The following is a 115,343-nucleotide window of genomic DNA, read 5'->3' as shown; positions in this document are numbered from 1 at the left end:
GCCCAAGTTGTACGCCTTGGGGCCGGATATCTTCGTATTGTGGGATTTTCATTTGTTCCTTTTTGCGTCACCTTCTCCTTTATGACCAATCTGCGGAGTATGGGGTTTGCCGGTGTTCCTTTGATCTCTTCAATTGTAGCCGTGGTTGTCAATATTGTGCTCAACTACTGCCTGATTTTCGGCAACCTTGGTTTTGCCGCCATGGGCGTCACAGGCGCGGCCATTGCCACCTGCACGGCAAAATTGATTGAAACCGGACTTTTAACGGCGATCATCTATCTGAAACCTTATCCCCTTGCCGCATCAGTAAAAAAAATGCTCTCCTTCGATTTTGCCTTTGTCAAGCGGGTTGCCACCACTTGCTGGCCTGTGTTTCTCAATGAATTTTTCTGGGTTACGGGGGTGAGTATGTACAAACTGGTTTACGCCCGCATGGGCACCCCGTCGATTGCTGCGGTCAATATCGTGGCCACCTTTGAGGAATTTTTATTTGTTCCCTTTTTCGGCATTTTTTATGCCGGTTCCATTCTTATCGGCAACAGCATTGGGGCAAAAAGATATGAGCGGGCGTTTGCCTATGGCAAATTCATGCTTTTGGTCCAGCTTCCCATGGCCATTGGCGCAGGGCTTGTACTCATCCTGTGCAGACATTTTATCCTCGGATTTTACAATATTTCCACGGCAGCTTACGATAATGCCTACTACCTTATGTTGACAACAGGTCTTGTTTTTTGGACAAAGACCACCAATTTTACAACGGTTGTGTCGGTGTTCCGGGGCGGGGGGGACACTAAATTCGGCTTTTTCATGGACCTGAGTGCGGTATGGTGTATTGGCGTGCCCATGGCGTTCACAGGTGCGTTTCTCCTTCATTGGCCCGTTTACGGTGTCATGGCCCTGATTGCCTTGGAAGAGATGTTCAAGCTGATTATCGGATTGCCCCGCTTTTTTTCAAAGAAATGGATTAAAGATCTTGTGGCGGATACGGAAACATCACCTGGCGAGATTTCTTGAGTTATCTGTTAAAAAAGGAGGAAGAATTGAAATATCTGGGCGCCCATGTGAGTGCTGCAGGCGGCGTTGAAAACGCGCCGGTCAATGCCCAAAAAATCGGCGCATCCTGTTTTGCACTTTTCACAAAAAATCAGCGGCAGTGGCAGGCCAAGCCTTTATCAGACAAAAGCATCAATGATTTTAAATCAAACTGCAGGTCGTTTGGTTTCGGGCCCGATCAGATTCTTGCCCACGACTCCTATCTCATCAACCTGGGCCATCCTGAACAAGCACCCTTGGAGAAATCCAGAGTTGCCTTTATAGATGAAATGCAGAGATGTCATCAGCTTGGCATTGCCATGCTCAATTTCCACCCGGGATCAACCTTAAAGAAAATCAGCATGGATAACTGCCTTGCAACCATTGCCGAATCCATTAACCTTGCCCTTCAAAAGGTGCCGGACGTCATTGCCGTCATTGAAAACACCGCAGGCCAGGGGAGCAATGTGGGATTTGTATTTGAACAGATAAAAACCATCATCGACCGGGTGGAAGATCAATCCCGCATCGGGGTATGCATTGATACCTGCCACGCCTTTGCTGCCGGATATGAGTTTGTTTCCCGGAACGGTTATGAAAAAACCTGGGACCTGTTTGACGCAATTATCGGCTTTGAAAAATTAAAGGGCATGCACCTGAACGATGCCAAAAAGCCCCTCAATTCCAGGGTGGACCGGCATGAAAGCATCGGAAAGGGACAACTTGGCCTTGCCGCTTTCCGGCACATCATGGAAGACAAACGTCTGAACAATATTCCCATGATTCTGGAAACACCTGATGATGACATATGGGCTAAAGAAATTTCCCTGCTAAAATCATTGATCAAGTCATAGGCAGAATGAAGGAGTTTTCATGAGAATCTGGGATCTTCATCCGGGATACCTGAACCGCCAAAGTCTTTTAGGCGAACACCGGGAACTTCACGGTATGGTCTCCATTATTGTCAACGGGAAAAAAGGCTATTCCCGGCATCCGGAAACCCTGCGCTGGATGGATTTCGGCTGGGCGCTGAATAAACGCCATCAGCTTCTATCCGCAGAAATGAAGTTACGGGGGTACAATGATAAATCCCCTGTGCAAATCCAGGACAACAATGGGATGTGGCCTGACACATTTATCGACGAGCCCTATGTCCAGATTCGGTTGCTCAGGGAAAAATACCGGGACAAGGAACCGGGACGCATTCCTTTACCCCAAAACGCCCAGCAGATGTGGCGTCAGCATAAATACGCCGTCATGGCCCGGGATGTGGGCCTGTACAAAAAAATCGGTGCGGATGTGTCCCGGATGCGCCCCCGGGATGATTTCAGCGGCCTGGCCCGTCTTCTTGTGGAAACGTTGAGAACGCCGCCATCCCAGGGCGGATTAAAAAACGCGCTGCAGCACATGTGGGGGTATGTGTCGGACAGATATGAAGAGTCGCGGGAGCCTTTGCACGGATGGGCCCTGACGGATCTGCTGGCCCGGATTCAGGACCTGGCATTTAAATACAAGGAGCCGTATTTAATGGAATCCGTTGCGTTAAGCGAGTTTGCTGTGTGGATACACGGCAATCGTACTTCAAGAGCACAAATCCCCCCGACATCTGATTCAAGATCTGGACGAAAATGAATTTTTAATTTTGGCCTGTAAATACATATAAACATATCATATTGATATCCGGAAGTTTTCAGTATTTACAAGGCAATACAGCGACGGGCTGACCTGCTCTATCAGAATTCAGGTACCTTTGTTTCATCCCCCAACAATGGCCTCCGCCCCGGAAACGATATCCAATAACTCCCCGGTAATTGCTCCCTGTCGAGTGGTGCGGAACTCAGACTCAAGGACCTCAATATGCTCAATGATGTTTTTCTCGGCTACTTGCATGGCGGCAAGACGGGAACTGTTCTCTGCAGCTAAAGATTGAACTATTGCGCCGTATACGGAGATGTATAAATATTCGCTGAATAAATTTGAGAATAAATCTTGAACCGGACAGTTGGTCATGGGCAGAGATTTTCCATCCCATTTCATGCTTCCGCTGCGTTTATCGAGTGGAAGGATATGACGGGCCGCGACCTTGGCGTCATCGCTGACATGCAGATTATTCACTATGCTGAAACGATTCATTCCGTGCTTGGTTCGCCACAGCTCAAGATTCTGTTCTATCTCGTCAACAATGGCATCCACCCCACGCAGGCTGCCCGGTACCCGGAAATTCAAATCCACCTTGACCCCGCAATCCTCCAACGCGCCACGCAGCCGGTCTCCGCAGGTCCAACAGATTACCTTATGTCCAGCCACCCGCAGTTCTTCAATAACCGATACAGCCTCAGCCCGTGCCAATTCGTTAAACTGCCCGCACATTCCCTGATCGGAACCGATTGCCAGCACGACGGCGACACCAACCTTCGGTCCCTGGGGTAAAATTCCGGCATTACGGAAAAAGACAGTCCAGCCCTGCTCAATGACCTCGGCATACTCGCCGACGCCCTTGGCCGCGGTTTCAAAATGACGGATATTAACCGCAGCAAGGGCCTTCATGGTTTTGACCACCGAAAGCAGATCGCTATTCGTCCCAATTTTTTTGCGGACGGCTTCAAGCTGCTGCATTAGCCTCCCTCCAATTCCGAATATGCTGCATGACCACTTTCTCAAGCTCAGCCCAGATTTCATCATTGGGTTCTGCCTGTGCAAGACGGCTCATAGACTCAAAGCTCTCTTCCATGCGGGTGAGCAGATATCCCTCAACTTCGGCAATACGTTCCAGCGCGATATCATTAAGTAAACCAAGCGAGACCGCCCAGAGAATCACCACCTGCTGAGCGGCTGTAAGCGGTGATAAACGATCCTGTTTGAGCAATTCACGCACCCGCAGACCGTGTTCAATGCGTTTTCGGGTATCCTGATCAAGCCTTGTGCCGAACCTTGCGAAAGCTTCCAGTTCCTGAAACTGGGAATAGGTCAACCGCAAATCGCCGGACACCTTGCCGTAAGCCTTGGGTTGTGCGCGACCTCCCACGCGGGAAACCGACTTGCCCACGTCAATTGCCGGGAGTATGCCTTTTTGGAACAGCACCGGAGAGAGATAAATCTGACCGTCAGTGATAGAAATAAGGTTGGTGGGAATGTAGGCTGAGATATTCTGGGCCTCGGTTTCCACAATGGGCAGTGCGGTCAGCGTCCCCCCACCATGTTCCGGTTTGAGTCTTGTGGAACGTTCAAGCAACCTTGAATGGATATAGAAGATATCCCCCGGAAAGGCCTCACGCCCCGGTGGGCGGCGCATGAGCAGGCTAAGCTGCCTGTATGCCTGTGCGTGTCGGGTCAAATCATCATAAACAATAAGCACGTCTTTGCCCTCCTGCGCCATGAAATATTCAGCCATGCTCGTTGCCGCATAGGGTGCGATATACTGCAAACCCGAGGGCGCATCGCCCTCAACCACAACCACAAAAGTATAATCCATGGCCCCGTGGTTGCGCAGGGTATCAATACCCCGTGCTACCGAGCTACTTCGCTGACCGATAGCGCAATACACGCAGACCACATCGCCTTTTTTCTGATTCAGGATAATGTCGAGAGCTATGGCCGTCTTTCCTGTCTGGCGGTCACCAAGGATCAATTCCCGCTGGCCCCTGCCGATAGGGATCAGCGCATCAATGACCTTGATGCCGCTTGCCATAGGCATATCCACCGGAGCACGCATAAGGATAGGCGGTGCTTCCGATTCCACCGTACGGCGCTCAAATGTTTCCGGAGCCGGCCCCCCGTCCAGCGGATTACCCAGCGGATCAACGATGCGTCCGATTAGCGCATCCCCCACGGGGACGCTCAATACTGTGCCTGAGGGAACCGCCTCATCCCCGGCCTTCAGCCCGGTATTGTCCCCCAGCAGCGCTACGCCGATGGCCTCCGGCAATAAATCAAGCGCCATGCCCGGAATATTGTTGCCCAGCGTAATCAGCTCCTCTGAACGCACGGAGCCAAGCCCCTGGACCTGTGCCACGCCACGTGCCACGGATAAAACCCGGCCAACTTCACGCGATTTCGGGCTATATTCCATATTCTTGCGCCCTTTTTCATGGGCATATAGCGCCTGATTTATATTTTTTTCAAGGAAACCCATGTTGCCTTCTGTGCCTTAGCTGTTGATTTCATGCAAAATTTTGTTTTCAAGTTCAGTGATATAAGAATTGAGATTCCATTCCCATTTTCGATCTCCGGCGATGAGTTCAATGCCCAGGCCCAGTCTGGCATCCGTGATAAAAATTCGTTCGTTTTGTGCCGGAAACAAACCTTTAAGCAACTGCTGAATTTTTTGTTCTTGTGGATCATCATATTCAAATCCGGTACGAATTAGAATGTCAGAATTGCCACACTCCATGCCGCGGGCTTCTTCAGCAATCCGATGCATGAATCCGCTTAAGATCAACTGCTCAAGATCGCTGCCGGAAAGGTCCCGCACAATACGTGCGGCTGTGGCTGAGACTTCATGCACAAGCTTCTTGCGCAAGTTGAGTGCGACAGATTCCTTTTCCCGCTCCAGCGCAGCCAGCCATTCCTTGCGCATGATCTCGATCTCAGCGCCGGCGGACGCCATAGCCTGCTGCCGCCACTTTTCTGCCTCGGCATGAATTTCCGACATAACCTCTGATTCACGGTTTTCCAGATCTTCATGCTTACGGCGCAGCTCAGCCTTGAGCCTGTCTGCCTCAATACGGGCCTCACGCAATTCGCGCGTTTCATTCGCTATACGCGCCTTTCGTTCCAGCATAGCCTTAACAATAGGCTTATACAGAAACAGCCTGAGCAACACGATGAGCACAAAGAAATTCACAATCTGAGCAAAGATCGTGAACCAGTCCAGCAGCATTATCAGCCTCCGGCCTTTTCAAGGAAATAAGACCAGAACGGATTGGCAAAGAGTAGAATCATAGCCAGCACAAAGCAGTAAATCGCCGTGGATTCAACCATTGCCATCCCCACAAAAAGGAATTTCACAATAGTATTGGTCTCATCCGGCTGCTGGGCAATGGAATTGAGGGCCCGGGAAAGGGCCATCCCCTCACCGATCGCCGGACCAATGGACCCGATGCCCATACAAATCCCTGCCGCAATAATCGACCCAAACGCAATCCAACCCATAGTGTCCATAAGTATCCCCCTTCAAAAGCGCAACGCGCATCAACTCTCATGTACCTCTAAACCTGCGGCGATGAACACAGCCGCCAGTCCGGTAAAAATATAGGCTTGCACCACTCCGATGAACAGCCCCAGAATCTGCATGATCACCGGCACAAACAGCGGCATGATGATCAGCAGAATCGCGCTCATCATGGTTCCGCTGAGTATGTTCCCGAAAAGACGCACGGCCAGCGCAAAAGTCCGGCTGACCTCGCCGATTATGTTGAACGGCAGCATGAACGGCGAAGGCTGCACGTAACTTCTAAGATAGTTGCGTAAACCGTTCTTTTTAATTCCGTAATATGGAACGGCAAAAAATACGATCAGACTGAACGCCGTAGTGGTAGAAAGCGACCCCGTGGGCGGCTTGAATCCCGGTACGGCAGAAAGCAGATTGGATACTGAAATGAAAATGAACATCGTCCCGAGCAGCGGCAAAAATTTTTCCGGCCGCTGACTGGTGGTGTCCCTGATCTGGCTGAGTAAACCGTCCACCAATACTTCCAACAGATTCTGTTGACCGGAAATCTGCGCCGAGGATGTAACCCTGCGGGTCACAAACCATGAAAATCCAGCAAGCAGGATCATTACCAGCCATGTATAGACAATGGTGGCATTCAGCTTGAAAAAACCAAAGCTGACATAGATGATATGGTCCGGGCTTATTTCCATTCAGGCCCCTTCACTTTAACGAACTCGAGTATCTTTATACCACAATAATTTGCCAGCGCATAAGTTCGCAACACATAAAAACCCAGAAAAGCAGATATAAACGGCAACGGCCCGTAACTTATGATCTGCGCAAAACCCCATAGAGTGATGCCATAACGACCCAGATAGCTGGACCAGAAAAACAATCGCGGCTGTTCACAACGGGGTAACCGCCGTACAGTCAGCCATAAGCCGCCGAAATGAATTGCCGAAAGGAGCAATCCGATACCGAACGCAGCAATGGTTATCATAAAACGGCTAATGATCCTCTTCTTCTCTGTCCTTGGGTTCTATGCCCTTCCGCTCGCATTCTTCACGATCCTTAATAATTTTATTTTTTTCTCGATTCATCCATATCCCGGCGAACAGGCAGCCTATAGCGAGCCCCGCGCCGAGCATGGTCATTGTCCAATTAATTTTAGTGGGCCAGCGGTAATCCAGCCACGCGCCAAACAGACTCCCCAGAACAACGGGCAGGGCCACCAGCCAGCCAACAGCCCCCATGGCCCCAAAAGCAGACCACGCCTCCACAGTCCCTTTCTGCTTCGCACGGATTTTACGCTGCTCCTTGCTGCCAACGGTTTGGCGGAATTTATTCCCGTTGCACTTACCGGGCTTTTGTCTACTCATGCGGTCTCCACTTTAATCAGGGTACGCACAAATCCGGCCTCAAGTTTGGCGACTGCCTTGCGGGCAGAGTTCTCGGCCTCTGCAGCCTCCTTTTGCATGCGCAAAACTTGGGCTTCCAACTCGCCAAGTCCCCCGGCAACAGCCGCGCGTGATGAAATACGCACCGCATCGCCCTTCTTGACCAACACCCCGCCGTTTAGAGCCAGATGATGCGGCTCTCCGCCTGCAACATACGTCAGGATACCCGGAGCGAGGGCCGAGGCCATATCAATATGCTTGGGCAGCAGACAGAACCCGCCCTGCGTACTCTCCGCCAGAATTTTATCAACCGGACGATCCAGAAATAAACCTGCGGGCACCAGAATTTTCAGCCTCATTTGCCGACCTCCTCAATTGAACCGATCATGTAGAAATCACGCTCAGAGGCATTGGGAAATTCATCATTTAAAATCCGCTCACAGCCGAGGATCGTCTCTTCGAGAGAGACAATTTGTCCATCCATACCGGTGAAATGCTTGGTGGTGTTGAATGGCTGGGTCATGAACCGCTCCAGCCTGCGCGCACGGGAAACAATATTGCGATCCTCGCGGGAAAGCTCCTCAAGGCCGAGCATGGCGATAATATCCTTGAGATCCTCGTACTGGGCCAAGGTGCGGCGTACCTCACGGGCAATATCATAATGCCGTTGGCCTACAATTGCCGGAGAAAGCATCATGGAACGGGATTCCAGCGGATCGACTGCCGGATAAAATCCTTCTCCTGCACGCTTGCGGGAAAGGACGATGGATGATGAAAGATGAGAAAATGTATGGGTCGCGGCCGGATCGGTCAGGTCATCGGCAGGTACATATACCGCCTGAATGGAAGTGATGGCCCCGGAGCGGCTGGAAGAAATGCGCTCCTCTAATTCTGCGATATCGGAACCGAGTGTCGGCTGATAACCCATGCGCGAGGGCAGACGGCCCAGCAACCCGGAAAGCTCCATCCCGGCCTGAATGAAGCGGAAAATATTGTCGATGAGCAACAGCACATCCTTGCCCTGATCATCCCGGAAATATTCGGCAATGGTCATGGCCGTATACCCGGTGCGGAATCTGGCCCCTGGAGGCTCATTCATCTGCCCGAAAACCATAACCGTGTTATCAAGTACCCCCGCATCACCCATCTCGCGGTAAAGTTCCTCGCCCTCGCGGCAGCGTTCCCCGATTCCGCAGAAGATACTGATCCCGCTATGTGCGCCGACCATGTTGTTGATCAGCTCGGTGATCAGCACGGTCTTACCCACCCCGGCCCCGCCGAACAGTCCGGCCTTGCCCCCCTTTTCAAGAGGCATGAGCAGGTCAATAACCTTGATTCCGGTTATGAAAATTTCTTCGGAGACAACACGCAGGGAAAGTGCGATGGGCCGGTTATGGATTGAACGGAATTTGACCTCTTCGGGCAACGCTTTGCCGTCTACAGGATCACCGAAAACGTTAAGCACCCGGCCCAGCAAATGCCGCCCCACGGGCGTATGCAATGTTTCGCCGTTGCAGTGAACAATATCCCCACGGGCCAATCCTCCCGTAGGCGTCATTGCAATGGCACGAACGCAGTTCATATTCAGATGATCAGCCACCTCAAGGGTCACCGATTTCTCTCCACCGGAATACATCACAGAAAGCAAAGGAGGTATTTTTTCAGAAAAACGCACGTCCACAACGCTCCCCCGCACGGATATGACTTTCCCTGAATATTTGTATTCCATGACATTACCACCTCAACTTGAATCAGATCCTGAAAAGCAAAGGTTTTTTTATTCTGCTTATATGATACGGAAACGGGAAATTTAGTAAAGCCTTTTTGAATTAAGTTTGTTTTTTCACAGAAATAAGCATCCCACGAGAAAAACAATCTCATCTTCGTTTGACTTCCATATATTGCAGATGCCGCCGAAGGTTGCTGCCCTATGTCAGGGCGGCGGCTGCCGCAGGCAAGAAGCCTGTGTTTGAATGTATAAGTTAGGCAAGGAATAATACCCGATTTTAATTTGGGGGCCAGCCCCCAACCCCCCGGGATTTAACGCATTATGGACAGAAACATGGGAGAGGGGCAATACGCAATTGACTGTATATCACCCCCCATGTCTCCGTCACCAGCTACGGCGCTCAGGTTGCTTCCCAGCATTGCCCTATCCTCCGAGCTGGTAATGAATGGTATCTTACCATAGTGAAAATGAATTTTAAATCGGCAGATTCTCTTTACAAAAAAGACCTCCAAGCGGCATGATGGCTTTAGAAAGCGGCTGGAATAACCTGAGTCATCCAGAATCAATTACCACAAGGAGGTCATAATGAGTATGCATTACATTGGTTTAGATATCCACAAAAAAATTATCGCTTATTGTATTAAAGCAGGCGATGGAACACTTCTTGGGAATGGAGTGATATCTGCAACCAGGCCGGCATTGGAAGAATGGATGGAGCAACTTCCCCGCCCTTGGACGGTTGCAATGGAAGCAACAATGTTTACCGGCTGGATTTATGACTTCATAAAACCTTATGCCGATGATATCAAGGTCGCTCATCCTGAAATGCTCAAAGCGATTACAGCAGCTAAAAAGAAAAACGATCTATCTGATGCCCAGAAAATATGTGACCTTCTCAGAGTTGATCTGTTACCGGAATGCGCCCCCCGCGACTGTACCCAAATGCTCCACGGCATGGTAAAAATCAAGAAGTTTATACACACGCTCCGGAGTCAAACCCAATGCGTTGATCAGTCCGGGGATTCGATTCCAAATCCAATGTGCTCCATCTGCAACAAACAGTATTTTGTCTGAGGCCTGAATACGAAGGGAGTTCAAATAACCCTTTAACAAGTGAAATACGCCATCCGGACCGCTGAAACAGCCATCAATAAAGGATTAAACCGGCGTATGCACCTTTATACCTTTTTCGATTTCGACGGTCACAGGATCGCCGATAATATCGAACACAAATATCAACCGAAATACCTGTACAAAGCTGAATCGAAACGGTCTCAAACCCTTCGCTTTTCATCCGCCCCGGCCAGTTGGACATCAATTCTTTTTCTTGATCAACCCGATCCGGGGAATCTACTGAGGCCTGGATACTTTTTTTAAAAGCAAGGCGCTTATCCGATTCGTATACCCAAGAAGTTCCTGTTCCATCTGTTCCAATTCTTTAGCGTTTCGAATCAAGCGATTCGGATCTTCTTCCAGTTCTTTCAGGCAAGCATAGACTTCATCAACAGTATTGCAATCTTCAGCTTTTTTCATCAGTACAATCTATTTTTTGTTTGTTTCAGCTTAGCAGGAAATATCATGCTTTTTCCACTAAAAGATAGACTTTTTTAAAACCGGGAAAATGGGAATGCGCCCCAACAAGAAGTTCATCTGGAAAGCACAGGGCTGTTATTTTCGCCGGATGCTTACTGAATTGGCATGGGCATCCAGGGCTTCGGTTTGGGCCAGGGTAATGACATCATCCGCCTCCTTTTCAAAGGCGGCTTTGGAATAATGGATCAGGCTGGTTTTCTTGGTAAAATGGGATACGCTCAAGGCGGATGAAAACCGTGCCGTGCCTGCTGTGGGCAGCACATGGTTGGGGCCTGCAATATAGTCGCCCATGGGTTCGGGGGTATACGGTCCCAGGAACACGGCGCCTGCATTTTGAATCCTGTCAAGATAATCAAAAGGTGATTCCACCATGATTTCAAGGTGTTCAGGCGCCAGGCGGTTGGACAGATCAATGGCGGTATCAATATCCGGTACCACTAGGATTGCGCCGAAAGCATTGATGGCCTGTCCGGCAATATCTTTGCGGGGCAACGCATTGAGCTGGGGCTCAATCGCGGCAGAGACCTTTTGCGCCAGAGCTTGAGAATCGGTCACCAGCACAGCCGATGCCAGCAGATCATGCTCAGCCTGGGAAAGCAGGTCTGCGGCAATACATTCCGGGTCTGCGGTTTCATCTGCAATGATTAAGATTTCGCTGGGACCTGCAATCATATCAATACCAACGGTTCCGGAAACAATTTTCTTGGCAAGGGCAACATAAATATTTCCCGGCCCCACAATCACATCAACCTTGGGCACCTGGGAGGTTCCGTAAGCCAGTGCGCCAATGGCCCAGGCAGAACCGGCCTTGAACACGGAATCAATGCCCACGGCCCGGGCTGCGGCAAGAAGATGGGGATTTATTTTTCCGTCCGCCATGGGCGGGGTCATCAAAGAGATTGATTTTACGCCTGCCACCTTGGCCGGAATTCCTCCCATGAGCACAGACGAGACCAGGGGCGTTTTGCCGCCCTTGGCCCCGGGGGCATAGATGCCTGCAGCGGCAACCGGCCGAACCATCTGTCCCACCATCACCCCGTTTCTGGGGGTGTCCATCCATGAATTTTCCCTCTGGCGGCTGTGAAAAGCTGTGAGCTGTTCAACGGCCCGGTCAAGGGCCTTTAAAAACTGCGGGGTCATCTGTTCCAGGGCATCTTCAAACTCCTGTTCCGTTACCTTAAATGTATCCAGGGTAACCGCCGGGGAGTCAAATTTGTTGGTGTATTCGATAAGCGCTTCATCACCTCGTTTTTTAACATCATCCAGAAATGCCTGAACATTGTCCTGGTCTTCCCTGGAAAACCCCAAGCCTCTGTCTATGGTATCCTGAACCCTTTTTTCCGCTTCCGGCGAAGGGTAATTAAATATTTTCATGGTATATCTCTTAATTGTTATGTTCATTTTCGGCCAAAAAACGCTCTTTCCATTTTTAAAACAAAGGAACAGGGCCGCTGGATAAAAGATCAATATATCAATTTTTAGCACAGAAAACCAATGTCAAGTCCACTGGGTTGAAAAAATATTGAAGCAAAATCGGGAGATGGTCTCAGTCACATGGTTAAAATAAAATCAACTGTCTGTTATTGTGACTTAATTTTCCATTGACACCAGTCTCCTTTGTTATACATTGTCCGAATTGACAAAAACTTTCCGAAGCTATGGATCGCCTATAGCCACTAATAATAATATGCGGCCAATAGCTATAATTAAAATTATTTTGGTCAAATAATCAAAGTTCTCTTGACACAACTTTTATATCAATTTATGATTTGATCAAATGATCATAACGAGGATGAACTATGCCAAGACCTAAGCGCCCCAGATGTATTGCATCAGAACCGGAAATTAAAGGGTTTAAGCCCAGAGGGGCGGTGGAGACCGGAGAAGTCATCCTTTCCCTGGAAGAATTTGAAGCCCTCAGACTCATAGATTATGAGGGCATGGATCAGTCCGGTGTCGCGCAGGTTATGGATGTTTCCCGACAGACCGTAGGAAGAATTCTGAAAGCCGCCCGTTATAAAATCGCAGAATCCTTGGTTACAGCCAAGCGGCTTACCGTCCAGGGGGGGTGCTATGAGATGCGAGGACGGGGGAAGGGCAGGGGGTGGCGGCATGGATGCAGAAAACCACCAGAACGTTAAAGGATAAAATCTGCCAAGCGGTCGGCGTAATTCCCCGGCTTGACAGCAGTTTAATTACGGAGATTATAACCATGAACAGCGAACAGAGCCTTTCCGAAAGCCTTGAAGACTATCTTGAAGCCATATTTGAACTTCAGACCATGAATGCGGTTGCACGTTCAAAAGATATTGCCGCTAAATTGAATATCAAATGCGGCTCCGTTACCGGCACCCTTAAAAAATTGGCTGACCGGAAGTTGATTAATTACGAGCCCTACGGCTATATCACCCTGACCCCCAAAGGAGATAAAATCGCAAAAGAGGTTACAACCCGTCATAATGTGTTCAAGCATTTTTTATTTAAACATGTGGAACTTGATGAAGCGATTGCAGAGCAAACCGCATGCCGTATGGAACATGCCATGAACCATAAAACTTTTATGAAATTCAAGGCCTTTGTTACAAAACTGGATTCCTGATGGTCAACCATCATCCTTTGATAATGCCCAGGGGGCGACGTTTGTGTACGGGCCTGATCAGGTCCAGTTCAAAATTATGTAAAATCAAAAATTATGGATAAAATTGTTTTAAATCATGGTATAGTCAATTGAATTCATCACCTTCCAAAAAGATTAGAGATGATGCCTTTCAAAACGAGATCTGCCATGTTGCCGGAACAAAAAAGCACCCAGGTATGGGTTGCGGTTCTGTTGTTTGTATTAATCCTTTCCACTGCAGTTGAGGCTGCCGGTCCGGTGGTTCACATCATTCCCGTTTCCGGGACTGTTGAACCGGGTATGGCCGCATACCTCAAACGGGTGGTTTCCTCCCTTGAAAAGGATGACTCCGCCATTCTGGTATTTGTCATGGATACCTTTGGGGGACGGGTGGACGCAGCCTTTGAGATTGTGGAAACCATTTGCACCGTGCCAAGGGAAAGAACCATTGCCTATGTGGAGAAAAGAGCCATTTCCGCAGGTGCGTTGATCGCGCTTTCCGCCGGTACACTGATCATGAAAGAAAACACCCTTATCGGTGACTGTGCGCCCATTATTCAGACCAGTGAGGGCCACGAGGAAGCCGGTGAAAAAACCCAGACCGTCCTTAGGGCACAGTTTCGAACCCTGGCCAAGCGAAACAACTATCCCCAAGTTCTGGCCGAATCCATGGTGTCCAAATCCATGGAGGTATATAAAATTACCCGGGGAGAGCATTCTGAATACATGGATAAAACAACCTGGCAGGAGCTTTCCGAAAAAGAAAAGGCAACGATTACCAGTAAATCCACAATTGTAAGCGAAGGCGAGCTTTTGACCATGGATGACAAAGAAGCTGCCGATCTTGGGTTTTCCCGCCAGAGTGTCACAACCCTTGACCAGGCCCTCGATGTTATGGGGTACGGGGCGTATCAAAAGGTCCGGATTGAGGAAAACTGGTCGGAAAAGTTTGTCAGATGGATCCAGCCGTTTCTGCCGATTCTCATGCTTCTGGGTATTGGTGCCGTGTATACGGAGATCAAGGCACCGGGGTTCGGCATCCCCGGCATTGTGGGTATTATCTGCCTGGGCCTGGTCTTTTTCAACCAGTATCTGGTGGGGCTTGCCGATTATACGGAAATCCTGGTATTCATTATCGGTTTTCTGCTTCTGGGCATGGAAATGTTTGTCCTGCCGGGATTCGGCATCGCCGGTATCAGCGCCATTGTTGTCCTGGCCGCAGGCCTTGTGCTCTCTTTTCAGGATTTTGTGCTGCCCGATCCAAGCTTGCCATGGCAGAGCGACCTTATGATAAAAAATTTGGGACTGGTCATGGGCAGTGCCCTCGGGGCGCTGCTCGTTTCAATGTCTGTGGTGCGGTTTGTTTTGCCTAAACTGTCAAAGGTGGTTAAGGGGCCGTATCTGGACGCCACACTCCAGGATTCACGTGCCGAATCTACCGAGGCCTTGGGCATATGTGCCGGTGACCAGGGCATTGCCTTGACGACGTTGCGGCCTTCGGGCAAGGTCCGTATCAGGGATATAAAAGTTGATGCCGTTACCCAGGGAGATTTTATTGATCCTGCTACGCCCGTCCGGGTGGCCCGCGTAACAGCAGGCCATGTAGTTGTTGAAACGATTATGGAAAAGGAGAAAAAATGAGTCCCTGGATCCTGCCGTTAGTTCTCCAGATCATGGCAATGGTTACCGTTGTTGCCGAAATTTTTATTCCGTCTATGGGGCTTTTGTCCATCATTGCCTTAAGTCTTATCGGATACTCTCTTTTTCTTGTGTTCACTACCTTCTCCATGTCCGTGTTTTATGTGGTTATAGGGGTTGATTTAATTGTTCTGCCAGTACTGTTTATTCTGGGATTTAAAGCACTGGAGGTTTCTCCTTTATCTCTTAAAAAAAAATTATCTGCATCCCAGGGTGTGGTTTCCCAGTCCCCGAAGCTTAAAAATTATCTGAACTGCACCGGACACAGCCTCTCAACCCTTCGTCCGTCCGGAACGGCGCTGATTGACGGTGTCCGCCTGGATGTGGTCACGGACGGCGAATTTATCGAGGCCGATACCCCGTTAAGGGTTTGCAAGGTCACAGGTAACCAGGTGATCGTCTGTCGTCTGGAAAATCTTTGAACCAAGGCACTTAAAAGTTTTAAATAGTGTCTGTCCAGAAACAATAACTTTAAAAAAAAGGTAGTTTGACATGGAAATTATGTCCATTCTTCTGATCATTGCCGGTATTCTCGGCCTGGTGATTGTTTACTTTGCGTTTTCCTACATTGGTCTGTGGGTCCAGGCCCTGGTCTCAGGTGCCCGGGTGGGGCTGCTCAACATTATTTTCATGCGGTTCCGGAAAGTGCCGCCCAAACTGATCGTGGAATCCAAGATCATGGCCGTAAAAGCCGGGATTGATATTGCCACGGACAGCCTTGAGTCCCATTTCCTTGCCGGCGGCAATGTCTCTCGGGTAATCCAGGCGTTGATTGCCGCGGACAAGGCCAATATTGACCTTCCCTTTAACCGCGCCGCTGCCATTGATCTTGCCGGCAGGGACGTGCTGGAAGCGGTCCAGATGTCGGTTAACCCTAAAGTTATTGAAACCCCCATTGTCGCGGCCATGGCCAAGGACGGTATCCAGCTTAAAGCCATCTCCAGGGTCACGGTGCGCGCCAATATTGACCGACTGGTGGGCGGTGCCGGCGAAGAGACCATTCTGGCCCGTGTGGGCGAGGGCATTGTTACCACGATTGGGTCGGCCGTCACTCATAAACAGGTGCTGGAAAATCCGGATACCATTTCCAAAACTGTTTTAAGCAAGGGCCTGGATGCAGGTACGGCCTACGAAATTCTCTCCATTGATATCGCAGACGTGGATGTGGGCAAAAACATCGGGGCTGAACTTGAAACCGACCGGGCCGAGGCAGATAAGAAGATTGCCCAGGCCAAGGCCGAGGAAAAACGGGCCATGGCCTATGCCCAGGAACAGGAGATGAAGGCCCGGGTCCAGGAAATGAGGGCCAAGGTGGTGGAGGCCGAAGCCCAGGTGCCCCTGGCCATCGCCGAGGCCTTCAGAAGCGGCAACCTTGGGATTATGGACTATTATAAGATGCAGAATATCAGTGCCGACACCCGGATGAGGGATACCATTGCAGCCCCTGATCAGCCTGATGATACCGAGCAGAAATAATAGTCAAAACAAGATCAGGAGAACATGATGGATTTTGGTGATGTTATTACTTTGATCTTATTTCTGATTTTTATTGGGGCGCCTTTATTGAAAAGAAAAAAGGCACAAAAACCAGGGAAATCAAAGCAGAGCGGATTTTCCGTTCTGGGAAAAATAAGTGAGGCAATTAGAGAGGCGGCCCGGGAAATGGAAGCCCAGGCTGAGCAGGCCCGCAAAAAAGAGGCGTCAAGGCAAAACAAACCGCCCTTTGATCGAACCGGGGAAGCGTCTGTAAATCAAACCTTCTGGGATAAAATTGATGACAGAAAAGAATTTGATTTTTATCCTGAAGAGCCGGGTGTTCGAGTCCTGAAGCAGATTGAGGCTGTTAATGAAAAAACTCTTTTAGTTTCCGCAAAAAAAGAACCCCGCAGAAAAGCCGCCAAGATACCTGAAACAAGGGTTTCGAAGGCTTCAGCCCGAAACTCTTCTGGGCATGATGCCACACCGGCACGGTGTCATAAGTCAGGCCCAAGACGACTGCCGGCCAGGGTCCGGGGACTTCGAAAGGCCGTGATCTGGTCGGAGATCCTTGGAAAACCTGTTGCGTTAAAGGATTAGGTCGCGTTCTGCTTTTTTTAGGTTTCGTTGACCCTTCCGAACAGCACCGCTTCGTAATCTCTGAAAAATCTGGTATTCATACCTGGTTGGTGATATAAAAAACGAACGATATCACAGTCAATACGGATGGCATATGTCCAAAAAGAAAATTTTGCTGGTGGAAGATCACCCCATTTTCAGGCTGGGTCTGGCGGAATTGATCAATCAGGAGCCCGACTTAGCCGCACATGGAAGTGCCAGAGACGTTGAGCAGGCCATTGATGAAATAAATCATATAAACCCGGATCTGATCATTGTGGATCTTTCCTTAAAACAGTCTGACGGGCTTGATCTGGTCAAATATGTGAAACAGCATCATAGCAATATCCCTGTGCTGGTGCTTTCCATGCATGATGAATACCTTTATGCACCCAGGGCCTTGTCTGCCGGTGCCCATGGCTACATTATGAAACAGGAGGCTGTGGAGTCGGTTGTGAAGGCCGCCCGTCTTCTGCTTACCGGAAAAATATACCTCAATGAAAAAGTCAAAGAACATATTCTTTTGTCCATGGCCAATCCACCCGAGGCACAGGAAAAAAGTCCCTTCGACCGTTTAACCGATCGGGAGCTTCAGGTTTTCAAGCTTATCGGCAGGGGCTTTTCAACCCGGGAAATTGCCGAGCGCCTGTTTTTGAGTATTAAAACCATTGGCACCTACAGGGAGCGCATTAAAAAAAAGTTGAATATTAAACATGCAAGCGAACTGGTCCGCTGCGCAGTGCATTTTGAAAAAACGGGTCATATTGGTATTATGGAGTAGACCTAACTTAACCAGGACTTTCTTATAAAAAAGAAACTACTTAGGGACTTGGCCGATCTCAATTAAAAGATAGCAAATTTCCCCCACAAGGATGGTATTTATCCTTGTCCCGGCCTATTTTAAAACAGCATTCAATATGTGTGGGGGGCTTGGCGCGTCCAGGCAAAACCGGCCCGGACGGGGTAGTGATCGGATGGAAAAAGGCCGTTAAAGGAATCCTGTATCACCTCTTCGAACACGGTATACAGACCGTTTCTGTATAGTATCCAGTCGATGTGACGCCCTGTCTCTTTTCCGGTAAACTTGTGGAAGGTGGTGACGGGCCTGCCTTCCATGACCAGACCAAATCCCCGGGATTTAAAACACCGATGGGCTGGTGACCCCGGGGTGGTGTTAAAATCTCCGGTGATGATTTGCGGCATTCCCATGGGAAAGCGGTTCAAGAACGCCATGACCAGACCAGCGCTTTTTTGCTGGACTTCGGATGTGAAATCAAAGTGGGTGTTGGCCATCAGCATATACCGGTTGTTTTTTTTAAACCATCCAATGACGCACTGCCGGGGCCATCTGGAACCGGGAAGCCGGGAGGGGATCTCCGGGGTGGGGCTCAAAAAAAAATGGCGATGACCCAGGCATTCCCAGGACGGGTCGAACAGGATCAGGTTGCTTTGCCACCATGTAACCCTTTTGTTATGCCAGCCAATATGACCGTGGCACCTCAGTGACCGGGTCAGAAATTCGGCCTGGAAATGGTTGACCTCCTGGAATCCGATAAAATCGCAGGGGTAGGTTTCCAGGATTTTCTCCACCAGGGGCTTACGGTGGTCCCAGGCATGGGGACCGTCTTTGGCCAGGCCGAACCTAAGATTCATCGTCATGACGGTGACCGGGACATCGGTCCTGTTTTTGTCCTTTTCAGGGACGGATATGGGGGAAATTTTTGACATCAAGGCGTAGAATGCGTTATTCCCTTCCACCTGTCAATACCCGCCGCACCCGGACAGTGCTGATGCATGTAAATTTTTTTTAAAATGCCTAATGCAACGCGGTCGATGGGTAAGTTTTTCGTTCAAAAATTGATATTCGGAAACAATCTTTAATTGAGATCCCGGCCCCATTCTGGTATATCCTGCATCATCATGGCATATATTAATAAACAGATGCTCACGGCTGTGGTGGCTGATGAACACGGCAATATTTTTGAACTGGACGGATATGCTGCCGCAGGCATGTCCGGAAATGATTTTTTTATTCTGACAAAATCCGGTACCTGTCCCATGCCCCACGGCAGTGAACTGATGATGCTGCCCGGCAGAGCGCCCATTGTGTTCAACCTTGCCACCGACCGCTTTGAAACCCTTGAAACCAATCCTTTCCAGCCGGATCAGCGTATTTATCCGGTGGGTGTGTTCAACTCCCCGGGGTATGTGAACTTGCATTTCTGTGCCTATGATGATGTTGGCATGGATACGCCTTTGCCTCTTTTTTCCTACGGCGCGTTGGGGTTTGGGAAAAATAATTTCCGCTCCGCGGCCCTTCAGGTGGATGACGAACCCCGTCAGGATCTGCGGCTGATGCCAATTGACCAGGTTCAGAAAGGGGTTGACAAATATAGAAAAAAATATCCGGACAACCGGCTGATGCGCCATTTGGAGAAATGCGCCCTGGAATACGGGTGCCCGGCCGGTAAAAATTTTTTCCTGGGCCGGTATGAAGCCCCGCTGCCGACATCCGTGGTCTGCAACGCCCGGTGCCTTGGATGTATCTCCCTTCAAACGGAAAATAATCTTTGCGCCTGCCAGGAGAGAATATCCTTTATCCCTGATCCGGAAGAGATTGCAGGCGTTGCCCTGGAACATATCCTGAAAGTTGAAAAGGCCGTGGTCAGTTTTGGCCAGGGGTGTGAGGGAGAGCCGTTAACCTCGGCAGATGCCATTGAAAAAGCGATTGTCCTGATCCGGGAAAAGACCGATCAAGGCACCATCAATCTGAACTCCAATGCCAGTTTGCCCGACCGGGTGGAACGTCTGTGCAATGTTGGCCTGGACAGCATGCGTGTGAGTATGAACTCGGTGCGCAAATCGTGTTATACCGCCTATTTTCGTCCCAAATCCTACTGTTTTGAAGATGTTGTGGAGAGTATCAAAAGGGCCAGGGCAAAAGGCCGTTTTGTGGCAATCAATTACCTGAACTGCCCGGGATTTACCGATTGTGAACAGGAAAAACAGGCGCTTTTTGATTTTATCCGCACCACGGACATCAACATGATTCAGTGGCGCAACCTTAATTTTGACCCCCGGCATTACATCCGCATTATGGAAAAAGCAGCCCCGGGCGGCTCCCCGACCGGCATGGCAAATCTGGTAAAAGAATTGAGTCAAACTTTCCCTCATCTGATCCACGGTTATTTCAATCCATCCAATCAAGATTATTAATTTAAGCGTTAATGGCAAGAAACTGGAAACAAGAGAGTGATGAAGGTATTGATATTTTTAGGATGTTAAAATAATTTTTTATCATTCATGATCCGTATCAATAAGCGTTAAATTTATTTTATCTGCGCTCCCGGGCATAAAATTGACTAACGTCTTAAAATGTCTTTGCTTTCAATTTATTATTGTCCTAATATGGCAACTTGCTAAAAGTATGGGCTGCTTTGCTGTGAGCGGCTTAACCGGTATTTTGTGGAATGCACCCTTATATATAATAAGGTATAAGGCCGGCCGGTTAAATGACAGTTAAAACCAATTGAGAACGGAGGCGCAATGGAGGTTAAAGTTACCCGGGTATCTGAACCAGGAACCCGCCCCAAGGATGAAGATCTGGGATTTGGTACGGTGTTTACCGACCATATGTTTGTCATGGATTATGAAAAGGACAAGGGATGGGTCAATGCCCGCATTGAACCCTTCGGCGATTTTTCCATGTCGCCGGCAAGCATGGTGCTGCATTACGGGCAGGCCGTATTTGAGGGACTTAAAGCATATAAAACAGAAGACGGTAAAATTCAGCTCTACCGGGCCCGGGATAATTTTGCCCGCATGAACCGTTCCAGCCAGGGCCTTTGCATTCCTGAAATTGATATCGATTTCGTCATGGATGCACTTAAAAAACTGCTTAAAATCGAAGAAGCCTGGATTCCCGAAACCCCGGGAACCTCTTTATACATCCGGCCTACCATCGTGGCAACTGACCCCTTTCTTGGTGTCCGGGCATCCTATACATACAAGTTTTTTATCATTCTCTCTCCTGTGGGATCATACTATGCCCAGGGTTTGCAGCCCGTCAAAATCTGGGTCTGCGAAGACCATGTCAGGGCCGTACGCGGCGGTGTCGGTGAGTTCAAAACCCCGGGTAACTATGCAGCCAGTCTTCTGGCCGGGGAAAAGGCAAAAAAAGAGGGATATAATCAGGTCCTGTGGCTGGACGGTATCGAGCTCAAATATATTGAAGAGGTCGGGGCCATGAATATTTTCTTTCTCATCAATGACGAACTGATCACCCCAATGCTCAACGGCAGCATCCTGCCCGGCATTACCCGGTTTTCAGTCATTGAGCTGGCCAAAAAATGGGGCATCAAGGTCAGCGAGCGCAGGATCAGCATTGATGAGGTCATTGCCGCGGCTGACAACGGCACCCTGCAGGAAATGTTTGGCTCCGGCACTGCAGCCGTTGTTTCCCCGGTGGGAGAGTTGCGCTATAAAGACCGGGTGATTCATATCGGCGACGGTACTCCCGGTGAAACATGCATGAAATTTTATAATGCCGTGACTGACATTCAGTACGGAAAAGCTGAAGATACGCAAGGCTGGATTGAAGTTGTAGAGTAAATTAACCTTATGTATTTTTAGTCCATCGGCGCTGAACGAGCGCTCAGTCAAAGATGAAGTTTGATCACCCTCAAACTATTGGAGATCGTATGGCTAAAGACAAAGAAGTTACCCATGTGGGCGTTCGAATCAGGCAAGCCAGGCTGGATAAAAAACTCAGCCTGGACGCCATGGCCAATGAGACCGGACTGTCAAAAGATGTCATTAAGAAAATCGAGAGCGGAGAGCAGCGTCCTTCGGTGGGAACGCTGCTCCAGCTCTCACGCACCCTTCAGTTGGCTTCCGGTTTCTTGCTCAAGGAGTCGGATGATTCCGTGGAAGCCAGGACCGATGCCTATACCAAGCGCACGGATCATTATGCGTATACACCGTTGTCGCCCGGCGCTGAAAACAACCATTTAAAGGCATTCCGCATCGTTGTAGAAGCCGGTGCCAGCCATGAAGGCGTTGGGTTTCAGCACGAGGGCGAGGAGTTTGCCTATGTGCTGGACGGTGACGTTGAAATCCAGGTGGGCGACCATATCAATGTCTTGAAAACAGGGGAATCCCTTCATTTTAATTCAGGGGTCAAGCATGACCTGCGCAATATCGGGGACCACGATGCCGAACTGATTGTGGTGGTCTATGCGCCTTGAATCCGTTTTTTTGAAAAAAAGGAGATACCATGTTATTCAAGTTAACTGATGAACAGGTGATGATCCAGAATATGGTGCGTGAATTTTCACGCAAAGTGGTTGCCCCCACGGCTGCGGAACGGGATAAAACCCGGGAGTTTCCCTCCGACAATTTTAAACAGATGGGGGAGCTTGGGCTGATGGGTATGATGGTACCCGAAGAGTTCGGCGGGGAAGCCGCAGATGCGGTTTCCTATGTGCTGGCCCTGTCCGAAATCGCATATTCCTGTGCATCCACTTCCGTGGTAATGTCTGTGCAGAATTCAATTGTGTGTGAATCCCTCAATAAATTCGGCACAAAAAAGCAAAAGCAGGAATTTCTGGTGCCCCTGGCCTCCGGGGAGATCCTCGGGGCCTTTGCCCTGACCGAACCCGATGCCGGGTCTGACCCGGTGAGCCAGACCACCACAGCGGTGAAGGACGGCGATGATTACGTGATTAACGGAACCAAGCGGTTTATCACTTCCGGGGAAAGCAGTTCCGTGGTCCTTGTCACGGCCAAAACCGACGAAGCCCAGGCCTATAGAGGTATATCCTGTTTTATTGTACCCAAGGCAACACCCGGTCTTATCGTGGGGCATCATGAAGACAAGATGGGTCTGAGGGCATCGGACACCACGGATCTGATCTTTGAAAATTGCCGGGTACCGGCCGCCAATATCCTGGGCAAGGAAGGGGATGGGTTTAAAATCGCCATGTCCGGCCTGGACAGCGGCAGGATCGGCATTGCAGCCCAGTCCCTTGGTGTGGCCCAGGCCGCCTTTGATGCAGCAATCAAGTATGCCGGCAAACGCAAACAGTTCGGCGTGTCCATCACCAAACACCAGGCCATTCGTTTTCAGATTGCGGATATGGCCACAAAGATAGAAGCCGCGCGGCAGTTGACTCTTTCCGCGGCATCCATGAAGGACCGGGGTGAAAAGTTCACCCGGGAAGCATCCATGGCCAAATTGTTTGCCTCTGAAATGGTGCAGGAAATCACGGCCCAGGCCATCCAGATCCACGGGGGATACGGGTTTACCACAGATTACCCGGTGGAACGGTTTTACAGGGACGCCCGGGTATTTACCATCTACGAAGGCACCAGCGAAATTCAGCGTATTGTCATTTCAAATTCAGTACTCAAGGATAAACGAAAACCATAAAATATTTTATAACAGCCATGGGTGACCTGACATATCAACTGCCAGGCATAGCCCACAACAAAGATTGAAAGATCTGAGTAAGCTACGCAGACTTTCTTATAAAGAAAGTAGTCAAAAGGGAATCGCGTGAAATTCGGGAGCAGTCCCGCCGCTGTGACCGCAAAGCTCTGTGTGCATTAAGCCACTGGTACTGTCCCTCTGAACAAAGGTGGGAAAAAGACTTTTAAAGGACTTTTTCCCACCTTTGTTATTTTTTGGAGATCGTTCGTTAGACTATGCCTGGGCCGCAGCCACGCCCCTGTCAAACGCCTCCATGTTCAAGGGAATAATTTTCGGCTTTGCTGAAAATTCCTCCTGGATGCATTTTTTCAAAATATCCAGATCCACCACCTTGCTTTTGGCTGCAAATGCGGCCAGGGCAACAATGTTCGCAGCTCTTACGGATCCGGCCTCAATGGCAATATCATTGACCGGCACCACCAGCTCAATCACATCCTTGCGCCGGCTTCTGACCGGAATCAGTGATGAGTTGATGAAGACAACCCCGCCGGGCTTGATGGTGTCGTTAAACTTTTCCAGGGAGGGCCGGTTCATGGCCACCAGGTGGGTGGGGTTTTTTATAATGGGTGATCCAATGAGCTTGTCACTGATCACAACGGTGCAATATGCGGTGCCGCCCCGCATTTCAGGTCCATAGGAGGGAATCCAGGCGACCTGGTATCCCTGCTTCATTGCGGCATAGGCCAGTAGCTTGGCACTGAGAAGAATGCCCTGGCCGCCAAATCCTGCAAATTTAATTTCTGTCTGCATGGGTCTCTCCCGATATTTTTAGGCCTCTTCAGGGGTTTTGTAATCGCCCAGTTCATAGTAAGGCAGCATATTTTCTTCGGCCCATTTCAATGCATCGACGGGTGTCATGCCCCAGTTGGTGGGACAGGTGGAGATCACCTCCACAAAGCTGAAACAGGTATTGTTCATCTGATACTCAAAGGCCTTTTTAATGGCCTTTTTACATTTGTTCACCATCTGTGGCTTGAGTACGGCCTGCCGGGTCACATAACCCGGGGTCACAATTTCACTCATGAGATTGGCCATGCGAATGGGCATCCCTGTCAGTGCCGTATCACGGCCGGCCGGGGCCGTGGTGGCCCGCTGTCCCGGCATGGTGGTGGGGGCCATCTGGCCGCCGGTCATGCCGTAAATGGCGTTGTTGATAAAGATGACGGTGATTTTCTCCCCCCGATTAGCTGCATGAATGATTTCACCCATGCCGATACTGGCAAGGTCACCGTCTCCCTGGTAGGTGAATACCATCAGATCCGGACGTACCCGCTTGATGCCGGTTGCCATGGCAGGGGCCCTGCCGTGGGCGGCTTCCTGGAAGTCACAGTCAAAGTAATTGTAGATCAGGACAGCGCATCCCACAGGGGCGATGCCAACGGTCTTTTCCCGAATGCCTAATTCGTCTATGGCCTCGGCCACCAGCCGGTGGACAATGCCGTGGGTGCAGCCGGGACAATAGTGGGTGTAATTGTCTGTTAACGCCTCTGGCGTAGAAAAAGCTTTTCCCATTATTTTCTCCTTGACCGGCGCATTACCCGATCAGCTCTTTTACGATTTCGATGATTTTTTCAGGCGACGGGATTTCACCACCACACTCCCCGTAAAATTCCACCGGTTTTTTGCCCATAACGCAACGCTGGACATCCTCCACCATCTGACCCATGCTCATTTCAATGCTGATAACGCATTTACAGCTATCTTTAGCTGCGGCATCATGCACCTGTTTTTCAGGAAAGGGAAATAAGGTCTTGGGTCGGAACATGGCGGCTTCAATACCCTCTTCCTTGAGCATGTCAATGGCGGTGCGGCATACACGGCTCATGGTACCGTAGCTTGCCAGCAGAATTTGATACTCCCCGTCCGCATTATAAAGCTCATACTGAACATCTTCCTTTTTCATCTGTTCGTATTTAGCCTTAAGCTTCATGTTGTGCTGGTTCAATTCAGTCGAATCCAGGAACAGAGATTTCACCAGATTGGGCTTTTTGCTCTTCCGGGTAGACATACCGTTGGTGGCCCAGTCATCCTTATTGCTGGGTTCGGTTTTCAGATCATCGGGAAATTCCACCGGTTCCATCATCTGACCGATCATGCCGTCACCCATGATCATGACGGGATTTCTGTATTTTTCAGCCAGGGTGAATGCCTGCATGGTCATCTCCACGGCTTCCTGAACACCGTCCGGTGCCAGGACCAACAGATGATAGTCGCCGTGGCCGCCGCCCTTGGTTGCCTGGAAATAATCACCCTGGGACGGCAAAATTCCGCCTAACCCCGGTCCGCCCCTCATGATATTGACAAATACGGCCGGGCACTCGGCCGCGGCAATATAGGAAATTGCTTCGCTCATCAGACTTATGCCCGGAGATGATGACGTCGTCATAACACGCTCTCCGGCACCTGATGCGCCAAAAATCATATACCCCACGGCCACTTCACTTTCGCCCTGAAGAAACACACCACCCACTTCGGGCAGGCGTTTGCTCAGATATTCGGCGACTTCCGACTGGGGCGTGATGGGGTATGCAAAATAGTTTAGACAACCGGCCCTGATGGCGGCTTCGCCGATTGCTTCATTGCCTTTCATTAAGACTTTAGCCATTTTCTCTTGTCCTTTTATAAGAAAGTCTGGGTACGTTACTCAGATCTTTCAACCTTTGTTGTGGGCTATGCCTGGCAGTTGATATGTCAGGTCAGCCCATGGCTGTTATAAAAAATTAAGCACTTTGTTCTTCAACTATACTTATAGCCACATCCGGACACATGGTGCAGCAGATGGCGCAGTAAATGCAGTCCTCCGGTCTGGCCTGGAAGGCCGGAAAATGCCCTTTGGCATTTACCTTGTCGGTGATCTCAAGCACGTTTTTCGGGCAGAAATGCACACAAAGACCGCACCCTTTGCACCTTTCGGCATCAATAATGTGTTTATATGCCATTGTAAGTAGTACTCCTTGGTGTTAAGTGCGTGTCCAGGGGAATGCCAGCAACCGGTCAATGGGCAGGATCGGGCAGGATATCCGTTCCGTGGCAAGTTGGGGCATAAGCCTGGTCGACGCTGTTATAAATTCAATATTAAGACCGGTGGCTTCGGATACCCGGGTCACCAGATTGTAACCGTCATAAATAATTTGCGGCGTGGTCTCGTCAAGAAGGTTGGCATTGGAAATCAGGCCCGTGACAGGCAATTTTGCGGCGGCTTCGATCTGCGCCTTTATTTTAATGCAGCCTTGGACATCCCTGGTATTGGGTCGCAACGGGTTAATGACCTGCAGCAGTTTGACATGGCTTTTCTTAAGCACATCTGCCAGGGCGGCAAGAACAGTCACTCCTGCACCATCGCCACCTGCATCCAAAATGGTCACCTGGGCTGGATTTTTAATCATGTCACCCACAGCAGAGCTAAGGATGGGCAGATCCGCATGCATGTATTTTTTGTCCGGCAGCACCACTTCCACGCCCAAATCTTCCAGAGGTTTTTTGGCTTCCCTGCTTCTGAAATAGGGGTTGACCAGGTCCAGATCCGTTATCTTGACACTTTTTCCCGCCCGCCGGGAAACGACTGCCAGGTTGACGGCCGTTTCACTTTTGCCGCTGCCGTAATTTCCGGCTATTATAATGATGCCGCTGATATCGGGTAACATGCCGCCCTTTCTTTAACGGGTTAGAATACCATTAAATAATCATAAACTATGGATTAAATCAAATTGAGCAAGGTTTTTCAATGATATTTGCAAGAAATTAGAAACAAGATAGAGGAAACAAGAGGGAGAAGCGCCTACAGCGGCCCTTTTAGCCCTGCATTGCTTTTTATAAGAAAGTTATGAGTATTGAGTAGTGAGATTTAAAACAAGCTGTTTTCTCAATACTCACTACTCACATCTTTCATTGTTTGTTGTATCCGTCAAGACATGGCCGTTATATAAAAAGAGCCTCGGCAAAATTGAAATCTGTTTTTCAGATCAACCTGTTGCGCCGAGTGCGTTGGCAATTGCATTAACACACTGCAAAAGGGCAAATAGATAATGGTCCTCTTTTTTCGACTTGGCGTTTTTAGCTTCGCGCCATTTTTGTAGCAATTGAACCTGCGCATCATGCAAATTATTAAGCGCCTCGGCTCTGAGTATGGTTGAGTAATAGTGATTAATGCGTCGTTCGTTAATTGGTCGTTTCAACACATCGGCGACCATCTTACGCGTTAAGTCCAGTTCATTTTTAATCATCCCCATGATTCGGTCACGAATCTCCACCTCCTGAACCAACGAAGCATACTTTTCCATAATCCGCACATCCGTGGATGCCAGGCTACTGTCCAAATTTGTCATCACATAACGTGCAAAAGGATCGTATTCAACGAAATGAAGCAAATTTTCGTACGCCTTCGGGCTTTGGTTTTTCAGTTCATTCAAGGTGGCGCCGACACCATACCAACTGGTAATATTGAAGCGCGATTGCGACCAGCTGAACACCCAAGGAATTGCCCGAAGGTCTTCCATGCTGCGTTTCCCGGTACGACGTGCCGGGCGAGAACCAATTTTACTCGACTCGATAACATCAATTGGTGTTGCCTGGGAAAAGAAGGTGATAAAATCAGGATCGGAAATCAGCTGCCGGTAATAATGACGCCCCCGATCACCTAAGCGATGGAATAGACTCTCAACTTCTTCGTGCTTGCCTTTGGTGTTTTCGTGTAACACGGTTTGTGCTGTAACACTCGAAACCATCAGCTCTAGATTATATGCTGCATTCACCAGGTTGGCATATTTTCTCTCAATTGTCTCGCCTTGCTCGGTAACTCGAAATTTACCATTTATTGATCCGTGCGGCAAAGTTTTGATGAACCAATGACTTGGTCCCGCGCCACGACTGATGCTGCCACCGGTACCGTGGAAGAAACGGATTTTCACGCCGTGTTTTTCGCCTATTTGGGTCAATTCTTTCTGTGCCTCGTGCAAGAACCAGGCGCTCGCCAGAACGCCGCCGTCCTTGTTACTGTCTGAATAACCGATCATGACGTCCTGAATCAATTCACCATTGGGATTGTTACACGACTGCATCTGCAAACTTTTTTTTACAATCGGATGGCACAGATAATCGGCCAGAATGCCTGCGCTTAACTTCAAGTCTTCAATGGTTTCAAAAAGCGGCACAACTGGAAGACGTGTACCCAGCTCATCGTTGTTTTTTATAATTAAACCGACTTCACGCAGGAACAGGTAAACTGTAAGCAGATCCTCCGTATTTCGGGTCATACTCACAATCAATTTTCCGAAAGCATTGGGGCTGTAACGTTGAACATGATCACTAACAACCTGAAAGGCCCCGATCACATTTTGTCCTTCCTGGTCAAGGTTGTTATGCTGCACCAAAAACGGACGGTTGATTTTCAGTTCCTGATCCAGAAAAGCGCGCCTTGCCTCCTGTGACGCGTCAATCTGCGCGGCTGCTTCAGCCCCAAGCGATGCGGTAATCAACTGGGTTAATGCCTTCTCATGATAGGCACTGTTTTGGCGAATATCCAATTTTGCTAAATGGAAACCGAAGATTTTCAAGAGTCGCTTTGTCCGACCAACATCAACATGGGCTATCTCGCCCATGCCACATTTTTCCAGCTCCTGGTATAGCAAGTTTAAGTCAGCAATCAAATTGATGGAACTGCGGTAACTATTGGGCTTATCTTTTAATTCAAGGTTGAATTCCCGGCTCAGATCAATCGGAATTTTCTGAATTAACATAAGTACATAAGCTTTAAATATTTCCTCGGTATGTTCTTTGAGCTCAATTTCGGCATTAACGCCAACTTCCTCTTGGAGTTCTTTAATCCGAGCAGCAAAACCTTTGCTCACCTCCGAGATATTAAGATAGATACTGAGCGTTTGCGCCAAGTCTTTTAATTCATTTTTAATAATATAAAATGCATGAATACGCAGTTTTTTAAGCGTCTGTATGGTGATTTCCGGCGTCACCAGCGGGTGGCCGTCGCGGTCTCCGCCAACCCAGTTTCCAAATGACAGCACCGGAAGTAAATCCGAGTTATTAAGCGCTTTCGGATCAAATCCGGATTCTTTCCAGGCTTGACGCAACCGCTTGTCCAGCATCATAATCACACTGGGAAAAACATGGGTCAGATAGTGCAGAATATTGTCCAGCTCCGACTCCAACTGTGGCTTTTCAATATAGATCTCTCCAACATGCCACAAACGATGCAAAATATGTTTGATCTCCTGCTGGATGTCCGCTTGTTCAATCCGGGTATACATTTGGTTCTCGCGCTTAACGAGCAACAGATATAACCCACGGTATGCCTGTAACACCACAGTGCGTTTGGCTTCTGTCGGATGCGCAGTTAAAACCGGTTCAACCAAAACTTTAGGCAAGACGTTTAGAATTTGGGACTCGGTGATACCTTTGGATTTCAAATATTGGAATTGATTCGCCCACAGTCCGTTCACTTGAGCCATGTTTTCATCTTCTTTACGCCGACGGCTTTGTACCGCCCCATTCACCTCGACCAGATTTAACAGCTGAAAACACATCGACATCATATGGATATATTCATTGCTTGTCAGGTCTGAATCGGAGGGAAGTGTAGCGTTTATCCATGGAAGCAAACCAACCAGCTTCTGCTGATTATTTTCCTCCAGCACCTCTTTAAAGCACTTCAATAGAAAGTGAAGATCGTCATAGGGTTTGCCCAATGCATTTCTCACTTGGGTAAAAACTGTATTCATAGTATTATCAACTTAATTGGTTTAGAAAATACACAAGTATGTATCAGTTCATGAAAATTGTAAAATTTCAATGTGGATTGATGACTCATCAATTACCAAACAAGCGCTAAGATTGAAAATACGTCAATATGACGTGCGTGACAAGTTCAATAAACGACAGAACCCCTGGAAAAGCTTTTTTCCAGGGGTTCTTCGGGTAATTGTGTAAAAAACGTGGGATCAGGAGAATTCGCCCTGCAGGTACTCTTTGGTCAGTTGTTCCTGGGGATTTTCAAATAGTTCTTTGGTGGGGCCCATTTCAACAAGGTAGCCGGTCCGGCCGCCCCTGGAGATGTCCACGGCAAAGAAAGCAGTCTGGTCCGCCACACGCATTGCCTGCTGCATATTATGAGTTACGATGGCAACGGTGAACTGTTCTTTCAGTTTGACCATCAGCTCTTCGATCTGGCGGGTGGCAATGGGGTCCAGTGCGGAGCAGGGTTCGTCCATGAGAAGAACACGGGGTTCGGTGGCTATGGCTCTTGCAATGCACAGACGCTGCTGCTGGCCGCCGGAAAGGGACAGTCCGTTGTTTTTAAGTTTGTCCTTTACCTCTTTCCACAGGGCAGCACTTCTAAGGGCCTTTTCAACTTTTTCTTGCATGTTTCCTTTATACCGGTTCAAGCGCAGCCCAAAGGCCACGTTGTCAAAGATGGACATTGAGAACGGGTTGGGCTGCTGGAACACCATCCCGATGTTGCGACGAACCGACACGGGGTCGATATTGGGGGCATAGATATTGACTCCGTGGAAACGGATATCCCCCACAAACCGGAACCCCCGGATCAGGTCATTCATACGGTTGATACTTTTAATCACCGTACTTTTACCACAGCCGGAAGGCCCGATAAAGCCGGTGATCTGGTTTCTTTTGATGGGTACGTGACTGTCCCGGACTGCAAGGAAATCTCCGTAATAAATTCGTTCGGCTTTACAATCCAATGCAACATCCGTCGGCAGGTCGTTTTCATAGGTTTCGTTTGCATCTATTTCTTTTAATGCTTCCATGGGCGTTTATACTCCCTTGTTCATGATTTAAAGCTATCGTTTTATTTTACCACCGATGGTGCGGCTGACAATGTTGAGGATAAATACCAGTACAACGAGGATCAGTGATGCGGCCCAGGCCAGTTCAATAAGATTTTCATAGGGGCTGGATGACCAGTTGTAGATCAGTACGGCCAAAGATGCCGTGGGATCGTTGGGGGAAAGCCAGCTTTCGGAAAAAAGTGCTGTGAACAGCAACGGTGCCGTTTCTCCGGCAGCCCTGGCCACGGCAAGGACAACACCTGTGATGATGCCTGGCATGGCAACGGGTAAAATGACCTTTATCAGGCTCTGGGCCGGGGTGCACCCCATGCCGTAGGCTGCTTCTCGCATGGGGTTGGGCACCATTTTAATGGCTTCTTCGGCGGTGAGCATGACGGTCGGGAGCATCAGCACGGAAAGGGCTACGCCTCCGGCCCATGATGAATAATGGCCCATGACAATGACAACAATGGCGTAGGCAAAAACGCCGGCGATAATGGACGGCAGACCGGTCATGGTTTTTGCGCAGAATCTGGCAATTTCGGAAACTTTGCTGTGGGGGTCAAGTTCTGCCAGAGAAATCGCTGCCAGGATGCCGAACGGAATACTGATCAAACCGGCAATTCCCACCATAAAAGCCGTACCCAAGATGGCATTGCCGAAACCGCCCACACCCGGGGCGTCAAATGCACCCGGCGGCAGGGCGTAGAACAGTTCAAGGCTCAGTCGTTTACCACCCCGGTACAACAGCATGATAAGAACTGAAAATAATGGAATACAGGCGATGATCGCGCAGACAATGGTGATGGTGCTTAAAATGATGGACTTAAGCGCTCTTGGCTCCATGGGCTGACGTTCCAGCCGTGGTCGTTGAGGGCCGATCCGGCTCATCTTTTATCTCCTCCCGGTGTTGCCTTGGCAACAATGACAGCACCTGCAATATTAACAATCAGGGTGATCAGCAAGAGCACGCAGGCGGCATACATCAGTGCGCCGGTTTCAAGTCCTGGGTCTGCTTCGGAAAAGGTATTGGCCAGAAGGGCTGCAATGGTGTCTGCCGGGGAAAGGACGGAGAGCGTAACTGTGGACATGCTGCCGACAAGCATGGCAAGGGCCATGGTTTCACCAAGTGCCCGGCCAAACCCCAGTACAAGGGCACCGAAAATACCACCGGATGCCGTGGGCAGCAAAACCAGCAGAATGGCTTCCCAGCGGGTCGTGCCCATGCCGAAGGCGGCCTCCTTGGTTTTATGGGGTATGGCCTTGAACGCATCCTGGGAAATGGCTGCAACCGTGGGCAGGATCATAATGGAGAGAACCAGTGCTGCCGGAAGAAGGCCCAGGCCCGAAAGCCGTGTGGAAAAAAAAGGAATCCAGCCCAGGTACTCGTGCAGGAAATTGGCAAAGGGACGGATCAGGGGAATCAGAACATAAATGCCCCACAGTCCGTAAACAACGCTTGGGATGGCGGCAAGCAGTTCAATAATATTTTTTAATATAATTTCAATTTTATAGGGAAGAAAATTCTGGGTAATGAATATTGCAATGGTGATTCCGAAAAACCCACCAAAAATAAGGGCGAGAAATGAGCTGTAGAGTGTTCCCCAAATCTGGGGAAGAATGCCGTATACGTCCTGTCCTGAGTCCCAGACAGAGGTAAACAGGAATTTAATTCCCAGGTCAGGGAACGCCGGCAACGCTTTCCCGCCGATTTTATAAACGATGAACGCCAGCAGAAAAATGGTGGCCCAGGTAAATGCGCGGGTCAGAAACCTGAATGATTTGTCAAAAAAAATGTCGCCCGGGGTAGGCGGTTTGGATAATGTCCTGCCACCGACATTACCCAAAGATTCATTGTCGGCCATTTTTTTAGGTCTCCGGATAAGAAACAGGGACACATTCATTTTAAATGAAAGTGCCCCTCTGATCAACAAAGAAGATTCTTTTACTGGATGTTTTTAGAGGCTTCCCTAACTTTTTCTACAACACTTTCAGGAAGGGGGATATAACCGGCTTTGTCAGCAATTTTCTGACCTTCATCCAGGCAGTATTCAACCATGTTGCGAAGCGCTGCGGCCAATTCCGGGCTTTTGTTCTTTTTGTAGAACAGCATCCAGGTAAAGGTTGCAATGGGGTAGGATGCATCGCCTGCAGGATCGTCGATGAATACGATCATGTTTTCCGGCAGAACAGCGTTGGCAAGGGCAGCAGCCCCACCTTCAGGTCCGGGGCATACAAATTTGCCGGCTTTGTTTTCCAGGCATGCCGTGGGCAGTTTGTTCAGCTTGGCAAAACCGTATTCGGTGTAACCGATAGCCCCGGGGGTCTGGCGAATGGCGGAAGATACACCGTCATTTTTTTTGCCTTTTACCATGTTGCCGGCAGGCCACTGAACCATTGTGCCCTGGCCTACAGCAGATTTGAAATCAGAAGAGATGGCGCTTAAATGGCCGGTGAAGCCAAAGGTGGTGCCGGATTTGTCAGAACGGACAATAACCGTGATGGGGGTATCAGGCAGGGTTACGCCGGGGTTGGTGGCAACGATTTTGGGGTCATTCCACTTGGTGATCTTGCCCAGGAAAATTTCGGGATATACGTCCCGGGGCAGTTTGAGGCCTTCAATGCCGGGCAGGTTATATGCAAGAACAATTTCGCCTGCGGTCATGGGCAGCAGCTGAACACCCTCGGGTACCTGATCAATTTCTTCCTGTTTCATTGCCGCGTCACTTGCAGCGAAATCAACGGTGTGAGCAATGAAGTTTTTGATGCCGGAACCGGAACCGATGGACTGGTAATCCACTTTGATTTCGCCATTGGTTTTTTTGGCAAGGTCTTTGAACCATTCGCTGTAAATTGGTGCAGGAAAGCTTGCGCCGGCACCGGTGATTTTGATTGGCGCTGCAGTTGCGGAGCCCGCAATCATGAAGGATGCTGCAACGGCAGCGGATAAAGCAACATTAAGTAAAGATTTGAGTTTCATTTGATTCTCCTATTGTTAACATTTCAAACTATACTTTTGGGTTAAGAATTAACACCATCAACATTAGTACTATATTACTACTCTTGAAATGTTATGATTTTGTTAAGATTTGATGAGGGGCTTGTAAGTCAGCACAGCAGGAGGAGAAAAGGCGCTTTAGGGCTATATTTCAAGGATTTTCCAGGTGTCAAGACGGTCGAATCAGCAATTCCGGATTGGCTTGGGCTTCAAGGAACTTTGCAAATCTCTTTTTTATTTTTGGCAGTTTATATAATTTACCCATCAGGTCCTTTTTTGTAGCTTTGGCAAGGCTTGACGGGTCAAAATATGCTTTGGCATTGTCCACCGTCAGAACAAAAGGGGGCTTGCCGGCACGGACAAGAATACTGCTCATCAGAAGTGCGCCGGTCCGGTGGTTGCCTTCAAAAAAGAGCTGGGGCTGGCTGACATGGAGAATATATATGCCGGCGGCGCGTTTCCAGGGAGTGACATGCTTATGATTCTTTGCCCAGGAACGCAGGTCTTTGATGCAGAACTCCTTCTGGCTGTAAAACCGCTCGCTTGTGGCCAGGATGTGCTGTTGGAAATCCTTTCTTTTTTTTAAGTCCTCCCCGCACAAGACAATATGGTTAAGTTCAAGGAAATGGTGCAGCCCGTCCTGCTCCACCATGCTTAAATCCTGGTCAAGCAGGGTGTTGATGTAACGGTAGCCGGCAAGCATGTTTTCGACAATTTCATTGCGCATGGGTTCCCGGCGCATATCCAGGCTGTCGTTAATATGCTCGAAATTTTTTTGAACCGTCCTAAGATAATATTCCACGCCCTCAAGATTAATCCTGAATTTAGCAGGCATTTTTCCACCAAGTTGTAATGGTCAACAGATACGGGCAGCCAGAGCTGTGTTTGTTCTGCCTGCTGTGAGAGCCATGGGTTATGGTTACAGTAGAGCAGGCCTTCGGTTCTTGTCAAGGCGCAGGTTCAATTCTTAACGGTCCTTAACAGGTCGTTAATAATAGGGGGCAAGGCCTGGGGAAAAATTTTCAAAACTGCAAATTTTTTCTTCCAATTCCAGATCAAGGCCGGATTGAGCCTGATTGGAATCAGGTTCCTGTGGGTACAGAAATTTTTTGGCAAACCCAGGAATTTTTGGACCGGCAATTTGAATACTTTGCTGCTGGTTGTCCGTTTCGATAATGACCTGCCTGTCTTGATTCAGTTGAATCGGTATATTCGGGTAGCGCATTGACGGGGCACTGCGCAAGGCTGTGGCATGGTATTTCACTGTCAGGGTCAAGCCTGAAAGATCCAGGCCGTTGGGCCACAGGCTCCCCGGGATGGTAATGCCCTCTTTGTCGGTGGTCCAGTCTGTTCCTTTTTTACCTTTTGTTTCAAGATATTTTGAAATGTTGTTGACCGAACTTAAGTCTCCTGAAAGGATCATGGTTCGGATAAATCCGGTGGGTGTAATGTCCTCCCACCCATTTTTGATAAGATTTGCATTTCGTTTCCTTGCCGCAGCTTTCTGGAATTGGTGGCGATAGGTGAATGCGCAATAATTTATGGGCAGGTTTATGTTATTATCCAGGCTGTATTGAATAAGTTCAAGGGCCGTAAGCTCGGTTTCAAGTACAGCCACCCCGGGACCATGCAAAAATGTGTAGCCTCGCTGAATCAGTTTCGGCAGGTTGAAATGGGTACACCGGATCTGGTGAAGGTTGAGATAATTGACCCCAAGGTCGGCAAGCGTTTTGAGAAGGGGCTTTGTTCGTTCCAGATCCTCGGGGATTGCCGGGATTTCCACTGTTACAATGGGGATGATTCCCACGGCCTTTTTCAGGTTATCCAGGGCATAGTCCACGGCGGACAAATCAAAACGAATTTCCTTAAGGCCATTGTCTCTAAGGATTTTCAGCCGATCTGTGGTGACAAGGATGCCGTTGGTATACATCCATATATGGGAAAGATCAGGCGCATCCCGGCCAAGGAGATCTAAAAAACGGGCGACCCGGTCAAAGCTGATCATGGGTTCTCCGCCGCTGAACGCCACGCCCCGGACGCCAAATTTTTTTACATAGTCTGCATAGTCCTTTGGCCGTTCAAATTCAATTGAGCTTGTCATTGGCGGACCCGGGTCTTTTTGTTCCGATGGACAGTAAAAACATCGTGCGTTGCAGATGCCGTTTATGAACAGGCATGACCAGGTTCCTTGTCCGCACAGGGCACAGCCCGGGGATAGGGCGTGGGTATACAGTTTGGTGCCGGCAAACTCCCACCTGGCTTGGGTGTGGGTGGATATCTCATCAAGCAGTTCTCTTCGCAGGGCTTCAGCAGCGCTGGTTGCCCCAGGGGAAAGCCAGTGCATGGTGTGGTAAAGATCCGGGAACGCTTTGCGGGTTTTGTGGATTTGAGCGGCCATCTCCATGGGGTTTTTCCTTTGTTTTACTTAGGGGCTCGGAAGAAATGAATCCGGGGTAAACTCTGCGGAATGTATTTTTTTCGAGCCCCTTGGATTGAAAAGCACGGGAACATTATGCAGGATGGGTGCCATGAGGTGAACCAAGTGTGTTTTGTTTTTAACTATTTGATTTTTTAATAACTATTTTTTTTATTAAAAAGGTGGAAGGCTTTGAAGGTTGATAGATGAGAAAGAATAATTCCTGTTTATAATTTTTTAGGAATTTATAGTTCGTTGTAGTTAAGGTTTCGGACCTGTGAATACCAACCTGGCCGCAAGCAGGGAGCCTCTTTGAAACGTATTGGAAACGGCATCAGCGCGCGTGCAGCTATATGGGTAATCTATTTTTCTGAATCACCTTGATGCGCTCACCGTGCGACCATGAAATGTTTTGATTGTAAAGTATCGGAAAAGGCTTGTTATCAAAGTCGGTGGTCTGAAAAAATTTCGTTTAGGAAAAATTGCTTTTGTTGGGAATCGTCCGAAAGGCTATTTTTACTGGTCGGGGCGAGAGGACTTGAACCTCCGACATCCTGCTCCCAAAGCCGTTGTTATTGCTGCAAAAGCCCTAAAAACCTTTTGTTTCAATATGTCTGTCCTCATATCCTTTCTTTTTTTGTCTATTTTGGGATAAAACCCGCAACCAAAACCGCAACCATTTTAAATTTGTATTTTACATTTGGTAGCTGTTCGGCGGGATCATCCCTATCGGGTTCCCGTTGGTCATTTCCTCGCCGGAGTTCTCTTGGCGGTGATCCTTTGCCAGTCATCACCAGCCGGGCATCTTCTGACCGACTTTCCCTGGTCGGGTCCCTTTGGGATCTGTTCGTCGGGATCATCCCTATCGGGTTCCCGTTGGTCAAGTTCCCGTCTGTGTCCTCCTGGTGTTTGCTACCAGGACACACCTACTGGTACCGGTATCATCGAGGCTCCTTGGGCCTTCTTGTATCAATTTTGGTTGGCGTCTTCGGGTTCTTTTTTATATCGTGTTCTATATATTTTTGTGGCCAAAGCAATATCTATGCCATAACTATAACTCATTGATATATCAAGGTTTTTTGTTATTGGTATATTAATTGCTTAATACATATAGCACTATGTATATTTAATACCTTTTGCATTTCTGTGTGTCCTGCCGTTCCCTGCTGGGTGCTTTTTCGGTTCCCCTCTGGCTGCTGTCTTCAAGATATCCCTACCGGGTTCCCTGGTCGGGTCCCTTTGGGAGCTGTTCGGCGGGATCATCCCTATCGGGTTCCCGTTGGTCATTTCCTCGTCGGAGTTCTCTTGGCGGTGATCCCTTGCCAGTCATCACCAGCCGGGCATCTTCTGACCGACTTCCCCTGGCGGTGATCCTTTTCCGGCCATCACCAGCCGGGCATCTTCTGACCGACTTCCCCTGGTCGTGCCCCTTTGGTAGCTATTCGGCGGGATCATCCCTATCGGGTTCCCGTTGGTCAAGTCCCCGCCGGGGTTCTCCTGTCGGTTTCCTGTAGGATATTTCCACCGGAACCCGTCCCACCCTGGGTTGTTCACTCTATTGGGCATCGCGCAAGCGAGCTCCCGGCAGGGCCATCGGAGATCCCCAACACACCAACGGGGATAACCTGGGCAGTTTGGGCCTTGGGCCATTGCGCTGTTCCAGGTGGCTATCTCTTCCGCCCCCAGTCGTGCCGGCGCTGTTTCCCAATCCGAATCTGCTCCCATACTCTGCTCTCCCTGGGTGCTATCCTATTTTCTCCTTACAGACTGCTTTTAAATTTTTCCAGTCGAATTCATTAAACTGTTTGGGTGATCGGCGCTATCCGCCATAAGTTTTTCGTGTTTACCTATATTTTTTAAATTGGTGCCCAAGACTGTTATCTTCTGGTTTATTTTTAATTGTGTGTTTTTGACTTATATTTTGTTCTTCAAGTAGGTCGAGAATTTCTGAAAGCAGTTCAATTTTTTCATTTATTTTGAAGTACCAGCATATCACCGGTCTCAGAATTAACCATATTGCTATATTAAAACTAATGAATGAAATTCCAATAATTAAGGTTGACAATATTCCTGTTTTGAAAAGTTCAAATATCCCGTTTTCCAATTTATCCTTTCCTTTGTTTAAGTGGCTATAGCCATCGTATGACTTTTTTCTTATAGTCTATTTGGTATTTGAAGTGCTTTAAGAAATTCATACCCAAAAGGCCGTTATCTATTTTAGATTGTTTTTCATATGGAATAATATCAACACGCATATTTTTATAGGTATAGGGACCGACTGAAATATAATCAAAGGTTGTTGTCTTTGTGTTTACTTGTCTTCCATCCGCAACAGTTGATACTGTTTCTCTGTATTGGATTGGTTCAAAAAAAATTGCAAAATCATCATGGATGGTTGTGAATGATGCTCCTGTATCAAGGACAAGGAAAGTTGATGTTTTTTTCTTGTTATAACTCAATGTTACGGGAATCAATATTTGGTTATTTCTAATGATTATTGAATCTTCACGGCTTGATACGTTTTTAGTTGTTGTTAAGTTTTTGATAGTTTGGGAAGGTTGAACATTTGAAAAATGCTTAATTCCGGTTTCATCTGTCCAGGAATATATTTTCTCAGTCGTATCTTGAGGTTTTTTAGTTATGTTGGGTGCTTTAATTATGTTCGGTGTTTTCCGATAAAATAGGATTTCCTGTGGTGTTGGCTGCGTGGTGGTCTTAGTTTTTCCGAAAAGCTTATTAAATGTGGTTTTGTTTTGTATTAATAATAGGTAGCCGGGAAGGCCGCTAATAATCAAACAAACTATGATTAATATCCATGTCGGGAATTTTTTTTTCTTGTCGTATTCTTTATATTCGGGATATTTGTTTCTAAATGATCTATCCATGTTTATCTTTCAATTTCGATCGATTTTATTCTTTTGGGTCTTTCTTTCTGGTAAAGGGTATGATCCTGCCGTTAGTCTTCGCCGTTGGCTGTTCTCTTTTTTGTGGACTCCTGTTCTATTTTAATCTTCAATAAAGACAGGACAGTTTCTGCTTCTTTCAAAGCTGAATTATCCATTTGTTCGATTTCTAATAATATTTCGTTTAATTTTAAGGCTAAGTCTTTGTCTTTAAATTTATCTATAACCTTCCGGTGTCTTTCTGTGGCTATGTCTGTTCTCAGGGTTTCTTTCCCTTGATTTAGCCTTTTTTCCAGTTCGGATAATCTTTTTTCAATTGCAGGGTCATTTGGCTTCACTAATGCAGCCCTACCATCTGCCATCATTTTTTCGTGTGGTACACTTGTAATATCTAAGATAGCTTTTCGAACTTCATATCCTGGTTGAGTCCTGCCACGGATATATGATGATATAGTTGTTGGGTCACAGTTAATTTTTTTTGCAAGCGCCTTGGCCGTAATTTTCTTGTCATCTTTTATAAATTTTTTCAGCCATGCGGCAAATATTTTAGGCTCATTTTCCATACAAATAAACATAACACACCACCAGTAAACTTTTAAATTCACATTATTGTCAATAAAGACAGATTGTTATTTATTATAGTGACATTTTGTCACTTTTTGCTTGACTCTTGCCATTATTTGTATAAAGATGACAAGTATGATGACACAAAATGACATAGCGGTTGCAATTGGCAGAGTTGACAAAACATATGTCAATAAATTGTTGACAGGTAAACGCCAGGTTTCCTGGCCGCTTGCCGAACGCCTGGCCGAACTATTCCCAGACCGCACAATCCATCAGTGGAAGAACGCAACCCCTGATGACATTAAACGAGCATTCGCTCAAATAAAGTGCAAAAAAATAAAGAAAGGATAAAACACATGCCCGAGATATCATCCTATTGTTTTTCATATGCCAAAGCAAAGCAACTTCCTTCTGTCCATTCTCTTAATACATCATACGGAGAACTCGAACTCGATGAAGAAATGAAGGCAGCTATCAAAGAAGCGCTGTTACCTATCCTTGAAAAACGTATAGACGAATCATTTCATTTTGAGGCGGTTTAAAATGTATTGCCCAGACTGCGGAGAATATCCCTGTGTTTGCAAAGAGGAACACCCGGATAGCTATTATTCTGATCCCTTCGGGGAGCATGAATTTCATGATGGCTTTGATTATGAAAGTGAAAGGCCAATAGTTGACGCTATTGACCTTTCCGAGCTGTAAAACCCCTTACCAGGAAACTTTACATGTCTAATTCTAAAGATTTGAATAAAAATTGTCAATCAATTGATGGAAGTCCCCTCGGGGGTCCCCTCACTGGAAAGCCCATGCGCGAAGCGCAGGTGCTTTCCAGTGAGGGGGTACAGGCCCTTATAACATGTACCCCCCAATTAGTCAGTTTAAAGACTGTCTATTCTAACATTGATACCTTGCATCTTTCAGTTTATGCCGATCTTTCTGGATCAAATCTTTTAGAAGAAATTGAAAAGTCCCGTGAAGTTGCCAGAGAATTTGAAAAAGAGTGCATACCCTTTACTTATTTTTCACCTCAATGGAATGTGCACCGGTCCGGGCGTCGTTTTTTTACTTATCATATATCAATGGCCGATACTCATATCTATTTCAATAAAAGGTCTGTGCATGGGGATTTCCCCACCTGCCTCATTGAAATTGGGTCAATGTCTTCACACCATCCCGGAGCTTTCAGTGTTTTTGAAGATATCAAAAAGTTTTTAAAATCCTGCGATATCTCTATTAAAAAACATCATGTTACCCGTGTGGATTTATCCACAGACTTTGTGAATATCAATTTTCGAGATTTGGATTTGCACAATATTGAAAAATGGATCACCAGGGCCATTGATGCCCATGTTCATTACGTCGGTAGGTCGGTATCCGGTATCTCAATAGGCAAAGGTGCTTTGATGTGTCGGATTTACGATAAGCGAAAAGAACTGAACGTTAAGCAGGCAACGGCCAAGACGGATTTTTTCAATCGGCAATGGGGTTTAGTGTCTGATGATAAAAAAACACCCGTCGTTCGTGTAGAATTTCAGTTTCGGCGTGAAGCGTTGAAGGAATTTAAAACTGATGATTTGTATCAAATTGATACTGTGGATGATCTCCAGGGCGTTTTAAATGGCCTTTGGGGGTATTCTTCCAAATCTTGGGCCAAACATTGTGAAACCGAGGTTGATAGGTCAAATAATAATCAGTCCCGGGATGCTGTTATCTCTCCGTTTTGGAAGCTTGTACAGTTGGTTGATTTTAATGCAGAAAATTCTAATCTCTGGCGGCATCGTGAAAAGAATCAATATATCAATGTCAAAGCTTTAATTGATCAAGGGATTGGCTGCCTGACTTCTGCTGTAGCCGCTACAATTGAAAGCATGGATGATTTTAAAGATGTCGCCATAGATGCGTCAACTATCGTTTGGCGTGAATTGCGAAATCGTATTGAACTTCACACAGATGAACTTTATGAAAAAATGGAAATCGTTTTTAACCGTAACAATTTAAATTTATCAAAAACTTATGTGTAAAGGAGAAATTAAAATTATGTCTTTAGTTGCAGAAAAGTCAGAAGAAAAAAAAGTGCTTCCTATGAAGGGTATCCCCATGGGCCTATCCGTTAAAGGTTTGATTATGGAAAAGATCGCCGGCACCACTTCCAAGGGAGACGAAACCTATCACTTGTCTGTTGCCGTCAAAGGCCTTGAGAAATTTCTCAAAATCAGGGTTGCCAAGGAAATCTATGATGATTCATTGGAGATGACACCCTACTCCAATTCCATCACGTTCCAGGAATTTAATGGGCGTGTTTACTGGCAGGAAAGCAACTGATTTATGATCGACGGCAACCCTTTAATAATTATTAATTTTATCTTTGGTACAGTGACCATTTCTTCATTCGTGGCGCTGTACCTAAGTGGATTTTCTAATGATTGATGGTGCAATTAAAGTAATTTTTTTTAGTTTTGTGTTTAATTTTTCTGTTTGTTTCGGTTTGCAGTCTGTCCACGCTGAAACAGATTGTGGTTCTTTTTTTGACGCCTTACCTTCTGATATTTTAGTAGAAGGGGCTTACGACAATTCTGTTTCTGCGGTAGCTGCTTGTCGCGCTGCATCTCCGACGGGGGCTTGTTATGCTTTAAATAAATCTTCAGGTGCTTCTGTCGTTTATGGGTGGGCTTGGTATGTTGCTGCATCAGGTCCTGAACAGCATTGGTATCCGTTTAATGCCTATTCTGTTATATTGTCTTGCTCTCCTTCCGGTTCTGACCCTGATTTTTTTATTCCTGACTCTGACTCTGATGATGATGGCATACCAGATGAATATGATGCTTATCCCGATGATCCTCTTCCCTATCAATTTCGTATTATATCCCGTTGGGTTGATTCACAAGGAAATATTGTCGGAACCGCCATCGTCACCTCTAAAGGTGATTATGTCCTTATGTCTGATTTTACTATATCTGAACTAAATGCCGGTGTTTCTTCTGGAACTTATTCACCTCAATATGTTAATAGTCAGATTTGGCAAGATTCTACTGATTTAATTCCCGGTGGTGGCGGTACTACTACAACCACAGAAAATATGCCTTCAGGTACTGCTAACACTCCTCTAACATCCACTGATGCTGTTGGTTTAATTACTGATGCAGAACGAAATGTTACAGCTCAAACGCCTACTACACCTTCTGTCTCTGGTTCAGGTACATCTGATTCTCAAGGTAGAAGCACAGGTGATAGTGATAGTGATTCTTTCGGAAAAATTGTAGGTAATACCGATGCGTCAAACCAGAACTTAAAACGTATTTCTGATTCTCTCGGTATTACGAATGATTTACTGGCAATTGTAAATTCTAAAATTGGTTCTGGTTCCGGCAATTTCTCTGACGGTGTGCAGGATTCTTTTCCCACGGCTGAAGATATCGGTCAATCTGTCAAAGATAATTTGATAGATTCTTCTCAAACAATAGATACGACAAGTACAGATAATATTTCTGCTCTTGATAGAACAGAAACCTTAACTTCAATCAATACCAAGTATTCTGGCAGGTTTGATTCTTTTATAACCACTTTAAAAGGATCAGACCTTTTTAGTCTTCCCTTTGGCATTTTTGCTGGTCCATCCGGTTCCGGTTCTTCCATCCAAACCGTTAATATTGGTAAATGGGGCTCTTCGACTGATCAAACTGCGACTATAGACTATTCAGATTATGATAATATTTGGGATATCTTACGCACAGTTCTTCTCCTATTGACAAGCTTTTCATGTTTTAAAATTTTGGTGCTGAAAAAGGGGTAACATGATTAATAAGATAATAGATTTCTGTTCCAAGTTTTGGGAAATGCTAATCGGTTTTTTCAATTGGGTTCTTGACGGTATTTTATACCTGCTGTCAGAAATTTTTTATCTGTTTTTGGATGTATTCTTTTCTATTATTGAATCAATCATTTCCGCTATTGATTTTGCCCAGGTGACCGCCCTTAGTTCATTTGGTGATTGGAATATTTTACCTGATCAAATTTTATACATTCTTTATAAATTGAATATCGCTCAATGTCTTAGCATGTTGGCCGCTGCCTGCCTGATCCGTTTAACCCTTAATCTTATTCCCGCAGCATTCACAAGGGTCTAAAATGATATCTTGTTACGAGGGCCTGCCCGGAGCCGGAAAAACTTATGATGCCATGCGTAAACTTTTGGATAATCTTTCCCAGGGCCGGCGCATTTTGACCAATATTTCCGGTCCGGATCAGGAAGAAAAACAGGAAATCATAAAGCATTTCCTTAACCTGGATGACAGCCAGCTTAAAGAAAACCTTGTTACTCTTCAGGAACACCATGTAACTGAATTTTGGAACCATATAAAGCCTGGGGATTTGATCATCATTGATGAGGCACAGAATTTTTTTAATTCCCGGGATTGGCAGAAAAAAGAGAATAGAGAATTCGGAAAGTGGGCAAGTGAACACCGTCACCAGGGCGTCGACCTGATTCTTATAACCCAAAACGTTGAACGTATTGAAAGTTCTGTCAGGTCTCTGATTGAATTTACCTATCGGTATAAGAAATTGAATATGTTTGGGAACCTGATCAATAAAAAATATATTCGGTTTTGTTATTATGGCCCCACTCTTGATCAAATTGGTCAGAAAACTTGTACTTATGATCCCAAAATATTTAAATGTTATAAAAGTTATTTTACAAATGGTACCAAAGAAATTGGCATTGAAAAACCTGCCAATATTTTGAAGCATCCCATATTCTACGCAATTCCCCTGGTTCTTGGCCTTTTTCTTTATTTTTTAAGTCAGTCAAGTCTGTTAAGCGGTGACCTTTTCGGTACCCAGGCCATTGCGGATTCTATTGAAGAAAAAAGGCAAGAATCTTTTCTTGAAGTTGATCAGCCTGATATCTCGGATCAGCCTGATTCTTTGGATCAGCCTGATACCTTTGATCAGCCGTCTGATTCTTTTTCTTCGGATCAATCTGATTCTTTGTCTGATTATTTAGTCGTTGGCATTATTAATTCAAAAAGAATTCTGAAATCAAAAATTGACGGTTCTGTTCTGGTGATTGAATGAAATATTTTTATCTTGTAATGACATTAATTTTTTGTGCCGGTTGTGTTCAACCTTCTTTTAAAGTGCCTGTTTATGATGAGCATAAGCCTTTAGACCTTCATCGTAATAAGTCCAGCATAAGGGATGTTTTTGTTAAGGATTTTATTAAATTTGATGATGATTTAGATAAAATTCCGGACGATATTAAAGTTTCTATTAATTTAATAGCTCCGGTTTCACTTTGTGATTTTTTGCAGATTCTTATTGGTCAGGGCATAAATATTGTTGCTGATATCGGTTGTTCCGTCGAGCAGAACATAGAACAAAATGATTCTTCCCTTCCCGGGTCCCCGTCTGCTGGCCCTGTTTCTAAGAAAAAAGAAGAACCTAAGTTTCAAACAGTTTCCATGCCTTCTTACCATGGCACTCTTAAAACCTTGTTACAATCTTTGCAAATCAGTCATGGTTTGTTTTTTAAATATAAACAAGGGGTGTTGATCGTCCGCAAGACTTCCCCGGCTTATGTGAAGGTTGTTATGCCGGGCATCCAGGAAAATTTGATAAAATTATTAAGTTCTTTCGGTGTTCAGGAGTCTTTTTATGACGAACTTTCTTCACGGATCGTATTCAATACCGATTATTATACTTATTTGACCATCTACGATTACTTCAAGAATAATCCATACCTTACCCTTGTTGTTTTCGATATCATGATTCTTGAGTCTCAGGACAGCCATACATATAAGTACATGGACAAATATAAATCCAGGTTAAGAAAACGAAATTGTAAATTCCTTACCGACGCTTGCCAATATATTATTCAACTCAGTTTTCAAAAATTCAAATCCTTTATAAGCAGATGTTGATAGCCAAAAGTACTTGATATGTTTCCATAAAATTTCAATCAGATTCAACTCCGGTGAATATTTGGGGATAAAGTATAGAAAAAGGCCTCTTTCTTCCCATGTCCCAATTTGAGATTTAAAAATGGCGCTGTGATGTATTGGAGCATTATCCAGAACAACAATGGTTCTTTTTGTTATGTAACGTGAAAACGCATCAAAGCAGGCGGTTACAATATCTGAAGTAACTGAGCAGTCAAAAACGCAAGGAAAGAAATCATTTTGCTTATTCAAGAATCCCAACACATTGATTCTTGAGGTTTTTCCACTCGGAAGCAAAAGCTGCTCATCCTCATCTTGCCAGGCATATGGAATCTCAGGCACGCCGGTAAAGCCAGATTCATCAAAATAATACAAGTCAATGATATTTGCCTGATCTTCATCTTTCAAGATTTCAATTTCCTTTTGCGCTTCCCTGAACTCGTTCTCATTGCGTTTGCTTTTGAGAGATTTCCGTCCTCGACACCAACGCAGTTTTTTTTATAATCCGTTTCAGGGTTTTTACGCTGACTTTTTACCAAATTTTCCTGTATTTCAGTAATGGCACTTTTAAGTTGTCTTGGATTTTCTTCACAATATCAATAACTTCATCATGCATCTCACTATGGATCAGCGGCGTTCTTCCAGAACGTGGTTTATCAATTAAAGAGTCAAATTGATATTTTTCCCATCCATCAATCCACTTCGAAACTGTTTCCTGAGTGGTCAAACATATTTGTGAAATCTGACTGATACTATACCCAGAGTTGCTCAATCGGATTGCTTGAGCCCTGAGTTTAGTACGGTTTGACTCTTCATCCGAAAATTCAATAAGTGACAGCCATTTTAATGCCAACGGCTCAATTGGAGAAATAAATTTTTTACCCGTACGTCTCATCTGATATCCTTGCTATGCAAATTTAAAAAAACAATGATTTGTTGCAAAGCAAGATTATACAGGAATTATATTTGTCCACCTACTTAAGCATGGTATTGATTGGTCCCAGTTGGCTGTTAGTTTGTCTGATTTATATGATAATCCTTTTGAATTTTCTGCGACTGGTTCAGATGACGGCTTTTCCCTGAATCTTGGCGGTGGCCACCTATCACTTCAATCCGTTGTTGAATCCTTGGACGAATTGAAAGATTTTTCTGTCCTTCAATCTGCCCGGATTTCTGTCATGAACGGTTCTACCGCTGAACTCGATGTCTCTGAAAAAATTCCTTATGTTAAGGAAATTACCGTTTCTTCTATGCATGATTCTTCTGATACCGTGGCCCAGGGTTATGAATTCGGGACTGTTTCTTCCGGTCTTATTTTAACTCTTAAACCGTCTGTTTCCGGGAACATTATTTCAACCCAATTTTCTGGAAGTATTCAAAGTTTGATTGAATTTCTTGAGGTTGGAACGGAACCTCATCTTGTTAGGCAGCCGCGGACATCTATTCGTAAAATTGATAATCAGATTGTTTTTCGGGCTGGTGAAACCACCTTGATCGGCGGTTTGAAGTATAACAAAGGAAGTGTATCAAGGTCCTCTTTAAGTTGGTTAAAGACTGGTCTTGATAATCAGGAAACTATTCAATTTTCGGTTTCCATATTAATTAATAGTGAGGTGATACGCTATGTCTTTTCTTAAGCGAACCCTCTTCTTTGTATCTTTGGTCCTTTTTGGGATCACTGGTCGTGCTTTGGCAACAACCGGATATACCTCTTTAATTTCATCAGATATGTTTGACGGTATCAGAACTGACGTTAACACGGCGGCGGCTGGCATTGTCACCATATTGATAATTGTTGTGGGTCTTGGGTTGCTTGTTAAAGTTTTTCGTTAATTTTTTTTAATTTTTTAAAAGGAGTTTTGTTATGAAGAATCTCGTCACTCGTTCACAGTTTTTCACTGCGTCCATTTTTTCCGCTTTCTTCGGTCTGTTTGGTATGTCTTTTGCCACGCCTTCCGTCGCTGATCTCTGGACGGCCTTTGACATTTCCACCATTAACAGTCAGGTTCTTACTATCCTGACCACGTTTGTCACCATTAACCTTGCTTTCCTCGCCTACAGATATATCCGGCGTACCATGGGTAAAGGTTAATTTCATCTAAAGGGTTGGGGGATTTCTTTCCCCCTTCCCTTTATTCTCTGGGTATGTCCATTTGCTGCACATAATGTGCTTGATACCATGCTTTAAAGGTGCTTTATGGAAACTGATTTAATAAGTTTACTTTTTGATAGTATTACAATTTCACTTCAAAGTTTTATTGCGAATGATATTTCCGTGATGCTTCTCGGTATGGTTTCTCTCATTTTTATTATTTTTGCCTATTTCAAAATTCGAGAATTTTTAAATATCGGTATGACTGATAATGAAATTGCGGCTAAAAATTCTTTCAATCGTTGGCAGTCTTCCAAAGGTACTTGGCGTGAACCTTTGATGAAAGAGGAATACCGCTCTAATTTAATGGATGTGAGGGGCGAACGTTATGCAGAATCTTTTGATGAAATTTACGATGATAGAATGAAATCTTTAGGATATAAATAATGATTGATTTAGAGGCATTTGGTAACGGTTTTGGCCTTGTAGTTATTTCGTTGCTTTTTGGTATCATTCTTCGTGCTATCATATCAGCCCTTCGGATTGGTTCTTCTCGTTTTCATTCAATAGGCATCGTGTTTTTTTTAATAATTTTATCAAATACTCAATCATATGCAGCCGTCACCAGTATTGGTTCAGTGGATCTTTACCGGGTTGAATCAGGGTCAATTTATTTCATGGTGGATGGACAATCATACATGACATCGGATGCTAATCAGATTGACTTGGTGAATAAAGCTTATTATCAGCGTACGGTTGTTGATGTCGCGGATCTTGATTCAAATCCAGGCTGGGTTGATTACGTTCAGACCACGGATACCTCTGATTTAATGTCAAAGAGTATTTCTTTGATCATTGGTGCTCTTTCATGCAATGCCCTGGCTTTGGGCCTATCTTTGAGGTTTTAAAAATGATTTCTTTACCTGAAGGTTTTGACCTTTCCCTTTTTATTGGTGATATCGTGACTTATATCGGCATTCCCATTGTTACGATTGCCTTTTCTTTCTGTATTTTTAGATTGATTACATATTCAATGAGCTTGGGTTCTAAAAATTGATCAAGCTTATTGCCTTCATAACAATGGCGATTGATCATTCAGCTATTTTCTTTTTCCCGGAATATGAATTTATAATGCGCTCCCTGGGTGCCCTTTCTTTTCCCTTGTTTGCTTACTTCATTACCCAGGGCCTAAAATATACCAAGGATCTTCAGCTTTATATTATTGCCCTGGTTACTTGTGCCTGTGTGACTCAGCCGCTTTTTAATATCTTGTTCCCGGATCTGCATAGGCTCAATGATCTGTATACCCTGCTTTTCGGTTTGATTATTCTTTTCCTTTATGAGCGGTACGGCTTCCATGCTTTTTATTTGACTCTGCTTCTTGTCTTTTCCAATGTCGTATCAATCTATATTTTCATAGTCTTTGCCATTTATTTTTTGCACCCTCGGCCGGGGATCCTCCTGGGCGTGATGACCGCCTTTTATGTTTTTGTTTATTATTTATCCGGCTCCCTTTATGTTTTGTTCGGTCCGGTTTCCGTTGCCCTCATGTATTCCCCCAGCTTTCACCAGGGTCCCCGGATACCTAAAACGATTCAAAAGTATTTTTATTATGTGGCCTATCCTGGTCATTTTTTAATTATTATTCTCATCAATTCGATTAGATACCCGACATAAATAATGAATCCACGAGAATTGAAAAATCACCTTTACCGTCTGGTAAAGAAAAGCGGTGAAAGCAGCATAACTAAGCTTGAGTATGAATACATGACAGGCAAAATTGATTACAATACCTATTTGCATTATTGCTGTACGGATTGTGCCAAAGGGCATTTCTCAAAGAAGAAAAAATAATTAATAGAACTGTAACCGCGCTTCGAGGATGAAAGATGAAAGAATCTCCTGAACATAACAGAAACAAGTTATTAACCCCTTCCGATGTCGCGGAATTATTACAAATTTCAGAAAATACCGTTTATAAACATGTGAAAAAATTAGGTGGCTTCAAGCCTGGTGGTATTGGGGTTTGGCGCTTTAGACAAGAGGTAATTTATGGGATTATGGAAGGACAAGACGCGGAAGCATTGGTGCTACAGTTTTCAGTATCAAAACGAAATTTATGCGGCCAGGGGATTCAAGACAAAGATGGAAGCGGTGGCCGCTCGGGCAAAAAGAAAGGAAGATTTAAAAAAAGCTCCGATCTCAACCGGCATGGGTTACTTGACGCTATGCAATTTGTATCTTGATTTTTCATCACGGCGTCATGTTTCAAAAACATGGAAATACAAAAAAAGTGTTTTTGTGGCCTTCGGTCGTTTCCTTGGTGGTGATGATTTTCCCATTTCAAAAATTACCCCGGATATCATCGCGAAATATTTGGGTGCCCGTCCAAGCAATAATAATTACAATGTCCACCGTAAAGAATTATCGTCCTTGTTCAGTTATGCAGAAAATGTTCTTGAATCCATTGACCGAAATCCGGTAAAAAAAATTGAAAAACTTCCTCATTCCGTAGCCCGGAAACGAGTCCCCCAGGAACAGGACATTATCAAACTTCTTTTGGCTGCAAATCCGGAAACCGATGAAAAAGATTTGTTAATCGTTCTGCTTCATACTTTGGCCCGAATTGATGAAGTGTTGCGCTTAACCTGGGAAGACATCAATTTTGAGAAACGGCTCTTAACCAAATGGACCCGAAAAACCTATGGTGGATCATACAAGGCTGTTACCGTTACCATCAACGATGAATTGTATTTCACCTTATGGAAAATGTGGAAGAATCGGAAACAAGACTCTTGGGTGTTTTTCAATGAAAAAACAAATGATCGTTTTAAGCATCGCCCAAAATTCATGAAAGGGCTTTGTATAAGAGCCGGAATAAATCCCTCTTTTGGATTTCATACCTTGCGGCACCTTATGGCTTCTCTCCTGGCTGACAACCCCAAAATTTCAACGAAAACGATTCAGAATATTTTAGGTCATTCAGAATCTAGGACAACTGAAATATATCTTCATAAACTGGATGGTGCCATAGAGAATGCTATGGATTCCATATCCGGGAGATTTGAGCCAAAAAATGAAAACCCGCAACCAGAATCCGCAACCAAAAATAAAAAAAGCTCTCAGCAAAAACACTGAAAGCCTTTAGTCGTGCTGGTCGGGGCGAGAGGACTTGAACCTCCGACATCCTGCTCCCAAAGCAGGCGCGCTACCAGGCTGCGCTACGCCCCGATAAAATAAAAACAACATTTATCATTTGGAATAAAAAAAATCAAGATCAATCTTGCCGGTCAGCCCCGTCCCATAATTTTGAAATGGAGTCAAACGCTACATGGCACAGGCCTTGGCCTATCTATGGGGCGTGGCAATTTCCTTGACACCACCATGAAGACGGGGTATCTTAATAAACTTTGTGTAAAGTGTTTGTGCCATGTAATGAATCAGTTAGGGTACAATTATTATTTTTTGAAGGTGCGTTGAAGAAAAAACGCCAATTAACAGGATTAAACAGGACAAAATCATGCAGGTAAAAATCGAAGATCAGAGCAGTATTAAAAAAGTGCTTTCTTTTGAAATCCCTAAGGAAACAATTTCCAAAGAGTTAGATAAAGCCTATGCCGATTTGAAAAAGACGGTCGAGATCAAAGGTTTTCGAAAAGGAAAAGTTCCCAGAAAAGTGCTTGAAAACCGGTTTGCCGCAGACGTTCATGCCGAGGTTGCCCCGCGCCTGATCCAGGAATCTTTTATTGAAGCTGTTGAAAATCATAAGTTGGATATCGTGGGCGGGCCCCAACTTGATCCGCCGGAACTCAAGCCGGATGCTGATTATGCATTTGAGATCACTGTGGAGGTTAAACCCCAACTGGATGATATTGATTTCCAAGGTCTTGAAATTAAAAAGACACTTTATGAAGTAAGCGAGGCTGAGATTGAAAGCCAGATATATATGCTGCAAAAGACCATGGCCACAAAGCGGAAGGTCGAAGACGCCCGTCCGGTAAAAGAAGGCGACTTTGTTCTGATTGATTATGAAGGCTTTCTAAATGGCGAACCCTTTGAGCATACCCCTAAAGTTGAAAATTATGTTACGGCTATTAACATGGCGCCGTTGCCTAAGGAATTTTCCGAAAAACTTATCGGTGCCATTCCGGTTCAGGATCTGGACATTGAAGTGGTTTACGCAGATGATTTTCATGATGAGAATCTGAAAGGAAAAACCATTGAATATAAGGTTACACTTAAGGAGATCCAGGAAGAGGTGCTGCCCGAAGCCAATGATGATCTTGTAAAAGGCCTTGAACAATACAAAACCCTTGATGAGGTAAAAGCTGCCATCCGGGATAACCTGGAAAAGGGTATTGCCCAGCGGGTCAAGCATGAGATGAGCGAACAGGTTTTTAGTCAAATCCTTGAAAAAATAGACTTTGAAGTTCCTCAAGCCCTGGTTGAAGGTGAACTTAACGGGATTATTTCCGAAACGGAACAGGCCTATTCCCAGAACAATACCTCCCTTGAAGAAGTCGGCTTAAGCCGGGAACTTATGCAGGAAAAATACAGGTATGTGGCTGAAAAGCAGGCCCGCCGTCACCTGATTCTGGATAAGATGATTGCCCAGGAGAAGATTGAGCTTAGCGATGAAGAACTTGATGCAAGCTTTGAAGAGATGGCTCAGGCCATGAGTGCGACAAAAGATGCCATCAAGAATTTTTTCAACCTGGACCAGCGTCAGTTTGAATATTATAAACATACCCAGCTTGAAAAAAAGGCCATTGATCTTATAATAGAAAAAAGCAGCGTAATTGAAGTGACGCCGGAAGATGCGCAAGCCGCTGATGCACAAACTGAAGAAGAAGGTGCAGAAGTGTAAAAAATAATATTTTAGATCATGACAAGGAGTTAAATCGTGCCTCTTATTCCAATGGTTGTTGAGCAGAGCAACAGGGGAGAACGTGCTTATGATATCTATTCACGGCTTTTAAAAGACAGGATTATTTTTTTAGGATCTGCCATCGACGATGAAGTTGCCAACCTCATTGTTGCACAGATGCTGTTTCTTGAATCCGAAGATCCTGATAAAGATATCAATTTTTATATCAATTCCCCCGGCGGCGTTGTTACAGCAGGCATGGCTATATACGACACCATCCAGTACATCAAGCCGGATGTGGCAACTGTGTGTATTGGCCAGGCAGCCAGTATGGGGGCGCTGCTTCTTACTGCCGGAACAGCCGGCAAGCGTTTTGCCCTGCCCAATGCCAGGATTATGATTCATCAGCCAATGGGGGGGGCACAGGGCCAGGCCACTGACATCAAGATTCAAGCCACCGAAATTTTAAGAATGAAAGATGTGTTGAACGAAATTTTATCAAAGCATACGGGACAGAATATTGAAAGGGTTGCGGCTGATACGGAGCGTGATTTTTTCATGTCCGGGCAGCAAGCTTTGGAATACGGCATTGTTGACCGTGTGGTCAGTGACAGAAGCCAATTGGAAGAGACCTCTGAGGAGGAAGCGTCAAAGGAGTCATAAAATATGGCCAAAAAAGAGGATACAAACGATCAGTTTTTCTGCTCATTCTGCGGTAAAAACCAAAAGGAAGTAAAAAAGCTGATAGCCGGGCCCAGCGTCTATATATGCAATGAATGTATTAAGCTGTGCGGTGAGATTATTGAAGATGAAGAAAAAGAGCTGACTGTCGAGCCCGAGAGTGCCAAGGAATTCATGGTACCAAAGCAGATCAAGGAGCAGCTTGATTCATATATTATAGAACAGGATCGTGCCAAAAAAGTTTTGTCGGTGGCGGTTTATAACCATTATAAACGTCTGGCTTCACATCTGGTAAAAAGGGGTGATGACGTCGAGATTCAGAAAAGCAATATTCTGATCATAGGTCCTACCGGATGTGGCAAAACCCTTCTTGCTCAGACGCTTGCCCGGTTTCTGGATGTCCCTTTTGCCATTGCCGATGCCACGGCCCTGACCGAAGCCGGCTATGTTGGGGAGGATGTGGAGAATATCATTCTTTCACTGGTCCAGAATGCGGATTACGACATTGAAAAGGCTCAGAAAGGTATCATCTACATTGATGAGATAGATAAAATTTCCCAGCGGGGGGACAACCCTTCAATTACCCGGGATGTCTCCGGAGAAGGGGTCCAGCAGGCCCTGCTCAAAATCATTGAGGGTACTGTTGCTTCGGTGCCTCCCAAGGGGGGAAGAAAACATCCCCAGCAAGATTATGTAAAGGTGGATACCTCAAATATCCTGTTTATCTGTGGTGGGACCTTTAATGGTCTTGAGAAAGTGGTTGAGCGCCGTTTGACTCAGAAGACCATGGGATTTGGTGCCAAAATCGCAGATAGAAAGGATGTGAATATCGGAGAGTTGCTGGAGCAGGTAAAGCCCGAAGATTTGATTAAATTCGGTCTGATCCCCGAATTTTTAGGACGCCTACCTATTATAACGTCCATAGGTGAACTCAATGAAAGGTCTTTGGTCAAGATTCTGACGGAGCCAAAGAATGCACTGGTTCGGCAATATCAGGAGCTTTTTCGCATTGAAGGGGTAAATCTGCAGTTTACGGATGAGGCCCTTGAAGCCATGGCCAAGGAAGCCGTTACCAGAAAATCCGGGGCCAGAGGGCTGCGTGCCATTATGGAGGAAACCATGATGAACATCATGTATGAAATTCCTTCCAAAAAAGATGTGGTTGAATGTGTGGTGGGCGAAGAAGTGGTGTTAAACAACGAGGATCCCATCTTGCTGTATGAACAGCCCAAAAAGCAGGCTTAGATAGAAAGTTTGCATCCATGATCAGTATTTCCCGTTTTTTCAATCCTGAGGATGGACATGAAAAGGAGAAGAAAACGCTTCCTTTGGTGCCGCTGAGGGATATTGTTCTCTTTCCCTTTGTGACAACCTCTATTTTTGTGGGAAGAGAAAAATCCATCAAGGCGCTTTCCGAGGCCATGGTCGGAGATAAGAAAATTTTTCTTACGACCCAGAAAGATCCTGATGTTCTGAAACCCACTATTCAGGATCTTTTTCAGGTGGGAACCGAGGCCCGGATCACCCAGCTGTTACGCCTGCCCGATGGTACGGTAAAGGCATTGGTTGAAGGGATTGGCCGGGGCTGTATCATTAAAATGGTTGATCAGGACAGTTTTCAGGTTGTTGATTATGTTGGCGTTCCTGAAAAACAATTGACCGATGCCAATACTGAGGCCTCCATCCGGACGGTTCATGAAGCGTTCCAGCATTATGTCGCCCTGTCCGGAGTGGTTTCCAAAAGTTTTTTCAAGGGGCTGCATGCCTTGGAACAGTATCCGTCAAGGTATGCCGATACCATTGCCGCCCAACTGCCTTTCAAGGTTCAGGATAAGCAGACGTTGTTGGAGTGCGGTGATATTGAAGAACGTTTCTTTTTGCTCCTAAAGTTTATCCAGAAAGAGACTGAAGTTTTTTCCATGTCCCAAAAGATCAAGGGCAGGGTCAAAGAACAGATGGATAAACTTCAAAAACGCCACTACCTTAACGAGCAGATGCGGGCGATCCGAAAGGAAATGGGTGAGGATGGCCAGGGTGCTGAGTTTGTTGATCTTGAAAAAAGGATCAAGGCCAAGCGCATGCCTAAAGAGGCCGCTGGTGTTGTGCGATTAGAGTTGGAAAAGCTTAAGCTGATGTCTGCAACCTCCTCGGAAGCAACAGTGGTTAGAAATTACATAGACTGGTTGCTCTCCCTGCCCTGGTACCGGAAAAAACGCGTCAAAAATGAACTTGTGAAAGCTGAACAGATTCTGGATCGGGACCATTACGGTTTGCAAAAACCCAAGGAGAGAATCCTTGAGTATCTGGCTGTGCAGATTCTGGTTAAAAAAATAAAAGGCCCGATTCTGTGTCTGGTGGGACCTCCCGGGGTCGGCAAGACATCCCTTGCCCGCTCTGTGGCGGCGGCCACCGGACGTTCCTTTGCCCGGATTTCCCTGGGCGGGGTCCGTGATGAGGCGGAGATTCGAGGGCACCGAAGAACCTATGTAGGTGCTATGCCTGGAAAAATTATCCAGACCTTGAAAAAAGTGGGATATAATAACCCGGTACTCTGCCTGGACGAAATTGATAAAATGACCAGAGATTTTAGAGGTGATCCCTCTTCCGCTCTTCTGGAAGCACTCGATCCTGAACAGAACAGGAATTTCAACGATCATTATCTTGAAGTTGATTACGATCTGTCAGAAATTTTGTTTATCACCACAGCAAACACCCTGCATGAGATCCCAGCTCCCCTGCGTGATCGCATGGAGGTGATCCAGATACCGGGGTATACCGATTATGAAAAATATCAGATTGCCACCGGCTACCTGATTCCCAAGCAGATCCAGGAAAACGGGCTGGATGACGGCGAAATTTATTTTTCAAAAGCTGCTGTTGAAATGATTATCAAGCAGTACACCAAGGAAGCCGGGGTGAGAAATCTTGAGCGTGAGCTTTCTTCTGTGCTTAGAAAAATTGCCACGGAAATCGTGCGGACCAATACACGTAAAAAATATCAGGTTACGGCAAATACGGTTTCAAAATATCTGGGGCAGTCTAAATTTAGAAATTCCATTCTGGAGCAGGAAGATAAAACCGGGATTGTTACCGGGCTGGCCTGGACCCAGGCAGGCGGTGAGCTTTTAACCATTGAGGCTGTAACTATGCCGGGCAGGGGAAAAGTCATGGTTACCGGAAAACTTGGGGATGTTATGAAGGAAAGCGCCCAGGCAGCTGTATCTTATGTGCGTTCAAGGAGTGGCAGTCTTAACATCAGGGAAGATTTTTACAACGATACAGACATCCATATCCATGTGCCCGAAGGCGCTATTCCAAAGGATGGGCCTTCAGCCGGCATTGCCATGTGCACGGCAGTGGTTTCCATTCTCACTGGTCGCCCCGTAAGCCGGACCGTGGCCATGACAGGGGAAATCACCCTTCGCGGACGGGTACTGCCCATTGGCGGCCTAAAGGAAAAGCTTCTGGCTGCCCATGCCAATGGGATTAAAAAGGTTATTCTCTGTGAGGAAAATAAAAAAGACATTATAGACGTTCCCAAAACGATTCAAAACCAGCTTGATATCGTCTATGTGGAAAGTATGTCTGAAGTGCTTGAGCATGCCTTGGTCGTATAGCGTCTCTCTTTTAACAAGTTCTTTGGGCTTGTTAAAATAATAAATCGCTGCACTTGAATGAGTGCCGAGATTTTTTTATTTTTAAAGATATGGGAACTTACTGTCTTTATAAGCCATCTTCGATTATGGACAAAAATTGCGACATGGCTGTAACTTCATCTAACGGCCCAATGCTGCGGCGAATATTTACCATGGCCTCATATTCTTCAGGTTCCATGAGCAGATCTTCTTTCCGGGTACCGGATTTGTTGATATTAATGGCCGGCCAGATTCTTTGTTCAGCACACTCCCTGGACAGATAAAGATCCATATTGCCGGTGCCTTTGAATTCCTGGAAAATAACATCATCCATACGGCTGCCGGTCTCGACCAGAATGGTAGCGATGATTGTAAGGGAACCGCCGTTCTCAAGTTTTCGGGCACCACCAAAAATTTTTCTGGGAAACTCCATGGCATTGGCGCCAAGGCCGCCACTCATGGTTTTGCCATAGGAATCGGTATCAATATTAAACGCCCTGGTCATCCGGGTTAAAGAGTCGATGAAAACTACGGCATCCTGGCCGATTTCCGTGCATCTGATGGCCGCGTGCATCGCAAGTCGGGTCATCCTCATATGCTGGCCGATTTGTTGGTCAGCAGAAGAATAGAGTACATGGGCGTTTGTCAGTCCTCTTTGGAAATCGGTAACTTCCTCAGGCCGTTCATCTACAAGTAGGATAAAGACCTTGGCATCAGGGTGATTGACAACCACCGAATTGGCCATGTGTCTTAAAATTGTTGTTTTTCCGGATTTTGGCGGGGCGATGATCAAACCTCGCTGCCCCATGCCGATCGGAACAATCAGATCTAACGCTTTTCCTGTTACGTCATCAGGCCCCTGGGCAAGATGGTACCTTTCAAAGGGGTTGATGCTGACCTGCTCCTGGAGCATTGGCGTTCTTATGAACTCGTCAAATGGAAGGTTGTTGATGGTCTCAATACGTATGAGCGCAACGTTTACATTCTGTGGACTCTTTTTTTCTCCATAACCCTGAATAAAGCTTCCTTCCCTGAGGTTGAGTTTGCGTATCAGGCTGTTGGGTACATAGGGATTTTCAGGCTTGGGATTGAAATTTTCTTCAATATTCCTTAGAAAACCAAACCCCTTGTCCATGATTTCCAGGTATCCCTGAACAGGTTCCATTGTCAACTCCTAAATTAAACTTTTGCTGCTGACATTATAGCACTATAAATCAGGGATGTTATACGTAAGACAGCCCTTGTTTTATTTTGATTGTTGTCAGGAAAAGAGGTGATAAGATTTTGCATTCAATTTTTTTATAATGTTTACATATTAATAGGGTAGTATATCAATGTCCCAGCAATATTGCAAGGATTTGATTGAATTGGAGCAATTCAGAGTGTCGCACCTGCACCGTAGTAGTTGATGATGTGACCTTTAATTAAGGCGCGATTCACCGTATCTTCAATTTGAAATTGAAAGACGTCATTTCTGCTCAATTTAGGTATTCCCATTTGTACCTCATTATATTATGCCTTTTAAAAGTTAGTTTGACTTAGAAAGTCCGGCTCTTTGTTCCAAGTTTTTACTGATTCAGTACCACCTGCTGTCCGTTGAGAAACAGTTTGTCCTCCTTGACGTGCATATCAAGGGACAAAAGGTCGTCTTTAATAACGAAAAATCCGGTGGCCATTCCCGGGAACAGCGGTTCTGTAAGATTCGGGATACCGCCTGCAAGAGCATAGGGCAGGCTGAGTTGAGCATCCAGGTCAAAAAATGAAAATATCATGTCCGGCTGCATGGCAAAAATAAAAAAATTAGATAGGTCCAGATTTTTTTTCAGCGTGAGGTCCAACCCCCCGGTCACCGTTCCCTCGGGCAACTCGATATTCAGGTCGGTGATTTCAATGCCCAGATCTTTTTTAAGCAAACCATTGAGCGCGGACATCAGTTGTGGTGTGTTCCGGACCATTTCGTCCTTCAGGCGTTTCTGGAAATATCCGGGGTTTCCAGCTGTTTTTTCAAGGCGTGAACCTGACCCGGTCATCATATCTGAATACAGGACCATGCACTCTTCAAATGAGGCCGTATCCATCTGTTTCAGCTTAAAGTTGGCAGACCAGCCGGACAAAGGTTTTCCCCCCAGTTCAATTCGGTTCATATAAAAATCCATGATCATGGTGATGGCTTTTTTATCCTCGGAGGCACTTGTTTCGACATTGATGGTGAGTCCTGAAAGATCTACGGGATCTGATTTTCCGTCATTGGCTTTCAACTGCTCCAGTGAAAATGTATTTTTCCCGGTCCATATCATCTCTGTTAGCCGGTACAGATCAGATGTGAACGTGACGGCTCCCATTACAAAGTTATTGCCCTGGGACAGTCCTTCCCACCGGCCGCGGCTCACCAGCGTTTCAAGTCCCTTTCCCGTGGAAACCTCAAGATCCAGTGCATGAACATCAAGCACTTTGCCCTTATCTTCCATGGAAAAGGCGTTCATATGTATTGTGGAACCCATGGTGCCTGAAAGGAAAAACCGGGTCTGGATGGACAAAGGATTTTTGCCGTTTAGATGGGTGTTCACCCATTCGATGTACCAGGGATTTTCTTCAAGGCTGGTTTGTGAATTCACGCTGAAAAACCCGTGTGTCCCCTGGTCAAGCAGAACCAGTTGCGTTGTATTGATTCCGGGGAAACCATCGGTATTCTCAATGGACCACTTTATACGGGAAGAAAACAGGCCTCGATCATATTCAAGGATTTTCATCCGAAAACCTGTCCCGACTTTGGCCGCTGTGTTGTTATTATCTTCAACAGCTGATTTAATCGTACGTTCCATGATAATGCCGTTGGCAACGGGCAGGCCGGCAGCACAGACAACCACCAGGCATATTAAAACGATCAATAATTTTTTCACAGGTTTTCCTCCAGACGCTCTTTCAGTCCGGACCGCCGCAACGCGGTCCTGTTGTTGTCAAAGGCCGTTTTAAAGGCCCGGGTTGATCCTACAATAATGACAAGACACTTTCCACGGGTCATGGCCGTATACAGCAGATTTCTCTGCAGAAGCGGGAAATGGGCTGTGGTCAGGGCAATGATCACCGCATCATATTCCGAGCCCTGGGATTTATGAACCGAGATCGCATAGGCCAGGGTCAGTTCGTCCAGTTCCGGCAGATCATAGGCAACGGTCCTGTCCTCGTAATCCACAAGCACCTGGCCCGTGGATTTGTCGGCTTCTATCACCCGTCCGATATCTCCGTTGAACACCTCTTTGTCATAATTATTTTTCAGGTGCATGACCTTATCACCGGTTTTAAAGGTGTGACCATGGGACTCAATACCGCCGGGCGTGTCATTTAAAACCGCCTGAAGCCGCTGGTTCAGGCTGATGGTACCGGCCTCTCCCCGGTGCATGGGGGTAAGCACCTGGGTTTCCCGGATGTGGGGAAATGCCTTGGGGATTCTTATGGCGCACAGTTCACAGATGGTTTCTGCCACACGGGCCGGTGTGCCGGCTTCAATAAAATAAAATTGGGAGGGCTGGTCCGCAGGTGCCGATTTTATGTCCGGCATCTGCCCGTTTCTGATACTGTGGGCATGCATGACAATGGGACTTTTCCGGGCCTGGCGAAAAATCCGGGTCAAAGCAAACACCGCCACCTGGGCCGAATCTATAATATCCGACAACACGTTACCCGGTCCCACGGAGGGCAGCTGAAAGGTGTCCCCCACCAGAATCAGACCGGCTCCGGCCGGCAGGGCCTCGGATACGCGGTACATGAGCTGGGTATCCACCATGGAGGCTTCATCCACCACCAGAAGATCCAGGTCCAAAGGATTGGTAAAATCATATTCAAAGGTTTCAGTGTCCGGGTTAAAGCCCAACAGTTTGTGAAGGGTTTTGGCCGCTCGACCGGTCACCTCGGTCAGCCGCCGGGCCGCCCGCCCTGTAGGCGCTGCAAGCATTACCTTCAGACGCAGCATCCTGAACACAACGCATAAGGCCTTGATAAGGGTTGTCTTCCCTGTGCCGGGGCCGCCGGTGATAATGGAAATTTTCTGACCCATAATCCGGGTCAGAACATCCATCTGCTCCCGGGATAACTGAACAGCCATGGCTGAGAGCACCTGCGCGTTGATTAAATCATTATCAAGATGGAAATCGGGAGCGGGCATGGACAAGAGCGCCTTAATCCGCCGGGAAATCCCGGCTTCAGCCTTATGTAAGGGCGCAAGATAGACCCTGTCCTTTTCAATCATCACCTCGTTATCCGCGTTCAGACTTCCCAGGGCATCTGAAAGCAGTTCTGCGGACACGCCTGCTCTCTGGGCACAAGCGCGGATCAGGTCCTCTTTTTGTTCAAACATATGCCCGTCCTGCTCCAGGTCCAGGAGGCGGCAGACCAGACAGGCTTTAAGCCGTTCTTCAGCCTCTTTTTCCGTACCAAGCGCCCTTGCCAGTTCATCCACGACGGCAAAACCAATGGCAGGAATGTCCCGGGCAATGCGAAACGTATCTTCCGTCAACACCTCCAGGGCGCGGTCCCCATATGTTTTAAGAATGGCCGCGGCCTTAGCCGAATCAATGTTGGTGCCCTGCAGCATATCCATGACCCGGCGCACTGAATGGTGGGCATTCCAGGCCGTTTCAATCATTTTTTGTTTGATCTTGCCGATCCCGTATACGTCAAGAAGCCGGTCCGGCTCATTTTCAATGATCTCCAAGGTCTGTTCCCCAAATGTGTCCACGATCCTGTCGGCCAGTTCCTGGTTAATGCCGGGAATAATCCCGGAACTGAGGTATTTTCGAATACCTGACATGGAGGAGGGCAGGGTGATTTCAAAGGAGGCGGCCTTGAATTGCTCCCCGTATTTAGGGTGGCTGATCCATGTGCCTTTGAGCTTGAGTCGCTCTCCCTGGGCCACCCCGGGCAGATGCCCCACCACGGTGATGGCATCGGCCACCTTGGGTACGGCCACACGGCAGACGGTGTAATGATTTTCCGGGTTCTGGAATGTAATCCGGGACAGGGTGCCGTTGATGGTAATCATGAAACTATATTCTGAGAGGAGAAATTAGCGGTTATCCAAAGGGCTGCCTCGTAAAGATCCCCGGCAAGAAAATCGGGTACAATACCTTTCTCCGTCAACGCGGCCAGGGCCCTTTCCCCGTTGCCGGTCTTAACCAGGATGTTTATGGCACATCCGGCATTTTTTCCGCACTCAATATCTTTGGCGGAATCTCCTATCATAAAGGCTTTCTTCAAATCAATACCATGGCACGCCACGGCCTGAAGAATCATTCCGGGTTTGGGTTTTCGACAGTCGCATCCCTGGTTTGGCCCATGGGGGCAGAAAAATATATCCTTGATCCGCCCACCGGCCTGTTCCACCCCCCGGGTCATTTTTTTTAAAATGGCATCAAGGGTTCGGACCGATATTATACCACGGCCCACAGCCGATTGATTGGTAATCAGAATCACCTGAAAACCTTTGGCGTTCAGAAGGGCAATGGCATCCGGGCTTTTGGCGATGAAATGAAATTCGTCGGGATGTTTGATATAGGCGTCGGAATCATGGTTTATCACACCGTCCCGGTCCAGAAAAACAGTATATTGCGTCATTATTGTTCCTAACTACTCGGCTACGGCAAAGGCATGCCTGAAGCCTTTCCGGGCCATCAGTCTTTCGCTGAATGCCACGGCATCATTGAGGTTGTCGAATTTACCGATTCTTACCCGGTAAAACTGCCCCCGATCATCCTCATAGGGAACAATATGGGCATTAATATAGGCCATGGATAACTTGATCCGGTACTTATCCGCATTGGCCCTCACCGTGAACGCCCCCACCTGCACCGTAAAATTGCCTTTCCAGTAATCCACGGGGGTGAAATTCACCGGGGAGTGATCTTTTTTCGAATAGGCCGTGGCCTTTCCAAGGGCCGTTACCTTTACCCGGGCTGTACCGGGCCCCACCATATCGATGAGCCGGGCTGCCGTATAGGTCAAATCTATGATCCTGCCGGCCACAAAGGGTCCGCGGTCATTGATGCGCAACGTCACGTGCCGGCCGTTCTCCAGATTTTCAACGCTGACCCATGTGTTCATGGGAAGGGTTTTGTGGGCTGCGGTCATGGCGTACATGTTGTATGTTTCACCGTTGGATGTTTTTCGGCCGTGAAATTTTTTGCCATACCAGGAGGCCCGCCCCTTTTCCACATACCCCTTGGCCGTTGCCATGGGGTAATAGTGTTTTCCTGCAATGCGATAAGGGCGCTGGGTGGGTTCGGTGCCCTTGTATGCCTTATCCCCGGATCTGCCGTAGCCGGAATCATATTTTCCGGCACCGCATCCGGCAAGGGCAAACGCAACCGCAAGGCAGACAACAAGGGCCGGGATTAATGTTCGGGTCGCGTAATTCATTTTTTTTTATTCCAGTGCCGTATTAAGAACATCTGTCATTTTATCGGTAAAATAGAAGGTCATGGTGGATTTAATATGCTCAGGAACATCTTCCATATCTTTTTCATTCCAAAGCGGCAGAATCAAAGATCGAATACCGGCCCTGTGAGCCGCGATCACCTTATCCTTGATGCCTCCCACAGGCAGCACCTCACCCCTGAGGGTAATCTCCCCGGTCATGGCCATGCGGGATTTCACTTTTCTTTTGGTAATTAGGGAGGCAAGGGTGGTAAGCATGGTCACCCCGGCAGAGGGGCCGTCCTTGGGAATAGACCCTTCAGGCACATGAATGTGGATATCATGGGTATCAAAAAAGGTGTCATCAACAGCCAGCCGGTCGGTATTGGAGCGGATGAAGCTTAACGCGGTAGACGCAGATTCCTTCATGATATCCCCCAGCTGTCCGGTGAGCGTCAGGCCTTTGCCGCCTTTCATGGCCACGGCCTCCACAAAAAGCACCTCACCACCCACAGGGGTCCAGGCAAGCCCCACGGCCACGCCCGGCGTATTTATCCGGGTGGCCATATCAGGCATGTTCTGGACAGGGCCTAGGTATTCGGCAATTTCTTTTTGGCCAATGGTCAGATTTTCTACCTGGTCCTCGACAATTTTAGCGGCAACCCCCCGGCATACCGCGCCGATCTGCCGTTCCAGATTACGTAAACCTGATTCCCTGGTATATCCGGAAATAATCTGTTTGATCGCGCCCGGGGTTATTTTGATCTGGCCTGAATTGATGCCGTTGGCCTCCCGCTGTTTGGGGATGATATACCGGCCGGCAATTTTAAGCTTTTCCTCCTGGGTATACCCGGTAAGTTCAAGCACCTCCATCCTGTCCCGCAGGGGGGGCGGAATGGTGTGCAGCACATTGGCTGTGGTTAGAAACATGACATCTGACAGATCAAAGGGTACATCCAGGTAGTGGTCAACAAAATGCTGGTTCTGCTCCGGATCAAGGACTTCAAGCAGCGCGGATGATGGATCTCCGTGGTAGGAGGAGCTGACCTTATCAATCTCATCCAGCATGAATACGGGATTTTTGTTACCGGCAGTTCTTAACTGCTGGATGATTCGGCCCGGCATGGCCCCCACATAGGTCCGCCGGTGCCCCCGGATTTCAGCTTCATCTCTGACGCCGCCCAGGGCGATGCGGACAAACTTCCTTCCCAGGGCCCTGGCAATGGATTTTCCCAGGGAGGTTTTCCCCGTTCCGGGGGGGCCTGCAAAGCACAAGATCGGACCTTTCGAGTCTTTTTTGAGTTTACGCACGGCCAAAAATTCCAATATCCGCTTCTTGGGTTTTTCAAGGCCGTAATGGTCCTGGTCCAGAATCTTTCTGGCTTTGGCAATATCCAGCCGGTCTTGGGCATATTTGTTCCAGGGCAGGGAAGTCAGCCAATCAAGATAGGTGGATGATACGACATATTCGGAAGATGAGGGGTGCATTCTTGCAAGACGGTCCAGTTCACGCTCCGCTTCTTTGGTCGCCTCTTCGGGCATGGAATTGTTCCTGATCAGGGTCTTGTATTCCCGAAGCTCTACCGCTTCCTGATCGTTTTCCCCTAATTCCTCTTTAATCGCTTTGAGCTGCTGGCGCAGGTAGTATTCACGCTGGCGTTTGTCCATGTCTTCCCGGACCTGATTCTGAATCTTGGAACCCATTTCAAGAATATCAAGCTGGTCATTCACCAGGCGGGTGACCTTTTTCAGGCGACGGTTCACATCAATCAGCTCAAGGACCTTCTGCTTTTCATTCACAGGGGCATTAATGGTGGAGGCCACCATGTCGGCAAGTGCGCTGGGTTCCTCCAGGGTTTTAACCATCTGGCCTATTTCCGCAGGCAATCCCGGCGAAAGTTTCACGATTTTTTCGTACTGTTCAACAATATTGGCCATCAGTGCCCGGTTTTCCTTGTTCCTGTCGTTGTTACGGCTTTTGAGAACAGAGATGGCGGCATGCATATAATCTCTTTTTTTCAGGAACTCCACCACCTTGAACCGGTTCAGGCCCTGGATAAGCAGCTGGGCCTTTTCATCGTTCATTTTGGACATTTTAAGAATTACGGCGACGGTACCAATGCGGCACAGGTCGTTGGCCGTGTGCCTTGAATCAATGTCTGAACGCTTTGACAGCAGAAGGCCAAGCATACGGTTTCCGGACATGGCATCGTCAATCAGGTCAATGGCCTCTTTCTGGATCAAAACCAGGGGCAACACCATCTTGGGAAACAGATTGGTATCCACTATGGGAAGAATGGGAAGTTCGTCAGGTATGTCGTCAGTAGTGATGGGGACGGAGGGATGGTTTAATTCATCCATTCGTTTTCCTTTTTAAATACAATCGCCTAATCCGTTGGATTTTTTTTATTTTTTTTGGGGGCCATCCCCGGCTGTCAATAGCCCCTGTCTATCCCATGACTGTTATAAAAAATCAATGGGCAGTTTCGGTTTCGAAGAATAATTCGTTTTGGGTTGTTTTCCTAATTTCAGCTCAAGAAATCCGTTGTCATATAAAGCAGACACTTTTTCCATGTCAATGACACTGGGTAGATAAAGAACCCGTTCAAACCGGCCGAACTGTATTTCAGCAAGTCTGTAGGTGGCGGTGGGATCCGGCTGGCTGCTTTTCCGCACCCCGGAAATTTTTACGGCCTTGTCTGAGAGTTCAATAAGCATGTTCTCCTGGCGGACACCTGCAATTTCGGCCTGGATAATGATTTCATCCCTGGTTTCAAAAATATCCATCTGGGGTCTCCAGACCCGTTTTGAAAAACAAAACATGGGATTAACGGATTGAAACATATCTTCAAAAGATTTATCTTCTGTGGTCGGCGTTTCAATATGATTCCCAAATCGAATTTTTATTTGTTCCATAACATGCTCCTGATAATGGGAACGGAACCCTCCTGAATATTGTTCACCTGTTCCTTAATCAATTCCGATAGATTACCATTTGGTAGAAAAGTTGTAAAGAGCTATAAAAATTAAATGGTTATCAATCAGGGCTGTCAAGAATATCGCGAATGACCCTTGAGAATCTGTCCATGGAAAAGGGTTTTTGTAAAAAACCGTGATCTGCGTCACGAAGCATCATTTTCATTTCTTCATCTATGCCGGCACCGCTGGATATCAGTATCTTTATGTCGGGGTCCAGTTCCCTGATCCGATAAAAGGTCTCCTTGCCGTCCATGACGGGCATGATCAGATCAAGGATGATCAGCACAATTGTGCCCGGGTGCTTTGATATTAGATCCAGACAATCCCTACCGTTTCGGGCCTGAAGGACTTGGTACCCTAAAACTTCAAGAAGATCTGCCCCCACCTCAAGGACTTCATCCTCGTCATCCACAATAAGAACGGTTTCCCCGCCTTTGGGCATCAGATCAAACTCGACACTCTCCGTTTCAAAACGGTGTACATCGACGGAGACCAAAGCGGGCAGTGCCACTCTGAATATGGATCCGGCATTTTTTTTGCTCTCCACCGTGATGAAGCCGCCATGGTTTTTCACAATCCCGAACACCGTTGACAATCCTAATCCCCGTTGTTTTATAGCCCCGGGCATCTTGGTGGAGAAAAAGGGGTCAAAAATTTTTTTCTGAATGGTTTCATCCATGCCGATACCGGTGTCCTGAACACTGATTTCCACGTAATCACCGGGTTCCACCTCAAAATGAAAGTTGTGGGTATACTCAATTGTTATATTCCGGGTTTCTATGGTAAGTGTGCCGCCATCCACCATGGCCTGTGAGGCGTTAACCAAAAGATTGAGCAATACCTGTTCAAGCTGTGAACGGTCCGCGTTTACCTTGTACAGATCCGGATCCGGTTTTTTTTCAATGACAAGATTTTCTTTTCCCGGCTGGAAAACATTTAGGGCCATCGCCACGACCTGGTTAAGATCCAGGGGTTCAACCTGGTACTTTCCCCCGCGGGCAAAACCCAGTAGATTTCCGGTAAGTTCAGCGGCAGTCTGAATCAGGAGGTTCATCTGCCGGATATGATCCTTGATTTTTTCAGGCCGGTTTACGTTGATCCCCATCAGGGATAGATGTCCCTGAAGGGCCATGAGCAGATTGTTAAAATCATGGGAAATGCCGCCGGCGAGTACGCCAATAGCTTCCATTTTCCGGGTTTGATTTTCTCTGATCTGTCTGGAGTTGATTTGCGTAATATCCGATATTGTGATTAACAGGCCCTGGGAATGGTCTCCGGGATCCAGCCGGCAGGCCCGAAGGCGGCAGTCAAAAGCGGTGCCGTCCACCCTTGACAGCCGGGAGTCAACTGTAGCAGATCCTGTTTGATTAACCCCTTTGATAAAGATATTATGCACACGCTTAAATTCTTTATCCGTTGGGAAAAGGGTTCGGGCCGATTTGCCTTCCATACTGCCGTATTCATGGCCGGTCATGACGTAACAGGCCGGATTTGCATAGTGGATGGTAGTGCGGTAAAGAATACAGATACCCACAGGGGAGTAAATCAATACATTTTTAATATTTTCCCGGGAAAAAAAATCTGAATTCATGAAAGGAGGGGGATCCTGGACAGGCCCGTCCCGTTGAATAAGAATCGAGTCAAAAGATGTACGATCATGCCCATGGGTCATAAAACACCACCTTCCAAAATTGACGAACGCTTAGATTCTTTGATAAATATACCAGAATTTTTAATTAAGGTCATTCAAAATGCAATTCAAACCTCTATATGGCGCGTTATTACCCTTTTTACCCGCATTGGTCAGCGGTCTAATGCTCTTTTCCGCATTTCCGGCTCCAGGCTTTTATCCGGCAGCCTTTTTTGCCCTGGTCCCGTTATGGCTTTCTCTTGAACGGCTGAGTTCAAAGCAGGCCTTTTATGCAGGCATTGGCACGGGGATCGGCTTTTATCTGCCCCTTATCTACTGGATTTGTCCCACCTTAACCGAATACGGCGGACTAAACCCTTTTGCGGCCCTGTCTTGCCTGTTGCTTCTGGTTCTGTACCTGTCTGCTTATACAGGCGTTTTTGCCCTGGCCATGAAAAAGATACCTGTTCCCGAAGGCCTTGTCCCTTTCTGGGGGGCTGTGGCCTGGGTTTCCCTGGAATACATCAGGACCTATTTGTTTTCGGGTTTTCCGTGGGGCGTGCTGGGTTACAGCCAGTATCCCAACCGCGTTTTGATTCAGGCGGCAGACACTTTCGGGGTCTTGGGGATCTCTTTTCTGGTGGTGGTTGCCAACGGGGCTCTGGTCATTGCCTTTAAGGCGTTTTCCCGAAGGGCATGGCCTGAAAAAACAAATATGGCAGGCTTAAGCCTTTCAATGGTTCTGCTTTGTTCTGCTTTTATTTACGGCCATCTTAAACTGGCCCAGGTTCGTGGGCAGATCAACGGGGCGCCTTCCCGGACAATTTCGGTTATCCAGGCCAATATCTCCCAGGACCGCAAATGGGATAAAGCATTTGTTGATGAAACCATAGACCGGTATTCCCGGTTATCCCTCCAGGCGATGCCCTGCGATCTTGTGGTGTGGCCGGAAACCGCTTTGCCTTTTTACTATGGTATGGACCCTGTACCCTCGCACCGGGTGGATGCCATGGTGAGAAAGGCCGGTACTTTTTTTCTCATCGGTATCCCCGCAGCCCGGCCTTCGGACCATGGTTTCCTGTATTACAACCGGGCCTGCATGCTCAACCCCCTTGCACTGCCAAAGGGTTATTATGACAAACACCACCTGGTGCCCTTTGGGGAATATGTGCCTTTCAAAGGCCTGCTTTGGTTTGCCGAAAAATTGACAGCCGGTGCCGGTGATTTTTCAAAGGGGGAGACCGGGCCGGTGCCCCTGAAATTCGGTACGGTAACAACCGGGGTATTAATCTGCTTTGAGATCATTTTTCCCGATATTGCCAGAGCCTTTGTGCGCAACGGGGCAGATATTTTAACCACCATGACCAATGATGCCTGGTTCGGCCGGACCCAGGCGCCTCTCCAGCACTTTTCCATGGCGGTGTTCAGGGCTGTTGAAAACCGGCGCAGCGTGGTGCGGGCGGCAAATACAGGTATTTCCGGATTCATTGATCCTTCCGGCACCATTCTTGAAGAAACAGATATTTTCACTGCCTGCGCGCTTACCCGGCAGGTTCCGGTCATATCCGGCCAAACATTTTATACCCGCCACGGGGATCTTGCCGCCAAAGCCTGCCTTGTTGCATTTCTTCTGATTTGTGTGATAAAATTCATTTTAAAACAATTTAGGAGACCTTTATAATGAGTGTAGAATACAAACAGATCATCTCTTCCATCACTGCTAAAGCCAACCGCCTTAAGGAGTATCTTTGACCTCCCTGTAAAGGAAAAACGCCTTCGGGAACTTGAGCTTCTCATTGCCAAAGAAGACTTCTGGAATGATCCGGACAAAGCCACCGAGATGTTAAAGGAGCGCACCACCATCGCCGCCCTTATTGACACCTGCAATGCCATATTTTCAGAGATTGAGGATGTGGACGTGCTGTTGGAACTGGCAAGGGAAGAGTCGGATAAGGCGGCTGAAGAGGAAGCCGCGCAGATGCTGGCCGATCTGGAGAAAAAGGTAAAGCGATTTTCTCTGGAGATTACGCTTGACGGGGAGGATGATGCCAGGGATGCGATTGTCTCCATCAATGCCGGTGCCGGGGGAACGGATTCCCAGGACTGGGCGGAAATGCTGTTCCGGATGTATACCCGGTGGATCGATAAAAAGGGGTACAATTGCCGGATCATAGACTACCAGGAGGGAGATGAAGCCGGTATCAAGGGGGTAACCCTTTATGTTTCCGGCCCTAACTGCTACGGATTTATGAAAGCCGAATCCGGGGTGCATCGCCTGGTCCGGATCTCTCCGTTTAACGCCAGTGGCAAACGCCAGACCTCCTTTGCGGCGGTCTTTGTCTATCCCGAGATCAAGGATGAAATCAATATAGATATTGACGAAGGGGATCTGCGCATTGATGTGTATAGGGCCAGCGGGGCAGGCGGCCAGCACGTCAACAAAACCAGTTCAGCCGTGCGCATCACCCATTTCCCTACGGGTGTCGTGGTCCAGTGTCAGCAGGAATCTTCTCAGCATCGAAACAGGGAAATTGCCATGAAAGTGCTTAAATCCCGTCTTTATCAGCTGGAAAAGCAGAAGCAGGAGCAGAAAAAGCAGAGCCTGCATGACGGCAAGGATGATAATGCCTGGGGCAGCCAGATCCGCTCCTATGTGCTGCATCCGTATAGAATGGTAAAAGACCATCGTATCGACCTTGAGATCGGGGATGTGGACCGGGTGCTGAACGGAGATATAGACCCCTTTATCGAAGGGGTGTTGCTATCCAACTCCCAGAATAGATAGCAGAAAGGGTTTTAATATTTTTATGCAGATCGACCCAGTGGAAATTATCAGGCAATTTTATGACCCTGATTCAAATCTGTTTGCCATTCTGATGGCGCATAGTAGACAGGTGGCCGACAAAAGCCTGGAGATCGCAAAGGGCGTTGCCCACCTGAACCCGAACATGGACTTCATAGAAAAGGCAGCCATGCTCCATGACATAGGCATTTTTAAAACCAATTCTCCGAAAATCGGCTGTGCAGGTGATTACCCCTATGTGTGTCACGGATACCTTGGACGTGAACTTTTAGACGGGTTGGGCCTGCCCCGCGAATTTGGCCTTGTGTCCGAACGCCATACCGGGGCCGGCATCACCCTTGAAAATATTATTGAAGCGGATTTGCCCCTGCCCCACAGGGATATGGTACCTGTCTCACTGGAAGAGAAAATCATCTGTTGTGCAGACAAATTCTATTCAAAAAGCCCGAAGAAACGAGATATCGTTATGACCCGGAAAAAGATTGAAAAATCCCTTGCCAAACTGAATCCTGGCCATGCAAAACGCTTCTCCGCCTGGGCTGATGAGTTTGGGTTTTAATTTAGGCCTTGCCACGCTTTGCGACGGCGGCATATCAATGGTTTGCGCAATAGAGATGCTTTAATGTTGTTTGGACGCAAGATTGCGTAAAAATCAAGTAAAAAAAATTGCCTTTTTATTTAGAAAAGCGTAGATTCCGAAAATGACTTTACCCCCAGACAATACACCTGATGCGCCACTGCCCCTGAGCAAAACAAAGAAAAAAAAGATGGCGGAAAACCTTCAGAAGCTTGGAGAGGATTTAAGCCTGCTTTCCGTCAGCCAGCTTGAATTGCTCGACCTTGATCCCGAACTGTTCAAGGCCCTGGTCGAGGCAAAATCCATCACCGCCAATGTGGCAGCCAGGCGCCACAGACAGTACATCGGCACCCTGATGAGGCAGGTGGACCAGGAAGCGATTCTGGATACACTTGAACGGTTAAAATCAGCCCCTACCGGTATTTACAGCCCCAAACCCGAAATTGATCCACAAGCCGACAAAAACATTCAGGGTGTTTTGGACAGGTTGCTGGCCTGGGATGATGACGCCATGGAGACAATTCTGTCAGCCGCTCCAGATATAGACCGCCAGCAGTTAAGACAACTGATCCGGAATGCCAACAAGGATATATCCAGTCAGAAAAAAAATTCAAAATCGTTTCAGGCATTGCAGGAAATAGTTTCCTGGATTTAAAATCAGAAAAACGCTAAGGCGGCTGAGCCGCAGAAAATAGAGAATAGAAACTGGAAACAAGAAGAAAGGAATTCTAAAAGCTCTTGTTTTTGTTTCAGAAACTGAGGAGTAAGGCACTAAAACTCCGATTTTTTAAACAGGAAAGCTGAACTAACATAATGATAGATCAGAAACATAGCGTAAAAGGCCACGCCGCCAAGGGCCTGCCAGCCGATTTCGGACATGCCCAGCGGCACTATCTTGAATAAATCATAAAGCGGCGTATACATGAGCAATGCCTGGAGCCCCAGGGAAAGTGCAACCGAGGCCCAGACCCAGCCGTTGGAAAATAACGGCACTTTGTAACTTTTGCGAATAATAAAAACCAGAATAGTCTCGTAGAGTACAACAAAATTAAAAACCATGGTCTGCGCCAATCGTAACTCTTCCTCCACAGATGAATTTCCGCCAAAACGTTCGAATAGAAAAAGAGCGATAACAGTACCAATAACGCCGAGGACACAGATAAGCGTCAAGTGTTGCACAGGCAGAATACCCTCGTTCAGGGGTTTGGGCTTGCGGTGCATGATATTATGCCCATATGGATCAACACTGTAAGCTAGGGCCGGAGCGCCGTCGGTCACCATATTAATCCAGAGCAGTAAAATCGCAGTAAGCGGCAGGTTCAATCCGAAAACGGCGGCCAGAAAAATAATGAGCACTTCACCGACATTGCCGGAAAGAAGCAACATGATGGATTTCTGAATATTGTCGTAGATCCCCCGGCCTTCTTCAATTGCATTGACAATATGAGTAAAGCTGTCATCAAGCAAAACAAAATCCGAAGCATCTTTGGCAACATCGGTGCCGCTGCCCACGGCAATGCCGATATTTGCCTTTTTCAATGCCGGGGCATCATTCACGCCGTCACCAGTCATGGCCACCATATGACCGAGTTGCTGCAGTGAACTCACAATGCGCTGCTTGTGTTCAGGCATCACCCGGGCAAAAATATTTGTTTCATCCTTTAATACACCCTCCAGGTCTTTATCGGTCATGGTTTCGATATCATCACCGGTCAAAACCTTGCCGACAATACCGATCTCCCTGCCGATGGCCTTGGCGGTTTCCTTATAATCCCCGGTGATCATGATGGTCCTGATCCCTGCCCCCTGTGTCTTCTTGATCGCTTCGATCACATCGGGCCTGGGCGGATCAATCATGGCCTGCAGGCCGACAAAAACAAGATCATCTTCATTAAACTCTTTTTCCGACCGTACTTCTTTGTATGCAAAGGCCAAAACCCGCAGGGCCCGGGATGCATAAATATCGTTTTGTTCAATGACCTGCGCCCTCATTCTCTCATCTATTCTCTCCGGTTTTCCATCAATCAAAACATATTGACAGCGTTTGAGGATCTGATCCGGCGCCCCTTTGGTGAGGACCATTTTCTTTTCGTTTCTTTCGGTGAGAACACTCATGAGTTTTCGACCGGAATCAAAAGGCAGCTCATCTTTTCTGATAAATTGGTCCAAGCCCTCGTAACCTGATTTGATGGCGCTTACAATCAAGGCTGCCTCAGTTGGATCACCGGTGACCATCCAGGTACCCTCTTTTTGATTCAGCGTGGCATTATTACAGACAAATCCTATATGAAACAAGAGCGGATTCAGGGATTGTGAAAGCTCTCCTTGCGGATTATAGCCGGCCCCGGTCAAGGACGCCTCCGAGTCAAAGGTCCAGGCATGGCGAACGGTCATCTGATTCTCGGTAAGGGTACCGGTCTTATCGGTACAGATAATATCGCAACTGCCGAGTGTTTCCACGGAAGACAATTTGCGAACCAGGGCTTTTTTCCTGAGCAGACGCTTGACGCCGACACTCAGAGCGATGGTAACCACAGCGGGTAAGGCGGTCGGCACCGCAGCCACAGCAAGGCTTATGGCGATAAAGGCAAAGGCGATAAAGGTGTGGCCGGAAATCGTTCCATGCCCCATGAACTCCTTGGTAAAATATGCTAAAAAAACGACAAAGCAAATGAACAAAATAGCATACCCCAGCTTGCGCCCGAAAACGTCCAGCCGCCTCTGTAGGGGCGTCATTTCCTCTTTGGCTTCTTTAATGAGCGAGGTTATTCTGCCGATCTGGGTCTGCATGCCGGTTGAAATGGCAACCGCAAGGGTGTTACCCGTAACAACTGCTGTTGAGGCAAAAAGCATATTGGTTTGCGAACCCATTTGCACGTCGGCATTTATGGGCGCATCGGTTTTTTCAACCGGAACACTCTCGCCGGTGAGCACAGACTCTTCAATCTTAAGGCGCACCGCATTGATTATCCTGCCGTCGGCCGGCACTTTATCACCTGCTTCAAGATAAAATATGTCACCCGGCACCAGGTATTTTGCATCAATCATTTTGCGAACGCCGTCACGGATTACGGTTGTCTGGATTGTTGTCATTTTTTTTAGTGATTCCAGAGATTTATGTGCGCTTAGTTCCTGAAAAAATCCAATAAAGGCATTGGTGAGCAGGATTATCAGAATAATGATCGAATCCACATATTCGCCGATAAGAAGGGAAAATACCACGGCAAACAGCAGGATATAGATAATAAAATTCTTGAATTGGTCGATAAAAACCAGCAAAGGATTTATCGAAGTGTCGACTTCCAGTTGGTTCAGGCCGTGCTGTTCCCTTCTGGCCTCAACCTCCTTCTCATCAAGCCCGTGCCGGGTAACTTTCAAATGCGATAAAACGGTTTCAATGGTTTCACGATAATAGATCATGTTTTCAGTTTCTTTCAAATAAATGGTAACACATCTCTATTCACTCGGTCGAATAGGTTGCTTTATTCCTCTTTTCAGACGGATCAGGACCACTTCTCCCCGGCAGCCGAAGCGGACCGGAAGGCCGGAAGTGCCTAATCCTGAACTGGTATACCCCATCATGGAATCGAACTGCCATTGGCCATAGACCATTTTTCGGGGCACCCTGGCATGCGTGATCACCGGTCCGATTCCAGGAATCTGCACTTGGCCGCCATGGGTGTGGCCGCAGAGGTAGAGCTTGGGACCGAAGCCCGCCGCAGCTTTGTAAATCGCCGGAGTATGGGCCGCCAGGATGGAAAAACCGTTTTCCGGAATACCAATAAATGCATCTTCAAGGTCATGACCCTCAAAGTAATAGGGATCATCTACTCCTGCGATCCATATTCGGTCTCCTGACCTCTCAATGACAGCATTATCATTAACCAGGAACCTTACCCCTGTTTTCCGCAGCGGGGCGACCATTTCCAGGCAGTCATGATTGCCCAGAACCGCAAAAATTCCGTCTTTGGGGCAGATATCGGCAAGCAGATTTTTGATGTTCTCTAAAGCTATAGAATAGGAACCCCAGGTTTCGGTCCGATAATCCCCGCCAAGGATGCAGAGATCCGGACTCAATTTATACACAATCTCTCTGGCCTTTTCAGTAAGTCCCTCCATACAATCCAGGTGAAGGTCAGATATGAATAAGATCGTATATCGATCGAAGCCCGGGGGAAGGTCCGGGAAAACAAACTCCAGTTCCCTGCAAGCTATATCCAAGGCGTTCTGCTTTCCTCGTTCATATAGCCCCAGGCCTTTGAACACTGTTTTCATGAAGAGGTGATAATACAGGGTCCGCTCTATGTTGATGATGGGATGAAAAGGATATCCGATCGTCTGACAACCACGCCACTCCCGGAACCGGGTCCTATACCTCAGTCGTCGAGTGTATCCTGCAAATGGCTCTGATGTCAGAACCTGGTTCAGGAATTTGGCACCGGCATGGGCCGTGGCAACAAAAATCAGAAGAATGAATATCCCGCCGACCAAGGAGACCTGGGCAATGGGGGCCAGGACTACCAAGGGCAATACCCCTTCCAGGAACTGGTCCATGACAGGGAATTCCTGACCCTCGGTTTTGCCCATGCGCCGTTTAATAAAGCTGTTCAAAAGATCCCCGGCCATACTAAGTATCCCGATCGACACCCCAAACCATAGTGGCAGGTTTAGGATGAGGGCACCAGCACCGCCGGCCAAGACCCCTCCGACCACCCCCCGGACGGTTTTGTGGTTGCCCAGAAGAGGCTGTCCGTCACGCAGCTGTATACCCCTGTCAACCGGGGTATCCCATTTTTCCTCCATGAGATAGGCCAGAAAGACCGGTATCAGGTTGATTCCCCAAAGAAGAATTAAAAATTTAAGATTGGCAATCAGTCTGTGCCCCCTGAAAAGTATATTTGGACTGCTCAAGATTTTGTTGAACGTATCCATTAAGCTTTTTTTAAAATTTTTACCACAACAAACAATGAAATAAGACGATTGCTTTTTTCTAATTGCTTGTATATCGTTAATATAATTCACTAACATAAAAATCAATACCACGAAGATAATCATCTCAGAAAAAATAGGAGCAATTGGCCATCGGTTAGATATGAGCAAAAATTGCCTATATTTCGTGAAATAAAAATTGCATCAGCCGCTCTTGAATTCAAACAAGGGTTGCATCTGTGCGACTTGGTGGTTCTGGTTCATGATACGGTTTTTGCTTCAGGAAAATAAGAATTATTACGGTATAATGATAATATATTGAAAATATGATTTAATTTTATTTGTCCGATGATTGTTCTTTTATGTGGCGTATTTTTTGCGTTAAGTTCTTCCCTGTGAGTTTGAGCAAATTTTTAATCCCAATAGTAAAGGAGAGAAAGAAATGGAAAAAATATTAATTGTAGGTTGTAAAAAAGCGATGGATGATGTTTGTATCGGATGCAGCAGATGCCTGGTGGGCTTTAACCGCAAAGAAGGTGAATTTGCGGCTTACAAGGAGAGTGACGCAGAGATCATGGGGATGATCAATTGCGGCGACTGTCCCGGGGCCACTATTGTCACCCGGCTGGCCCAGGTGAGTCTGTGGAATAAACCCATGGGCGAAAAAGTAACCAAGATTCATATTGCCCCCTGTATTACTGATCACTGTCCCCATAAAGATACAATCATTAAAAAAATCAAGGCAAAATCAGGGGTTGAGGTGATCGAGGGTACTCATCCCTATAAGCCGGATAATATCTTTGCTTAATGAGGACTCAGGGGCTCAACCACATAAATGGGTCCAAAGGCTTTTTCCGATGTAATAAAGATGTTCCCATTTGTTTGGTCAAGCCCTAATGCCTCTTGCTGGATCATTATACAATCCAGGGGGCCATGCTCATAATAGCAAGCCCTACACCTATGACGGGGATAAACAGCTTCTTCATTGGGTTTTCCTTAATAATGTTTCATAATATCGAGTGCCCGTTTGAGTCTTTGGCAGAAAAATTGGATGCACTCTTTTCTGAATGCAAGTCCCTTGAAATATTCCTGCGCCCCGCAGGTGATGGCGGGGCAGTCCACTTCCATTCCCATTGCTTCAAACCTGGTGCGCCAGCTCTCCTGCTCACCCATGAGGTCATCTTCCACATGTGTGCCGGCCAGAAACATCATGGGGATCAGGCGAATCCGGGTAAACGGTGTCCGGGCATGGTCTTTTTTGATCCGGCCGGCAACGCTTTGGATATTGGGAACCCCTTCAACCGTGGCCGCATAAACATTGTCATACATACCCGAGACAAGATCACTGATGCCTATATATATCATGTTCACCGGATCTGCCGCCAAAGGTGTGCCGTGCAGGGCAAGCAGGTTGATCTGGTTGTTCCCGGTAAGAAAATCCGCTGACACCTCTTCCAGGACGTCCTCGATGAAATTCCACCGGTGGCACAGGGTTTCACCCACGATCACCCGTAATCCGGGGAAATATAAAGACGACTCCCGGACCTGTTGATACTCTGTGCCGGGAAAAACCTGCAGGGGCTGAACAACGGCTTTGCGATACCCGTCAGACTCCACTTTGGCCAGGGTTTCCAGAAGACTTGGCAGCCCTCTTTTCCTGCGGATGATCTCGGATGTATATGCCCAGTATATCTGATGATCGGCAAAATTTTCGGCAAGCTGGGCTTCAACTTCGTCCATGGCTGCCTGACCTTTGGAAGAAGAGCCAAATGTTGCAATAATGATTGCCGGTTGATCTTGAAGTTTCGGCAGCCGCAATTTGCGGCCGATGTAACCATACTGATGCATTTTATAATACCTCCATAATTTGTCTTAAACTTTGCTGCATGGCAGACTTGAATGCGGTATCGCCTGCCAGAAGTTTGTAAAGTTCGAGTTCATCCCGCCGTGGGCACCTCGGGGATTTGGGTTCTGGGGCTCAACAATGGTCTCTTCCTCATCCAGACGGATGGGGTGGTTTAATTTCACCCGCTGCAATCCATAGGAAGAGAGGTCAACCGAGTTGAGCAATTGATCAATTTCATCGGCCTTGGGGTCCTTGACGATTAATTTGGGGATTAAAAATTTTAGAAACCAGAATAATTTTTCCCATTCGATAATCTCAAAGGGCATGATGGCGGCCATCTGCCCGTAAATTTTGACAAACTGCTTGGCCTTGATCTTAAAGTCGGCCTTGTCTTGGTCTTCAAGTTCAAGTCCTTTGTTAAACCGATCTGCTGCAACATCAATAAAGGGGCTTAAATTGCCCGTCAGTCTGTTTGACGCCGAATTTTTCAAGGGTAGTATTTTTGGGGGTGGCGGTAAAGGCAAAATAATCCGATTTCATATCTTTGGGTGAAACCCAAGGGATATTTCCTTGCCAATAGTCTTTTTGTTTTTTTGAAGGGGTTCCTCCACCTGTAGAAGAAAAAAGAAATTTAAGTCTTTTCAACGTCCAATGCGCAGGTTTCTGCCCAATCCATTCCACACCTGAATCGGCCATGGGAACATTGGGATCAAGGCCTTTTGTCACCGCAGTCTGAATTAAGATTTGCTTGCGCTCTTTGAGAAGTTGGATCTGCTTCTCCTTGATGGCAACGGCCTGGTCGATTTTTGCGGTTTGTTCTATATATGCGGGTATTGGAAGTTTTTGGTTGCCGATAAAAGAAGCACTGGTTCTCGGCATTTTAGTTCCGTATGTAGCTGAATCTACCCACTCTACCCCGGAATTTTTATAAGCCTCATATCCCGGCATCTCGGGCAAAAGATCAGTCATGGTCTACCCCGTCAAGGCCCAGAATCTCGGCAATCAACTCCTCGGCCCGATTCTCCAGGTCCAGGATATCTTGGGCCACCGCTTCCATGGAGCGCAAGGGCTTGTCTCGGTAGAAATATTTATTGAAACTGATCTCATAGCCGATTTTCACCGAATCCATATTGATCCAGGCCTCGGGCACATGGGGCAGGGCCTCCGCCTTGAAAAATTCATGGATATCCCCTTGCAGGGGCACGGACTCATGGTCCCGCAGATCTGAACAGGGTTCAAAGGTGCGGTATTCTCCCTTTTTGTCCGCCACAGGATAAAATCCAAAGTCCGGCAGGTCGGCTTGCCGGCACCCCAGATGATTCAGCAGGATTTCAAGCTTGGCCGCCGACAGTTTGACCTTCTTTTTGACCACCCTGCGGGCGGTTTCATCGTACCGGGACACGGCAGTTAAAACGGCTTTTTTTCCCGGGGCCGACAATTTCAGGTTCAAGGTTTTCAGGGTGGCATCCACCTGGGACGTAAACCGGTTGAAATCCTTGGATTCATCTTGGCCCATGGCATCCATCAGCTCTTGGGCTGCTTTAATCAGGGCTTTTTGTTTTTTCCAGACACTCAAACTGAACAGTTTTTTTCGGCTCTTTGTGTTTAATGCAATGCCGGTATCCTCGCAGTTTTTGTTCCCCAGCTTTTCCCGTAGGGCGGATTGGAGAGCATGAAATCAAAGCGCGTCCCTGAAAATTCATCCGTGGAAAGGGTGGAGTTGGGGCGGATAAAGCCCGGATCATTTCCCTTGATCATCATGTCTGACAAGATTTAATTTTATCACAAAAACCACGAAGATATCAGCGTACTGACAAATGCGTCCAAAAGCGCTTAACCTGGGGCACGGCCGGATATAAAAAAGAGGGCAAGTTATTTAGGGGATTGTCAATTGCTTTACTTCAAAGATTTCCTTTGATAAGGGTTTGTGGTAATAAAATTGTATAAAGGAGAAAGGCAACGAGTTAATTTTTTGTAAAAAATGGAAGATAGATCAGTGATGTCAACAAAATTCTGCACCCAGTGCGGCCATTCCATAACCCGGCAAATCCCCCAGAACGATGACCATGTCCGCGCGGTGTGTTCCTCATGCGGCCATATTCACTATGAAAATCCCAAAATGGTTGTGGGCACGATTCCTGTTTTCCAGGACAGGATTTTAATGTGCAAACGCAATATCGACCCCCGAAAAGGGTGCTGGACCCTTCCTGCCGGATATCTTGAAAATGAGGAATCCGTCCAGCAGGGTGCAGTACGTGAGACATTGGAGGAGACCCGGGCCCAGGTTCGAATTTTATCGCCCTACAGGATGTTCAATATCCTTTTTGTGGACCAGATTTACATGATGTTTATTGCTGAACTATTATCCCAGGACTTTGGCCCTACAACGGAAAGCACTGATGTTCGTCTGTTTTCCCAATCCAATATCCCATGGGACGAAATTGCCTTTGACGTGATCCGTCAGACCTTGGAAGACTATTTCACGGACCGCAAAAATGCCGGAGACCATGAATTTAACCCTGAGGCTTTCATGTTCAAAATCAAAGATCTTGAGTTTTCACCCTTCAATGGCGGCGTGTTATGTCATAAGTCATTTTAATTAGCTGACAATGAAGGGTCTTTCAAGCATTTTCTCATACAGGCTGATATAGCTTTCGGCACAGCGGCTGTGGTTGAATTCCGTGACCGACTCAATCATGATCCGCCGGATCTGGACTTCCCTTTCATCGGGATTAAGGGCAAAAAAGTCCATGGCCCGATCCACAGCCCAGTTCAGTCCCTGGGTATCATATACGCTGAAAATAAAACCGTTGCCGCTGGAATTTTCCAGGTCAAGGGGTCTTACCGTGTCATGGAGGCCGCCGGTGTCAAATACAATGGGCAGGGTGCCGTAAATGGCGCCGATGATCTGGGGAAGGCCGCAGGGTTCAAAGGAAGAGGGCATGAAAACAAAATCACTTCCGGCAAATGCCTGGTGGGAGAGTTGTTCATCAAAACTCAAAACGCCTATTCGATGCCTTAAATCATGGAATCCGGCAATATCTTTGAAGTGTTTATAATATTCCCCGTCTGCCACGGAGACGATCTGGATCCCGGTATCCCAGTAGCGTTCTATGGTTTCGTACATGATATGGGCCAGCAGCTGGCATCCTTTTTGGACCGGGTCCAGACGGGATGGCCAGAAAAACAAAGGCGCATCCGGATTTTGTTCAAGGCCGACGGTTTTCTGGAGAAAGGCCTTGTTTTTCTGTTTCATCCTGCGGTGATTTTTCGGCCCGTAATTAAACCGGATCATTTCATCCACTGCCGGGTTGAATTCCGGTTCCGGCGCATTCAAAATACCCGTGGCACAGCCAGCCTTCCATTTGTGGGTCAGTTCGGCCTGAAGCCCGGGTTCCACAAAAGGATGCCGGTTTTCCACGATTTCCTGCAAAAACGCCGGACTGACCGTATTGACATAATGGGCTGAAAACACGCCTGAGCAAAGAAAATCCACCCGGTTGGATTCCCGGCTCTCCTCATAACTTTCAGGCATCCGTTTAAAATAAAGCCATTGCCAGAAGGAAGCAGCATCAATCCCCCGGTCCTCTATCTCGGCCAGGGTGGAGGTCATGGTATGGATATTGTGAATAGAAAACAGGCAGGGAATGCCATACTGCCTTGCCATGGCCGGGATCAGGCCTGTCATCCAGTCGTTGCAGTGGATAATGTCCGGTTTTACTCTGGGGATGATATTATTGATCACCTCCCGCTGAAATGCCAGGGATACCTTTAAATTTGTCTTATAACTGGCGGAATATACTTTTTCTTTATAAAGAAACGCCCGGTCCGCGGCAAAATGAATCCGCTCCTCATTCAGGCATTGCCTGATTTTTTCCACCTCCCGGTCATGCTTTTCGGTGGAATAATCATGATAGATGGAACGGTAATCCGGTATGGCTACATGGACATCGCTGTTCAGATCGAACAGGGCACTGATCAGAGCCGCTGATACATCGGCCAGGCCGCCGGCCTTGGCCGAATAGCCTGCGCATGATCCCATTTCTTCCGGCAGATAAGTCACCTCCGGGGTGACAATAAGAATTCTTGGTCTATTAGGCATGAGAACCTTCCTTCCACTCTCTTTTTTATTCAATAATTCAATTGTTGCATCTTCTGTGCCTGCATAAGACCAGCTATCCTATCCCCTTGTACATCAGGCATGGGCAGTTCTCCGCCTCTTTAAATCGGTTCAAACTTTTTCAAATCTTTGTCAACTAACTTTCCAGAATGTAAAAGAATCAGACATCACCTTCATGGTCTACCACACGATTCCCGAACGTGCGCTGACAGACCCCTCATCCACCCCGGAAAAATTTGAGACCGCCTCCCCAAAAAATCCTGCGTCCACGGCTCAACACCCATTCACTGATGTTGAAAAACCGGATCTGCCCAATGAAAAGCCGGTCCAGGCACTCTTATATATTTCCATTGAACAAACCCGCGCATGCCGGATCATGGCGTGTGGACGTTGTCAACAATAGCGGGCAGGTAATCGCAAGAACCGATTTCACCGTTGGGATCTGACAGATTCTTTCATCCCTTGATATCCTCCCCACTTCTGAGATAAAGCAGGGGATGCAACCTTGGTATCTCTACACGCTCTTGTGATCGAACGACACCTTCTGCAGCCGAATCGGATATAATATTAAGGAATGAATTGATCATTTTATCATTTGCGACCCAGAGGGTGGAATCCTGGAATGAAGGTGTGTCATAATCCACGCCGTTATATGTGTTTGCAGGGATGGTCAAGCACTTAGCCAAAATTGATATAATGTTTGTTGCATATCCATAGGATGCTCCGTGATAATTCCCTAAAAGCGATAAGTCAATTTGCAATAAGCGGACGGCCCCGCTTCAACCGGAGCGGAAAAAGATTCCTGTACAAATTCCACGTGGTCCCCTCTCAATAGATTCTGGCCCACCACAGAGAACTCCAGGTCAGGCAGAATCTGCCAGGCAAACCGGATATCCATGGTCAGGTAACTATCGACTTCATAGGTCTTGTCGGTATCAAAGGAATACAGGGCATCCATATCATCCACAAAACGGAACCAAAGATTGAGCTGCATGGTTTTTGAGACGGCAAAATCACCCTGCAGCGAAATTTGATGATGGGGAAAACCGAAACTGTCGTATACTTCTACTTTGTTTTCAAGAAGACTATAAGCAAGGTGCCCTTGGAAAAAATCAGAGTACCTGTATTTTAACGACAATTCCACCCCGTAGGTTTCTGCGGAACCCTCATTGGTAAGGGTTGTATATTGGGTAAACCCGCTGCCTGTGAAAACTCGATTTAACTGCCCGGTTCTCAGATCGTCGTAATCGTTGAAAAACACTGCCAGATCCATTGAAAATGAATCGACCGGGATAAATCTATACCCCAGCTCATAGGCTGTCACTTCTTCAGAATCGTAGTCGTCGTTTCCCTGGGCGACAACGGTAAGAGGAAGTCCCGGTGGCGGGGTGAGACCGAGCCGGGATGTGTTAAACTCGATGATCCAGTTTTTAAAAATTGACATGGAACGTATCTACCAGTTATTATCCCCATGTTAACAGAATGCTTTATATTTTAATGATGGGGAGGATTGATAATTTCCCCAAGGTTTTAGATTCATGTGTTTTTTGGAATCATTTGACTTTACAAAATGCTCTTTTAAAAATACCGAGATCTGCTTGAAATGGGATTCTGGGTCATCACTGTGAATGATTTGTTCGACAAAGGATAAGATGCTGTCAACTTTGACGATATCACATAGGCTGCCAACAGTTTTTGCGGGCAGTTTGTTATTTATCGAGGCCACTTGGTCCGGATGAAGGAGGAGACAATGATCAACCAACAGGCTCAGGGTCAAACTTCTGTAAGACCCATCTTTACCAGGTTGTTTGGTCAAATTTCCCCACCCTTCATTACCCTTGTGGTCTTGAATAAAAACCTCTACTAACCATCTGAGTGTAAAAGCATCTATTATATCAGCATATCGCCAGGTCAGGTCCGAAGCGACAAGGTACCGATAGTCCTCTTCTCCAGTGTATTTTATTGCAATGACAAATCGTTTTTTTCTATGGGCACACACATGTATTCTGGCACTTTTAATAAGTACAACAACCCCTTTGCCTCCGCGTATATGTATGGTTTTTTGAATCGGTTGAATATTTTCAAAATATTTTTCCACTGATTTTTTACTGTTTTTGAATGAAATATTTTGATTGTACCTTATTTGACTAATGACTTGAGCGCTTCCTGCAATTTTTGAAGCTTCATCCATGAACTCAGCATTACCATACAAGGCATCTGCAACAATTGCTTCTATTTTTATTTCAGGGTGTTGCTGTACAAAGGTTTTTAAAAGAGCTATAGAAATACTTGAAATAGTTGGATATTCATCTGATCGCACCGGCTTTTTCGAGCGTTTTGATTTTGGTACTCCAGCCTTTTTTAACCTTTTATCCTCCTTGACCCATTCGCTGATTTTTGGATCAGGAACATGAAAGGCGTAGCCTATTGGAATGGTTATTTTCGGTGTTACCAATACCAAAAATACCAAACTTTGCCCCATGCAAAAACCGCCTGTTGATTTGTCTTTTATTTTGTTGACGCCAAAAATTTTTGTTGTGCATTTACTGCGCTTTTTATCGGAATCATCAATACTGACAACGCCTTTGGTGATACCATATACTTTGAAAATAATTTTGAGACTGAAGTGGAACAGATGCTCCCAAGCAATTTTAGAATGGCGAAACATCCAGGAAAGTGCTGTTTTTTTATACCGTCCTATGCTGATACGGGAAAAAGCAGTCCAATTGATGCTGTTGGTTAAAATGATTCCAGTGATGCAGAAACCCAGCCAGAATTTTTGTGATTTACTTAAGGTCATCCCAGGGGAAGACTCTGTTAACTCAGTATTCAGTGACTCGGTATAATTTTCAACAAACGGCAACAGCTTCTCTATTAACACATCCGCCTCATTTATTATTTGCAGAAATGAAGCATATATCGCAATGGAACCCTTGTATTCAAGTAAAACTTATTTTATTCTGCTCAGTGGAGGCTGGCCAACCGATGGGTGAGATATCAGCTGGAATAGTTGGTATTATACCATCGACTTGACCAGCCTTTACATTTCCCAATATTGTGACATTGTCTAATCCCAAAAAACTGGATCATCGAGTTAAAGGCAGCATTTTTAATTTCTCCATCGGACTCGAACCGGCTGGGGGTCCTTACCGCCCGGGAGACCGCTCCCCAGATTTTATGTTCATTGTTCACCGCCCACAGGGCTCTGATGCTGGGCTGAATCTCCATATTGCTGTATTCGTTGTGTTCGATTTTTGACCCCAGGGTCAGCTTCACGGCATCGTCGGCCAGGGATATTTCATCCTGAATAAAGCCGCTGAAAAGATGATCTTCTTCTTCCGTGGGATATATGGAAACGATATATGACTCAACAAACCGGTCCCGGGTATACCGGTACCGGATTCCCCAGACAATATCGTTCCACATCCCTAAACCAAACCGGTGGGTGGCATCAATGTCAAAGGTGTCACGGTCTGATTCATTGATATCCTCGGCCTGATTTTTTCCGTCATAATAAACCTGAAGGGTGAAATCAGAATCCGGGGAAATGGTTCGCTTCCACCGGGATAAAAGATTCCATCCCTTGGTATCTGTTTCCACAGGCGTGGACGTCAGGTAAGTTGGCGGGATCAAGTCGGCCAGCAGCAGGGTCTGATCAATGTCGGCCTCATAGATATCCCCCTGGAGGGTTAGGCTGTCTTTACTTGAGAGCATGGAATCCAGCCGGAATCCGGCTTGGGTTTTGGTCCAGGCATCATCCGCATCAGATCCGGTCTCCAGGGTGAATTCATCTCTGCTTTGATGTTTTGCATAGAACCGCCAGAAGGTATCTTGCCCCAGCGCATCCCCGTACCTGACGCTTGAAATTACATTTTCATGGTTTCCGGAACCAAGGGCGACATATCCCCCCTGGGTATCGCCGGCATGTTTGGTGATGATATTGATGACCCCGTTCACCGCATTGGCCCCCCAGACAGTGGCCCCGGGCCCCCGGATCACCTCAATCCGGTCCACATCCTCCAGCAGCACATCGTTAACTTCCCAGTAAACCCCTGAAAAGGTAGGGGTATAAACACTTCTTCCGTCTATGAGGACCAGCAGCGCATTGGCAAAACGCCCGGCAAACCCCCTGGCGCTCACCGCCCATTTGTTGGAATCAAGCCTTGCCACGTTAATCCCGGGTACCATGCGCAGGGCGTCCGGAATATTGGTCACCCCAGACCGTTTTATATCCTCGTTGGTGATGACATGGATGGCCGTGGCACTGTTTGAAAGATTCTGGCTTTTTTTTGCCACCGAGGTGACTTCAATATCCATTAACTCTTCCATGGTCAGTTCAAAAATATCTTTCGGTGCGGCCAAGGCCTGACATGGGCAAAGCGTCAAAAAAGATAAAAGAACAAAACAATGTTTTAAATGAAATAATCCAGATAAAACAATCTTAAATTCTGACATGCTATCACCTTTATTTTATTCTGATTTTGTGCATGGTTTACTATAACCCTTAAAAAGCGGAATCCAGAGAAAAATATCAGGGCAGAAACCGTTTTTTCGCTTTCAACATGCTGGTAAATTCATCCCGGGTAACCGCCGGACTGAACAGGAACCCTTGGCCGTAGTCGCATCCCATGCGATGCAGTAGCGCAAGTTGCTCCCGGGTTTCAATGCCTTCGGCCACCACCTTCATATCCATGCTGTGGGCCATGGATATCATGGCTTTAACAATGGATTCGTCTTTTTTCCCCGTTAAAATGTCTTTTATGAAAAATCTATCTATTTTTACCACATCAACGGGAAAGGTTTTCAAATAGCTCAAGGATGAATAACCCGTTCCGAAATCATCCACGGAAATGGTCAGTCCGATCTCTTTGAGCCGATTAAGTATGTCCAGGGTTTGGGAGCCTTGAGCGGCCATCACACTTTCGGTGAGCTCCACCTCCAGGCATGAAGAGGGCAGGTTATACGCTTTGAGCATTTTAATTATTTTGTCCGGAATTTCCTGCTCAACAAAATGCTTGCTTGAAATATTCACCGCTATCCGGATCGCCTTAATCCCCTGGTCATACCATTCCAGTAGCCGGCGGCCGGCTTCCCGGATTACCCAGTCGGTAAAGGGGATGACCAGTCCCATCTCTTCTATGGCCGGAATAAATTCAGCCGGAGAAACATTGCCCATCCGGGGATTATGCCACCGACTCAAGGCTTCGGCACCAATGATTCTACCATCCAGCAAAGAGACCTGAGGCTGGTAAAAAAGGGTAATTTCATCTCTGATTACCGCTTTTCTTAAATCGTTTTCAAACTCCAGCCGTTTCTTTGCCTGAATATTCAGCGCCTGCTCGAAAAATTGAAACCGGTTTCCTCCGATTTCCTTGGCATGATACATGGCCAAATCAGCATTGGTGATCAAGGACTCGGCATCGTTACCGTCCAGGGGAAACAGACTGATGCCGATACTGGAAGAGATGAACACTTCGTGGTCGTCAATATCAAAGGCCCGGCAGAGGTTTTCATTTATTCGCTTAGCCACCAAACCTGCATTGTCAGGCACTTTGAGGTTTGGGAGGAGTACTGTAAACTCATCGCCACCCAGGCGTGAAATCATCACCTGCTTTCCATCATTTTTTAACCATGCCAGCCCGTCAGTACTCCGGATACAGGTTTTAATCCGTTCCGCCACCTGCCGGAGCAGCATATCGCCGGCCTTGTGCCCGAGACTGTCATTTATCAGCTTGAACCGGTCAAGATCCAGGAACAGCACGCCAAGCAATTCGCCCTCTCCACAGTTTGCGACTTCCCGTATCAGGTTCTCCCGGAACATGGTCCGGTTGGCAAGGCCTGTGAGGTGGTCATAATAGGCCAATTCCTGGATCTGTTTCTGCTGCAGGATCACGTCATTAAAAGCTGCGCTTGCCCTGAGCATGTATTTGATACGATATTTGAGAATCGCCCAGTTAATGGGTTTGCTGATGAAATCCGTGGCCCCGACGGTAAACGTCCGGTCAATGGATTCCATGTCATCCAGGCCCGTCATCATTAAAATAGGCACATGCTTTCCATTGGGTAGAGAGCGAATGGCTTTGCAGGCTGTAAACCCATCCATTTCAGGCATGTTCACATCCATGAGCATTGCATGGGGATTCAATTTTTCAAAAGCGTCAACAGCCTTGAGGCCGTTTTCCATAACCTCCACCCGGAACCCATGTCCGTCTAAGGCAGCCTTCATGAGCATCCGTATGGCTTCGTCGTCGTCAACCGCCAAAATCAAAGGGTTTTCAGACGCTTCAAGATTCTGGTTATCATTGTCCCCGTGTTGGTTCATATTCATGTCTCCACCATATATTCCTTTAATTGACTCACTGCCTGGTCAAGGGCCGACCCGATTTCCGTTATGATTTGGGATAAACGTTCTAAATTATCGGTTTTCCGGGTGTTTTCCTCCAGTTTTTTATATAAGGACGATAGATGAACAGCACCAAGGTTCCCGCTGCTGGATTTCATGTAATGTGCATGGTCCCTGATAGATTTCATATCTCCATCCACCATGGCAAGGGATATTTTTTGTGTCCGTTCAGCAGCGTCCCTTAAAAATATTTTGATAATCTTGGTGAGAATATCATCCGCACCCGGGGGCTGCATACCACGGATCACATCCAGGGCCGCCGTGCAAATCCCATCTTCGTTGGGCTCAGCATCGGTATGATCTTCCTCCACCGCTGGCTGATCTATAACGCTGTCCTGCCATTCAGGCAGCCACCGACTCAAAACCGTCGCCATTTGGAATTTGCTGAAGGGTTTTGCCAAATGATCGTCCATACCGGCTTTGATACATTTCACCCGATCTCCGGCCAGGGCGTGGGCTGTCAGTGCGATAACCGGCAACTCGCCGCCGCTCCTGGAGATGCTACCCATGGCCCTGATTCTGCGGGTGGTATCATATCCGTCCATGACCGGCATCTGGCAGTCCATAAAAATTATATCGTAAGATTTATCCTTCACGGCAGCCAGTGCCTTTTCACCATTTGGGGCCAGATCCACCCTGCAGCCAAGGTTCTTCAAAATTCCGGAAGAAACTTCCTGATTAATGGTATTATCCTCCACCACCAACACCAGAGGTGCTTTTTCCGGAAGGACTTCTATTTCAGAGCGCCGGTCGTACACAACCGGGTTCGGCATTATGGAATCGGTTTCACTTGAGAATTTAACTGGGGCCACACTCTCTTGCGATACTTTCTCCAACTCAAGCTGAAACATGAATTCACTGCCGATACCGGATCGGCTTTCACATGAAATCCGGCCACCCATCAATTCCACCAGTTGCTTGGAAATGGCAAGGCCCAGTCCGGTACCTCCGAACTCCCGGGTGGTGGATTCGTCTGCCTGGGTAAAGGGTTTGAACAACCGGTCACAGACATCTTTTTCCATCCCGATTCCAGTATCCTTAACCGCAAAACCGACCTTCGTGAAGGCGTTTTTCTCTTCCAGGGTCTGGACCCGGACCCGTATTGTTCCTTTACTGGTGAATTTAAGGGCATTGGAAAACAGATTTAAAAGAACCTGGCGTATCCTTAAAGGATCGGCATTCACAAAAGGAGAACCCAGTTGCCCGATGTCTACAATCAGCGTTAATCCCTTGCTTTCGGCCTGGCCTGCGATGATGTCCACGGTCTCTCTGACCAGGCTTTCAAGGTTGCAGGGCCTTGATTCAAGTGTCAGTTTTCCGGCTTCAATTTTGGTAAAATCAAGAATATCGTTGATGATGAGCAGCAAGGAGTCCCCGGATACCTTTATGGTATTTATAAGTTTTTTTTGATCCCGGGTCAACGGGGTGTCCATCAGCAGTTCCACCATGCCCAGCACGCCGTTCATCGGGGTTCTGATCTCATGGCTCATATTGGCCAGAAACATGGATTTGCTTCGGTTGGCGGCCTGGGCCTGATGCGCCAGGGTCACTGCCCTTTCCATAGCCTTTTGGAGCTTTACGGTTCTGTCCCGGACTTGATCTTCAAGATGAATATCCCGTTCCTCGATTTTTTCCAACATCCGGTTGAATCCGGCTGCCAACTCCCCTAATTCGTCCTCGGTATCACGCGCCACCCGGAGGCTGTAATCCTTTTCTTCCGAAATTTGTCTGACCGCTTGGGTCAGCCTAATTACAGGTACGGTAAATATGCGTTGCAGGCGGCCGGCCATTACGCCGGCAAAAACCATACCTGCAAAAGCAGCCAAGGCCAGATATCCCACCCATTCAACCAGGAGACGATACAATTCCTCCATGCCCGCCTGGAGAAATAAAAATGCAATTTTCTCCCCATCCAGGATGATGGGGTGGAGTATGTTCAGTTGATGCGTTTCAACCCAGCTCATCGTTTCATTGGTTTTAAAATGATTTTTTGGAAATGAGGGGATGTTCAATGAGCGGGGATCATGAGGTTTAAGGGTATAGGAAAGTTCCACAATCATTGTACCGTCGATGCGATAAAAGGCAGACTGGTAAAGTGACGATCGTTGACCCAGGGATTCAAGGCTCTTACCCAATACCTGACGATCTTCGAACATCAGGGCGGCGGCGCTGTTATCCCCCACAATGTGGGCCAGACTGCTAAGTTCTTCCATTGCGTTGCGTTTGTAAAGGAACCACTGGGTGGCAAATACAATTAGAACGGTCAGAAAAAGCACTGCGGAACAGGCGCCTAAAATTACAATATTAAGTTTGCTTTTAATGGACGTTTTTTTCAGCCAGATATTCATCGCTCCCCCCTATTGTTTTATTTCCAGGGCCAGGGACAAGAGCCGGGAATCAAGCTCGACGCCGGCGAAACCCGGGGCTTTCAAATTGATGATGAACCGCAGCCGCTGCCGTATGGTGACCAGTTGTATGGCACCGTTGTCGTCCGCAAAGGACGGGGCATCCCCCACCGTAATAACCCTTGACGATTTCAGTGTTCTGAGAACAGGCATCCAGTTCTGGCTCGATTCCAGATAAAGCAGGTGGCAGTCATCCATGCTCTCCCCGGTTCGATACTGCCTTACCTCAATGGGACGAGAGCCGATGCGCTTTGAATTCAACAATTCTCCAATTTCCATGGGCACATCCTCCCCCAGAAGCCCGATGACCAATGCAGCGTCTTTACTTTCAAAGGCAGATTCCGGCCAACGTATGAACTTGCTGAAATTATAGAGGTAGGCCGCTCGAAGTTTATATTCTGACACGCTCAGACGCCCGGTCCAATCCTGGGCCGCGCCCACACCGGACATCAAGTGCAGACCCATGAAAACCATTACGAGCATGACGCTCGCCGTCTTTTTGATCATTTTAAAAGCGCCACGTAATTTTGGCATACAGGGTCCGTTGAATTTCCAACCGGGGTCAGGTAACTGTCGGATCTGTATTCCATATATTAATCTGTCTTCAAAAGATCAATGAGACTCTTTTTTTTGAAGAGTTGTCTCTGTGTGCCCGGCGTGTGAGACAGATCCAGCATTGGGTATGCACTATCCCTTGTCCATGCAGATCCGGGCCGCCACATTGACCGCTTCCACCCCATCGGAGGAATATTCCGCGCCGATGGATTCGGCCCACTCCCGGGTCACCACGGCGCCGCCCACCATGACCTTGCACCCAAGCCCGTTCTCCTTTGCCAGGGCAATGACCTCGGGCATGCGCACCATGGTGGTGGTCATCAGGGCTGACAGCCCGATAAGATCGGCCTTGTGGGTCTGGGCCGCCGCAACGATCTTTTCGGCCGTAACATCCTTGCCCAGATCAATCACATCAAACCCGAAATTTCTAAGCATCAGCACCACGATGTTTTTTCCGATGTCGTGGATATCGCCCTGGACCGTGGCAAAGACCAGGGTGCCTTTTTTTTTATTGGAACCTGACGCCTGAAGTGCGGGTTCAAGAACGGCAAACCCATTTTGCATAGTCTCGGCACTCGCGATGAGCTGTGGAAGGAAATACTTTCTTGCATCATAGTATTCCCCTACGGTCATGATGGCCGGGATCATCTTTTTTTCCAGCAGTTCGGACGGGGCAATTCCCATTTCAAGGGCTTGATTACAAAGCCGTTCAATATCCTCCCGTCGGCCCTCGATCACCGCTTCAACAATCTGGTCTTCCACGGGCAGATCCGTTTTCTTTTTCGCGGTTGTCTCTTTTTTCTTTTCCGTGTTTTTATCTTTGGCAAATCGCTGGATATATGACAGGGCATCCCGGTCCCGGCCGGTTAAAACATCCGAGGCCGCTTTGGTATCCATCAAAAGCTCATGGGAAGGGTTGGCAATGGCCCAGGAGAGCCCGGCACCGGCAGCCATGGCAAAAAAGGAGGCATTCACCCACCCGCGTTCAGGCAGGCCAAAGGAGATGTTGGACAACCCGAGAACCGTGCCGAACCCCTGTTGGGAGGCCCATCTGACGGTTGCAAGGGTCTCTTTGGCGGCCTGGGGATTGCTGGATACGGTCATGACCAGTCCGTCCACAACCAGGTCTTTATTTTTGTACCCATAGGCTGCAGCCCGTTCGGCAATCTCCATGACCAACTCTTTTCTTCGCTCTGCCTTGTCCGGCAATTCATTGTCGGCCAGGGGCAGCACGATGAACATGGCTCCATATTTGGCTGCCACGGGCAGAAGACGTTCAAGTTTCTCTTTTTCAGCTGAAATTGAGTTGATCAACGCCCGGCCCGGGTAATAGCGTACGGCAGCTTCCACAACATCCGGGTCCGAGGAGTCAATGACCAGGGGGAGACTGACCACCGGCACCACACTTGAAATGATATCTAATAAGGTCTGTTTTTCATCAATCCCGGGCATACCCGCGTTGATATCAAGCAGGTCAGCCCCGGCCGCGGCCTGGTCCCGGGCCAGGTTGCGCACATAGGCCATGTTCCCCGCTTTCAGCTCCCCTTGCAGAATCTTTTTCCCGGTGGGGTTGATGCGTTCACCGATAATTCTGATGGTGCTGTTTGAACCTGTAATCAGCGCCTGGGTCGCCGAGGAGAGCATGGCCGTTTCCACAGGCTTTCTTTCCAAAGGCACAAGCCCTTCCATGCTTTGGGCCAGTTTGGCTATATGCGTAGGCGTGGTGCCGCAGCAGCCCCCCATGATATTGACGCCGGCTTCGGCAAAGGGCTTGGCGAAGGTGCTGAACTCATCGGCAGCCATGGGAAAAACCGTTTCATTGTCTTTTATGACGGGCATCCCCGCATTGGGTTTGGCCATCACCGGAATCTGTACCATCTTTCGAATACGCCGGATGATGTCAAGCATCTCTTTGGGACCGGTGGAGCAGTTGACGCCCACCACATCAGCCCCTAAACTTTCAAGGGTGACGGCCATGGCCTCGGGGGTGGTGCCGTTTAAGCTGTGCCCGGTTTCATCAAAGGTCATGGAGACCATGGTAAACCCGCCGCAAATCTCTTTGACCGCAAGCAGGGCGGCCCGGCTCTCCTGGATATCAATCTGGGTTTCGATGACAAAAAGATCTACGCCGCCGTCAATCAACCCCCTGACCTGGCGTTTAAACCCCAAAACGGCCTGTTCAAAATCAAGATCCCCAAAGGGCATGATAAACCGGCCGCAGGGGCCGATATCGCCGACGATCAATGGGCGAATGCCTTCCCGTTCCGACAGTTCATCCGCCACTTTTACCGCATTTTGTGCAATCTTGCAGTTGATCTGCTCTGTTTTATCTGCAGCGCCGAACTCTTCAAGCTTCCATGGGGTGCCGCCAAAAGTGCAGGTGTAAAGCATATCTGAACCCGCCCGGGCATAGGCGCGGTAGATGTCGGCCGAGACCTCGGGATTTTCCATGGACCACAGTTCCGGGCTGACCCCCGGGGGCAGGCCGCGTTTTTGCATCTCGGTGCCGGTGGCACCGTCCAGGATAAGAATTCGTTTATTAATAATGTCCAGTATGCTTTTGTCTTTTTCCCCCATGTCGTCTCTACTCCCCCGTCACTTTTGATATACCGCAAAAAGCGGTAACGCTTTTTTCCGGCACCAGGATACAGGTTTCCGTTATGGCCACCCCAAGCGTTTCCATTTTAAGAATATGATATACATCTGCCTGGAACCGGATGTCAAAATCCCCATAACCGGCAGAAAACCGTTTTAATTTCAATGCCTTTCTTTCCCTGACCAGCTCTTTGTTGAACAATGCCATCAGCCAGTCAAACCCTTCATCGACAATTTCAGATGCCGCAGCATCCACGATCACGGCTCCGGTCATCTTTTTATCTTCCTGGAGCTGTTTAATCTCATCGGCAACCGCCTGACCGCCGGTAATGCCCATCATGAGCAACTGGTCGGCCTTCCCCAGAAACCGGCTAAACCCGGCGCTTTCAAACACCGTATCGGATCGCTCTAAAGCAACGGTTCCGTTCGCGTGATCAATCTGTATGTCCCGGATGCAGGCCGTGGCCTTGAGATGGATATGGTCTGCCGCATAGGTGATCCATTTGTCCACCTCGGACATCATCCGTTGTGAGATTTCATTTTGACGGCGCTGATACCCCAGCCTTTTCAATATCTTATACCGAGGTATTTTCAAGGGAATGTAAGGAAAGGTTCTTAACGGCTGCATGCGGATAATATACCAGTTTTTTTTTTTTATGAAAGTATTTTCGCCTGGACCGTCCGGACTAAAGAAATATGCCCGAACCGATTCTGGTACTGGCTCTTGGCCGGTTGGCTCTGGTTTATTTACAAAGTGTAAAAAAAACGGACAGGCACCCATTCCCATACAAAACTCCTTTTTGTTTATAACTATCTAAATTTTAAACAGGTTTTTTACTTTTTTTGGTTACAGTTCCGAGGCATATTTATTGCTATTTTTATTGCTATCGATTTGATGGTGTCTGAATTCATCTTTCAGATGCGCATTTTGAAACATTGATTTGATTTGAGGATAGGCAGGCAAAATGAACGTACTTTTTGTGGATGATGAAGCCGGATTTCTGGATATCATTATCAAGCGGTTCAGAAAAAGGCATATTGATGCTTCAGGAGTGCCTGACGGGGAACAGGCAATTGAACGCATTTCAGAGGGGAATTTCGATGTGGTGGTGCTGGATGTCCAGATTCCGGGCCATAGGAGCGGAATCAAGGTTCTGGAAGAGATCAAATCCCGCTGGCCGCTCATTGAGGTCATCATGCTTACAGGCCATGCCATGCTGGATGCAGCCAGGGCAGGTATGGACAACGGTGCGTTTGACTACATGGTCAAACCCGTTGATTTCGACGAATTGTATTATAAGATTATTGATGCTTACAAAAATAAATCCCTTCAGGAAACCAAATTGAAAAATAAGATGATCAATTGAGAATATTGATTATTACAACAATAAACAAAAGGAGAGTTCATAAATGATGTTTTTTAAAAACTTTGGCCGGTTCCTGTATCATGGATCCCGGGCCCACGCAGAGTGGGAAATTTCCACAGCCAATACCATCCTGAGAAGCCGGAAACGGATGATGGTATTGGGATTGCTTCTAATCCCGATACTTATCGGCGGCACTGTGTTTGCGGATCAGCTTGTGGGAGGGCTTCCCGAGTATCTTGGTGGAAAAAACGCCTACAGTCCATCTTTCTTCACCATGAAAATTTTTCTGGCCTCCATTGGTGTCGGGCTCTGTGCCGGTCTGATAACGGGTTGTATCGGAGCAGGAGGTGGGTTCATCATTGCCCCGGCCCTGATGAGCGTCGGGGTTAAAGGTATTCTGGCAGTGGGAACCGACCTGTTCCACATTTTTGCCAAAGCCATCATGGGAAGCGTTCTCCATAAGAAACTGGGGAATATTTCCGTCTCCATTGCCCTGATCTTTCTGATCGGTTCCATTGGCGGTGCAACCCTGGGCGGATGGATCAACCGGGTGTTATATGATTTCAACCCCGTCATCAGTGATGCCTTTATCACGACCATCTACGTCATTATGCTGGGCGCACTGGGCTCCTATGCCCTCATGGATTATTTAAAAGCCAGAAAGGCTCCGGGCGGGGGCGGCTCTGCCCACGGCGGCAAAGACGAAGGCTCCGAAATGGGCAGTCTTCCTATGAAACTTCAGAGCATGAGTATTCCGCCCATGGTAAGCTTTGATGAAGGACTGATCCCTGGCGGCCGCCGGATCTCTTCCTGGTTTCTGATAGCAAGCGGGTTCTTTGTCGGACTCGCCGCAGCCATCATGGGCGTGGGCGGCGGCTTTCTGACCTTCCCCATCTTTGTATACGTGCTGGGTGTCTCCTCCATGACAACCGTAGGTACGGATATTTTCCAGATTATTTTTACAGCCGGTTATTCGTCCATCGGCCAGTACGCCATTTATGGTTTTATTTTTTATACCCTTGCTATGGGAATGCTTCTGGGGTCATTGCTGGGCATACAGATAGGTGCCTTGTCTACCAAGGTTGTCAAAGGGATTACGATCCGTGGTTTTTATGCACTGTCGGTGCTTGCCGGATTTGTCAACCGGGGTTTTGCGCTCCCGTCAAAACTGTCATCCATCGGTCTAATCAAGATCCCAAAAGAAACTACGGCTGTGCTTGATACCATTGGAACATATCTCTTTTTCATTATCATTTCCATATTTGCAATCTGGGTTATCGGCACATTTGTAATGAACATCAAAAAATTAAAAGGTGAGGAGGTTTAACTATCATGGCAGCCAATAAAAAGGAGTTAGCCGGGGGTATCGGTTTGATGGCGGTCTTTCTGATTGTATTGGTCATGTTTTTCATGCCGCTTCTCAACGGAAAGAACGGTTTGGACTATCTGGACAATCTTTTTAATTCCATCTCCAAGGGATCTGCTTATTATATCCCTTCAATCAAAGAGACTATTGGTAAATCCGAGACCGGGAAAGAGATTACTGTAAAACTTTCCTATGATTCAGCTGAATTGGCAACGGAAAGCGCAGCCCTTTTCAGTAAAGCCGGTGCAACGGTCACTGAAGACGCGGAGAAATTAAACGTCACTGGAGATTTTGGTAATATCCTGCTGAATTGCCTTGAGGATTCCGATGCCTTATTCCATAACAAGGGGGATGTTCTCCAGGAAAAATACGGGATTGAAGGCAGAAAGGTTCTGTTTGACTGGTGGACCAGTCTGAAAGCCATGAAAAAGAATTTTGACAAACAGGAGCAGTTTGACAATGGCAAGACGGTTTATACGGTCATGACACGGGCGGTTGAATGCGCCTATAATTATTATAAAATTGTACCGGAAAGCATGAACAACAAACTGGGGACAGTGATGTTTTCGCTTGTTTTTTACGTGGTGTATACGCTGTGGTACGGCTACGCCATCCTGTTTATCTTTGAAGGTTGGGGATTGCAGATCGGGCATTGATTCTGTCTTCCTGCCCCCAATGACACTGTAAAAGTTTCCGGTGCCGATCGCGTGATCGGCACCGGAAACCACAAAGCCAATGAAAAAACTTATCTCTTTTTTCAAAAATTTTTTTTCAAAACCCGGACCACCTGACACGGGGCCGGATGCCGAAACCCTGAGAGTAGAATTTCAGGAACGGTATCATCATTTCAAAATGCTTTTGAATGCCAACAACAGGGCATTGGAGATCATGACGGAAATCGAACAGGCCCTTTCACTCAAGAGGCCTTTTGGCACCTCGTTTATTAGGAGCAAAAGCACTGCCATTACGGTAAGTCTTCTTCGGCTGCTTAAAAATCTGGAACAGCTCAGTGGTGGAAAATATAACGCACTTTATAAACAGTTTGATGACATCTGCCTGAACATCGAACAGATTATTGAGCAAAAAAAAGAAAGTAAAGATGAACGGTTCATTATCCCGATATCGTCTATAGACCTTACCAAGACAGATCTGGTGGGCAGTAAAATGGCAAACCTCGGAGAAATTCTAAATCTTGTCAAACTGAAGGTGCCTCCCGGTTTTACCATTACCGCTAGGGCTTATGACTATTTCCTGGAACATAACTCTCTTCAAACCGAGATTAACCGGCGATTTGTTTCTACCGATATAACGGATATGGACGCTCTTTTTGCCTTAAGCAAAGATATTCAGAAACTGATCATTGAATCCCCCCTTCCCGAGATTCTTGAAAACGAAATTCATAAGGCTTATCATGACCTTGAGCTGGAAATGGGCTCAAGGTCATTTTCTGTCGCCCTCAGGAGCAGTGCCATGGGAGAGGATTCCGCCGCAAATTCTTTTGCCGGACAATATCGGTCTGAACTCAATGTCCGCAAGGAGGAGCTCTCACAAAAATACAAAGATGTCATTGCAAGTAAATACAGCTTCACAGCCATCACTTACCGCCTTAACAAAGGGATCCGTGATGAGGACATCTTCATGAGTGCGGGTTGTATCAGCATGGTGGATGCACGTTCAGGTGGTGTGATGTACACCCGGAATCCGCTTGATGCAGGGGATGATTCAATATTTATCAACTCATCATGGGGGCTTCCCAAGGCTGTTGTTGACGGAAGTGTGGACTGTGATCTTTTTACGGTTACCCGGGATTTGTCCCCACGGATTTCATTTAAAGACATTAAGGAAAAAGGAACTCGCTTTCTGTGTAATGCTGACACCGGGGTCTGCCGTTTTGAAAATACCAATGAAACTAAGGATCAGCCTTCCATCAGTGATGCAGAGATATTGGAGCTGACAGACCTGGCCATCCGGATTGAAGGATATTACGGATCGCCTCAGGATGTTGAATGGGCCATTGATCAGTCCGGAAGCATTTATATCCTTCAATCCCGACCGCTTCAGCAGATGGAAGCCCACAGGCATAACATTCCGGAAGACACTGTTCAGGAGGCAGGAAGAAATATTCTGGCCTCAGGCGGGACGACCATCTTTCCGGGCGCTGTCAGTGGTGAAGTATTCATCCTGAACAGTCCGGACAATATGTCGAATTTTCCGAATCATGGAATCCTCGTTGTCAGCCAGGCCTTGCCGATCTGGGCCTCGCTGCTCAATAAGGCATCTGCGATCCTTAGCGAGCATGGTACCTTTGCCGGCCACTTGGCCAATGTGGCAAGAGAATTCAATGTCCCGGCCATATTCGGAATTAAAAACGTTTGCACGTTACTGAAAACCGGTGATGAGATTACGGTGGACAGCAGCCGGGTGTGTATCTACAAAGGGAAAATAGATCTCCCGGCTCAGGAGGTGATGACTGGAAAGACCAGCTTTGAGATAGGTCCGGTCTACAATATCCTTCTTCGCCTCAGCAGGTATGTTGTTCCGCTCAATCTCCTTGATCCGTATTCTCCTGATTTCAAGCCGGAAAATTGCAGAACCCTTCATGATATCACCCGGTTTGCCCATGAAAAATCCGTGGAGGAAATGTTCAGTTTCGGCAAGGATCATGATTTTTCGGAACGGTCCAGTAAACAGCTCTTCTATAAAGTCCCCATGCAATGGTGGATTTTAAACCTGGATGACGGGTTTAAAGAAGATACCCATGATAAGTACATCCGGCTGGAAAATATATCATCCATCCCCATGATGGCCCTCTGGGACGGAATCATCGCTGTTCCCTGGGCAGGCCCGCCGCCCATTGACCATAAGGGGTTGGCGGCCGTGATGTTCCAGTCCACGACAAACAGGGCACTGGAACCCGGCATGAAGTCGGCCTATACGGAACGTAATTATTTTATGATTTCAAAGAATTTCTGCAGTTTTTCCTCCCGCCTGGGGTACCATTTTTCCATCACCGAAGCCCTGGTCAGTGAAAGGGCTTTAGAAAACTATATCAGCTTCCGGTTTAAAGGCGGCGCTGCAGATACACGTCGCCGGATCAGGCGCATCCAGTTTATTGCAGATATCCTGACTGAACACCTTTTCAGGGTCGAAGTCCGTGAAGACAGCCTTGTGGCAAGGGTCGAGGGATATGAAATGGACTTTATGACGGAGCGGTTAAACATCCTTGGGTATCTGATCATGCACACCCGTCAGCTGGATATGATTATGTCCAACGAATCGGCCATCACCCGCTACCGAAAAAAAATTGATACCGATATACAAAACGTTGTGCTTGCAAAATCCTGATTATAACGGATTTGGGGGGAGGCCATTAATTCGGCTTCCTGGTCTTTCCCTATTTTTCAGGCTTCTTGACCATTGCACATGAATTCTCTGTCCTGTTTTTGGTCGCAATTTTAGGACAGGATTTAAAATGAGCCACAATATCTAATCTCCCGTTTAGATAAAGTTGCCCAGGTGCAAAGCGCAGAAAAATTTGCAATCAGTATTACAAATTTTTCTGCCATACACACGCTATTTGAAACTGCGCTCGAATAGGTCCTGCATTGCAGCGGCAGCATCGTCGGTAAGATTCCGGGTACCTGTTCCTGCAAAGTTTTTATGATGAATCACGGGGGTGGCCATCTGCCATTCATTATTCACCCAGGAAAACCAGGCCTTCCTGTCCTGTTCATAGACAAAAACCGGACGGTTGAACAGTTTGCCCAACTCCACACCCCATCCGGTGCCGCCCTTAACGGTCTTGTCCGGCAGGATCCACCCCACGGCAAAAACCTGGTATCCGTTATTGACCATATGAAAAATGGACTGGATAACCTTTCTGATTTTATTGCCTTTTGAAAAGGATCTGCCCAGACGGGCCGAGACAATATCCATTGAGATATTCCCTTTTTCAAGCGCCTCCTGGTTCAGCATCCGTATGCCTGTATCCCTTTCAATCGTATGGCCCTCAAAGGAAAAATTCACCTCCTTGACGCCGTATTTCTCTGCAAGTTTTCCAAATTCGGCTTCAGCGCCTCTGTGCCCGCCGCTGTACAGTGTAAATTGAGACGGATCATTATTCATGTTTCTTACTCCTCACATTAAATGTTCACCAGATTTAAAAAAACCGGTTTAGATTTTAATTTTCAATTGAATACGGTTTCGATAGATAGTGATCTTATATTATAAGAGTCGGTTAAGATAAGCAAGCCGGAACCTGTGTCAAGGCAGAGATTTAAAACTTAGGTTACAAACCTGCGCGGCCATGATAGACTAACGTATTTTAATTTAAAAAAAGCTTTTTCCACCATTTAATAAAGAATAAAGAGGTCATTTCTGTGAAATCAAAAGCCCTTGAAGTCAACCTTTCAGATACCCGGGCAGACGTCACCATTGATGAACGGTATCTTCTGCTTCTTGACTTTTTTAAAGGATATGTGGGTATTGTCAACCGCCTGGAAACCTTTTTAAAGGAACTGTCCCATCCCTACCGGAACTGGGCCTTCATTGTCACCGAGTCCCGGCATTTTTCCCTTCACCATTTTCATTTGTACGGCAGTGAGCCCAATGGACCAAAGGCGCTTGATTTGCTTTGTGATATTTTTAACACGGCATTTGAATCCATATCGGATCCTGAAATCAAATCCAGTGCCGCAGACAATCTCATGCAGGTTTTGCATTATATCGCCAAATCCGGTGCACAAGGCCTTCATGTATTCAATCGAACACTGACCCAAGAAATTGACCGTATTTTAGCCCTCAAGGAGTCTGATTTCTTATTCTTTGTCAACGCCTATTACCAGCCGGACGTCATGGTCAGGCTGATGATCCAAAAAAAGGCACTCCCTGACGACCCAAATTTACGATCTGCCTTAAATAGATTTTTAATTCGCTTTTTTGAGGTCTCTTTTGAATTCTGGCTCTGCCAGGAAGACCCTGTGGCCTGGATGAAAAACAATATAGATGAGTGGCGCGGCGGACCGGATATGCTCACGCTTTTAAACCCGATATCCCGGGAAAAGATTCAAAAAGAGCAACAGACCCTGGCGCAGATAAAAACCCTTCCGGCCGATGACATGAAAACCATGTCCGCTTTAATGGAACTGACCGGACACAGGGACCATATCAAACGGTTCAGGGAGATCCCCCGGCAGATTTTTTCTTTTGCCCCGGAAAAAATCTATGGAAAATATGTTAAACTGACCTTTCTATTCTATATTATTCATTCACCCGGGCTTTCCATCATACACAGGGAAGCGTTGGGAGATATTCACCGCACCCTGATCACCCTGATCGGAGAACGGGGGGATTATAAAAAAGACATCGTCATTGTTGACCAGACCTTTGCCCTGCTCAAAGAGCACAAGGGACGGTATCCGGAAACCGTGCTGGAATGCATTCATAAAATCGGGGATGCCGTATACAATACCGACGAAATTGAGCTGATCAACCATTTCATTGACCGGGCCGTGGACCATGGATTTCAGTTCCCGGATATCTCAGGAACCGGAGAAGACTGGCAGATCAAATGCAATGTGGCCCATGTGAAAAATATCCGGGTATTTCTAACCCTGGTGGCCAGGCACCCGAAAAAATCCAAACGCCTGCTCTCCGCATTGATCACCTCACTGGCCGTGGGCGGCGTGTTTATCCGGGATACGGATCTGTTCCCCCGGGATATTACCACATTCTTAAATGCCGACATCGCACCGGTGTATAATCTGGTCAAACAACTGGCCCGGCTGCTTCCCACCTTTTTCAATGAGATCGGTGCAGAAGGGGAGCTTCGGGATATTTCCACCCGCCTGGATGAATTGGTTTTCCGCAGGGACCGGCTGGTCCATTTCCTGCGCAAACAATCCCATGTGGAAAGCTCATCAAGGATCGTGGACTTTATCCGGGAAGTGATGATGTTCTGGAAAACCCTGGATAAAACACCGCTTAAACCCTATCTGCCCCCGTCCATCTATGATGAGATCTCAACCTGCGGAAAATACATTGACGGTCCCCATGCCGTGTTCCGCACCCTGGCCCGCAATAAGCTGCACACACCGGCTGATTTGCTTGGCGTCCGCAAAGCCGACATTGAGGCCATCATTGACAAGGCAGAAAACGCGACAGATCTGGACAGGGAACGGGTTAAACTGATGATCCGGTTCTACGCCCTGCTCAATGAAAAATACGGCATGGAAAACCTGGATCTTGCAAACTATGTCAATTCCCATATATCCCAGGGCCTGCCCGACCCCAAGAGCATCCTCCATGCCCTTGAAGAGACCGATCTGGAAAGCAGGATCGGGGGACTTTTGTCCTATATGGCGGAGCTGAAAAACATTATTTTGTCCAAGGAAAAATTTACCGTAAACGAATCCATTTACCACAAGCGTCACATTGCCGTTGACATCCCGTCCATGTACGGGTCATACAGTGAAGCCAAATTTGATGCCCTGGGCATGACTTTAAGACTTGAAAGCATTATCAATGTACTGTTTGAGAATTTGATCAACAGCATTGACCTGCGATTGATCACCAAACCCACCTTTGTGAAGATCTTTGCCGTTCTTAAGCTTTTCCGCCAGGCCCTGGCCCTGGACGGCATTGTATCCAACAAGCTGGATACCCAGCTGGAATTCTTAAAATACGCCATTAATATCACCACCTGCTCATTTACCCAGTACCTGGACATTTTCAAGGGATTTACCAGGGCGGTTGCCGATGCGGTAAACGACCATTTCAACAACCTGCACTCCCTGAATCTGAGCAATCTGGACAACCGTATCGGCCGGGAAAATATACTTGAAAAATACCAGCCGGAAGGATTCGGTTCAGGGGCCAATATGCCCAACACACCGACCGCTGTCAAAATGGCAAAAAAACTGGACCAGCGGGTGGCGGATATTTTTTTCCGGGACAGAATTGCCACATCCCTTGGGCTCCAGCAGCTGGATGTATTTTTAAACCGGATTTTAAATACCCTGTTCCGCCAATCCGAACGGCTGACCCAGAAAGAACTGTCAACCCTTCTCAACTACGACCCAAAGGCAGCGATCTGCTCCATTGACGCCGGGGAACTGTTCAGCAACAATATCATCTATCTGGGAAATAAGGGGTTGAACCTGATCGAACTTAAGCGCCTGGGGATTAAAGTCCCCAACGGGTTCATCATCACCACCGAGGTGTTCAAGTGTCTGGATCTCATTGACAACTACATTCCGGCATCAAAGAATTTCCAGCAGCTGGTGGCCGATATGCTTGAGCAGCTTGAAACGACCGAAGGTAAAAAATTCGGGGACCCGGAAAATCCTTTGCTGCTCTCTGTCCGCTCGGGATCGTCCATTTCACAGCCCGGGATGCTGGATTCATTTTTAAACGTAGGCATTAATGAACAAATTGCCGAAAGTCTGGCGGAAAAGTCGGGAAACCCCTGGTTTGCATGGGACTCGTACCGCAGATTTATCCAGGCCTATGGCATGGTTTACGGCATCCAGAGAGACCGGTTTGACGACATCATCAAAAACCATAAGGAAAAGGCCGACATCCCCTTCAAACGGTACTTTACAGGAGAGCAGATGCGCGACGTGGCCATGGCGTACAAGCAGCTTTTACTGGAACAGGGCATCAAATTAGTGGAATCTCCCATGGACCAGTTATTTTTGTCCATTAAAAAGGTGTTTGCGTCCTGGAACTCCAAACGGGCCAAAAGTTACCGCAATATCATGGGGATCTCCGATGACTGGGGTACGGCTGCGACGGTTCAGACCATGGTATTCGGCAACCAATCCAGGGAATCCGGGTCCGGGGTGGTGTTTACCCACAGCCCCAAACTGCCCGGAGACGCGATCCGCCTGTGGGGGGATTTTACCATTGGCAACCAGGGGGAAGATGTGGTATCGGGTTTAGTGAAAACCCTGCCCATATCCGAACTTCAAAGGGAGATGGAAGGCAGGGACGAAAAAATCAGTTTAGAGGAGCGGTTTCCTCTGGTTTATAAAAAGTTGAAAGCCATTGTCCTGCAGTTGATTTACGAGGAAGGGTGGAATCCCCAGGAGATGGAATTTGCCTTTCAGGGGCAAAAGGCTGAAGATGTGTTTATTCTCCAGGCCAGGGACCTGTCTTTACGGGATAGAAAAAAAGTCAAACGGTTTGATGCTGCGCCGGACAAGCTTGAAAAAATCCAATTAGGCCAGGGAATCGGTGTGTCCGGAGGTGCCATGAGCGGCAGAATCGTATTTTCCCTCGAAGAGATCGACGGCTTCAGACGGCAGGATCCCGACAGCAGCCTGATTTTGATTCGCAATGACACCGTGCCCGACGATATCCTGGAGATTGATGCGGCAGACGGCATTTTAACCGCCAGAGGGGGACTGACTTCCCACGCTGCCGTGGTGGCATACAATCTTGACAAAACCTGTGTGGTGGGGTGTAAAAATCTGGTCTGCAACGAAGAGACGGGCTTTTGTGAGCTCAATGGTGTAAAAATGAATACAGGGGATTTCATCAGTCTGGACGGCCATAAAGGCATCGTCTACCAGGGACAGATGAAAATCAGCAACCATTTAACCTCAATCTAATAAAAGGCAGGAAATATGAGTACAGAGAGATCAAAGATCCTGGGCATTAACGGACTTGGAAGAATTGGAAAGCTGACGTTATGGCACCATGCCGGCAGAAAATTTTTTAACGAAATCGTCATCAATGTGGGCAGAGAGGTCGGCACCGGCATGGATGATCTCATCCATTACATTGAACGGGATTCCACATACGGTCGTCTGGAGGCATTTATACACGGCTTTAGGGCAGAACCCGTTATCACGGATGTGGATCCCGGTTCCGGCACGTTTATGGTGAATGGGGTAAAAGTAAAAATCCTTTCCACAGACCGCAATCCAAAAGATATCGCATGGGCGCAGAATAATGTGGAGCTGGTGGTGGATACCACGGGCCAGTTTCTTGATCCCAATCTCGAATCAGATGCGCCAAAGGGATCCATCCGCGGACACCTGGAGGCAGGGGCCAGGAAAGTCATTGCCTCTGCACCCTTTAAACTCAAACAAGGTGCCGTGATTCCCGATGATGCCGTCACCACGGTCATGGGCATCAACGATAAAGATTTTAACCCTGTGCGCCACTGTCTGATTTCCAATGCATCCTGCACCACCACTTGTCTTGCCCACATGATCAAGCCATTGATGGATGCGTTTGGCGTGGATCGTTTGCTCTCCGCATCCATGGCCACGGTTCATGCGGCCACTGGCTCACAGCAAGTACTGGACCGTCTGCCCCAAGCCGGAAAAACCGATCTGAGAAAAAACCGGTCCATCATGAATAACATCATTTTAACCACCACAGGTGCGGCCAAGGCATTGCAGCAGGTTATCCCGGAAATGGCCAATATCGGTTTCATTGCCGAGTCCGTGCGTATCCCCACCGCCACCGGATCTTTGATCATTCTGGTCATCAACCTGCAGGAAGAACTGGATAAGCCCCCGGTCAGAAGGGACCTGATCAACCAGATCTATCAAGACACGGCCCAAAAACAGTCCGACGGTTATCTGATCTTTACAGAGAAACAGAACGTCTCCTCGGATATCATTGGTACTCCCAGGGCCGCGGCAGTCATTGAGGGTCATGAAACCCATACCCGCACGGCCTGCCTTTCCATTAATCCCAAGCACATGCAGGGCATTGACAAAGATGTGCTGGAAAATATCAAGGATCGTGTCTGCGCCATCCAGGTCACCCAGGCAGTCATTTATGGATGGTACGACAATGAAATGGCGTCCTATGTAAACATGCTGGGGGAGAGAACCGTGACCGTTGCCGAGTCCATGGAATAACAGCCGTGGGCCGGCCCGGCCTGTGAAAAACAGTTTAACCACGGAAGACACAGAAATCACAGAATTCTATCTTCCATGCCTTCTGTGATTTCCGTGGTTAAAAAAATAAAGGGCATCCTAAGGGCGAAACCAGCCAGCCCAAAAACAAGGTGATAAGGATAACACTGCCGGCAATGGCGGGGATATAATTTTCCATTTTCATGACAACGCCCCCCTCGCATGATACGATCTCTTAATTTTTAACGGTTTCCACCCCACAATGCTTCTGTTATTCAATGCTGCTTTCGGATAAGTCCGGGCGAGCTTAAATAGACAGAATGCTCTCCTCTTTGAACTTCAATATGTTACTTTCTTTGATGCGAAAATAAATGTGAATAAGGCGGCTTAAATCTCGCTAACTTTTTTACAAAGTTTACCAGATGCCCCCATGCTATAAAATATTTTCACCTTAGTCTTGATAATTGGTCTTTTCAATAGTATGTGATTTCCACATTAGTTTGGTAACATAATTTTTAAACCTAAAATTCAATATACTGCGCCTATGGATCTTTTAAAAAAATTTGGGGAGAGGAAGCATAAATTTAGAGATCCAATCTATGGATTCATCGAGCTGAATGATTCAGAACTCAAAATTATTGATACCCCAATTTTTCAAAGACTGAGAAGGGTGCATCAACTTGCACTGACCAAATATGTTTATCCTTCCGCAGAGCATTCAAGATTTACCCACTCTATGGGGGTGTTGCAAGTTGCAACAGAAATTTTTTTAAATATTTACAGACATAGTGACCATGGCCTTTTGTCAAAAGAGGCAGGTGACCCTATAGGTGATATTGCCAAAAAGCTTCAAATCCTGAGGTTTGCAACATTATTACATGATATTGGTCATCTTCCCTTTTCACACGCAGCTGAGAAGCTAATTCTTCAACAGAAAGCTTCTCATGAACAATTAGGACAACATATCATTAAACATTACCCTCCGATCAAGGAAGCGATTGAAGAAAGAGGAATCGACACCAAAATAGTCGCTATGCTACTTGATGATAAGCCTTTAGCTGAATATTTTATTTTGAAGAATATTGTTTCGGGACAATTGGATGCGGACCGGGCAGATTATCTTCTCAGAGATTCTTATACTTGTGGAGTGAAATACGGAGAATATGACTATAAACGATACATTCAGTCGTTTTTCCTAAAAGAAAACAAAAATGGACAACCCCAGTTATGTATCGAAGAAAAGAATATTTATCTTGTTGAAGCGTTTCTAATGGCGCGCTATCATTATAATCTTCAAGTTCCATATCACAGAACACGTTCTGGCTATGATATTGCTCTTAAGAAGTATATTGAACATCTAAAAGGGGAAAACCGCTTTCCTGAATTTGTCATATTCGATGAAAACAATAATATTAATTCCTTGGATTTTGAACAATTCGAACTATTTGATGATTATAGTATTTTTGAAATGATTAAAACTGATTATAAAAGTGATGGAAATATCTGGGCAAAAATGTTAATGCGTCAGGAACATCTTCTTCCAGTTTTTGATCATATCAAAACGATTGGGGGGGATAATTTTCTTCCGTACAAAAGCATTCTCAGAGATTTGAAAGACAACGGTTTAAAGGAAGAACACGATTTTTTCCGGTTTGAAAAAACATTAACTGTTTCAAAACTGTTGCAAAAAAGAGATGATGAAGGTGATGATAAATTCCCTCTTGGGTTAATTATCAATGACAGACCAGAACCAGGAAACATTATGGATTACTCCAATATATTGAGCCAACTTGGAAAGCCAATAGAAATTTTTAGAATTTACGCCTTGAAAGAACATAAAGAGACAGCCCTTGAATTAAGCAAGAAAGCTTTTACATTTTTTTCAGAATTAAACGATGCATAATAATTAAGGAGGAATAAATGAAAAAAGCACTATTAAAACATGTCCTTTCTTTGATGAAGCAAAAAAGAATCCCTCTAACAAAAATAAACATTCAAAAAATAGTTCATTTTTTAAAAGAAACTGGTACGCCACTCACATACAAATTTGAGCCATATAATTATGGACCATACTCTTCTGAACTGAAGGTTGAGTTAGGGGGGCTTCTACTATGGGAAGAATTGTCAGTAAATGGGAATGAATATATTATCAACGATACTTTTAAGTTGGATGAAGATATAGATCAAGGTACGGTCGATTCAATATCTGATCGATTGGATGCTTTTAAAAAGGCTGTTAACGGGGATTTCTCTTTTGACTCAATGGAGATAACCGGTACGGTCATTTATTGCAATCAGGCGCTAAAAAATGTAGGGATACTCCCTAATGAACAGGAAGTATTAAAAGAATTCAAAAATTGGAAAGGCCAACGATATGCTGATGAGCGCATAACAAGGGCTTATTCTCAAATCAGTCCTCTTCTCAATTAGAAAACTATACCAGGAAGCTCATCTACCCTCCCTTGGCCATTTTTTCCATTCCCCAGCCGCTCTCTCAAAATTTTGAAGCACGGATTTATTAGCAACGATAGTAATATCGTTGCTATCTTTTCTTTTCAGAGTTGGAAACGATAACAGGTTAATTTATAGATGAAAGTTAGTCAAACTCAACCTACACAATAAGAAAGCAATCATGGTATCTATAAACGCTGTTAAGCTCGTTATTGAAGGCGTTGGCTACTTCTGTTATTGAATACCGCTTTGAATTAGCTTGGGCGAATATAGATACCATAATGGGGGGGATTGGCTCCCGGTTAACTCAGGAGGCCTCCAAGAGGAAATCAAGATGAATACAAAAATTATTTTGAGGATTAAAATCTGGTAAGCGGTTAGCAAACCCCATCTACAAATCGTTAGCGTGCCATGAGAAGATGAGCCATCTTTTAATTAGCGGAGGTTCATCATATGTCAAAAGCAAACAAGAAAAATCAAAAGCGCACCCAATTCTGGAAGCACCATATTAAACAATGGTCTGAATCCGGCATGTCACAGAATGCATACTGTAGGCAACATGACTTAAGGCCCAACCAGTTTACATACTGGAAAAGCAAATTCAAAAACCAGACCCTTTTTCCAGAATTCGTTCAGCTCCCTTCAACACAAAGCACCCAGGTTCTAAACCTTTCTGAGCAAAAAGGATTAAGGCTGAATATAGATAACCGATTTCAGATCGAAATACCGGATGGATTTTCCCAGACAACCCTGGCCCAGGTACTCCAAGTATTGGGGAGGTGCTGATGTTTTCTCCCACCCAGAATTTAAAAATTCATATTGCACTTGGGAGCACTGATATGCGTAAATCCATTGATGGGTTATCCATACTTGTGAGTGAAACATTGAATTTAGATCCATTCTCAGGACACATGTTTGTATTCTGTAATCGGAAACAGAATATATTGAAAATCCTGTATTGGGATCGTAATGGATTCTGTCTCTGGCACAAGAGGCTGGAAAAGGATTGTTTTCAATGGCCCAAGTCAAAAAATGAGATTTTAACCATTGGCGCAAAAGAACTTTCCTGGCTAATGGACGGGCTCTCAATTCATCAGGAAAAAGCACATAAGCCATTAAAATATTACGGCTGTTTTTTGAAGAAAAAACTGTCAAAAACCGGGTGGTTATGGTATATACAACGCATGAATCAAGAGGCTTTTGCGAACATAAATGACGTTGAGAAATTAAAAGAAATAATGGCTTCTTTTGTCAGTGATTTTTCAGACAGAGAACACAATTATAAAGCCGAAATAAAAATTCTCAACGAGCAGATTAAAAGCCTTCTGGACCGACTTTTTGGCAAAAAGACAGAAAAAATTAATAAGGATGACGGTCAACGCTCCCTTTTCGATACTTTTGAACCGGATACTCCCATATTAGACGACGAGCCCGAAGAAATCAGTGTGCCTGCCCATAAGGGGAAAAAAACAGGGCGCAAGCCTTTGCCTGCAAACCTTCCACGGGTTGAAGTGATCCACGATCTGAGCGAGGAAGAAAAAACATGTGGCTGTGGTTGCATGAAATCGCGTTGTGGCCAGGAAGAATCTGAACAGCTTGAGATTATTCCGGCACAGATGAGAGTGATCAAGAATATCCGTTATAAATACGCATGTAAAAACTGTGAAGGTGTTGAAGATGACGGCCCGACAGTGTCCATTGCCAGAATGCCGGAACAAATGATCCCCAAAAGCATTGCAACCCCAGGACTTCTGGCTCATATCCTGACCGCCAAATTTGCAGATGCCTTGCCTTTCTACCGGCAGGAAAAACAGTTTCACCGAATTGGAGTAGACATTCACAGATCAAATATGTGCAATTGGGCAATAAAAGTGGCCCAGGGCTGTGAGATCCTGCTGGAATTCATGAAGGGTGAAATCCTTAACGGTCCAGTGATCAATATTGATGAAACAACTGTCCAAGTTCTGAAAGAACCGAAACGGTCAAAATGCTATATGTGGGTGTTCAAAGGAGGAACACCGGACAATCCCATTATTCTGTTCCAGTATCACCCAACTCGATCCGGGGATGTTGCCCGTAATTTTTTGAACGGCTATCAGGGTATTGTCCAAACGGATGGTTATGGCGCATATGACTTTCTTGATCATATTGAGGGAATCATTCATGTTGCCTGCTGGATACACGCACGTCGAAAGTTCATGGAGGTGGTCAAAGCTGCCGGGAATAAAGACGGCAAACCGACAGGAATCTCCGGCAAAGCCCCTGAAGTACATCAGCAAATTATACAAAATAGAGAGAGAGGCCAAAGAACTTGGTTTGTCTGCTGATGGACTTTACCGGAAAAGGCAGGAACAAGCCTTGCCTATCCTTGATGAATTTAAAAAATGGTTGGATGCTCAAGTTGAGAAGGTGCCCCCCAAAAGCCTTCTTGGCAAAGCCATCAACTACACCCTTAATCAATGGCATCGGCTGGTCCTGTATACGGAAAGTGGTCTGGTAATGCCCGACAATAATGTGGTTGAAAATGCAATAAGACCCTTTGTGGTCGGTAGAAAAAATTGGTTATTTTCGTGTACATCCGAAGGCGCCAGGGCCAGTGCCTGCATTTACAGCCTAATCGAAACCGCCAAGGCCAATGGACTTGAACCTTATTGGTACCTCAAATTTCTTTTTGAAAATTTACCGGAAGCCATGACGGAAGACGAATTTAAAGCTTTGATGCCACAAAACGTGGATAAAAACTTGCTGGAAAACTATACAACACCCCGATAGGCTTAAAAAGGTGTGGTTCATACACCGCTTACAAAATCTGCATCCAACACCGTCATCGGCAAAATTTGCGGTTTTCGGGCGGGCACTATCGGTAATCTTTATAATTGAGATTATACCGGGCAGCCTTATAAGAAAATTTTCTTACGGTGATGTTGATCAATTTGGCAGCCTTGTTAATATTGCCCCGGGTATTTTTCAGGGCATCCATAAGGATTTCCTTTTCAAGGCTTGCCACGGCATCTTCAAGCGACAAGGGAAGGGTTTTGGACCTGGTTCCGGTCTGAAGGGTTGCCGGCAGGTGGTAGGAGTGAATGGCGCCTTCGTTGCATAGAATAACAGCCCGTTCAATGCAGTTTTCAAGCTCCCGGACATTGCCCGGCCAATGGTATTCCATCATCATGTCAATGGCCGGCGTAGTGATGCGTTTAATCTCCTTGCCATGCGCCTTTATGTATTTTTCCAGAAAATGATCGGCCAGAAGAATAATGTCTGTTTTCCGCATGCGAAGGCTGGGGATGTAAATGGGAAATACATTGAGCCGGAAATAGAGGTCGTCCCTGAATCTACCCTGCTGGACCATCTCCTCCAGATTGGCGTTGGTGGCGGCCACGATCCTGACATCCGTCTTGATGGGCTTGTACCCGCCCACCCGCTCAAATTCCTTTTCCTGGAGTACCCGTAAAAGCTTTACCTGGGCACCGAGATCCATGTTGCCGATCTCGTCCAGAAAAATGGTACCTGTATTGGCGACCTCAAATTTACCTTTTTTTGTGAAGGATGCGCCGGTAAATGCCCCTTTTTCATGGCCGAACAGCTCGCTTTCAATGAGATTTTCCGGAATAGCCGCGCAGTTGATCTTGATAAAGGGATTCTGGTTGCGCTCTGAGTTGTAATGGATGGAATTGGCCACCAGCTCCTTGCCCGTGCCGCTTTCACCGCGGATCAATACGGTTGCCGAAGAGGAGGATACCTGGGAGATCATCTGGAGTACTTCACGCATCTTGTTGGAATTGCCGATTATATTGGAAAAACTGTACTTGTTCTCCAGCTCTGATTTCAGCCGGAGGTTCTCGGTTTTCAACTGCTCTTTTTCCACCCGGATGGTTTCAATGTTGATGACGTGATGGGCAACCATGGTTGCCACCACGGCGAGCAGTTTTTCGCCATTTTCAAGGGAGCGTTTGCCTTCATAGGGGCGGTCCGCACTGATGGCACCGACCACGCGACTATCTTTTTTTATGGGTACGCAAATAAAGGAGTAATCCTGCCCCTGGGTAAGATTCCTGGAATGGGTTTTATCCAGAAACAGTGGTTCTTCACTGATTCTTGGCACCACGGCAGGTTTACCGGTCTGGATCACTTTACCGATGATACCTTCCCCGGGCAGGTATTTGATCTGTTTGGTTTTGTCTTCGGAAATGCCGTGGGCCATTTCAATGCGGATTTCGCCGGTTTCAGTATTTGTCAGAAAAATGATTCCTCGGACAAGATTCAGTGATTCAGACAGAACACTTAAAACCTTGAACAGGGATTTTTTCATGTCCATGTGCTGGTTTAATGATTGGCTGATTTCGTATAACAGAGAAGTTTCTTCAATCGACTTCATAAGGAGGGTGTCCGCATCAATATTTTTGCTTTTATTTCCATCTTTTCATTTTATCTCTTAGTTGCAGGAAAACCGTTGTTTCTGCAGTAACTAAAATTGCTTAACGGAAATACCGTTTTATGGCGTAAAAATCAAATGAAAAAATACAATTTTGAATTTTTTAATCCTGTTATATACTCGAGAGTCGTAAGCTTTTTCAAAAAAAAGTGACATTTAAAAATGGAAAGAGCATTTTAGGCCTTTTAACGCCTTGAACAACCAAATTCAAACAAAAAAGGACCCAAAATTCTCAAATATATTTATCAGACTCTACGATTTTTCCGCAATGCTTTTTCAAGAAATATTACCTGGCTCATGTTTTGTATGGTAGTTCTTGGGTTTATCGGAGCATCTGAAATGATTGGTGTTACATCGTTTTGTCGATTCTGGGGCCTGAACACAACTGGCTACCATGCATTTATCCATTTCTTTCGGGCATCAACATTCAGAAACCCAAAGCAAGCCATCCTATTTCCGTGGTCATTGCTGGGGGGCCATAGGAATGCTGATTGGATCTATGGCTTCTCCTTTTTGTATACCGTTATCTCTTAAAATCCATCAAGGACTCATTCACGTAAATGATGGGAACTGCTCTGAGGAAACCAGAAATACGCTGGGAAACAGGATTATTCAAATGGCGCTAAATTTTGCGATGAAGCATAATATCCGCAGCGTCCTTACTCTGGACGCTTTTTTCCCCCAGTGCCGATCTCTTCAAACTGGCCGGTTCGGTGTTCTCTGTACAGTATCAATCGCCACTGATTACGTTGATTATAAGAGCCAAAAAGAACTGTGTGGCCTATTTCGAAGCACAGATACCTCAAAAAAAGCCCGGGTAGACCACCAGAGTATGGTGAAAAAGTACGGTTATTAGAGCTATTTGATCATCAACACCTATTCTCAAAAATCTAATGCACAATT

107 protein-coding genes, 1 tRNA gene and 2 pseudogenes (1 of these 110 running past the window's edge) are annotated in these 115,343 nt (G+C 46.8%); 53 read left to right on the top strand and 57 right to left on the bottom strand.

Annotated features, from left to right (window positions below; translation table 11 throughout):
- The 3 genes in view from DESPODRAFT_RS00785 to DESPODRAFT_RS18465 are tightly spaced (at most 26 nt apart) and all read left to right on the top strand, a layout consistent with a single transcriptional unit that may run on beyond the window.
- Positions 1–1,014 carry the 3' portion of an MATE family efflux transporter gene (locus DESPODRAFT_RS00785; protein ID WP_004070535.1) on the top strand. The gene continues 384 nt to the left of window position 1, outside the view, so the window shows 1,014 of its 1,398 coding nt (coding positions 385–1,398); its start codon lies off the left edge, out of view; it ends in the stop codon at positions 1,012–1,014.
- A gap of 26 nt (positions 1,015–1,040) precedes the next feature.
- Positions 1,041–1,886: a deoxyribonuclease IV gene (gene nfo / locus DESPODRAFT_RS00780; RefSeq protein ID WP_004070532.1), complete on the top strand. Its 846-nt coding sequence runs from the start codon at positions 1,041–1,043 to the stop codon at positions 1,884–1,886.
- 19 nt (positions 1,887–1,905) lie between these two features.
- Positions 1,906–2,664: a DUF1722 domain-containing protein gene (locus tag DESPODRAFT_RS18465; RefSeq protein WP_004070530.1), complete on the top strand. Its 759-nt coding sequence runs from the start codon at positions 1,906–1,908 to the stop codon at positions 2,662–2,664.
- Positions 2,665–2,787: 123 nt separating this feature from the next.
- On the opposite strand, the gene DESPODRAFT_RS00770 is transcribed toward DESPODRAFT_RS18465, so the two are convergent.
- From DESPODRAFT_RS00770 to atpD, 9 genes are read right to left on the bottom strand one after another with little or no spacing between them, the layout of a single operon-like run.
- Complete coding sequence (locus tag DESPODRAFT_RS00770) at positions 2,788–3,648, bottom strand: F0F1 ATP synthase subunit gamma (RefSeq protein WP_004070529.1); 861 nt, start codon at positions 3,646–3,648, stop codon at positions 2,788–2,790.
- Entirely contained in the window at positions 3,635–5,164 is a 1,530-nt protein-coding gene (locus tag DESPODRAFT_RS00765) for a F0F1 ATP synthase subunit alpha (RefSeq protein ID WP_004070527.1), read from the bottom strand. Before DESPODRAFT_RS00765 ends, DESPODRAFT_RS00770 begins: the two co-directional genes overlap by 14 nt.
- 15 nt (positions 5,165–5,179) lie before the next feature.
- Positions 5,180–5,911, bottom strand: coding sequence for a F0F1 ATP synthase subunit B family protein (locus DESPODRAFT_RS00760; RefSeq protein ID WP_004070525.1), 732 nt, complete (start codon positions 5,909–5,911; stop codon positions 5,180–5,182).
- 2 nt (positions 5,912–5,913) lie between these two features.
- Complete coding sequence (locus DESPODRAFT_RS00755; protein WP_004070523.1) at positions 5,914–6,192, bottom strand: F0F1 ATP synthase subunit C; 279 nt, start codon at positions 6,190–6,192, stop codon at positions 5,914–5,916.
- A gap of 30 nt (positions 6,193–6,222) precedes the next feature.
- Complete coding sequence (locus DESPODRAFT_RS00750) at positions 6,223–6,894, bottom strand: F0F1 ATP synthase subunit A (protein ID WP_004070522.1); 672 nt, start codon at positions 6,892–6,894, stop codon at positions 6,223–6,225.
- A complete protein-coding gene (locus tag DESPODRAFT_RS00745) occupies positions 6,885–7,184 on the bottom strand; it encodes an ATP synthase subunit I (protein WP_004070520.1) in 300 nt (99 codons plus the stop codon). Before DESPODRAFT_RS00745 ends, DESPODRAFT_RS00750 begins: the two co-directional genes overlap by 10 nt.
- 7 nt (positions 7,185–7,191) lie before the next feature.
- On the bottom strand, positions 7,192–7,563 hold the full coding sequence (locus DESPODRAFT_RS00740; protein ID WP_004070519.1) for an AtpZ/AtpI family protein: 372 nt from the start codon (positions 7,561–7,563) through the stop codon (positions 7,192–7,194).
- Positions 7,560–7,940: a F0F1 ATP synthase subunit epsilon gene (locus DESPODRAFT_RS00735; protein WP_004070517.1), complete on the bottom strand. Its 381-nt coding sequence runs from the start codon at positions 7,938–7,940 to the stop codon at positions 7,560–7,562. Before DESPODRAFT_RS00735 ends, DESPODRAFT_RS00740 begins: the two co-directional genes overlap by 4 nt.
- The gene (gene atpD / locus DESPODRAFT_RS00730) at positions 7,937–9,310 is read right to left on the bottom strand and encodes a F0F1 ATP synthase subunit beta (RefSeq protein WP_004070516.1); all 1,374 of its coding nucleotides are present in this window, start codon (positions 9,308–9,310) and stop codon (positions 7,937–7,939) included. Before atpD ends, DESPODRAFT_RS00735 begins: the two co-directional genes overlap by 4 nt.
- A gap of 585 nt (positions 9,311–9,895) precedes the next feature.
- Here atpD and DESPODRAFT_RS00725 point away from each other — a divergent pair.
- Positions 9,896–10,384, top strand: coding sequence for an IS110 family transposase (locus tag DESPODRAFT_RS00725; RefSeq protein WP_004070515.1), 489 nt, complete (start codon positions 9,896–9,898; stop codon positions 10,382–10,384).
- A 276-nt stretch (positions 10,385–10,660) separates the two neighbouring features.
- Here the strand turns inward: DESPODRAFT_RS00725 and DESPODRAFT_RS00715 are convergent, their stop codons facing one another.
- Positions 10,661–10,843, bottom strand: a complete 183-nt coding sequence (locus DESPODRAFT_RS00715; RefSeq protein ID WP_004070514.1) for a hypothetical protein — start codon at positions 10,841–10,843, stop codon at positions 10,661–10,663.
- Between the two features lie 135 nt (positions 10,844–10,978).
- Positions 10,979–12,277 (bottom strand): histidinol dehydrogenase, encoded by a 1,299-nt coding sequence (gene hisD, locus DESPODRAFT_RS00710; RefSeq protein ID WP_004070512.1) that lies wholly within the window; start codon positions 12,275–12,277, stop codon positions 10,979–10,981.
- 425 nt (positions 12,278–12,702) lie between these two features.
- On the opposite strand from hisD, the gene DESPODRAFT_RS00705 reads away from it, so the two are divergent.
- The 7 genes from DESPODRAFT_RS00705 (at position 12,703) to DESPODRAFT_RS00675 (ending at position 18,093) form a co-directional block, all read left to right on the top strand.
- Positions 12,703–13,044 carry a DUF134 domain-containing protein gene (locus DESPODRAFT_RS00705; RefSeq protein WP_004070510.1) on the top strand — a complete coding sequence of 114 codons (342 nt, stop codon included), beginning with the start codon at positions 12,703–12,705 and terminating at the stop codon, positions 13,042–13,044.
- A gap of 71 nt (positions 13,045–13,115) precedes the next feature.
- Positions 13,116–13,502, top strand: a complete 387-nt coding sequence (locus DESPODRAFT_RS00700; protein WP_004070509.1) for a metal-dependent transcriptional regulator — start codon at positions 13,116–13,118, stop codon at positions 13,500–13,502.
- A gap of 159 nt (positions 13,503–13,661) precedes the next feature.
- Positions 13,662–15,161: an NfeD family protein gene (locus tag DESPODRAFT_RS00695; RefSeq protein WP_157488384.1), complete on the top strand. Its 1,500-nt coding sequence runs from the start codon at positions 13,662–13,664 to the stop codon at positions 15,159–15,161.
- Entirely contained in the window at positions 15,158–15,640 is a 483-nt protein-coding gene (locus tag DESPODRAFT_RS00690) for an NfeD family protein (protein WP_004070507.1), read from the top strand. Before DESPODRAFT_RS00695 ends, DESPODRAFT_RS00690 begins: the two co-directional genes overlap by 4 nt.
- 70 nt (positions 15,641–15,710) lie before the next feature.
- Positions 15,711–16,694 carry a flotillin-like protein FloA gene (gene floA / locus DESPODRAFT_RS00685; RefSeq protein ID WP_004070506.1) on the top strand — a complete coding sequence of 328 codons (984 nt, stop codon included), beginning with the start codon at positions 15,711–15,713 and terminating at the stop codon, positions 16,692–16,694.
- A 24-nt stretch (positions 16,695–16,718) separates the two neighbouring features.
- Positions 16,719–17,294, top strand: coding sequence for a hypothetical protein (locus DESPODRAFT_RS00680; RefSeq protein WP_245531978.1), 576 nt, complete (start codon positions 16,719–16,721; stop codon positions 17,292–17,294).
- A gap of 133 nt (positions 17,295–17,427) precedes the next feature.
- Entirely contained in the window at positions 17,428–18,093 is a 666-nt protein-coding gene (locus tag DESPODRAFT_RS00675) for a response regulator transcription factor (protein ID WP_004070504.1), read from the top strand.
- Positions 18,094–18,224: 131 nt separating this feature from the next.
- Here DESPODRAFT_RS00675 and DESPODRAFT_RS00670 read toward each other — a convergent pair whose 3' ends face one another.
- Entirely contained in the window at positions 18,225–19,070 is an 846-nt protein-coding gene (locus tag DESPODRAFT_RS00670; protein WP_245531977.1) for an endonuclease/exonuclease/phosphatase family protein, read from the bottom strand.
- A 162-nt stretch (positions 19,071–19,232) separates the two neighbouring features.
- On the opposite strand from DESPODRAFT_RS00670, the gene DESPODRAFT_RS00665 reads away from it, so the two are divergent.
- The 4 genes from DESPODRAFT_RS00665 (at position 19,233) to DESPODRAFT_RS00650 (ending at position 23,742) form a co-directional block, all read left to right on the top strand.
- Positions 19,233–20,528, top strand: a complete 1,296-nt coding sequence (locus DESPODRAFT_RS00665) for a radical SAM family protein (RefSeq protein WP_004070502.1) — start codon at positions 19,233–19,235, stop codon at positions 20,526–20,528.
- A 330-nt stretch (positions 20,529–20,858) separates the two neighbouring features.
- Positions 20,859–21,923, top strand: coding sequence for a branched-chain amino acid aminotransferase (locus DESPODRAFT_RS00660; protein WP_004070501.1), 1,065 nt, complete (start codon positions 20,859–20,861; stop codon positions 21,921–21,923).
- A gap of 89 nt (positions 21,924–22,012) precedes the next feature.
- A complete protein-coding gene (locus tag DESPODRAFT_RS00655) occupies positions 22,013–22,558 on the top strand; it encodes a helix-turn-helix domain-containing protein (protein ID WP_004070500.1) in 546 nt (181 codons plus the stop codon).
- Positions 22,559–22,587: 29 nt separating this feature from the next.
- The gene (locus DESPODRAFT_RS00650; protein WP_004070499.1) at positions 22,588–23,742 is read left to right on the top strand and encodes an acyl-CoA dehydrogenase; all 1,155 of its coding nucleotides are present in this window, start codon (positions 22,588–22,590) and stop codon (positions 23,740–23,742) included.
- Positions 23,743–24,015: 273 nt separating this feature from the next.
- Here the strand turns inward: DESPODRAFT_RS00650 and DESPODRAFT_RS00645 are convergent, their stop codons facing one another.
- The 16 genes from DESPODRAFT_RS00645 to DESPODRAFT_RS00560 form a co-directional block, all read right to left on the bottom strand.
- A complete protein-coding gene (locus DESPODRAFT_RS00645) occupies positions 24,016–24,552 on the bottom strand; it encodes a 2-oxoacid:ferredoxin oxidoreductase subunit gamma family protein (RefSeq protein WP_004070498.1) in 537 nt (178 codons plus the stop codon).
- 18 nt (positions 24,553–24,570) lie between these two features.
- Positions 24,571–25,314 (bottom strand): thiamine pyrophosphate-dependent enzyme, encoded by a 744-nt coding sequence (locus DESPODRAFT_RS00640; protein WP_004070497.1) that lies wholly within the window; start codon positions 25,312–25,314, stop codon positions 24,571–24,573.
- Between the two features lie 22 nt (positions 25,315–25,336).
- A complete protein-coding gene (gene vorB / locus DESPODRAFT_RS00635; RefSeq protein ID WP_004070496.1) occupies positions 25,337–26,407 on the bottom strand; it encodes a 3-methyl-2-oxobutanoate dehydrogenase subunit VorB in 1,071 nt (356 codons plus the stop codon).
- Between the two features lie 115 nt (positions 26,408–26,522).
- On the bottom strand, positions 26,523–26,741 hold the full coding sequence (locus DESPODRAFT_RS00630) for a 4Fe-4S dicluster domain-containing protein (protein WP_004070495.1): 219 nt from the start codon (positions 26,739–26,741) through the stop codon (positions 26,523–26,525).
- 21 nt (positions 26,742–26,762) lie between these two features.
- A complete protein-coding gene (locus DESPODRAFT_RS00625) occupies positions 26,763–27,446 on the bottom strand; it encodes a hypothetical protein (RefSeq protein WP_004070494.1) in 684 nt (227 codons plus the stop codon).
- A 318-nt stretch (positions 27,447–27,764) separates the two neighbouring features.
- The gene (locus DESPODRAFT_RS00620; RefSeq protein WP_004070493.1) at positions 27,765–30,533 is read right to left on the bottom strand and encodes a phosphoenolpyruvate carboxylase; all 2,769 of its coding nucleotides are present in this window, start codon (positions 30,531–30,533) and stop codon (positions 27,765–27,767) included.
- A gap of 219 nt (positions 30,534–30,752) precedes the next feature.
- Complete coding sequence (gene pstB / locus DESPODRAFT_RS00615) at positions 30,753–31,580, bottom strand: phosphate ABC transporter ATP-binding protein PstB (protein WP_004070492.1); 828 nt, start codon at positions 31,578–31,580, stop codon at positions 30,753–30,755.
- 33 nt (positions 31,581–31,613) lie between these two features.
- Positions 31,614–32,492, bottom strand: coding sequence for a phosphate ABC transporter permease PstA (pstA, locus tag DESPODRAFT_RS00610; protein WP_004070491.1), 879 nt, complete (start codon positions 32,490–32,492; stop codon positions 31,614–31,616).
- Positions 32,489–33,466: a phosphate ABC transporter permease subunit PstC gene (gene pstC, locus DESPODRAFT_RS00605; RefSeq protein WP_004070490.1), complete on the bottom strand. Its 978-nt coding sequence runs from the start codon at positions 33,464–33,466 to the stop codon at positions 32,489–32,491. Before pstC ends, pstA begins: the two co-directional genes overlap by 4 nt.
- Before the next feature lie 80 nt (positions 33,467–33,546).
- Positions 33,547–34,581 (bottom strand): phosphate ABC transporter substrate-binding protein PstS, encoded by a 1,035-nt coding sequence (gene pstS, locus DESPODRAFT_RS00600; protein ID WP_004070489.1) that lies wholly within the window; start codon positions 34,579–34,581, stop codon positions 33,547–33,549.
- Between the two features lie 187 nt (positions 34,582–34,768).
- Positions 34,769–35,434 (bottom strand): hypothetical protein, encoded by a 666-nt coding sequence (locus DESPODRAFT_RS00595; RefSeq protein ID WP_004070488.1) that lies wholly within the window; start codon positions 35,432–35,434, stop codon positions 34,769–34,771.
- A gap of 153 nt (positions 35,435–35,587) precedes the next feature.
- On the bottom strand, positions 35,588–36,997 hold the full coding sequence (locus DESPODRAFT_RS00590; protein ID WP_245531976.1) for a radical SAM protein: 1,410 nt from the start codon (positions 36,995–36,997) through the stop codon (positions 35,588–35,590).
- Positions 36,998–38,344: 1,347 nt separating this feature from the next.
- Positions 38,345–38,740 carry a hypothetical protein gene (locus DESPODRAFT_RS00575; protein WP_004070485.1) on the bottom strand — a complete coding sequence of 132 codons (396 nt, stop codon included), beginning with the start codon at positions 38,738–38,740 and terminating at the stop codon, positions 38,345–38,347.
- Between the two features lie 118 nt (positions 38,741–38,858).
- Entirely contained in the window at positions 38,859–39,119 is a 261-nt protein-coding gene (locus DESPODRAFT_RS00570; RefSeq protein WP_004070484.1) for a hypothetical protein, read from the bottom strand.
- Between the two features lie 25 nt (positions 39,120–39,144).
- Positions 39,145–39,900: a retropepsin-like aspartic protease family protein gene (locus DESPODRAFT_RS00565; protein WP_004070483.1), complete on the bottom strand. Its 756-nt coding sequence runs from the start codon at positions 39,898–39,900 to the stop codon at positions 39,145–39,147.
- Positions 39,901–39,971: 71 nt separating this feature from the next.
- Positions 39,972–40,481, bottom strand: coding sequence for a helix-turn-helix domain-containing protein (locus tag DESPODRAFT_RS00560; RefSeq protein WP_172635709.1), 510 nt, complete (start codon positions 40,479–40,481; stop codon positions 39,972–39,974).
- Positions 40,482–40,617: 136 nt separating this feature from the next.
- Between DESPODRAFT_RS00560 and DESPODRAFT_RS00555 the strand changes: the two genes are divergently transcribed.
- The 8 genes from DESPODRAFT_RS00555 to DESPODRAFT_RS19795 all read left to right on the top strand — a co-directional run bounded on the left by DESPODRAFT_RS00555 (position 40,618) and on the right by DESPODRAFT_RS19795 (position 46,403).
- The gene (locus tag DESPODRAFT_RS00555; protein WP_040015772.1) at positions 40,618–40,836 is read left to right on the top strand and encodes a helix-turn-helix domain-containing protein; all 219 of its coding nucleotides are present in this window, start codon (positions 40,618–40,620) and stop codon (positions 40,834–40,836) included.
- Positions 40,837–40,841: 5 nt separating this feature from the next.
- Positions 40,842–41,027, top strand: coding sequence for a hypothetical protein (locus DESPODRAFT_RS00550; RefSeq protein WP_004070481.1), 186 nt, complete (start codon positions 40,842–40,844; stop codon positions 41,025–41,027).
- A gap of 264 nt (positions 41,028–41,291) precedes the next feature.
- The gene (locus tag DESPODRAFT_RS00545; protein ID WP_157488381.1) at positions 41,292–42,506 is read left to right on the top strand and encodes a hypothetical protein; all 1,215 of its coding nucleotides are present in this window, start codon (positions 41,292–41,294) and stop codon (positions 42,504–42,506) included.
- Positions 42,507–42,522: 16 nt separating this feature from the next.
- On the top strand, positions 42,523–42,807 hold the full coding sequence (locus tag DESPODRAFT_RS00540; RefSeq protein ID WP_004070478.1) for a hypothetical protein: 285 nt from the start codon (positions 42,523–42,525) through the stop codon (positions 42,805–42,807).
- 97 nt (positions 42,808–42,904) lie between these two features.
- Positions 42,905–44,275 (top strand): hypothetical protein, encoded by a 1,371-nt coding sequence (locus DESPODRAFT_RS00535; protein WP_004070477.1) that lies wholly within the window; start codon positions 42,905–42,907, stop codon positions 44,273–44,275.
- 1 nt (position 44,276) lies between these two features.
- Positions 44,277–44,609 (top strand): DUF2523 family protein, encoded by a 333-nt coding sequence (locus tag DESPODRAFT_RS00530; RefSeq protein ID WP_004070476.1) that lies wholly within the window; start codon positions 44,277–44,279, stop codon positions 44,607–44,609.
- A gap of 1 nt (position 44,610) precedes the next feature.
- On the top strand, positions 44,611–45,558 hold the full coding sequence (locus tag DESPODRAFT_RS00525) for a zonular occludens toxin domain-containing protein (RefSeq protein WP_004070475.1): 948 nt from the start codon (positions 44,611–44,613) through the stop codon (positions 45,556–45,558).
- On the top strand, positions 45,555–46,403 hold the full coding sequence (locus DESPODRAFT_RS19795; RefSeq protein ID WP_004070474.1) for a hypothetical protein: 849 nt from the start codon (positions 45,555–45,557) through the stop codon (positions 46,401–46,403). The genes DESPODRAFT_RS00525 and DESPODRAFT_RS19795 overlap by 4 nt, the downstream gene beginning before the upstream one ends.
- Here the strand turns inward: DESPODRAFT_RS19795 and DESPODRAFT_RS20785 are convergent.
- Positions 46,308–46,913 carry an IS630 family transposase gene (locus DESPODRAFT_RS20785; RefSeq protein ID WP_040016018.1) on the bottom strand — a complete coding sequence of 202 codons (606 nt, stop codon included), beginning with the start codon at positions 46,911–46,913 and terminating at the stop codon, positions 46,308–46,310. The two genes, DESPODRAFT_RS19795 and DESPODRAFT_RS20785, sit on opposite strands and share 96 nt — an antisense overlap.
- 40 nt (positions 46,914–46,953) lie before the next feature.
- A complete protein-coding gene (locus DESPODRAFT_RS20780; protein WP_040015771.1) occupies positions 46,954–47,316 on the bottom strand; it encodes a helix-turn-helix domain-containing protein in 363 nt (120 codons plus the stop codon).
- A 121-nt stretch (positions 47,317–47,437) separates the two neighbouring features.
- On the opposite strand from DESPODRAFT_RS20780, the gene DESPODRAFT_RS00510 reads away from it, so the two are divergent.
- The 7 genes from DESPODRAFT_RS00510 to DESPODRAFT_RS00480 all read left to right on the top strand — a co-directional run bounded on the left by DESPODRAFT_RS00510 (position 47,438) and on the right by DESPODRAFT_RS00480 (position 51,651).
- Positions 47,438–48,058: a secretin GspD/PilQ domain-containing protein gene (locus DESPODRAFT_RS00510; protein WP_040015770.1), complete on the top strand. Its 621-nt coding sequence runs from the start codon at positions 47,438–47,440 to the stop codon at positions 48,056–48,058.
- A gap of 227 nt (positions 48,059–48,285) precedes the next feature.
- On the top strand, positions 48,286–48,513 hold the full coding sequence (locus DESPODRAFT_RS00500) for a hypothetical protein (protein ID WP_004070472.1): 228 nt from the start codon (positions 48,286–48,288) through the stop codon (positions 48,511–48,513).
- A gap of 105 nt (positions 48,514–48,618) precedes the next feature.
- On the top strand, positions 48,619–48,960 hold the full coding sequence (locus DESPODRAFT_RS00495; RefSeq protein ID WP_004070471.1) for a hypothetical protein: 342 nt from the start codon (positions 48,619–48,621) through the stop codon (positions 48,958–48,960).
- Entirely contained in the window at positions 48,960–49,421 is a 462-nt protein-coding gene (locus DESPODRAFT_RS00490) for a hypothetical protein (protein WP_004070470.1), read from the top strand. Before DESPODRAFT_RS00495 ends, DESPODRAFT_RS00490 begins: the two co-directional genes overlap by 1 nt.
- 145 nt (positions 49,422–49,566) lie before the next feature.
- A complete protein-coding gene (locus tag DESPODRAFT_RS00485) occupies positions 49,567–50,190 on the top strand; it encodes a TraX family protein (protein WP_004070468.1) in 624 nt (207 codons plus the stop codon).
- 212 nt (positions 50,191–50,402) lie between these two features.
- Complete coding sequence (locus DESPODRAFT_RS20775) at positions 50,403–50,759, top strand: helix-turn-helix domain-containing protein (protein ID WP_083843527.1); 357 nt, start codon at positions 50,403–50,405, stop codon at positions 50,757–50,759.
- Between the two features lie 55 nt (positions 50,760–50,814).
- On the top strand, positions 50,815–51,651 hold the full coding sequence (locus DESPODRAFT_RS00480) for a tyrosine-type recombinase/integrase (protein WP_245531975.1): 837 nt from the start codon (positions 50,815–50,817) through the stop codon (positions 51,649–51,651).
- Between the two features lie 16 nt (positions 51,652–51,667).
- Here the strand turns inward: DESPODRAFT_RS00480 and DESPODRAFT_RS00475 are convergent.
- Positions 51,668–51,744: transfer RNA gene (locus tag DESPODRAFT_RS00475), tRNA-Pro, on the bottom strand.
- Positions 51,745–52,033: 289 nt separating this feature from the next.
- Between DESPODRAFT_RS00475 and tig the strand changes: the two genes are divergently transcribed.
- From tig to lon (DESPODRAFT_RS00455), 4 genes are read left to right on the top strand one after another with little or no spacing between them, the layout of a single operon-like run.
- Positions 52,034–53,380 carry a trigger factor gene (gene tig, locus DESPODRAFT_RS00470; RefSeq protein WP_004070466.1) on the top strand — a complete coding sequence of 449 codons (1,347 nt, stop codon included), beginning with the start codon at positions 52,034–52,036 and terminating at the stop codon, positions 53,378–53,380.
- A gap of 36 nt (positions 53,381–53,416) precedes the next feature.
- On the top strand, positions 53,417–54,043 hold the full coding sequence (gene clpP / locus DESPODRAFT_RS00465; RefSeq protein WP_004070465.1) for an ATP-dependent Clp endopeptidase proteolytic subunit ClpP: 627 nt from the start codon (positions 53,417–53,419) through the stop codon (positions 54,041–54,043).
- Between the two features lie 3 nt (positions 54,044–54,046).
- Positions 54,047–55,306 carry an ATP-dependent Clp protease ATP-binding subunit ClpX gene (gene clpX / locus DESPODRAFT_RS00460; RefSeq protein WP_004070464.1) on the top strand — a complete coding sequence of 420 codons (1,260 nt, stop codon included), beginning with the start codon at positions 54,047–54,049 and terminating at the stop codon, positions 55,304–55,306.
- A 17-nt stretch (positions 55,307–55,323) separates the two neighbouring features.
- Positions 55,324–57,678, top strand: a complete 2,355-nt coding sequence (gene lon, locus DESPODRAFT_RS00455; protein WP_004070463.1) for an endopeptidase La — start codon at positions 55,324–55,326, stop codon at positions 57,676–57,678.
- 106 nt (positions 57,679–57,784) lie between these two features.
- On the opposite strand, the gene rho is transcribed toward lon (DESPODRAFT_RS00455), so the two are convergent.
- The 8 genes from rho to DESPODRAFT_RS00415 all read right to left on the bottom strand — a co-directional run bounded on the left by rho (position 57,785) and on the right by DESPODRAFT_RS00415 (position 68,755).
- Positions 57,785–58,861, bottom strand: a complete 1,077-nt coding sequence (rho, locus tag DESPODRAFT_RS00450) for a transcription termination factor Rho (RefSeq protein ID WP_004070462.1) — start codon at positions 58,859–58,861, stop codon at positions 57,785–57,787.
- A 403-nt stretch (positions 58,862–59,264) separates the two neighbouring features.
- The gene (locus DESPODRAFT_RS00445; protein ID WP_004070460.1) at positions 59,265–60,596 is read right to left on the bottom strand and encodes a YdgA family protein; all 1,332 of its coding nucleotides are present in this window, start codon (positions 60,594–60,596) and stop codon (positions 59,265–59,267) included.
- Positions 60,593–62,734: an SF1B family DNA helicase RecD2 gene (recD2, locus tag DESPODRAFT_RS00440; protein ID WP_004070459.1), complete on the bottom strand. Its 2,142-nt coding sequence runs from the start codon at positions 62,732–62,734 to the stop codon at positions 60,593–60,595. The genes DESPODRAFT_RS00445 and recD2 overlap by 4 nt, the downstream gene beginning before the upstream one ends.
- Positions 62,731–63,306, bottom strand: coding sequence for a D-glycero-beta-D-manno-heptose 1,7-bisphosphate 7-phosphatase (gene gmhB / locus DESPODRAFT_RS00435; RefSeq protein WP_004070458.1), 576 nt, complete (start codon positions 63,304–63,306; stop codon positions 62,731–62,733). The genes recD2 and gmhB overlap by 4 nt, the downstream gene beginning before the upstream one ends.
- A 12-nt stretch (positions 63,307–63,318) precedes the next feature.
- Positions 63,319–64,107 carry a septal ring lytic transglycosylase RlpA family protein gene (locus tag DESPODRAFT_RS00430; protein ID WP_004070457.1) on the bottom strand — a complete coding sequence of 263 codons (789 nt, stop codon included), beginning with the start codon at positions 64,105–64,107 and terminating at the stop codon, positions 63,319–63,321.
- A 6-nt stretch (positions 64,108–64,113) separates the two neighbouring features.
- Positions 64,114–66,465, bottom strand: coding sequence for an endopeptidase La (gene lon, locus DESPODRAFT_RS00425; RefSeq protein ID WP_004070456.1), 2,352 nt, complete (start codon positions 66,463–66,465; stop codon positions 64,114–64,116).
- Between the two features lie 102 nt (positions 66,466–66,567).
- Positions 66,568–67,020 (bottom strand): Hsp20/alpha crystallin family protein, encoded by a 453-nt coding sequence (locus tag DESPODRAFT_RS00420; RefSeq protein ID WP_004070455.1) that lies wholly within the window; start codon positions 67,018–67,020, stop codon positions 66,568–66,570.
- 121 nt (positions 67,021–67,141) lie between these two features.
- Positions 67,142–68,755 carry a hybrid sensor histidine kinase/response regulator gene (locus DESPODRAFT_RS00415; RefSeq protein ID WP_004070454.1) on the bottom strand — a complete coding sequence of 538 codons (1,614 nt, stop codon included), beginning with the start codon at positions 68,753–68,755 and terminating at the stop codon, positions 67,142–67,144.
- 79 nt (positions 68,756–68,834) lie between these two features.
- Between DESPODRAFT_RS00415 and lnt the strand changes: the two genes are divergently transcribed.
- The 4 genes from lnt (at position 68,835) to yjgA (ending at position 72,748) form a co-directional block, all read left to right on the top strand.
- Positions 68,835–70,394 (top strand): apolipoprotein N-acyltransferase, encoded by a 1,560-nt coding sequence (gene lnt / locus DESPODRAFT_RS00410; RefSeq protein ID WP_004070453.1) that lies wholly within the window; start codon positions 68,835–68,837, stop codon positions 70,392–70,394.
- Positions 70,394–71,498 (top strand): peptide chain release factor 2 gene (gene prfB, locus DESPODRAFT_RS00405; protein ID WP_216594029.1). Its coding sequence is split into 2 segments (ribosomal slippage): positions 70,394–70,462 and positions 70,464–71,498, totalling 1,104 coding nucleotides; the frame shifts between segments, so codons are not numbered across the junction. Before lnt ends, prfB begins: the two co-directional genes overlap by 1 nt.
- Positions 71,499–71,520: 22 nt before the next feature.
- Positions 71,521–72,075, top strand: a complete 555-nt coding sequence (locus DESPODRAFT_RS00400; RefSeq protein ID WP_004070451.1) for an HD domain-containing protein — start codon at positions 71,521–71,523, stop codon at positions 72,073–72,075.
- A gap of 142 nt (positions 72,076–72,217) precedes the next feature.
- The gene (gene yjgA, locus DESPODRAFT_RS00395) at positions 72,218–72,748 is read left to right on the top strand and encodes a ribosome biogenesis factor YjgA (RefSeq protein WP_004070450.1); all 531 of its coding nucleotides are present in this window, start codon (positions 72,218–72,220) and stop codon (positions 72,746–72,748) included.
- 116 nt (positions 72,749–72,864) lie between these two features.
- Here yjgA and DESPODRAFT_RS00390 read toward each other — a convergent pair whose 3' ends face one another.
- Positions 72,865–75,513: a cation-translocating P-type ATPase gene (locus tag DESPODRAFT_RS00390; protein ID WP_004070449.1), complete on the bottom strand. Its 2,649-nt coding sequence runs from the start codon at positions 75,511–75,513 to the stop codon at positions 72,865–72,867.
- Positions 75,514–75,549: 36 nt separating this feature from the next.
- The gene (locus DESPODRAFT_RS00385) at positions 75,550–77,004 is read right to left on the bottom strand and encodes a CDP-archaeol synthase (RefSeq protein WP_172635708.1); all 1,455 of its coding nucleotides are present in this window, start codon (positions 77,002–77,004) and stop codon (positions 75,550–75,552) included.
- A 460-nt stretch (positions 77,005–77,464) separates the two neighbouring features.
- Here DESPODRAFT_RS00385 and DESPODRAFT_RS00380 point away from each other — a divergent pair, with 460 nt between their 5' ends.
- Positions 77,465–77,830: a CGGC domain-containing protein gene (locus DESPODRAFT_RS00380; protein WP_004070447.1), complete on the top strand. Its 366-nt coding sequence runs from the start codon at positions 77,465–77,467 to the stop codon at positions 77,828–77,830.
- A 188-nt stretch (positions 77,831–78,018) separates the two neighbouring features.
- On the opposite strand, the gene DESPODRAFT_RS00375 is transcribed toward DESPODRAFT_RS00380, so the two are convergent.
- Genes DESPODRAFT_RS00375 through DESPODRAFT_RS19785 form a run of 5 tightly spaced genes read right to left on the bottom strand, consistent with a single transcriptional unit; the run spans position 78,019 to position 80,629 of the window.
- Positions 78,019–78,870 carry a sirohydrochlorin cobaltochelatase gene (locus tag DESPODRAFT_RS00375; RefSeq protein WP_004070446.1) on the bottom strand — a complete coding sequence of 284 codons (852 nt, stop codon included), beginning with the start codon at positions 78,868–78,870 and terminating at the stop codon, positions 78,019–78,021.
- A gap of 24 nt (positions 78,871–78,894) precedes the next feature.
- Positions 78,895–79,359 carry a hypothetical protein gene (locus DESPODRAFT_RS00370; protein ID WP_040015768.1) on the bottom strand — a complete coding sequence of 155 codons (465 nt, stop codon included), beginning with the start codon at positions 79,357–79,359 and terminating at the stop codon, positions 78,895–78,897.
- Complete coding sequence (locus DESPODRAFT_RS20480; protein WP_052314645.1) at positions 79,307–79,837, bottom strand: restriction endonuclease subunit S domain-containing protein; 531 nt, start codon at positions 79,835–79,837, stop codon at positions 79,307–79,309. Before DESPODRAFT_RS20480 ends, DESPODRAFT_RS00370 begins: the two co-directional genes overlap by 53 nt.
- Positions 79,830–80,444 carry a hypothetical protein gene (locus tag DESPODRAFT_RS00360; protein WP_052314644.1) on the bottom strand — a complete coding sequence of 205 codons (615 nt, stop codon included), beginning with the start codon at positions 80,442–80,444 and terminating at the stop codon, positions 79,830–79,832. The genes DESPODRAFT_RS20480 and DESPODRAFT_RS00360 overlap by 8 nt, the downstream gene beginning before the upstream one ends.
- Positions 80,445–80,473: 29 nt before the next feature.
- Positions 80,474–80,629: an N-6 DNA methylase gene (locus DESPODRAFT_RS19785; RefSeq protein ID WP_245532052.1), complete on the bottom strand. Its 156-nt coding sequence runs from the start codon at positions 80,627–80,629 to the stop codon at positions 80,474–80,476.
- A 238-nt stretch (positions 80,630–80,867) separates the two neighbouring features.
- Between DESPODRAFT_RS19785 and DESPODRAFT_RS00355 the strand changes: the two genes are divergently transcribed.
- Entirely contained in the window at positions 80,868–81,467 is a 600-nt protein-coding gene (locus DESPODRAFT_RS00355) for an NUDIX hydrolase (RefSeq protein ID WP_040016109.1), read from the top strand.
- Here DESPODRAFT_RS00355 and DESPODRAFT_RS00350 read toward each other — a convergent pair whose 3' ends face one another.
- Positions 81,468–82,970 (bottom strand): glycogen synthase, encoded by a 1,503-nt coding sequence (locus tag DESPODRAFT_RS00350; protein ID WP_004070444.1) that lies wholly within the window; start codon positions 82,968–82,970, stop codon positions 81,468–81,470.
- A 193-nt stretch (positions 82,971–83,163) separates the two neighbouring features.
- On the opposite strand from DESPODRAFT_RS00350, the gene DESPODRAFT_RS00345 reads away from it, so the two are divergent.
- Both DESPODRAFT_RS00345 and DESPODRAFT_RS21635 read left to right on the top strand, forming a co-directional pair.
- The gene (locus tag DESPODRAFT_RS00345; protein WP_004070443.1) at positions 83,164–83,391 is read left to right on the top strand and encodes a hypothetical protein; all 228 of its coding nucleotides are present in this window, start codon (positions 83,164–83,166) and stop codon (positions 83,389–83,391) included.
- The gene (locus DESPODRAFT_RS21635) at positions 83,372–83,434 is read left to right on the top strand and encodes a hypothetical protein (protein ID WP_353740113.1); all 63 of its coding nucleotides are present in this window, start codon (positions 83,372–83,374) and stop codon (positions 83,432–83,434) included. Before DESPODRAFT_RS00345 ends, DESPODRAFT_RS21635 begins: the two co-directional genes overlap by 20 nt.
- Positions 83,435–83,724: 290 nt before the next feature.
- Here the strand turns inward: DESPODRAFT_RS21635 and DESPODRAFT_RS00340 are convergent, their stop codons facing one another.
- The 8 genes from DESPODRAFT_RS00340 to DESPODRAFT_RS00305 all read right to left on the bottom strand — a co-directional run bounded on the left by DESPODRAFT_RS00340 (position 83,725) and on the right by DESPODRAFT_RS00305 (position 95,574).
- Positions 83,725–84,432 carry a TonB-dependent receptor plug domain-containing protein gene (locus DESPODRAFT_RS00340; protein WP_040015767.1) on the bottom strand — a complete coding sequence of 236 codons (708 nt, stop codon included), beginning with the start codon at positions 84,430–84,432 and terminating at the stop codon, positions 83,725–83,727.
- A 30-nt stretch (positions 84,433–84,462) separates the two neighbouring features.
- Positions 84,463–85,869, bottom strand: coding sequence for a hypothetical protein (locus tag DESPODRAFT_RS00335; protein WP_004070442.1), 1,407 nt, complete (start codon positions 85,867–85,869; stop codon positions 84,463–84,465).
- Between the two features lie 116 nt (positions 85,870–85,985).
- The gene (locus tag DESPODRAFT_RS00330; RefSeq protein WP_052314643.1) at positions 85,986–87,443 is read right to left on the bottom strand and encodes a TonB-dependent receptor plug domain-containing protein; all 1,458 of its coding nucleotides are present in this window, start codon (positions 87,441–87,443) and stop codon (positions 85,986–85,988) included.
- Between the two features lie 76 nt (positions 87,444–87,519).
- Positions 87,520–89,310, bottom strand: coding sequence for a two-component system response regulator (locus tag DESPODRAFT_RS00325; RefSeq protein WP_004070441.1), 1,791 nt, complete (start codon positions 89,308–89,310; stop codon positions 87,520–87,522).
- Positions 89,311–89,312: 2 nt separating this feature from the next.
- Positions 89,313–91,739 (bottom strand): ATP-binding protein, encoded by a 2,427-nt coding sequence (locus DESPODRAFT_RS00320; RefSeq protein ID WP_004070440.1) that lies wholly within the window; start codon positions 91,737–91,739, stop codon positions 89,313–89,315.
- 9 nt (positions 91,740–91,748) lie between these two features.
- Positions 91,749–92,330 (bottom strand): YfiR family protein, encoded by a 582-nt coding sequence (locus tag DESPODRAFT_RS00315; protein WP_004070439.1) that lies wholly within the window; start codon positions 92,328–92,330, stop codon positions 91,749–91,751.
- Between the two features lie 153 nt (positions 92,331–92,483).
- Positions 92,484–94,928 (bottom strand): homocysteine S-methyltransferase family protein, encoded by a 2,445-nt coding sequence (locus DESPODRAFT_RS00310; RefSeq protein WP_004070438.1) that lies wholly within the window; start codon positions 94,926–94,928, stop codon positions 92,484–92,486.
- A 7-nt stretch (positions 94,929–94,935) separates the two neighbouring features.
- Entirely contained in the window at positions 94,936–95,574 is a 639-nt protein-coding gene (locus DESPODRAFT_RS00305) for a hypothetical protein (RefSeq protein WP_157488377.1), read from the bottom strand.
- A 337-nt stretch (positions 95,575–95,911) separates the two neighbouring features.
- Between DESPODRAFT_RS00305 and DESPODRAFT_RS00300 the strand changes: the two genes are divergently transcribed.
- The 4 genes from DESPODRAFT_RS00300 (at position 95,912) to DESPODRAFT_RS00285 (ending at position 101,024) form a co-directional block, all read left to right on the top strand.
- Positions 95,912–96,313, top strand: a complete 402-nt coding sequence (locus DESPODRAFT_RS00300; RefSeq protein ID WP_004070436.1) for a response regulator — start codon at positions 95,912–95,914, stop codon at positions 96,311–96,313.
- A gap of 43 nt (positions 96,314–96,356) precedes the next feature.
- Positions 96,357–97,640: a sulfite exporter TauE/SafE family protein gene (locus DESPODRAFT_RS00295; protein WP_004070435.1), complete on the top strand. Its 1,284-nt coding sequence runs from the start codon at positions 96,357–96,359 to the stop codon at positions 97,638–97,640.
- Between the two features lie 5 nt (positions 97,641–97,645).
- The gene (locus tag DESPODRAFT_RS00290) at positions 97,646–98,335 is read left to right on the top strand and encodes a hypothetical protein (RefSeq protein ID WP_004070434.1); all 690 of its coding nucleotides are present in this window, start codon (positions 97,646–97,648) and stop codon (positions 98,333–98,335) included.
- 79 nt (positions 98,336–98,414) lie between these two features.
- Positions 98,415–101,024, top strand: a complete 2,610-nt coding sequence (locus DESPODRAFT_RS00285) for a PEP/pyruvate-binding domain-containing protein (protein WP_004070433.1) — start codon at positions 98,415–98,417, stop codon at positions 101,022–101,024.
- Positions 101,025–101,252: 228 nt separating this feature from the next.
- Here the strand turns inward: DESPODRAFT_RS00285 and DESPODRAFT_RS00280 are convergent, their stop codons facing one another.
- Positions 101,253–101,804, bottom strand: a complete 552-nt coding sequence (locus tag DESPODRAFT_RS00280) for a hypothetical protein (RefSeq protein WP_004070432.1) — start codon at positions 101,802–101,804, stop codon at positions 101,253–101,255.
- 254 nt (positions 101,805–102,058) lie between these two features.
- On the opposite strand from DESPODRAFT_RS00280, the gene DESPODRAFT_RS00275 reads away from it, so the two are divergent.
- From DESPODRAFT_RS00275 to tnpC, 7 genes and pseudogenes are all read left to right on the top strand, one after another.
- Positions 102,059–106,291, top strand: a complete 4,233-nt coding sequence (locus tag DESPODRAFT_RS00275; RefSeq protein WP_004070431.1) for a PEP/pyruvate-binding domain-containing protein — start codon at positions 102,059–102,061, stop codon at positions 106,289–106,291.
- A 15-nt stretch (positions 106,292–106,306) separates the two neighbouring features.
- Positions 106,307–107,557 carry a type I glyceraldehyde-3-phosphate dehydrogenase gene (locus DESPODRAFT_RS00270; protein WP_004070430.1) on the top strand — a complete coding sequence of 417 codons (1,251 nt, stop codon included), beginning with the start codon at positions 106,307–106,309 and terminating at the stop codon, positions 107,555–107,557.
- Between the two features lie 541 nt (positions 107,558–108,098).
- Complete coding sequence (locus DESPODRAFT_RS00265) at positions 108,099–109,457, top strand: HD domain-containing protein (RefSeq protein WP_004070428.1); 1,359 nt, start codon at positions 108,099–108,101, stop codon at positions 109,455–109,457.
- A gap of 17 nt (positions 109,458–109,474) precedes the next feature.
- Positions 109,475–109,984: a hypothetical protein gene (locus DESPODRAFT_RS00260; protein ID WP_004070427.1), complete on the top strand. Its 510-nt coding sequence runs from the start codon at positions 109,475–109,477 to the stop codon at positions 109,982–109,984.
- Between the two features lie 474 nt (positions 109,985–110,458).
- Positions 110,459–110,791, top strand: coding sequence for an IS66 family insertion sequence element accessory protein TnpA (gene tnpA / locus DESPODRAFT_RS00255; RefSeq protein ID WP_004070426.1), 333 nt, complete (start codon positions 110,459–110,461; stop codon positions 110,789–110,791).
- Positions 110,791–111,096, top strand: a pseudogene (gene tnpB / locus DESPODRAFT_RS21955) (IS66 family insertion sequence element accessory protein TnpB); the annotation flags it as partial. The gene tnpA and the pseudogene tnpB, both read left to right, overlap by 1 nt.
- Positions 111,097–111,189: 93 nt before the next feature.
- Positions 111,190–112,777 (top strand): annotated as a pseudogene (gene tnpC / locus DESPODRAFT_RS21950) (IS66 family transposase).
- Between the two features lie 85 nt (positions 112,778–112,862).
- Here tnpC and DESPODRAFT_RS00245 read toward each other — a convergent pair.
- Positions 112,863–114,383 (bottom strand): sigma-54 interaction domain-containing protein, encoded by a 1,521-nt coding sequence (locus tag DESPODRAFT_RS00245; RefSeq protein WP_004070412.1) that lies wholly within the window; start codon positions 114,381–114,383, stop codon positions 112,863–112,865.
- Positions 114,384–115,343: the final 960 nt, after the last annotated feature.

It is taken from the genome of Desulfobacter postgatei 2ac9, assembly GCF_000233695.2.
GTDB classification, from domain to species: Bacteria; Desulfobacterota; Desulfobacteria; order Desulfobacterales; family Desulfobacteraceae; genus Desulfobacter; species Desulfobacter postgatei.
This window is presented reverse-complemented; position numbering and strand designations above follow the sequence as displayed.

What these genes read in the sequence shown, in the direction of transcription:
- DESPODRAFT_RS00760 (WP_004070525.1), bottom strand. Translation starts at nt 5,911, where the DNA reads ATGCTGCTGGACTGGTTCACGATCTTTGCTCAGATTGTGAATTTCTTT.
- rho (WP_004070462.1), bottom strand. Translation starts at nt 58,861, where the DNA reads ATGGAACCTGTTCAGGGATACCTGGAAATCATGGACAAGGGGTTTGGT.
- DESPODRAFT_RS00745 (WP_004070520.1), bottom strand. Translation starts at nt 7,184, where the DNA reads ATGATAACCATTGCTGCGTTCGGTATCGGATTGCTCCTTTCGGCAATT.
- DESPODRAFT_RS00625 (WP_004070494.1), bottom strand. Translation starts at nt 27,446, where the DNA reads ATGTTACCCGATATCAGCGGCATCATTATAATAGCCGGAAATTACGGC.
- DESPODRAFT_RS00265 (WP_004070428.1), top strand. Translation starts at nt 108,099, where the DNA reads ATGGATCTTTTAAAAAAATTTGGGGAGAGGAAGCATAAATTTAGAGAT.
- DESPODRAFT_RS00495 (WP_004070471.1), top strand. Translation starts at nt 48,619, where the DNA reads ATGGAAACTGATTTAATAAGTTTACTTTTTGATAGTATTACAATTTCA.
- DESPODRAFT_RS00665 (WP_004070502.1), top strand. Translation starts at nt 19,233, where the DNA reads ATGGCATATATTAATAAACAGATGCTCACGGCTGTGGTGGCTGATGAA.
- DESPODRAFT_RS00310 (WP_004070438.1), bottom strand. Translation starts at nt 94,928, where the DNA reads ATGGGGGAAAAAGACAAAAGCATACTGGACATTATTAATAAACGAATT.
- DESPODRAFT_RS00620 (WP_004070493.1), bottom strand. Translation starts at nt 30,533, where the DNA reads ATGAATACAGTTTTTACCCAAGTGAGAAATGCATTGGGCAAACCCTAT.
- DESPODRAFT_RS20775 (WP_083843527.1), top strand. Translation starts at nt 50,403, where the DNA reads ATGAAAGAATCTCCTGAACATAACAGAAACAAGTTATTAACCCCTTCC.
- DESPODRAFT_RS00630 (WP_004070495.1), bottom strand. Translation starts at nt 26,741, where the DNA reads ATGGCATATAAACACATTATTGATGCCGAAAGGTGCAAAGGGTGCGGT.
- DESPODRAFT_RS00640 (WP_004070497.1), bottom strand. Translation starts at nt 25,314, where the DNA reads ATGGGAAAAGCTTTTTCTACGCCAGAGGCGTTAACAGACAATTACACC.
- DESPODRAFT_RS00560 (WP_172635709.1), bottom strand. Translation starts at nt 40,481, where the DNA reads ATGGAAAATGAGCCTAAAATATTTGCCGCATGGCTGAAAAAATTTATA.
- DESPODRAFT_RS00270 (WP_004070430.1), top strand. Translation starts at nt 106,307, where the DNA reads ATGAGTACAGAGAGATCAAAGATCCTGGGCATTAACGGACTTGGAAGA.
- DESPODRAFT_RS20480 (WP_052314645.1), bottom strand. Translation starts at nt 79,837, where the DNA reads ATGACTGATCTTTTGCCCGAGATGCCGGGATATGAGGCTTATAAAAAT.
- DESPODRAFT_RS00700 (WP_004070509.1), top strand. Translation starts at nt 13,116, where the DNA reads ATGAACAGCGAACAGAGCCTTTCCGAAAGCCTTGAAGACTATCTTGAA.
- floA (WP_004070506.1), top strand. Translation starts at nt 15,711, where the DNA reads ATGGAAATTATGTCCATTCTTCTGATCATTGCCGGTATTCTCGGCCTG.
- DESPODRAFT_RS00490 (WP_004070470.1), top strand. Translation starts at nt 48,960, where the DNA reads ATGATTGATTTAGAGGCATTTGGTAACGGTTTTGGCCTTGTAGTTATT.
- DESPODRAFT_RS00740 (WP_004070519.1), bottom strand. Translation starts at nt 7,563, where the DNA reads ATGAGTAGACAAAAGCCCGGTAAGTGCAACGGGAATAAATTCCGCCAA.
- lon (WP_004070463.1), top strand. Translation starts at nt 55,324, where the DNA reads ATGATCAGTATTTCCCGTTTTTTCAATCCTGAGGATGGACATGAAAAG.
- DESPODRAFT_RS00550 (WP_004070481.1), top strand. Translation starts at nt 40,842, where the DNA reads ATGCCCGAGATATCATCCTATTGTTTTTCATATGCCAAAGCAAAGCAA.
- DESPODRAFT_RS00525 (WP_004070475.1), top strand. Translation starts at nt 44,611, where the DNA reads ATGATATCTTGTTACGAGGGCCTGCCCGGAGCCGGAAAAACTTATGAT.
- DESPODRAFT_RS00765 (WP_004070527.1), bottom strand. Translation starts at nt 5,164, where the DNA reads ATGGGTTTCCTTGAAAAAAATATAAATCAGGCGCTATATGCCCATGAA.
- DESPODRAFT_RS00675 (WP_004070504.1), top strand. Translation starts at nt 17,428, where the DNA reads ATGTCCAAAAAGAAAATTTTGCTGGTGGAAGATCACCCCATTTTCAGG.
- pstS (WP_004070489.1), bottom strand. Translation starts at nt 34,581, where the DNA reads ATGAAACTCAAATCTTTACTTAATGTTGCTTTATCCGCTGCCGTTGCA.
- vorB (WP_004070496.1), bottom strand. Translation starts at nt 26,407, where the DNA reads ATGGCTAAAGTCTTAATGAAAGGCAATGAAGCAATCGGCGAAGCCGCC.
- gmhB (WP_004070458.1), bottom strand. Translation starts at nt 63,306, where the DNA reads ATGACGCAATATACTGTTTTTCTGGACCGGGACGGTGTGATAAACCAT.
- DESPODRAFT_RS00280 (WP_004070432.1), bottom strand. Translation starts at nt 101,804, where the DNA reads ATGAATAATGATCCGTCTCAATTTACACTGTACAGCGGCGGGCACAGA.
- DESPODRAFT_RS00355 (WP_040016109.1), top strand. Translation starts at nt 80,868, where the DNA reads ATGTCAACAAAATTCTGCACCCAGTGCGGCCATTCCATAACCCGGCAA.
- DESPODRAFT_RS00325 (WP_004070441.1), bottom strand. Translation starts at nt 89,310, where the DNA reads ATGAACCAACACGGGGACAATGATAACCAGAATCTTGAAGCGTCTGAA.
- hisD (WP_004070512.1), bottom strand. Translation starts at nt 12,277, where the DNA reads ATGAAAATATTTAATTACCCTTCGCCGGAAGCGGAAAAAAGGGTTCAG.
- DESPODRAFT_RS00655 (WP_004070500.1), top strand. Translation starts at nt 22,013, where the DNA reads ATGGCTAAAGACAAAGAAGTTACCCATGTGGGCGTTCGAATCAGGCAA.
- DESPODRAFT_RS18465 (WP_004070530.1), top strand. Translation starts at nt 1,906, where the DNA reads ATGAGAATCTGGGATCTTCATCCGGGATACCTGAACCGCCAAAGTCTT.
- atpD (WP_004070516.1), bottom strand. Translation starts at nt 9,310, where the DNA reads ATGGAATACAAATATTCAGGGAAAGTCATATCCGTGCGGGGGAGCGTT.
- DESPODRAFT_RS00690 (WP_004070507.1), top strand. Translation starts at nt 15,158, where the DNA reads ATGAGTCCCTGGATCCTGCCGTTAGTTCTCCAGATCATGGCAATGGTT.
- recD2 (WP_004070459.1), bottom strand. Translation starts at nt 62,734, where the DNA reads ATGATTACCATCAACGGCACCCTGTCCCGGATTACATTCCAGAACCCG.
- DESPODRAFT_RS00770 (WP_004070529.1), bottom strand. Translation starts at nt 3,648, where the DNA reads ATGCAGCAGCTTGAAGCCGTCCGCAAAAAAATTGGGACGAATAGCGAT.
- DESPODRAFT_RS00430 (WP_004070457.1), bottom strand. Translation starts at nt 64,107, where the DNA reads ATGAATTACGCGACCCGAACATTAATCCCGGCCCTTGTTGTCTGCCTT.
- DESPODRAFT_RS00300 (WP_004070436.1), top strand. Translation starts at nt 95,912, where the DNA reads ATGAACGTACTTTTTGTGGATGATGAAGCCGGATTTCTGGATATCATT.
- DESPODRAFT_RS00725 (WP_004070515.1), top strand. Translation starts at nt 9,896, where the DNA reads ATGAGTATGCATTACATTGGTTTAGATATCCACAAAAAAATTATCGCT.
- DESPODRAFT_RS00380 (WP_004070447.1), top strand. Translation starts at nt 77,465, where the DNA reads ATGGAAAAAATATTAATTGTAGGTTGTAAAAAAGCGATGGATGATGTT.
- DESPODRAFT_RS00260 (WP_004070427.1), top strand. Translation starts at nt 109,475, where the DNA reads ATGAAAAAAGCACTATTAAAACATGTCCTTTCTTTGATGAAGCAAAAA.
- DESPODRAFT_RS00320 (WP_004070440.1), bottom strand. Translation starts at nt 91,739, where the DNA reads ATGAATATCTGGCTGAAAAAAACGTCCATTAAAAGCAAACTTAATATT.
- pstA (WP_004070491.1), bottom strand. Translation starts at nt 32,492, where the DNA reads ATGAGCCGGATCGGCCCTCAACGACCACGGCTGGAACGTCAGCCCATG.
- DESPODRAFT_RS00400 (WP_004070451.1), top strand. Translation starts at nt 71,521, where the DNA reads ATGCAGATCGACCCAGTGGAAATTATCAGGCAATTTTATGACCCTGAT.
- lnt (WP_004070453.1), top strand. Translation starts at nt 68,835, where the DNA reads ATGCAATTCAAACCTCTATATGGCGCGTTATTACCCTTTTTACCCGCA.
- yjgA (WP_004070450.1), top strand. Translation starts at nt 72,218, where the DNA reads ATGACTTTACCCCCAGACAATACACCTGATGCGCCACTGCCCCTGAGC.
- DESPODRAFT_RS00565 (WP_004070483.1), bottom strand. Translation starts at nt 39,900, where the DNA reads ATGGATAGATCATTTAGAAACAAATATCCCGAATATAAAGAATACGAC.
- DESPODRAFT_RS20780 (WP_040015771.1), bottom strand. Translation starts at nt 47,316, where the DNA reads ATGAGACGTACGGGTAAAAAATTTATTTCTCCAATTGAGCCGTTGGCA.
- DESPODRAFT_RS00695 (WP_157488384.1), top strand. Translation starts at nt 13,662, where the DNA reads ATGATGCCTTTCAAAACGAGATCTGCCATGTTGCCGGAACAAAAAAGC.
- DESPODRAFT_RS00415 (WP_004070454.1), bottom strand. Translation starts at nt 68,755, where the DNA reads ATGACCCATGGGCATGATCGTACATCTTTTGACTCGATTCTTATTCAA.
- DESPODRAFT_RS00500 (WP_004070472.1), top strand. Translation starts at nt 48,286, where the DNA reads ATGAAGAATCTCGTCACTCGTTCACAGTTTTTCACTGCGTCCATTTTT.
- DESPODRAFT_RS00285 (WP_004070433.1), top strand. Translation starts at nt 98,415, where the DNA reads ATGAAAAAACTTATCTCTTTTTTCAAAAATTTTTTTTCAAAACCCGGA.
- tig (WP_004070466.1), top strand. Translation starts at nt 52,034, where the DNA reads ATGCAGGTAAAAATCGAAGATCAGAGCAGTATTAAAAAAGTGCTTTCT.
- DESPODRAFT_RS00305 (WP_157488377.1), bottom strand. Translation starts at nt 95,574, where the DNA reads ATGCAGCCGTTAAGAACCTTTCCTTACATTCCCTTGAAAATACCTCGG.
- DESPODRAFT_RS00590 (WP_245531976.1), bottom strand. Translation starts at nt 36,997, where the DNA reads ATGGCCGCTCAAATCCACAAAACCCGCAAAGCGTTCCCGGATCTTTAC.
- DESPODRAFT_RS00645 (WP_004070498.1), bottom strand. Translation starts at nt 24,552, where the DNA reads ATGCAGACAGAAATTAAATTTGCAGGATTTGGCGGCCAGGGCATTCTT.
- DESPODRAFT_RS00345 (WP_004070443.1), top strand. Translation starts at nt 83,164, where the DNA reads ATGGTCTACCACACGATTCCCGAACGTGCGCTGACAGACCCCTCATCC.
- DESPODRAFT_RS00530 (WP_004070476.1), top strand. Translation starts at nt 44,277, where the DNA reads ATGATTAATAAGATAATAGATTTCTGTTCCAAGTTTTGGGAAATGCTA.
- DESPODRAFT_RS19795 (WP_004070474.1), top strand. Translation starts at nt 45,555, where the DNA reads ATGAAATATTTTTATCTTGTAATGACATTAATTTTTTGTGCCGGTTGT.
- DESPODRAFT_RS00420 (WP_004070455.1), bottom strand. Translation starts at nt 67,020, where the DNA reads ATGGAACAAATAAAAATTCGATTTGGGAATCATATTGAAACGCCGACC.
- DESPODRAFT_RS00660 (WP_004070501.1), top strand. Translation starts at nt 20,859, where the DNA reads ATGGAGGTTAAAGTTACCCGGGTATCTGAACCAGGAACCCGCCCCAAG.
- DESPODRAFT_RS00575 (WP_004070485.1), bottom strand. Translation starts at nt 38,740, where the DNA reads ATGGGAGCAGATTCGGATTGGGAAACAGCGCCGGCACGACTGGGGGCG.
- DESPODRAFT_RS00555 (WP_040015772.1), top strand. Translation starts at nt 40,618, where the DNA reads ATGATGACACAAAATGACATAGCGGTTGCAATTGGCAGAGTTGACAAA.
- clpX (WP_004070464.1), top strand. Translation starts at nt 54,047, where the DNA reads ATGGCCAAAAAAGAGGATACAAACGATCAGTTTTTCTGCTCATTCTGC.
- DESPODRAFT_RS00295 (WP_004070435.1), top strand. Translation starts at nt 96,357, where the DNA reads ATGATGTTTTTTAAAAACTTTGGCCGGTTCCTGTATCATGGATCCCGG.
- DESPODRAFT_RS00350 (WP_004070444.1), bottom strand. Translation starts at nt 82,970, where the DNA reads ATGCCTAATAGACCAAGAATTCTTATTGTCACCCCGGAGGTGACTTAT.
- pstC (WP_004070490.1), bottom strand. Translation starts at nt 33,466, where the DNA reads ATGGCCGACAATGAATCTTTGGGTAATGTCGGTGGCAGGACATTATCC.
- tnpA (WP_004070426.1), top strand. Translation starts at nt 110,459, where the DNA reads ATGTCAAAAGCAAACAAGAAAAATCAAAAGCGCACCCAATTCTGGAAG.
- DESPODRAFT_RS00245 (WP_004070412.1), bottom strand. Translation starts at nt 114,383, where the DNA reads ATGAAGTCGATTGAAGAAACTTCTCTGTTATACGAAATCAGCCAATCA.
- DESPODRAFT_RS00650 (WP_004070499.1), top strand. Translation starts at nt 22,588, where the DNA reads ATGTTATTCAAGTTAACTGATGAACAGGTGATGATCCAGAATATGGTG.
- DESPODRAFT_RS00330 (WP_052314643.1), bottom strand. Translation starts at nt 87,443, where the DNA reads ATGTCAGAATTTAAGATTGTTTTATCTGGATTATTTCATTTAAAACAT.
- DESPODRAFT_RS00290 (WP_004070434.1), top strand. Translation starts at nt 97,646, where the DNA reads ATGGCAGCCAATAAAAAGGAGTTAGCCGGGGGTATCGGTTTGATGGCG.
- DESPODRAFT_RS00545 (WP_157488381.1), top strand. Translation starts at nt 41,292, where the DNA reads ATGCGCGAAGCGCAGGTGCTTTCCAGTGAGGGGGTACAGGCCCTTATA.
- DESPODRAFT_RS19785 (WP_245532052.1), bottom strand. Translation starts at nt 80,629, where the DNA reads ATGATGATCAAGGGAAATGATCCGGGCTTTATCCGCCCCAACTCCACC.
- DESPODRAFT_RS00715 (WP_004070514.1), bottom strand. Translation starts at nt 10,843, where the DNA reads ATGAAAAAAGCTGAAGATTGCAATACTGTTGATGAAGTCTATGCTTGC.
- DESPODRAFT_RS00340 (WP_040015767.1), bottom strand. Translation starts at nt 84,432, where the DNA reads ATGTCAATTTTTAAAAACTGGATCATCGAGTTTAACACATCCCGGCTC.
- DESPODRAFT_RS00735 (WP_004070517.1), bottom strand. Translation starts at nt 7,940, where the DNA reads ATGAGGCTGAAAATTCTGGTGCCCGCAGGTTTATTTCTGGATCGTCCG.
- DESPODRAFT_RS00750 (WP_004070522.1), bottom strand. Translation starts at nt 6,894, where the DNA reads ATGGAAATAAGCCCGGACCATATCATCTATGTCAGCTTTGGTTTTTTC.
- DESPODRAFT_RS00755 (WP_004070523.1), bottom strand. Translation starts at nt 6,192, where the DNA reads ATGGACACTATGGGTTGGATTGCGTTTGGGTCGATTATTGCGGCAGGG.
- pstB (WP_004070492.1), bottom strand. Translation starts at nt 31,580, where the DNA reads ATGGAAGCATTAAAAGAAATAGATGCAAACGAAACCTATGAAAACGAC.
- DESPODRAFT_RS00315 (WP_004070439.1), bottom strand. Translation starts at nt 92,330, where the DNA reads ATGCCAAAATTACGTGGCGCTTTTAAAATGATCAAAAAGACGGCGAGC.
- DESPODRAFT_RS00535 (WP_004070477.1), top strand. Translation starts at nt 42,905, where the DNA reads ATGATTGATGGTGCAATTAAAGTAATTTTTTTTAGTTTTGTGTTTAAT.
- DESPODRAFT_RS00680 (WP_245531978.1), top strand. Translation starts at nt 16,719, where the DNA reads ATGATGGATTTTGGTGATGTTATTACTTTGATCTTATTTCTGATTTTT.
- DESPODRAFT_RS00390 (WP_004070449.1), bottom strand. Translation starts at nt 75,513, where the DNA reads ATGATCTATTATCGTGAAACCATTGAAACCGTTTTATCGCATTTGAAA.
- DESPODRAFT_RS00375 (WP_004070446.1), bottom strand. Translation starts at nt 78,870, where the DNA reads ATGCATCAGTATGGTTACATCGGCCGCAAATTGCGGCTGCCGAAACTT.
- DESPODRAFT_RS00705 (WP_004070510.1), top strand. Translation starts at nt 12,703, where the DNA reads ATGCCAAGACCTAAGCGCCCCAGATGTATTGCATCAGAACCGGAAATT.
- lon (WP_004070456.1), bottom strand. Translation starts at nt 66,465, where the DNA reads ATGGATGAATTAAACCATCCCTCCGTCCCCATCACTACTGACGACATA.
- DESPODRAFT_RS00595 (WP_004070488.1), bottom strand. Translation starts at nt 35,434, where the DNA reads ATGCCTGCTAAATTCAGGATTAATCTTGAGGGCGTGGAATATTATCTT.
- DESPODRAFT_RS00540 (WP_004070478.1), top strand. Translation starts at nt 42,523, where the DNA reads ATGTCTTTAGTTGCAGAAAAGTCAGAAGAAAAAAAAGTGCTTCCTATG.